This window comes from Mesorhizobium sp. 8 (assembly GCF_006351905.1).
GTDB classification, from domain to species: domain Bacteria; phylum Pseudomonadota; class Alphaproteobacteria; order Rhizobiales; family Rhizobiaceae; genus Mesorhizobium; species Mesorhizobium composti.
In genome coordinates, this window is the sequence record NZ_CP040914.1 from 4,022,791 (window position 1) to 4,138,133 (window position 115,343).

A 115,343-nucleotide genomic window follows, 5' to 3' on the forward strand; every position below is an offset into this window, starting at 1 on the left:
GGTCCTCTATCTCAAGCTGAAGGACAAGAAAGCCGTCTCGTTCGAGACGCTGCGCAAGGCGTTGAAGCTCGATCCCGATGCGCGGTTCAACAAAGAGGGCGAGAACCGCAAGGAGCTCAAGGGCGACGAGGTCGCAGCCGAACTCGGCGCTAAGACGCGCTTCGGCACGCTTTGGCAGCATCTATCCGACGAAGCGCAATGGGAGGTCGTCTCGCACATCCGCGAACAGGAAAGCGACGAGGACGAGGCGATGCTGGTCGCCTGGCTGGAGGAGACGCACAAGCTCACCCCTGAGCAGGCCCACGCCACCGCTGGCGCCCGCCTGCCGGAAGGCTTCGGCCGTTTCGGCGAGACGGCGACGAAGAAGCTGATCGCGGCGCTGAAAGCGGCGGTCGTCGTCTACAGCGAGGCGGTGGAGAAAGCCGGGCTCGGCCATCATTCGGATTTCCGAACCGGCGAAGTGCTGGACGAACTGCCCTATTACGGCGCCGTGCTGGAGCGACACATCATGCCCGGCACCGGCGATCCGGCCGATCCGGAGGAGCAGCGGGTTGGCCGGCTGACCAATCCCACCGTGCATATCGGCCTCAACCAGCTTCGCCGCGTGCTGAACCGGTTGATCAAGCGCTACGGCCCGCCGGAGCAGATCGCCATCGAACTCGCGCGCGAACTGAAGCTCGACGAGGAGCGCAAGCGCGAGATCAACGCCAAAAACCGGCAGAACCGCGAGGCTGCGGTCAAGCGGTCCGAAAAGCTCGGTGAGATCGGCATTGCCGACAAGGGCGCCAACCGCGCGCTGCTGAAGCTGTGGGAAGAACTCAATCCCGGCAATGTGCTCGACCGGCGCTGCGTCTACACCGGCAAGCTAATTTCGGTCGACATGCTGTTCTCGGGCGCGGTGGAGGTCGATCATATTTTGCCGTTCAGCGCCACGCTCGACGATTCCAACGGCAACCGGCTTCTGTGCATGCGCGAAGCGAACCGCGAAAAGCGCAAACGCTCGCCCTACGAAGCCTTCGGACACCGGGACGATTGGGAGGACATTGCCGCACGCGCCGCGCGGCTGCCGCGCGAAAAGCGCTGGCGCTTCGAGCCGGACGCCATGTCGCGTTTCGACGCCCAGGGCGGCTTCATCGCACGTCAGTTGGTCGACACGCAGTATCTGTCGCGCCTGGCGCGGGAATATCTGAGTTCGCTCTATCCGGGCTCCGGCGAGGGCAGCGGCCATGTCTGGGTTTCGCCCGGCCGGCTGACGGAGATGCTGCGTCGAAGCTGGGGCCTGAACAGCGCGCTGCCGGATCACAATTTCGGCGGCGGCGCCGACCAGCCGAAGAACCGCAAGGACCATCGCCATCACGCCGTCGATGCGGTCGTGATCGGCGTGACCGACAGGCGGCTGCTGATGAAGATCGCGCGCGAAGCGGGCCTGCGCGGGCATGAGGCCGCCAACCGCGTGACGGCCGACCTTGCCGAGCCGTGGGAGGATTTCAGCGACGACGTGCGCGACGTCGTTCGCACCATCGTCGTCAGCCATCGCCCGGATCACGGCACAGCCTCCAAGGCCGGTTTGCCAAAGGGCCATGACGCAACGGCGGGACGCCTGCACAACGAAACCGCCTATGGCCTGACCGGCGAAAAAGACGAGAAAGGCAACGACCTCGTCGTCCACCGTATTCCGTTCCATGCGCTGAAAAAGACCGCCGACATTGATGCCTTGCGTGACGCCGACCTGCGCGCGGCCCTGCACGAATGGACCTTCGGCCTCGACGGCAAGGATTTCGAGGCAAGGCTGCGCAAGTTCCCGGAACTCGGCCCGCTTCAGTTTCGTCGGGTCCGAAGGGCGCGCGTCATCGAGCCGCTTTCGGTCATCCCCATCCGCGACCGCAGCGGCCGCGCCTACAAGGGCTACAAGGGCGATTCCAACTACCGCTATGACGTCTGGGAAATGAAGGACGGCAAGTGGCAGGCGGAAGTGGTATCGATGTTCGACGCGCATAAGCCGGGCTGGACATCGAAGATCAGGAAGGAGAATCCGATCGCGAAGAAGGTGCTTTCGCTGCATCAGGACGATGTATTGGCGATCGAGCAGGATGGGGGAACAAGGAAGTTGGTCCGCGTCGTCAAGTTCGGACAAAATGGGCAAATCACCTTGGCCGAGCCTCAAGAAGCCGGCGATCTTAAGAAAAGGGACGCAGTCTCGACCGATATTGATCCCTTCAAGTATTTCTCACCAACACCAGGCGGCTTGAAGCGCGCCAGGGCCAGGCAGGTGCGGGTGGACGAACTGGGCCGCGTTTCCGATCCGGGATTTCCCGCGCGCAAGGCGGCGCGGCGAAGGCCTTCCAAGCGCGCGGCTGCCGAGTAGGACGTCGCATGCGATGGAACGGATTATCGACATCGCCACCGACGGCCGTCATCTTTCAGCGCATCGAGGCTTTCTCGTCGTCAGCGAGGATCGCGCGGAGGTCGGCCGCATTCCTCTCGACGACGTTGCCGCGGTTATCATCCATGCCCATGGCGTGACCTGGACAACCAATCTGGTAGTGGCGCTCGCGGAACGCGGTGCGTTGCTGGTGCTGTGTGGCGCCAATCATGCGCCGGTCGCCGTCTGTCTGCCGCTCGACGGGCATCACGGGCAGAACGCGCGTATGCGCGCGCAATGGGATGCCGGCAAGCCTCTCGCCAAGCAACTCTGGCGCGAGATCGTGGTCGCCAAGATCCGCTGGCAGGCGGCGGTACTGGAGGCGCAGGGCATCGAATCCGGCGCTTTCGCCATGCTCGCCCGGCGGGTGCGCTCCGGTGATCCCGACAATATCGAGGCACAGGCGGCGCGGCGCTACTGGCCGTTGCTTATGGGGGAAGAATTTCGCCGTGATCGCTCGGCGGAGGGTGTCAACGCCTTGCTCAACTACGGCTACACCGTGCTGCGTTCGCTCGTTGCGCGCTCGGTGGTCGCGGCAGGGCTGCATCCGTCCATCGGCATCCACCACGCCAATCGCGGCAACGCGTTCGCACTGGCAGACGATCTCATCGAGCCGTTTCGGCCATTGGTCGACCTGGTAACCGTGAAGCTTGCCGCCAAGGGATGTTCAGAAGTGTCCTCCGACGCAAAACGCGCCTATGCGGGCCTGATCGCGCTCGACCTGCCAGGGGAAGACGGAACCACCACCGTCACGATGGCGGCAACGTATCTAAGTCAATCGCTGGCGCGCAGCTTCGAGACGGGCAAGGCGTCCAACCTTGCGCCGCCGCGCCCTCCCTCGGCGATCGAACTCGCCGGGCTGGGAGCCGTAGTCACGTGAGCGCCACTCAACTTAGCGGATATCGACTGATGTGGATTTTCGTCATGTTCGACCTACCGGTAATGACGAAGGCGCAAAGCAAGGCCGCCACCAAATTTCGCCAGTTCCTGCTCGACCAGGGCTTCGAAAAGAGTCAGTTTTCAGTCTATGCTCGGTTCTGCAACGGCAAGGAACAATTCGAGACTTACATGCGGCGGATCGAGGACCATCTGCCGGACCGTGGAGATGTTCATGTCCTTACGTTTACGGACAAGCAATATGAAAACATCGTCCGATTCTCGGGTCAGCGACGCAGGAAGCCGAGAAAAAACCCCGATCAGCTTGCTCTTTTTTGAAGCTTCAGCGCTTTTCCACTACCTGCTGAAGCAGGTATCTCATTGGTTTTCAACAAGATACCTGCTCAGGGAGTGTAGCCGTTCAGAGATCGTGGTCCAGCGGCAACAACGGGTCGGACTTCAACGCGACTGACGAAAGTGTAGCCGTTCAGAGATCGTGGTCCAGCGGCAACGAGAGCGACGCGCAGGGCGGAGGCGGCGACAGTGTAGCCGTTCAGAGATCGTGGTCCAGCGGCAACCCTAGACCAGGGCGGTCCGAACGATATGGAAGTGTAGCCGTTCAGAGATCGTGGTCCAGCGGCAACAGGATCTGCGACTTGATCGCCTCGGCCGTAAGTGTAGCCGTTCAGAGATCGTGGTCCAGCGGCAACAGAGCGACGACCGCTGGGCGGGATGGGCAAAGTGTAGCCGTTCAGAGATCGTGGTCCAGCGGCAACATGATGCCCCACGTCGCCTGCACGGGTTGGAGTGTAGCCGTTCAGAGATCGTGGTCCAGCGGCAACGTGACTGTCACTTACCCGGATGCCCCATTCAGTGTAGCCGTTCAGAGATCGTGGTCCAGCGGCAACCCACCATCCGCATGCCAGCGGCAACAACCGAGTGTAGCCGTTCAGAGATCGTGGTCCAGCGGCAACGACGGCTGGTACGCGATTAACCTGCACGGAAGTGTAGCCGTTCAGAGATCGTGGTCCAGCGGCAACGTTTCGTGGGTCGTGCAGGGCTATGACGGCAGTGTAGCCGTTCAGAGATCGTGGTCCAGCGGCAACCCATCCTTTCCGCACCGTCGCGATAAATCTAGTGTAGCCGTTCAGAGATCGTGGTCCAGCGGCAACCGATGTGCCGTTCAGCATTCAGGCCGGTGAAGTGTAGCCGTTCAGAGATCGTGGTCCAGCGGCAACCTTCTGGATTGACGATGCGACCTTCCTGCAAGTGTAGCCGTTCAGAGATCGTGGTCCAGCGGCAACGCGAAATGCAGGCGCTGCGTAATTTCCTGAAGTGTAGCCGTTCAGAGATCGTGGTCCAGCGGCAACTGCGATTTCGACTTCCATGGGTTCATCCGCAGTGTAGCCGTTCAGAGATCGTGGTCCAGCGGCAACTTGCTGGAATGGCAAAAGCTGAATCGGCTTAGTGTAGCCGTTCAGAGATCGTGGTCCAGCGGCAACCAGAAAAAGCCTGCGCAATGTTGTGCGAAAAGTGTAGCCGTTCAGAGATCGTGGTCCAGCGGCAACCGTTCCCAGCATGGCGCCAACCGGCATAGGAGTGTAGCCGTTCAGAGATCGTGGTCCAGCGGCAACCGATAGCGCATGGTGGGAATACTACGCATGAGTGTAGCCGTTCAGAGATCGTGGTCCAGCGGCAACCTTGCGGGGCTTATCAACGCCAAGTCTATCAGTGTAGCCGTTCAGAGATCGTGGTCCAGCGGCAACACGACGCGCGACGTATCTGAATGCGCGCCCAGTGTAGCCGTTCAGAGATCGTGGTCCAGCGGCAACCCAGAGGGGAGCAACGTAATCCCGGTCGACAGTGTAGCCGTTCAGAGATCGTGGTCCAGCGGCAACCGCAAAGCGCAATCATCTGTTCCGGATTGTAGTGTAGCCGTTCAGAGATCGTGGTCCAGCGGCAACACGACGTTGCAGCGCGCGGTGAAATCGCCAAGTGTAGCCGTTCAGAGATCGTGGTCCAGCGGCAACTCGCCGGCCGCGCCCTCGGCGGATGACCGCAGTGTAGCCGTTCAGAGATCGTGGTCCAGCGGCAACACGCGCTGCTGATCGCCGATGCGGTCGAGGAGTGTAGCCGTTCAGAGATCGTGGTCCAGCGGCAACCCGGCGGTCATTTCCGACACCATCTTGACCAGTGTAGCCGTTCAGAGATCGTGGTCCAGCGGCAACCCGGACGTCCGCCGGACGAAGCCGGCAAAAGTGTAGCCGTTCAGAGATCGTGGTCCAGCGGCAACTGTGCGGTCCTCGGGCCGCACCGCTCGTATAGTGTAGCCGTTCAGAGATCGTGGTCCAGCGGCAACTGGAACACCCAGTCAAAGTCATCGTATTCCAGTGTAGCCGTTCAGAGATCGTGGTCCAGCGGCAACCGTATCCGAAGCGGCTTCGCCGCACTTCGCAGTGTAGCCGTTCAGAGATCGTGGTCCAGCGGCAACCCGCTGCCGCTGCCGCCGCTGCTGCCGATGAGTGTAGCCGTTCAGAGATCGTGGTCCAGCGGCAACTCCATCGGGTCGCGGACCAATTCGCCTCTGAGTGTAGCCGTTCAGAGATCGTGGTCCAGCGGCAACCCATTCACTCGGCACGTCGCCGCGTGGATCAGTGTAGCCGTTCAGAGATCGTGGTCCAGCGGCAACATTCCAACCGATGGCGTATCACGGCGGCTGAGTGTAGCCGTTCAGAGATCGTGGTCCAGCGGCAACGAGAAATGTCACCGGCGGAACTGGCTATGCAGTGTAGCCGTTCAGAGATCGTGGTCCAGCGGCAACCTGCCGCTGGCGCGGCTGAGCAGTCGCCGCCCGCAGCGACGTCAGGACGGCGCGGTCTGCCGCACGAAATGCGTCGGCGAGACCGCGTTCATCGGCAGATGGACGGGCACGAAATCCACCCCGCGCACGGCGCTGGGAATCTCGTCCGACATCGGCTCACGGCCGATCGGCCGCTTCGTCGGGTCGGCGACCGGAACCGTCGACAGCAACTTGCGCGTATAGGGATGCTGCGGATTGCCGAAGACGGAGCGGCGGTCGCCGATCTCGACGATCTCGCCGAGATGCATGACGGCGACGCGGTGCGCGATGCGCTCGACGACGGCCATGTCGTGGCTGATGAAAAGGATGGCGATGCCGATGTCTCGCTGCAGGTCCATCAAGAGGTTGATGACCTGCGCCTGGATGGTCACGTCGAGCGAGGCGACCGCCTCGTCGGCGATGACGAGACGCGGGTCGAGCGCGAGCGCACGGGCAATGCAGATGCGCTGGCGCTGGCCGCCGGAGAAGGCATGCGGGTAGCGCTCGAGATGCTCGGCCGGCAGGTTGACCTTGGCCAGCAGGTCCGCCGCCCGCTGCCGCAGGTCGCCGCGCGACGCGATGCGGTGAACGCGCATCGGATCGGTCAGCGCCTGCGCGATCGTCATGCGCGGGTTGAGCGAGGAGAACGGGTCCTGGAACACCATCTGCACCTCGCGGCGAAAGGCGGCGAGGGCGGTCCGCCCCGCGCCAATGATCTCCTTGCCGTCGTAGCGGATGGAGCCGGACAGCGGTTTGTCGAGCTGCATGATGCTGCGCGCCACCGTCGATTTGCCACAGCCGGATTCGCCGACCAGCGCCAGGGTCTCGCCGGGGAAGATGTCGAAAGAAACGTGCTCGACGGCGTGTACACGTCCTGAAATGCCGCCGAACGTCCCACCCTTGAGATCGAAGCGGGTGACGAGGTCGCGGACCTCGATCAGAGGCTTTTTTCCGGCCGCGCTTGATCCGGCGGTCATAGGGCGGCCTCCGGCTCGGCGGTTTCCGCATCGTAGATGACGAGCGGGAATTTCTCGGGCGCGTCCTTGTCGGCCATGCTGCCGAGCCGCGGCACGGCCGAGATGAGGGCGCGCGTGTAGCGGTGCCGGGGCGCGGCGAAGATCTGGTTCACCGGACCCGATTCGACGATCTCGCCCTTCAGCATGACGCAGACGCGATCGGCGATCTCGGCGACGACACCCATATCGTGGGTGATGAAGAGCACCGACATGCCGATCTCGCGCTGCAGCGCGCGCACCAGATCCAGGATCTGCGCCTGGATGGTGACGTCGAGGGCAGTGGTCGGCTCGTCGAGGATCATCAGCGAGGGGCGACAGGCCAGCGCCATCGCTATCATGACGCGCTGGCGCATGCCGCCGGAAAGCTGGTGCGCATACTGGTCGAGCCGGCGCGCGGCGTCCGGCACGCGCACCAGCTTGAGCACGTTGAGCGCTATGGCGCGCGCCTCGCGGGCGGACTTGCCCTGATGCCGCATGACGACCTCCGAAATCTGGTCGCCTATGGTGAAGACGGGATTGAGGCTCGACATCGGGTCCTGAAAGACGATGGAGAACTCAAAGCCGCGCAACGCCTCGACGCGCTTTTCCGAAAGCTGCGTCAGGTCGGTGATGCCGCCGTCCTTCAGCCGCATCAGGATGCGCCCGCCGGTGATCTTGGCGCCGTCATACTCGGTCAGGCGCATCACCGTCATGGCGGTGACGGATTTGCCGGAGCCGGATTCGCCGACCAGCGCCAGCGTCTCGCCGCGACCGATCTGGAACGACACGCCACGAACCGCACGCACCGGATTCGCCGCGCTCGCGGCAAAACAGACTTCCAGGTTTTCAACCGAAAGGATTACGCCGTCGGGAAGGCTCGCGGTGGCGACAGATTGGACGGACAATAGCAACTCCCGGCGCAACGGATCGCGTCTGCCACCATCGAACGCAATGACCTTGCGGCTTGTCAATAGCGGCGGACGCCGAAGGTGCCCATGCAAATCCGCCGAAATCCGCCCCTGCGCGGGCGGTCGTCGGCGGTTATGCAAACTATGCATCGCTGTCTCGGATTTCGCATAGGCGATCAGGCCCGATTGGCGCTCAGCGCAGGGTGAGGGACGGATCGACGGTGCTGCGGGCGCCGACCTGTTCGGCGACCCGCGCCAGATGCTTCCACAGGATTTCGCCGTCGCGGCTGCGTGCGCCGATGCGCCGGAAGATCCTGATCTCGATCTCTAGGGTCATCTGCTGCCCGCCGATCTGCACCAGTTCGCCCTGGGCGATGGATTTCTGGACGCAAATCTGTGGCAGCCAGACCACGCCGCGGCCAGCGATGGCCATCTGTTTCAGCCCCTCCGCGAGGGACGACTGATAGACGAGGCTGAGGTTGAGGGGCCGCCGCCAGCGCGACTGGATGAGCGAGACCAGCTTGCCGAGATAACCGTCGCTCCAGGAATAGGCGAGGTACGGTATGCTGGTGCCCTCCGGCGCATCGAGGTCGTAGAGCGGTACTCCTGTCGAATCCACGCCGGAGACAAGAACAAGACGATCCTTGCCGATCTGCTGTGATTCGAAGGGGCCTGCACCCAGCACCCGGGGCCCGTCGGGGTGGTTGTAGGTGATGATGAAATCGCATTTGCCCGAAGAGAGGTGTTCCACGCATTCGAGGAAATCGGCCGTGTGCATGCTGCTGTTGATGGGCGCGCTGGGCATGTCGGGATTGCTGATCCAGTTGGGGAAGAAATAGATGGCCAGCGTATGCAGGGCGGCGAAGGTCAGCAGCTGCGAACTGGCGCCGGCGGCGTTTCGGCAGTCGGTGCGCAGGCGATAGATGTCGCGCACCATCTCCTGGCAGCGCGGGACGAACATGTTGCCGGCGTTGGTCAGATGGACCGGATAGGTGCTGCGGTCGATGAGTTCAGCCCCGACCCAGGCCTCCAGCGCCTTGATGCGCCGGCTGAAGGCCGGCTGCGAAATGTTGCGGGATGCCGCGGCGGTAGAGAAGTTGCGGGTCGCGACGATCTCCAGAAAATCTTCGAACCACGCCAGTTCCATCCGCTTCCTCATGCGTAACGCGCATAACCGATCCTATCTACGCATTGGACAGCAATGCAAGCGTCCTCCTAGCTTCGAAGGCAACGACAAGAAGACTGCTGTGTCCATCGTAGGGGAATATTTCCATGAAACGTGCTTTGGCATTGGCTTTGTGTCTGGGAGTCGGCACGGCGATTTCGCCTGCCGCCGCCGAGACCAAGAATCCCGGTACCTTCGTCTTTCTCTGGACTGACGACGTTCAATCCTTCGATCCCGCCTACATTGCCAACACCCCGAGTTCCTACGGGGTGTTGAACGTCTATAGCCGGCTGCTCAACTACAACGGCTCGCAGATATCCGAATTCGTGCCGTCTCTTTCGACCGAGGTGCCGAGCCTTGAAAACGGGCTGATCAAGCAGGGGGCGGACGGCTCGATCAGCTACACCTTCCCGATCCGCAAGGGCGTCCACGCACACAAGGTCGGCGTCAAGGGCGACGACGGCAAGATTACCTGGGAGTACTATGACGGGCTGAGCGAGGAGCAGAAGGCCAAGATCGAGCCGGGCTACGGCGAGATCACCCCCGAGGACGTGCGCTATTCGCTGCTGCGCGCCATCCTGATGGGGCAGTCGTGGATGTCCAACGCCATCACCGAGGTGGTGTCGGCCAGCAAGTACACCGATATCGCCAAGTGGGCCGAGAGCGTCGGCAACGTGAAGGACATCAACGAGGCCAGCCCCGAGGCGCTGCGCAAGGTCTATGACGAACTCGCCTCGCAGATCACGGTCGAGGGCGACACCGTCACCTTGAAGCTGCCGAAGTCGTTCCCCGCCACGCTCGGGGTTCTCGCCCTGCCGTTCGGCGCCTCGATCGTCGACAAGGAATGGGTGGCCTCGGTCGGCGGCTGGGACGGCGACGGCGATACCTGGAAGAAGTACTATCGTCCCGAAGTCGGGGCCGATCCGTTGTTCGCCGAGGAAAACGGCACCGGCCCCTTCATGCTCGAGCAATGGGACCGCACCGACCGCCGCATCACGCTGAAGCGGTTCGACAACTATTTCATGGGTCCCGCCTCGCTCGAGCGGGTGGTCATCCGCACCGTGCCGGAATGGACGACGCGGCGCCTGCAACTGCTTTCGGGCGATGCCGACTTCGTGACGACGCCGGTCGAGTTCCTCGACGAACTCAGCAAGACGGAGGGCGTGAAGGTCATCGACGGCCTGCCCAAGGTCTTCAGCCGCGGCCTCTATTTCGCCTGGCCGCTGGACGAGGCCGACAATTCCGCCATCGGCAGCGGCAAGCTAGACGGCAACGGCATCCCGCCGGACTTCTTCTCCGATATCGACGTCCGCAAGGGCTTCAATTACGCCCAGAACTACGATGTTCTCCTCAAGGACGTGGTGCTCGGCAAGACCGTGCAGGCGCGTGGCCCGACGGTGCGCGGCATCATGGGCTACCGGCCGGATTCGCCGATCTACACCTATGATCCGGAGAAGGCGGCCGAGCACTTCAAGAAGGCGTTCGGCGGCAAGTTGTGGGACGTCGGCTTCACCTTCACGGCCTATGTGCAGGAAGGCACCCCGCTTGGCACGGCAGCGCTGTCGGCGCTGCAGCAGGGCCTGCAGCGGATCAACCCGAAGTTCAAGATGAAGATCCAGTCGTTGCCGTGGGCATCGGTTTCGGACAAGCTGAACAATCGCGAAAAGCCCGCCTCGCCGCTGACCTATATGGGCTGGGGTCCGGACTATTCCGATCCGGGCGGGCCGCTGGGCGCCGCGACCTACTACCTGTCCCCGACGGGCCTTGTCGGCGGCATGCTGGGCCAGGGTTACCGCGACCTGATGACGGAGAAGTTCAAGCCGCTGCTGGACGAGGCGTGGGCTTCGAGCGATCCGGCCGTGCGCGAGCCGATCTATGCCAAGCTGCAGGAAATGTCCTACGAATACGCCACGACCCAGTTCCTCTGGGAGGACTTCTCCTACATCGTCACGCGCAGCAACATCGACGGCTACGTGCACAACATGATCCTTTACGGTGCCTGGGACTTCTATCCCATCACCAAGAAGGCCGATTGACCGACGTCGACGAAGCGCCGGGCGGAAATGCCGCCCGGCAGTCCGACCAATCCCTCGCTCCGCGGGTCCGGATGTGCTGAATTACGCTCTGCGACGGCTGCTGATGCTTCCCGTCGTCCTCTTCGCCCTTTCGCTGATGCTGTTCGCGCTGCAGATGTCGCTGTCGCCGACGCAGCGGCTCGCCGCCTACGCGCCGTCGCCCGACTTCCTCAAAGGCGGGCAGGACAGCATCCGCAGGATGATCGAACAGTATGGGCTGAACGATCCGTTCTACGTCCAGTACGGGCGCTGGATCGGCAATATCCTGACCGGCAATCTGGGTTGGTCAGAAACCGCGCGCCAGCCGGTCGCCCATGCGCTGGCCTCGCTTTTGCCGGCGACGATGGAACTGGTCCTGCTCGCCTTCATTCCGAGCTTCCTGCTGGCAGTCTTTCTCGGCTCGCGCGCCGGCATCCATCTCAACCGCTGGCCCGATCACGTCATCCGCATCTTCACCATCCTGGGCTGGTCCTTCCCGGTATACGTCTTCGGCCTGCTGATGCTGCTGGTCTTCTATTCGGCACTCGACTGGTTCCCGCCCGGCCGGCTCAGCCAGTGGGCGCAGGCCGTCGTCCGGTCGCCCGACTTCACCCGCTACACGGGGGCGAACACGGTGGATGCCCTGCTCAACGGCAATCTGGCGATCTTCTTCGATTCGCTGCGGCACCTGGCGGCGCCGGTCATCACGCTCACCTATGTCAATATCGCCAACATGACGCGCATCATGCGCACCTCAATGCTTGAGACGCTGCGCCAGGACTATGTCCGCACGGCGCGTGCCAAGGGCATGCCGCGGCGTGTCGTGGAATTGCATCACGCCCGTCGCAACGCGCTTTTGCCGGTCGTCACGATCGCCGGTATGGAACTGGCCACCATGATGGGCGGCGTGGTCATCACCGAAACCATCTTCGACTATACCGGCCTCGGCCAGTTCGCCGCCAAGACCGCAGCCAACCTGGACTTTCCGGCCGTGCTCGGCTTCGGCCTGTACTTCGCTGTCGTGCTGGTAGTGATGAACCTCATCGTCGACCTCATCTATCCGCTGCTCGATCCGAGGGTGAAGACGCGATGAAGGTGCTTCGCTACCTCAGGCGCAATCCGATGTCGCTGCTGGGCTTTCTCCTGCTCCTGGCGTTCGTCCTCGTCGCCGTATTCGCGCCGGTGCTGGCACCGCCGCAGGAATTCCAGCTGTCTGTCTATGACACGCCGCGTGCCGGCTTCCTGGCAACGCCGCAGCCGCCTTCGCCCGAATCCCCCTTCGGAACCACCGAAGGGCAATACGACATCTACTATGCCGTCGTCTGGGGCACCCGCACAGCCTTCAAGATCGGCCTCGGCGTCGTCGCCATCTCGGTGCTGATCGGGACGATCATAGGGTCGCTCGCAGCCTACTACGGGGGCGTCGTGGACGAAGTGCTGATGCGCATCGTCGACGTGTTCATGGCCGTGCCGTTCCTCATCGCCGCCATGGTGCTCACCGCGCTGCTCGGCAAGGGGCTCGGCCCGATCACCATCGCGCTGACGACCTTCGGCTGGATGGGCTATGCGCGCGTGGTGCGCAGCGAAATCCTGCGCATCCGCGAGATGGACTACGTGAACGCGGCGCGGAGCTACGGCGCCGGTGACCTCAGGCTGATCGTGCTTCACATCCTGCCCAATGCCTTCTTCCCGGTGCTCGTTCTCGCCACCATGGCCACGGGCTCGATGGTGCTCACCGCTTCGGCTCTCAGTTTCCTCGGCGTCGGCACCGAGGAAGGCTACGCCGACTGGGGGCAGTTCATCGCCTATGCGCGCAACTGGATCGTCGGTCAGCCCGGCAACCCGTTCCAATACTGGTATACGCTCGCTTTCCCCGGCGCCGCGATTTTCCTGTTCGTCCTGGCGTGGAACCTTGTCGGCGACGCTTTGCGCGACATCCTCGATCCCCGCCATACAAGCTGAAACTCAGGGAGTATCCGTCGTGTCTTCGCTTTCCAACAACGCCATCGAGCTTTTCGAGGACCTCATCCGCCATGAGGTCGAGGACAAGGCGATCCCCTCCATCTCCTACGCGCTCGTCGACCGCGACGGGTTGCTGCGCGACGGGCATATCCAGCGCCATGACCGGCACTTCGAGATGAAGGCTGACACCTGCTTCCGCATCGGCTCGATCACCAAGACCTTCACGTCCGCCGCCATCATGCAACTGGTCGAAAAGGGGCTGATCGACCTCGACGTCGACGTTTCCACCTACCTGCCCGGCTTCCAGCCGACCAATCCGTTCGCCGGGCGCGAAAGCGGGCCGTTCGGCTCCCAGATCAGCCTCCGCAAGCTGATGAGCCACACCGCCGGCATCGTGCGCGAACCCAAGAGCGGGCACTACCTCGACTCGCACAAGCCGCCGCTCGCCGACACGGTCGCCGAACTGGCCACCTCAACCCTGAAGCAGGATCCCAGCGCCGGCATCATGCACTATTCCAACGCCGGGATCGCGGTGGTCGGAATGGTGATCGAGCGGGTGACGCGAAAGAGCTACTCCGACTACATCACCGAAACCATCCTGAAGCCGCTCGGCATGAAGGACACATCCCCAGGCATGGCGCCGGGCATTCGCGAAAGGCTGGCGCCGGCCGACATGTGGACGTTGGAAGGCGACAGCCCGGCGCCGGTGTTCAACCTCGGCGGCTCACCTGCAGGCAACATCTTCTCCACCACCGCCGACATGGCCCGCTATGCGCAGTGCCTGCTGCGGGGCGGTTTCGCGCCGGACGGCCATGCCGTCGTCAGCCCCGCCTCGCTGCGCGAAATGTGGACTCCGGTCGGCAAGCGCCCGGCCGGCCACGACAAGGCGTTGAACGGCTACGGGCTGTGCTTCGGCGTCGGCGACATGGACGGGTGGACATCGGTCGGCCACGGCGGCGCGGTCTATGGCTACGCCTCGCAGATGCTACTGTTGCCGCGGGCCGGCTTCGGTGTCCTCGTCTTCGCGACGCTCGATTTCGCCAACCAGATCGCCTCGCGGCTGGCGGGCGACGGACTGCGCATCGCGCTTGCCGAGCAGGGCATGGGCCGGATGCCGCAGCGCAACCAGAAGGCGCCGGCCATAAGCGAAGAGCAGTTCGCGAGCCTGCCGGGACACTACCGGCACGAGGCGAGCGGCGAAGTCGTCGAGGTCAAGAGGAAGGACGGGAAGCTCTATCTGATGGGGGAAGGCGTGCCGTTGCAGATCCGCCCCGTCTCCGGCAACGACTTCGTCATCGACGGGCGCATCTACGGCCGCGGGGCCGACTATGCGCATATGAACGTCTCCTTCTCCGAAGCCGACACGCTGACGTGGAAGGGGGCGAAGTGGTTGCGCGTCGAGACCCTGCCGGTGGAGAAGGTCCCGTCCGAGATCGCGCCGCACCTGGGAGAATACGGTCCGGATTTCAACATCACCTATCTGAGCTACAGCCATGGTGAACTGAAGTGCCTGATCGAATATTTCTGCACGCATACGTGCGAGCCGGTCGATGCAGGCCGTTTCCGCATGCACGGCCTGCTCTACGAGGAGGAGATCCTCGAACTCGATGCGGTCGACGAGAAAGGTCGCCGCGGCATCCGGGTCGGGCCGATGTTCCTGGAACGCCGGCGCGCCGAAGTGGCGGCCTGACCGGTAACGGTCGCGGCGGTGATGGCCGCCGAAGCTGCACGGATTTCACCCAGATCGAAAGGCAGGGACATGAAGGTCTTCATCAGCGCCGACATCGAAGGTACGGCAGGCATCACCAACTGGGACGAGGCGCGCAAGGGGCATCCGGAATACGCCGAGTTCCGCGAATACATGACCGACGAACTGGTGGCCGCCTGCGAGGGCGCCAGGGCCGCTGGTGCCACCGAGATCGTTGTCAAGGATGCCCATTCGACGGCGCGCAATCTCATCCTTTCGAAACTTCCCGACTACGTGCGTATCGTCCGCGGCTGGAGCGGGCATCCCGATGCGATGATGTTCGGCATCGACGAGAGTTTCGACGCCGCCCTCTACACCGGCTATCACAACAAGGCCGGCACCGACACCAATCCGCTGGCGCACACGCTGACCGGCACTGTGTCGAGGATGTTCCTCAATGGCGAGATCGCGTCCGAATACACGCTCAACGCGCATTGCGCGGCTCGCTACGGCGTACCGTCGGCATTCCTGTCGGGCGACGCCGGCATGTGCGGCGAGGCGAAGGCGCTGGTTGCCGACATTGCCACCGTCGCCACCAGCCAGGGCTTCGGCCCGGCCACCTCCTCGCTGTCGCCGCAAGGGTCGGTGAAAGCCATTCGCGAGACGGTCGAGGCCGCGCTGTCGCGCGATCTGTCGACATGCCTGCCGAAGCTGGCCGACAGCTTCGAACTCGTCGTCGAGTTCACCACCCCGATCGAAGCCTTCAAGGGCAGCTGGTATCCGGGCATCGAGCATCCCGCACCGCGCACGCTTCGCTTCCGGGCGAACGACTTCTTCGACATCCAGCGCGCGATACGCTTCGTCGTCTGAACGGACGCCATACGGAAGGCATGCTTTCCGTTTGCTTTTGCCCCATCAGCCTCCTGCACATCGACGAAGCCGTCGACAAGCAATTGCAGCGCGCCGTTTATCCTCCGGCGAGACGGGGCAGCAGGAAGATTTCCGCGTCTTGCGGCAATTGCTTCGACCATGTGTCGCGGTAGATCGTCCCGTCGATGGAGACGGCGATGCCGCGGTCTATCCAGGGCTGGAGGCCGGGATGCTGTTCAGCCAGTTTCCTGAACAGCTCCCTTATGTCCTTGGCCTCGATATCGAGCTTGCTGGTGCCTCCGGCGGCCCTTCCGAGCGACCCCCAGAGCGTGACCTCGACCATCAGCCTTCCCGTGCGGCCTCGAGCGCGGCCAGAACGCGCGGCGGCGACATCGGGATGTGCGTCATGCGCACGCCCGCCGCGTTCGACAGCGCGTTGGCGATCGCCGCCAGCGGCGGCACGATCGAAGTCTCGCCAACGCCGCGCACCCCGTAGGGGTGGTTGGGGTTGGGGATTTCAAGGATCTGCGTGTCGATCATCGGCAGGTCGGAGCAGACCGGGATGCGGTAGTCGAGGAAGCCCGGATTCTGCAACCGCCCGTCCTTGCCGTAGATATATTCCTCGTTGAGCGCCCAGCCGATGCCTTGCGCCGCACCGCCCTGGTACTGGCCCTCGACATAGGTCGGATGCACCGCCTTGCCGGCATCCTGCACCACCGTATAGCGCAGCACCCGCGTGGCGCCGGTCTCGGGATCGACCTCGATGTCGCAGATGTGGGTGGCGAAGGAGACGCCGGCGCCGTCGGCGACCAGTTCGCTGTGACCGGCGATCGGCCCGCCCGTCGTGCCGGACGCGGCGGCGATCTCCTTGAGCGACAGCTTGCCGAGATTGCCGTGCTTCTCGCCCCTGGCGACCGCGTGGCCGTGTTCCCAGGCGACGTCATCGACGGAAATGTCCCACATCTGGGCGGCGCGCTCGCGCAGCGTCCTGATGGCGTTGCGGGCGGCCGAGATGGTCGCCATGGAGGTGGAGAAGGTGCCGCGGCTGCCGTCGGTCATGTCATTGTAGCCGAGGCTCGATGTGTCGGCGACCACCGCCTTCACATGCTCGTAGGCAATGCCGAGTTCCTCTGCCGCGATCAGTGACAGCGAGGCGCGCGAGCCGCCGACGTCGATGGTGCCGACGGCAAGCGAGACCGAACCGTCCATGCCGATGTTGAGGTCGGTGCAGGTCTGGCCGCCGAAGTTGAACCAGAAGCCGCAAGCCATGCCACGTCCCTGGTTCTTGCCGAGCGGCGCCTTCATGTGCGGATGGTTCTTCACCGCTTCCAGCGTCGGGCCGATGCCGATCGGGCCGTAGACCGGGCCGTAGGAAGACCGCGTGCCTTCCTGGGCGGCGTTTTTGATGCGGAAGTCGACCGGGTCCATGCCGACCATCTTGGCCAGTTCATCGATCGCGCTTTCCACCGCGAAGGCCGCCATCGGCGCCGAGGGCGCGCGGTAGGCCGCGGTCTTCGGCCGGTTGACCAGCACCTCGTAGCCGACGGTCTTGACGTTCTCGAGCCTGTAGCAGGCGAAGGAGGTCATGGCGCCGACTTCGGCCCATGAGCCGGCATAGGGGCCGCAGGAATAGCGCAGCGTCGCTTCGGCGGCGGTGATGGTGCCGTCCTTGCGGGCGCCGATCCTGACGTCGATCGAGGTGGCGCTTGTCGGGCCGGAGGCGCGGAACACCTCGTCGCGCGTCATTACCAGCTTCACCGGTCGGCCGGCCTTGCGCGACAAGGCGAGTGCCACCGGCTCGGCCCAGACGTGGGTCTTGCCGCCGAAGCCGCCGCCGATCTCGGAAGAGGTGACGCGCAGTTTCGAGGCGTCCATGCCGAGCAGTTGGGCGCAGTGCTGGCGGTAGACGAAATGGCCCTGCGTGCAGACCCACAGGTCCGCCGTGCCGTCCGCGTTGGCGCTCGCCACGCAAGCGTGCGGCTCGATATAGCCCTGATGCGTCTGCTCGGTCCTGAAGGAGCGCTCGACGACGAAATCGGCGTGGCCGAAGCCCGCGTGGACATCGCCATGGCCGAACTGGCTGCGCTTGGTGACGTTGGACGGCTTGACCGGCTTTTCCTCAAGACCCTCGGTAAAGACGGCGTCGTTGATCAGCGGCGCCCCGTGCTTCATCGCCTCGTCGACATCGGTCACATGCGCCAGCACCTCGTAGTCGACTTCGATGAGCTTCAGCGCCTGCCTTGCCGTGCGGGCGTCGATGGCGGCGACGGCGGCCACCGCGTGGCCGTCATAGAGTGCCTTCTTGCGCGCCATGCAGTTGTCGAGGATGTCGTACATGGCGGCGTCGCCATTGGTGTGATCGGGCAGGTCGGCTGCTGTGATGACCGCCTTCACGCCCGGCAGCTTTTCAGCTTTCGAGGTGTCGATCTTCCTGATTTTGGCGTGCGCGTGCGGGCTGCGCAGGATGCGCCCGACCAACTGGCCGGCCATGTTGAAGTCGGCGCCGTAGCGGGCGCGGCCCGTCACCTTGTCGATGCCGTCCGGGCGGATGGGGCGCGTGCCGACGGCCGTGAAATTGCGCGTCGAATAACGTGGATCGAAATTCATCGGTCAGGCTCCCCGCATCACGTTGGCCGCGTCCTGGACGGCGCGAACGATCTTGTCGTAACCGGTGCAGCGGCACAGGTTCCCGGCGAGGCCGAAGCGGATTTCCTCCTCGGTCGGCGAGGGGTTCTTGGCCAGCAGGTCCTTCGCCGCGATCAGGAAGCCCGGCGTGCAGATGCCGCACTGAAGGGCCGCGTGCTCGAGGAACTTCTGCTGCAACGGGTGCAATTGCTCGCCATGCGCCATGCCCTCGACGGTCTCGACCTGCCGCCCTTCGGCTTCGGCGCCGAGCACGAGGCACGAGCACACCAGGCGGCCATCGAGGATGACTGAGCAGGCGCCGCAGTCGCCGGTGCCGCAGCCTTCCTTGGCGCCGGTCAGGCCCAGACGGTCGCGCAGCACTTCCAGCAGCGTCTCGTCGGGCTGGCACAGATATTCGACGGCATCGCCGTTGATCGTGGTTGAAACTGCTACGCCGGCCATCATTTGCCTCCTGCACGCTGATAGGCGGTCACGGCGGCCCGCCTGGCCAGCACGCCCGCGACTTTTCTTCTGAATTCGATGGTGCCGCGCTTGTCGTCGATGGGGCGGCAGGCGCCCGAGCAGACCTTTGCAAGCCGCTCCAGCGTTGCTTCGTCGAGCTTCGAGCCGACGAGGACTTCGGCAGCCTCTTCCACCAGAAGCACCGTCGGCGCCGCGGCGCCCAGCGCCATGCGGGCTGTCTTGACGGCGCCCTTTTCGTCGAGCGTCAGGTTCACGCCGGCGCTGACCACCGCAATGTCCATCTCGGTGCGCGGGATGAAGCGCAGATAGGCGTCGCCTGCGTGCGGCGGACGCTTGTCGAGCAGGATCGCCTCGATGATCTCGCCTTTGGCGAGCGTGGTCCTGCCGGGTCCGGCAGGCACGGTCTCGACAGGGATGGTGCGCCGGCCCGACGGCCCGACGATCACTGCTTTGGCGCCGGCCGCCACCATCGCCGGCACGCTGTCGGCCGCCGGCGAGGCGTTGCAGAGGTTGCCGACGATGGTGCAGCGTCCCTGCACCTGCTTGGAGCCGATCAGCCTGGCCGCCTCGACCACGCCGGGCCAGGCCTTCTTCAGGGCGGTGTTTTCGCCGAGCACGGCACTGGGAACCGCGGCTCCGATCCTGAAGCCTTCGGCTGTTTCCTGTACATCACCGAGTCCCGGGACGGCCTTGATGTCGACGATGAGGTCGGGCTCGACGAAGCCGCCCTTCATTCTCACCAGGAGGTCGCTGCCTCCGGCCAGGATTGCGGCTGTTCCGGCCGAACTGGCCAGCGTGCCGACGGCATCTTCGATTGAAAGCGGACGTATGTAGCGCATCGTCTCCCCTGGGTGATCGCGATTTTATCGTTGTTTATAGGGCGCTTTGTTCGATTGGCCATCCAAATATTGCTGTTCCAGAGACTGGAATCCGGCACAGTCGTAGTGCCAGGGTCGCGCCGCCGTCATCGCTACCCACTATCTGAGAAAAGCGGCAATGGCCGCCGGCGTCAACGATCCGCGCAATCGTTGGAGATCGACGGTCGTCGGCATCCCCAAGTCGTGCATGCGACGAAGTCGGGGCGCGGTTAACAGCCGATGGCCGGACGTGGAGATAAGGAAATCAACGACGACAGGACAAAACTGCTTTCGGGTGCCTTTGTGGCCACACTGGCCGCGCTCCAGTGTCAGCGCAACGCGTCCCCGCCCAGAGAGATTGCTTCCGAAGCCTCCAGCAGCTTCGCTTCCAGCATGCGCATCTTTTCTTCCGGGATATCGATGGGCAGGACAAAGCAGATCGTTGCTTCCACCTGCCCGGCCTGGTTGGTGATGGGCGCGGCAAGACATTGCGTGAAACGGCTGATCATGCCCACCGTCCTGGCCAGCGGCAGCTGCGTGTGGGCATGACATTCCGCAACGAATGCGGCGATGTCGACGGGTTTGCCGTCGGGCATCGTCCGGTCCTCAGGTTCGAGGATCGCCGAGATTTCCGCCAACGGCATTTGCGACAGCATCAGCCTGCCGGACGCGGTCCATGGCAAGGGGATGCGCGAGCCGATTTCGGAGCTGATGCGCAGCGGCCGCGAGCCGGGGCGAGCGTGGACGATCACCTGTTTGCCGTGCAGGCGCGTGCAAAGCTCGCTCGTCTCGCCCGTCTCCTTTGCCAGCGCGTCGACCATTTCGCGTCCGCGCGCGACGATGTCGTTGGCGCGCAGATAGCTTGCCCCGTAAAGATAGATCAACTTGCCGAAATAGACGTTGCTCTCCTTGCCGCGCACCTCCAGCAGTCCCGCCTCGGACAGGATGTTCACCAGATCGTAGATCGTCGATTTGGGCGCGCCGAGAGCGTGCGGCAATTCCGCCAGCCGGGCAGGCCCTCCGTTCGACTGGAGGAAGGAAAACAGCTTCAGAACCCTGTCGACGCCGCGTTCGCGCGGTCCCCGCGCCACGCGGGTCTTCGCCGGAGGGGTCTTGTCCGTCAAAGGTCGGTCCATTTGGGGCTGGTCCATTTTCGCTGATCTCGATTGCCAAGCCGTATGGAATAGGTTACCGTCTCTAATATAAGAAAGTAGTCCAATATATAAGACTATTCAAGACCGCCAGATCGTGAACGTGCCAACCCATGAGGAGACATCGATGACCGAAGGAACTGAACGCCGCGATTTTCTGAAGCTCGGACTTGGAGGTGCGGCGCTCGGCGCGCTTTCGGCCTCGGTCCTGCTCGATCCCAAACAGGCGGCCGCGCAGGCCGCCAGCGACAGCCTGCTGCGCACCGTGCTCGACCGCGGCCATTTGATCGTCGGCACCGGCAGCACCAACGCGCCGTGGCACTTCGAGAACGACGCCGGCGAACTCGTCGGCATGGACATCACCATGGGCCGCATCATCGCCCAGGCGCTGTTCGACGATCCGTCCAAGGTCGAGTTCGTCAAGCAGGACGCGCAGCAGCGCATCCCCAACATCGTCACGAACAAGGTGGACATCACGCTCCAGTTCATGACGATCTCGGGTGCCCGCGCGCAGCTCATCAATTTCACCCGCCCCTACTATGTCGAGGGCGTGGCACTGATGACCAAGCCGGACTCCGCGGCCAAGACTTACGACCAACTCAAGGCCAAGGGCAGCGGCGCGCGCATCGCCATCCTGCAGAACGTCGACGCCGAGACGACGGTGCACAAGGTGCTTCCCGAAGCACAGGTGATGCAGATCGATACCCAGGCCAACGTCTTCCAGGCGCTCGAATCCAACCGCGCCGACGCTTCGGCGGTCGATCTTTCCAACGTGCGCTGGCTGGTCTCGAAGAATCCGGACCGCTATTTCGACGCCGGCATGCAGTGGAACAGCATGCTTTACGGCGGTGGCGTGCGGCAGGGCGATCTCGACTGGCTGCAATTCGTCAACACGGCCTTCAATATCGCCATGTTCGGCCACCAGAACGAACTCTACGACAAGGCTTTCAAGGATTATTTCGGCATGGAGCCGCCGGTGCGCAAGCCGGGCTTCCCGACCATCTGATCGCCTCGCCTCCCGGCCGCGATGGCGGCCGGGAGGCGTCCGCCGCACGAGGAAGCAGCGAGGCCCGATGGGCTACCACCTTAATTTCAATCTGATCTGGCGTCACTTCGACAAGCTCTGGCAGGGGCTGATCCTCAGTCTGGAGCTGGCGGTGCTGTCGATCCTGATCGGCGCCGTCATCGGGCTTCTCCTCGCCGTCTGGTACGTTTCCGCCGGCAAGGTGGTGCGCGCGGCGATCTCGGCCTATGTCGAGTTCATCCGCAACGTGCCGCTGATCCTTCTGGTCTACATCGTCTTCTACGGCATCCCGACGGTCGTCGATTTCGCCTACAGCCCCACAGCTTCCTTCATCGGTACGCTGTCGCTCTATTCGGGCGCCTATCTGGTGGAGGTCTTCCGCTCCGGCCTGGAAGCTGTGCCGCGCGGGCAGCTGGACGCCGGCAAGGCGATCGGCCTGACGCCCTGGCAGCGGCTGCTCTACGTGCGCCTGCCGACGATGACCAGGATCACCCTGCCGGCGCTGTCGAACACCTTCATCTCGCTGTTCAAGGACACGTCCGTCGCCTCCGTCATCGCCGTGCCCGAGCTGACCTACGGCGCGCAGTGGATCAACTTCAACACGTTCCGCATCGTCGAGGTCTATATCGTCACGACGATCATGTACCTGGTGACGGGCTACGGCATCCTGTTCGGTCTCAGGCAGGTCGAGCGCCGCTTCAAGGTGGAGCGCTGAGCATGGCCACGATCCTCTATGCCCTGCCGTTCCTGCTGCAAGGTTTTCTCATCACCCTTTGGGTGTCGGCGCTGGTGGTGGTGTTCTCGCTCGCCGGCGGCCTCGTGCTCGGCGTCGGGCTGGTCTACGGCCCCCGGCCGGTGCAATGGCTGGTGCGGCTTTTCAGCGACTGCATCCGCGGCATTCCGATCCTGGTGCTGATCTTCGTCGTCTATTACGGCTTCCCGCCGCTGGGCATTGCCATCGATGCGTTCTGGGCTGGCGTCGTCGCGCTGACCTTGTTCAAGGGCGCGCAGGTGATCGAATATGTGCGCGGCGCCATTTCCTCCATCCCCAAGGGGCAGATGGAGGCCGGCAAGGCCATCGGCCTGACCTTCGTGCAGCGCCTGCGCTACGTCATCTTCCCGCAGGCCGTGCGCCGCTTCCTGCCGCCGTGGATCAACGGCGTGACCGACGCGGTCAAGGGCAGCGCGCTGATCTCGCTGCTCGGCATCGTCGACCTGATGCAGTCCATCAACGAGGTGATCGGCCGCACCTACGAGGCCATGCCGCTCTACCTGCTCGGCGCTTTCATCTACTTCGCCATCAACTATTCGCTCTCGCTCACCAGCCGGTTCGTGGAACGGCGTTACGCTTATATCCGGGACTGAGACCATGAACGCAAACCAGCAGCCGCTTCTCAAGATCGACGATCTGCGCAAGTCCTTCGGCCAGGCAAACATCCTCAAGGGCATCGACATGGCCGTCAACAAGGGCGAGGCGGTCGCGATCATCGGCCCGTCCGGCAGCGGCAAGACCACCTTGCTTCGCTGCGTCAATTTCCTCGAAACCTACGAGGAAGGCTCGATCCGGATCGACGGGCAGGAAGTCGGCTACCGCGACGGCGGCAACCGCCAGCGGCGGGGCGAGACCGACCTTGCCCGCATGCGCGCCGAAACCGGCATGGTGTTCCAGAGCTTCAATCTTTTTCCGCATCTGACGGCGGCTGAGAACGTCATGCTCGGCCTCACCAAGGTGCGCCGCAAGCCCAAGCAGGAAGCGCGCGAGATCGCCGAACATTGGCTCAAGCGCGTCGGTCTTGACCACCGCATCGACAACCTGCCGTCGGAACTGTCCGGTGGCCAGCAGCAGCGCGTCGGCATCGCCCGGGCCGTCGCCATGGAGCCGAAGATCCTGCTGCTCGACGAGATCACCTCGGCGCTCGACCCGGAACTGGTCAACGAGGTCCTCGACGTCGTGCGCCAGCTCGCCGAGGAAGGCATGACCATGCTGATGGTGACGCACGAGATCGCCTTCGCGCGCGACGCCAGCAACCGCATCGTCTTCATGGACGACGGCAAGGTGGCTGCCGAAGGGCCGCCGAAGGAACTGATGGCGCAAGCCGGCTCCAACCAGCGGCTGGATGCCTTCCTGTCGCGTTTCAGAACCAGTCATTTGCATTAAGACGAACGGTTAGCCCATGCCTGCCAACGACCAGATTGCCGCGCGCGGCCTTCAGCTGCCGCCGGTTCCCACGCCGATCGGGACGTTCCGCAACGTCCTGCAGGTCGGCAACGTCCTTTACGTGTCCGGGCAGGGGCCGCTCGACCGCAACGGCGTTCTTCAAAAAGGCAAGGTGGGCCGCGACGTTACCGTCGAGGCGGCCTACGAGCATGCACGGCTGACCGGCCTCAACATCCTGTCGGTGCTGAGAGCCCACCTCGGCGATCTGGCGCGGGTCAAGCGGTTCGTCAAGCTGCTCGGCTTCGTCAACGCCACCGGCGACTTCGCCGAGCACCCGGCGGTCATCAACGGCTGTTCCGATGTCCTTGTCGAGGTTTTCGGCGAGGCCGGCGTGCATGCGCGCTCGTCGATCGGCGTCGCCTCTCTGCCCAACAATATTACCGTAGAAGTCGAGGCGATCGTCGAGATTTTCGCCGAAGGAGACAATCATGGATAACCGCAACGCCAGCGCCGCAACCGGCAGCAACGAGACGATCCGCGAGCGTCTCGGGCTGCGGCCGATCATCAACGTGTCGGGAACGATGACGGCGCTGGGCGCTTCCATCATCGTGCCGGAGGCGATCGCGGCGATGGCAGAGATTGCCCCGCAGTTCGTCGAGATGGACGATCTTCATCGTGCCGCCAGCAAGGTCGTCGCCCGGCTGACGGGCGGCGAGGCAGGCTTCATCACCGCCTCCTGCGCCAGCGGCATCTCGCTGGCGCTTGCTGGGGCGATGACCGGCACGAATCTTCTGGCGATCGAGCGCCTGCCCGATCTCGCCACGGGCCTCAAGGACGAGGTGATCGTGCAGATCGGCCACATGGTTTCCTTCGGCGGCAACATCGACCAGGCGATCCGGCTTTGCGGCGGCAAGGTCGTCGAGGCCGGCACCGTCAGCGTCGTCAACGACTACCATGTCGCCGACGCGATCAACGAACGCACTGCGGCCGGTCTCTACGTGGTGTCGCACCACACCGTCCAGTATGGCATGCTCTCGCTGCCCGAGTTCGCGGAAATCTGCCACGCCGCCGGCGTGCCGGTCATCGTCGACGCCGCTTCCGAATACGACCTGCAGCGGTTCCTGCGCGACGGCGCCGACATCGTCATCTATAGCGGCCACAAGTTCCTCGGCGGCCCGACCACCGGCATCGTCGCCGGCCGCAAGGACCTCGTGCGCGCCGCCTTCCTCCAGAACCGCGGCATCGGCCGCGGCATGAAGGTCGGCAAGGAAAGCATCGCAGGCGTGATCGCCGCACTCGAAGCGTGGGAGAAGCGCGACCATGCCGGCATCCGGCGCCGCGAAAGCGAGGCCCTGCATTTGTGGCAGGACACGCTGACCGGCCTGCCGGGGATCAGGGCCGAGATCGTTCCCGACCCGACCGACAACCCGCTGGACCGCATCGAGATTACCGTGTCGCCGGAGTCGGGCTATTCGGCGGCAGGTCTCGCCAAAGCGCTGTCGCTGGCGGAGCCGCCGATCATCGTGCGCAACCATGAGGTCGAGCGCGGCCACTTCTTCCTCGACCCCTGCAACCTGCACGAGGGAGAGGCGGAGATCGTCGCCAATGTCCTCAAGCGCGTGCTGACGGCAAACCCGAAGCCCGATTATGCGCTGATGACGCCCCGCAAAACCAGCCGGGCGGCCCTTTCCTGGCCTGACTAGAGCATCGGACCGAAAAGTGGAATCCGGTTTTCGGTGATTCCGATGCTCTACCAATAATTTAGATCGTCCTTTGTGCGTCCGAATGGACGCACGGCGATCTAGGACCGGCGCAGCGGGGAACCTGCCTCCGACCTCCTCGCGTGTTATTCGATCCGTCGTCGTCCTTCCGGCAGGGTCAGTTCGCAGACGGTTGCGAAGACCACGTCCACACCTCGCGCAAGCTGCTCGTAATCCGTCCATTCTTCGGGTGCGTGGGAGATGCCGTTGCGGCTGGGCACGAAGACGAGGCCGGTGGGGGCAAATTCGGCCATAATCATCGCGTCGTGGCCTGCTCCGCTGACCATGGTCCGGCTTTTCAGGCCCAGGGTTCCCGCGTGGCGTGTCAAAGTACCGTGCAGTTCCACCGAAAGCAGCACCGGGGAAACGAACAGTTGCTCCTCGACCTCGACCGTCAGGCCGTTCCCGCCCGCTTGCTCGATGACGGAACGGCTTCGCTCGACGAGCGTCCGAACCACCGCATCTTTCGGAGCGCGGATATCGACGGTGAAGGTCACGAGATCCGGGATCACGTTCGCGCCGCCGGGATGGACCTCCAGCTTGCCCACGGTGAGCACGGCGTCCTGTCCGATTGCGCGAGCCAGGTCCGGTAGCTGGGACAGCGCCGCCACCGCACCGACCAGGGCATCGCGCCGCGCATTCATCGGTGTGGTGCCGGCATGCCCCGCCTGTCCCCTGAACGTCACCTTCAACTGGGCCATTCCGACGACGCGGTCGACGATGCCGACGTCGTCGCCTTGCGCCTCCAGCACCGGACCCTGCTCGATGTGAAGTTCGAGGAAGGCGTAGACGGAACCCGGCTTCAGCACCGCACGATGCGCCTGCGCCGGGTCAAGCCCATACCTGGCCATTGCCTCTGCCATGGTGATGCCGTCGTCGTCCGGCAGCGCATTGAGGCTTCCCGTGTCCAGCCGACCGGTCAGGATTCGTGAGGCGACCATTCCGCCGCCGAAGCGTGTCCCCTCTTCCTCGATCATGCCGATGAACTCGATCGGCCGTTCCGGCATCAGACCACGATCCCTGAACAGGGACGCGATTTCTATCCCGGCGACGACGCCGGCCTGTCCATCGAACTTGCCGCCGTTGGGGACGGAATCGAAATGCGAACCGATCATGACCGGAGCGAGATCGGGGTTGCTGCCCTCCAGCCGGCCGATGACATTGCCGACCCCATCCTCGCGCACCGTGAGACCTGCGGATTCCATTTCGGCGCGCAGGAAGTCGGCGGCCTGTCGGAATTCCGGACTGTAGGTCAGCCGCGTCGTTCCCTCGCCGGGCGTCGCGGTGAACCGGTCCAGCCCCTCGATCAGGCGCTGGATGCGCTGCGGATCAGAAAACCGTGTCACAGCAAAAAACTCCGCGAAATTGCCGCTGGTACGGCCAGCCCCGTCAGTCCGGGGCGACAGGAGACCGGCTGGCGGCGCGTGTCAACCGGCAAGGCGCGATCTGCGCACCGGTACTTTATCGAGCCTGCGAGATCGCCCATCACTCCCGCCGAAGCGGGAGGGTTTCATTGGTGATATATGACTGGACATAAGTGTCTATGAATTCTAGTTTCGATCAACTTTTCGGCTGGAAAGATCGCTGCCTGTGCCCCACTCGTCGGCGAAACATCACTCGGACGTTGACGCAGGCCAGGCATGACACGCAGCTATTCGGCGCTATCGCTGTTCAAGGAAGGGCTCGCGGGCCAGGTAGGCTGGGAGCCGGCGTGGCGTTCGCCTGAGCCGAAGGCGCGCTATGACGCGATCGTCATCGGCGGCGGCGGGCACGGGCTGGCGACGGCCTATTATCTGGCGAAGAACCACGGCATCGCCAATGTCGCGCTGCTGGAGAAGGGCTGGATCGGCGGCGGCAACACCGGCCGCAACACCACCGTCGTGCGGTCCAACTATTTCTATCCCGAAAGTGCTGCGATCTACGGGCTGGCGCATTCGCTCTACAAGGGCCTGTCGGCGGACCTCAACTACAACATCATGCTGTCGCAGCGCGGCGTGCTGACGCTGGCGCACAGCGAGAACGGACTGGAGACGGCCGCCCGCACGCTCAACGCCATACAGGTCAACGGCATCGATTCCGAGCTGTTGTCGCTGGAGGAGGTGAAGCGGCTGGTGCCGATCTACAATTGGGGGCCGGACGCCCGCTACCCGGTGTTCGGCGGCACCATCCAGAGAAGCGGCGGCACCGCCCGCCACGATGCCGTCGCCTGGGGTTATGCGCGCGCGGCCAGCCGCCTCGGCGTCGACATCATCCAGAATTGCGAAATCACCGACTTCATCATCGAGGGCGGGCGCTGCCGCGGCGTGGCGACGACGAGAGGGACGATGCGGGCCGAGCGCACCGGCATGGCGGTTGCCGGCCATTCCTCGGTGCTGGCGGGTAAGGCCGGCTTCCGGCTGCCGGTCAACTCCTACGCCTTGCAGGCCTGCGTGTCGGAGCCGGTGAAGCCGATCCTCGACACGGTTGTGATCTCACCCGACACCGGCGTCTATGTCAGCCAGTCGGACAAGGGCGAGATGGTGATCGGCGGCGCGCTCGACCGCATCCCCTCCTACGGCCAACGCGGCAACCTGCCGGTGCTGGAAGGGGTGCTCGCCGGCATGCTCGACATGTTCCCGGTGCTCGGCCAGCTGAAGCTGATGCGGCAATGGGCCGGCATCGTCGACGTGGTGCCGGATTCCTCGCCGATCATCGGCGAGACGCCGCTGCCCGGCCTGTTCATCAACTGCGGCTGGGGCACCGGCGGCTTCAAGGCGATCCCCGCCGGCGGCACGCTGCTCGCCCATCTGCTCGCCACCGGCAAGCATCACGACATCAGCCGCCCCTTCGATCTTGACCGCTTCACCACCGGTCGCCTGATCGACGAGGCGGCCGGCTCCGGCATCGCGCACTGACGGTTTTCCCATGCAGCTCTTTCCCTGTCCCTTCTGCGGCCCGCGCGACGAGGCGGAATTCCACTATGGCGGCGAAGCCGGCAACCTCAGGCCCGACGGACGCGAGGTGCCGGCCGGGCGCTGGGCGGATTATCTCCACATGCGCGCCAACCCCAAGGGCGCGACGAGGGAAATCTGGGTGCACATGACCTGCGGCGAGTTCTTCGCCATGGAACGCGACACCGTCACCCATAAAGTCGCCGGCTCGGTGAGTCTCGGCGAAGCAGAGCAGCAGCCATGAGCGCCCGGCGGCTTCCCCACGGTGGCAGCGAGATCGACCGCTCGCGCCCGCTGAAATTCACCTTCGACGGGCGCACGGTCGAGGGTTTCGGCGGTGATACAATCGCCTCGGCGCTGCTGGCGTCCGGCCAGCGGATCGTCGGCCGCTCGTTCAAGTATCACCGGCCGCGCGGCATCTGGGGCGCCGGCGTCGAGGAGCCGAACGCATTGCTCGACGTCGAGCGCGACGGCCGCCGCACGCCGAACGCGCGTGCCACGACGGAACCGGTGCGGGACGGGCTTGTCGCGCGCAGCGTCAATGCCGCGCCGAGCGCCGAGCAGGACCGCAACGCCTTCCTCGACCGCTTTTCGCGCTTCATACCGGCTGCGTTTTACTACAAGACTTTCATGTGGCCGGACTGGCACCTGTTCGAGCCGCGCATCCGCGCCATGGCCGGCCTCGGTGCCGTCGATCCGGCCTGGGCGCAGGATCGGTCGGCGGATCAGATCAACCGTCATTGCGACGTGCTGGTGGTCGGCGCCGGCCCCGCCGGCCTCGCGACGGCCGCGAGCGCGGCGGCGGCCGGCCACAGCGTGCTTGTGGTGGACGACCAGAGCCGGCCGGGCGGTTCGCTGCGCCACCGTGCGGGCGAGATCGACGGCAGGCCGGGCGCGCAATGGGCAGCGGAAACGGTGGCCGCGCTGGAGAAGGCCGGTCTGGTTCTGCTCTCCAACACCACGGCCTTCGGTATCTACGATCACAATCTGGTCGCGCTGAACCAGCGGCACGACGACGGCCGGCCCGATACGCTGTGGCGGGTACGGCCAAAGCGCATCGTGCTGGCGACCGGCGCCATCGAACGGCCGCTGCCTTTCGCCAACAACGACCTGCCGGGCATCCTGTCCGCCGACGCCGCGCTGCAATATCTGAAGCGCCATGCCGTGCTGGCGGGCGAACGTATCGTCGTCGCCACCAACAACGACAGGGCCTATGAGGCGGCGAGCGTTATGGCCGAGGCTGGTGCCGAGGTGACGCTGGTCGATGTCCGGCCCGCTGCTTCCGCCGACGCCGGCAAGGCGCGGATGCTTTCCGGCCGCGCCGTGGTAGCTGCACACGGCCGCAACGCGGTCGAGGGCGTGACGCTGGACGACGGCACGCGGCTTTCTGCCGATTGCGTGCTGGTGTCCGGCGGCTGGACGCCGAGCGTGCATCTCTATTCGCAGGCCAAGGGCAAGCTCGCCTGGCGCGACGATCTCGCGGCCTTCGTGCCCGGAGCCGAGGTCGAGGGCATTGGAACGAGCGGCGCTCTGGCCGGCGCGATCTCGCTGTCGAAGGTTCTGGAAAGCGGCGTCGCCGCGCTCGGCCCACTTGCCGCGAAGAGCAAGGCATCGCCGGCTCCGAAAAGCACCGGCGTCGAGGCGAGCCTGAACACTAGCGCTGCATGGCCGAAGCCGAAAGCCAAGGGTCGCGTCTGGATCGATTACCAGAACGACGTGACGGCCAAGGACGTCGAACTGGCGGCGCGCGAGAACTTCGTCTCGGTCGAGCACCTGAAGCGCTACACGACGCTCGGTATGGCCACCGACCAGGGCAAGACCTCGAACTTGAACGGGTTGGCGCTGCTGGCCGAGGCGACCGGGCGCAGCATCCCGGATGTCGGCACCACCACCTATCGCCCGCCCTTCACGCCGGTGCCCTTCACCAGCCTCGTCGGCGCCAGACGCAAGTCGCTGCTGGCGCCGGTGCGCCGCCTGCCGCTGGACACCGTCCATCGCGCGCAAGGCGCGTCCTTCCGCGAATATGGCGGCTGGCTGCGGCCGGCCTATTATGGCGGGACAGGAAGCGGTTCCGCCGCTGCGATCCAGGACGAGGCACGGCGGGCACGCCAATCGGTGGCGCTGTTCGACGGCTCGACGCTAGGCAAGATCGAGGTGATCGGCCCGCGCGCCGCCGAATTCGTCGATTTCATCTACTACAACACCATGTCGACGCTGAAGCCGGGCCGCTGCCGTTACGGCTTCATGCTGTCGGAGAACGGCGTGGTGTTCGACGACGGCATTTTGGTGCGCCTCGACGAGCACCGCTTTGTCGTCTCGTGTTCATCCTCGCATGTCGCCGCCGTGCATGCGCGGCTGGAGGAATGGCGGCAGGATCGTTTCGGCCGTGACGCGGTCTATATCCACAACGCGACCGCGCAATACGCGACGCTCACCGTCTCCGGACCGAACGCGAAGGTGCTGTTGGAGGCGCTGGACCTGGGTGCGTCGCTGGACGATGCCAGCCTGCCGCATATGGCGATCACCAATGACCGCTTCGGCGGCGAGGAAGTCCGCATCGCCCGCGTCTCCTTCACCGGCGATCGCAGCTACGAGGTTTCCATCCGTGCCGACCGTGCGGAGGCACTGTGGGCGCGTATGCAGCAGGAGGGCCGGGCGCTGGAGGCGGTGACGATCGGGCTGGAGGCGCTGATGATCCTGCGCGCCGAGAAGGGTTACATCGTCATCGGCAAGGATACCGACGGCGCCACCATGCCGCACGATCTCGGCGTCGCCGGACCGCGCCAGAAGCGCGTCACCGAATTCGTCGGCCGCCGCTCGTTGTTCACCGAGGAAGGAACCCGTTCCGACCGCAAGCAGCTCGTCGGGCTCGCCGTCGCCGAAGGTGAGGCGCCGCTCGGCATCGGTGCCCACGGCATCGAGCGGAGGGGCGGTGCCAAGCGCAGCCTCGGCTACGTCACCTCGAGCTATTTCAGCCCGACGCTCGGCCGGCCGATCGCGCTGGGGCTGATCGAGCAGGGCGCGTCCCGCCACGGCGAGGTGATCGACATCCAGCATCTGGGCATGCTGCGGCGCGCGACGATCACCGCGCCCTGCGCTTTCGACCCCGCCGGAGACCGCCTCAATGGCTGAGCTTATTCCCAATCTCGCGGACCGCTGGCCGGCCGCTCCAGACTGGGCTTCGGCCCGGATCGAAGGTGCGGGCTTTACGGTGCGCAGTGTCGCCGGCCTCCACCAACTGCTGGTCAGCGGCGACCTCGATGCGTGGAACACCGCGTCCGGCCTGATGGGGCAGGGCGTTGGTGCGTTAGCGCTGGCCAAAGGGGCGGCATGGCAGGTCCGCGTCGCGCGCGACCGCTTGCTTGCCGTCTCGTCGAAGCCATTTTCCGTCGAGCCGGGCTGGCACGGCGAAGGCTTCGCCGTGACGCGCATGGACGCCGCCCTGCATGTGTTCGAGATCGAAGGGGAGGGGGTGGGCGATGTCATCGCCCGGGCCACGACGCTGGATCCGGAATCGGCGTCTCCGTCGGCAGCCATGCTGTTCGCCGGCGTCAATGCGGTCGTCTATCGCCACGGCGCGCGCAACCGGCTGCGCGTCCATGTCGACCGCGGACTTGCCGCCTACCTTTGGGAATGGTTTGGGCAATTGCCCAATGGCGTTGCGAGATAGCTTCGCGGAAACGGCTTCGGCCACCGTCGTGATCAGGGCGCCTGGCGCGTGTCCACTCTGCGCAAGGCGCGCGCGACGAAGGCCTCGACCTCGCCGTCCAACGGGTCCTTGCCGGCATGGATCCGCAGATAGGCAGGCAAGTGCGCGAGACGGTTCTCGATCGACTCGACGATCTCCAGCGCATAGTAGCCGATCTGGGTAAAGTAGAGGATGCGAGCGCGGATCAGGGCATCGGATTGCGGACAGCCGCATCTCAGGAACATCGCGTATATCGCCTCGACCCGCTCGCCATCTGCGAGATCCACGACCTTGCGGACCTCGCTGGAACCGTTGGCCCATGCCCTGACCGCGAAATCCAGTCGGGGATTGAACAGGTCCTCGTCGTACCAGCACTCGAAGACGTTGAGCACGCCCTGCGTGACCGATGCGGCGGGCAGGAGCGACTGGGCGAGAATACCGCGCGTGTTGCGCTCGCGCCAGTATTGCAGGAGCTGGTCGAGCAGATCCTGACGGCTCTTGAAGTACCAGTAGAAGCTCGATCGCGATATGCCGAGCTTCTGTCCGAGAGTGAGGATGCGCACGCCGTCCACGCCGTCGCAGATCAGTGTTTTGAGAGCGAGCTTGAGCCAGTCCTCCTTGGTCGCCTTGACATTCCCGGTCGAGCCGGAGCCGGCGGCCGGGCTGGAATGGCGATCGGCGCCATTCTCTTGGGAATCCTCGCGCACTATTCTGGTCGCCTCCGTCAGTCGAGGCTCAGGCTACAGCAAATAGCGGGCGTGTACGAGCCGCAGCAAGAATGCGCGGCCAATTCCGGCCATCGCGACAACCGCTGACGGCACAGGGCATTTCGGCAACGAAGCGGAACGATTTTGTTTCCGAAAGCGAACCCGATCGCGATTTCGAAGTTGCTTCACCCGCTCATCAGAACGGGGTCGAAGGGATAGCTCGTCAGGTTCTCGTAGCCGGTTTCGGTGATGAGGACCTGATCCTCGAGCTTGATGGAGAAGCTGCCGCCCTCCGGCGAGACCAGGGCCTCGACGCACATGACCATGCCGGGTTCGAGGACGTATTCGAACGCACCGTCGTCGAAGCGGTCCGGATAGGTGATCAGCGGCCACTCGTCGCACAGGCCGGCGCCGTGCATCTTCGCGCCGTATTTCTGTTTCTGGAACGGCGCGTCCAGGTGATGTCCGCCGAACACCAGGTCCCTGAAGCGCACGCCCGGCGCCAGCAGCTCCATGTTCGTCGCGATGTGTTCGCGCGCATGACGCATGGCGTAGATCATCTCGCCCGACGGCTTGTCCGGGCCGATCCACCATGTGCGGGAAATGTCGACACACATGCCGTAGGACCCGACCAGGTCGGTGTCGAAGGCGAGGATCTCGTTCTCCTGGACGATGCGCGGCCCGCATTCCTGGAACCATGGATTGGTGCGCGGGCCCGACGCCAGCAGGCGGGTTTCGATCCATTCACCGCCCCGGCGGATGTTTTCGGCGTGCAGGACGGCCCAGACGTCGTCCTCCGACATCGTGCCCGAAGGGATGCCGGTTCGCGCCGCACGCTCCATTTCGCCCACCGCCTTCTCGCAGGCGTGCACGGCGCAGCGCATCGCCAGGATTTCGTCCGGCCCTTTGACGGCGCGCGCCTTCTCGGTGAGTTCTTCGCCGGGGAATACTTGGAAGCCCTGAGCTTCGAGGCTTCTCAGCCCATGGATCATGATCTTGTCGACGGCCAGCCGCCTGTTGGTGCCGGAATGAAGCCGCATCAACTCACGGACTTCGTTTGTGAAGGTGTCGGCCGCTTCGTCGAGCCTGTCGCCGCGGTCGAAGTAGAACAGGTTCGCACCGCTTCGCCGTTCCCTGACCAGCGGGTTGAATTCGCTCAGGAAGACCGCGTTCTTGTAGTCCCAGATGACCATGTAGCCGTCGGCGCAGATGAGGACGGCGCGAAACGGGTTGTGGGTGTTCCACAACTGCATGTTGGTGCTGTCGGTCGCATAGCGGATGTTGAGCGGATCGAACAGCAGGAGCCCGCCGTAGTCCCTTGCGTGGATGAATCGGACGAGCCGCTTCCAGCGATGCTCGCGCATGCGCGCCAGATCCGGCAGTTGCAGACCGGCCTCGGCCCACTCATCGTAGGCCAGGATGGTCGGCCCGATTTCCATCCTGTCCATATCGTTGGCCGAGCCGTCGGCGAGCGGCCCGTCGCGGCTCGGGTCGATCTTGCGGATATCGCGATAATGCCCGTCCATCGTCAGCCCGCCCTCCGATCTTGTCCGGACGTTCGCTATTGACGCCAGCCCCGGCAACGGGAGACCGCGTCTGCGAACTTCGATCGCCAGTTCGAACCTTTCCCCGGGCGACCGTCAAGTACCGAACTTTCATCTTGCGGAGGCGGCAGTTCGCCGTTCAGCGCAAGCGCGGCCAGGGCTGCGCAGCCAAGGCCGGTCAGTTCGTCGAAGGATTGCGTGACGACCCTGCGTTGCAAGGCGTCCGCCAGGAACTGCGTGAAATAGGGGCTGCGTGACAGGCCGCCGTCTATCGACAGCGTGGGGCCGAGCGCGACTTCCCCGTTCATCGCGCCGATGACGTCGGCGGTCGCCAGCGCGATGCCTTCAAGCGCCGATTGCAGCATCAGCTCGCGCGTCGTGTCGGCGGACAGGCCGAGCCACAGCCCCGCCGCCGAGCGGTCCCAGTGCGGGCAGGCGAGGCCGGAGAGCGCCGGGACGAAAACCAGGTCGCGGTCGATTGCCGCCGGCTCGGCAAAGGATTGCAATTCCTCAACTCCCTTCATCAGGCCAATCCTGCCCAGCCATTCGACCGCCGCGCCCGCATCGTAGACGCCGCCATCCACGGCATAGGTCGTCTCGCCGCCGATCTTCCAGGCGACGGTGGGCAACAGGCCGGTTTCGGGGCTGCGCACGATGCGCGATCCTGTCAGTGCCAGTGCGAACGCGCCCGTCCCGAAGGTGATCTTGGCGTCACCCGGTTTGCGGCAGCCGTGTCCGTAGAGGGCGGCCTGCTGGTCGACCACCGAGGCGGTGAGCGGAACCTTGCCGATCGTGGCGATGACCGTTCCGGCGGTCGGCCCGATGGGCGGCAAGGCTTCGATCGGCACGCCGAAAAGACGGCAAAGCTCCTCGTCCCAGGTGCAGGTGGCGAGGTTCATCAGCGAGGTGCGCGAGGCGGTCGTCGCGTCGGTGACGAAGCGTCCGCCCAGCCTGTCGAGGAAGAAGCTGTCCGTCGTGCCGAGGCGCAGGCGGCCGGCAGCCAATGCCGCGCGCGCGGCCGGCACGTTGGCGACGATCCAGCCGAGCTTCGAGGCGGAAAAATACGGGTCCAGCGGCAGGCCGGCGCGCGCCAGCGTCGGCTGTTCGGCGCCGTCGGCGCGCAGCCGCTCCAGTGTCTCGCGGGTACGGCTGTCCTGCCATACGATGACGGGCGAGAGCGGCTCCCCGCTCGCCGCATCCCATGCGAGGCAGCTTTCTCCCTGATTGTCGAGGCCGATGGCATCGACCTGTCCGGCCTCAGTCACGCATGCGGCGACATTGCGCAAGAGTTCCAGCGGATCGTGCTCGACCCAGCCAGGATTGGGATAGTGCTGCCCGTGCCGGACGGAATGGGCGATGCGGATATCGCCCGCGCTGTCGGCAAGCAAAAGGCGGGTGGACGTAGTACCCTGATCGATCGCCGCAATCCGCATCCTATCCAGATCCGCTGCCTGCTGCTTCTATGATTATGGTTCCGCCCGCTGCGCGCGGTCCCTGCAATGCCGACAGGGGTATCAGGATACGGCGCTCCGGCAAGAGGCGGCCGTTCCTGCGCCAGAGCACCTGCGAGCCGTCGCGCGCGACAAGCGGGCCGGTCGTGGCGGCCTCGACGCGGATCTGGAGGCTGTCGAGGGACCCGGTGTGCCCGGAAGCGGACAGGCGTTGCGGCACGACCAGCTTGACGTTGGCGCCGCGCACGATCGTTGTGGTGGTCACGCAGGGAGGAAGGGTTCCGGCGAGATCGTCGGCAACCATCGCGCCGATGCGCGCACCCTCACGATACGACCAGCCCGCCGTCTCGATGGGGCGAAGCAGGTTGCCGGCGGCGAAGTAGGCCGGGTCGCTGCAGCGGCCGAACTGGTCTATTGCGGGTCCGCCGCTGCCGTCGTCCAGCGCGAGATGGCTCGGGCGTACCAGCCCGGCCTCCGGCGTGAACCATCCCGTCAGCAGCACGCCGTCGCAGGAGAGTTCGCGCATCGAGCCGTCGGCCAGGCGTATCGCCACCGCTTCGACACGGCCTCGCCCCCTGATTTCGGCGATCGTCGCCCGATAGTGCATCGGAATGCCGAGCAGGCGGGGAAAGAGATCGAGCGGGCGCCGCGCCGTCGGCCGATCCGCCGCCTCGATCACGGCGACCGGCCGGATGCCGGCCTTGCGGCAGGTGGCCACTGCCGAGAGGCTGACGAGTTCCGTGCCGACGATGACGGGGCGCCGGAAGGGCAGCATCTTCTCGATATGGACTTCGTGTTGCAGCGTTCCCGTGGTGATGACCCCTACGGGGCGATCGCCGGAAATAAGCCGCGCCGCGCGCGAGCTTTCGCGGGCGCCGGTTGCCAGGATGACGCGGCCGGCGACGATTTCGACCGGGCCTGCCGCACACATAGCATCGAGCCTTGCTCCCGGTCGCAGCGCCGTCACCGACAGGCCCGTCCGGACCTCGACGCCTGCCCGACGGGCGGCCTCCGCAAGCCTGTGGGCATAGGCGGGGCCGGTGAGCACGCGGCCGAATTCACGCAGGCCGAACGGGGGATGGCCACAATGGCGGGGCACGCCGCCGACATCGGTTTCGCGCTCGAGGATCGTCACCCGCTGGACGCCACGGCCACGCAGGGCAAGTGCTGCGGCGATCCCGGCCGGTCCGCCGCCGACGATGGCCACATCGGTCACGATCGTCTCAGTCATGGCAGGTACCGACCGCCAGTGGATCGGCCAGCCGGCCTTCGCTCAGCGCGGCGACGCGCGCCTGGCAATAAAAGCCCTGGCAGCGGCCCATGCCCGCGCGTGTGCGCCGCTTCAGGCCGCCGACGTCTCCGGCGGGCAGCGGGCCGTTCAGCGCCGCTTCGATCTCGCGCCGCGTCACCAGTTCGCAATGGCAGACGATGTCGCCGTGATCCGGCTTCTGCCAATCGCGTTCCAGGTGTTCGGCAAGGTTGGGCATGCGGGGCCAGACGGAGTTCTTCAGGGGGTGGAAATTCTTTTTTTGCTTCATGTCCGCATGCAGGCGGGCGACATGGGCCGCCAGCCCGAGAGCGGCCGTCAGGCCGGTCGAGCGGATGCCGCCGACGCTGATCCAGCGCCGCTCGGCATCGGCCGAGACGCGGTATTCCTTCCTCTCGCTTGCGGGGCGCAGGCCGGCATAGACGGCCGTTACCGGCATGCCGGCGAGCGCCGGCACTATGGCGACCGCCTTGGCGATGAGGGTGCGCAGAACCGCTTCGTCGACGCCCGCGTGGTCGCGGTCGTCCTGCTCCTCCGCCGTCGGCCCGACCAGAACGTTGCCGAAGATGGTGCGCGTGAGCACGACGCCCTTGGTGCGTTCGTTTGGCACCGGCAGGATGATCGTGCGCAGGAACGCGGCGGCTGCCTTGTCGAAGACGACGAACTGCCCCTTGCGCGGCTTGATGGTGAAGCCGGCCGAACCGAGCAACCGCTGCTCGAGGATATCGCCGAACAGGCCGGCACAGTTGATCACGAGGCTAGTCCGCACCGGACCCTTGGACGTTTGCAACGCCCACTCGCTGCCGTCGAACGATCCACCCGTCACCTCGGCGCCGAAGACCGCCCGGGCGCCGTTTTCGACAGCCTGGGTCAGATAGGCGAGGGGCGCCGACCAGGGATCGATGACGTGCTCGCCCGGCACCAGAAGCGCGCCGCGGGTATCCGGCGCAAGATGCGGCTCGCGCGCCGTTACCTCGGCCGACGTCAGGCGCCTGACGTCGTCGACGCCGTTTTGTCTTGCCTGCGCCTCGATGGTGTCGAGGCGTTCACGGTCGGCCTCGTTCCAGGCGACGACCATTGCCCCGGTTTCGAGCAACGGCAGGTTCAGCCGCTCGCGGATATCCAGATACTCCCTGTAGCCTGCCTGCATGCAGGCCACTTCCAGGCTGCCGGGCGGTGCGTCGAAGCCGGTGTGCAGCAAGGCACTGTTGGCCTTGCTGGCGCCGCTCAATATGTCGGCGCCGCGCTCCAGCAAGACGGTGCGGGCGCCGTCCAGCGTGAAGCGCCGGGCGACGGCGCAGCCGACGACGCCGCCGCCGACCACCGCCACGTCGAAGAGGTCCCCGTCTGGCATGATGTCGCTCTTTTGCGCCGCTCTGTTCAGGCCTGGGGCAGCGGGAACGGCGCGGGATCCATGAAGCGCCGCAGCACGTTGAGCGTCAGCCGCGAGATGTTGTTGTCGTAGTTGTTCCACGGCAGGGCGCCGGAATAGGCGATGGAGCCGACGGAGAAGACGGCGCCGCCGTTCGGAGTCTCGAAGAAGACGAGATCGGCATGCACCTTCTCGTTGACGTCGCCGGTCGTGCCCATGTGGTTGAAGAGGAGGTCTTCGACGACATGGACGTGCGCCTCGGTCTGCCGCTCGGAGCGTGCCACCACCAGCGAATGCGGCGGCGAGCCGAGCGAAACGTCGTGCCGGTCCAGTTCCATCCCGGAAGCGCCGCCGCCGGTCAGGCCGAAATCGCCGAGGATCTCGTCGTCGACGCCGTCGAGGATGAATGCCGCGCGCGGATCGTCGGCGCCGGATGCGCGGCGATAGTAGGACGAGACGTCGAAGCCCTGCGCGGTGAAGCCGACGCCGACCAGATGGTTGGGGCTGCGGCCACCCTGACGGCGCCACATGCCGCCATACTCACCGGTAAAGGAGTGGTAGTACTCGCCCGTCGGCGGCTCCCAGGCGCGGCTGCCGCCCTCGGAGCGCCTCACCTCGATGATGCCGGGCTGGGTACGGTTGTAGGCGATGCGCCAGTAGAAGCCGTTGCCGCCGAGATAGATCAGCCGCCCGCCGCTGTGGGTGAAGCGCTGGACCGCGTCGTACATCTCGCGCGAATAGTATTCGGGATGGGTTGCGGTCATCACCGTGCGGTAGCCCGACAGCAGCGAGAAACCTTCTTCGTGCAGATCCTCGTCGGTGATGACGTCGTAGTCCTGGTCGAAGTGCTCCAGCCAGCTGGTGATGTGCGTGTCGGCGTTGAACAGCCACAGGTGCGACGGCCCCGCGCCGTGGTTGGCCTCGACCTTGGGGCGCAGGTTCAGCACCGGGCGCAGCCGCGAGGAATAATAGACGCCGCTGCCGTCCGAATGCAGGTCGTAGAGCGAGTGGCCGTATTCGCGATGCTCGTTGAGGAACTGCTGGTGCGGATGCAGTACCAGCGCGCGGTTGAGATGCAGTTCCACCAGCCCGTCATTGGTGCCGAAATGCTCGTTCGCATAGGCCATGTAGGTGGCGAGCGGGAACAGGAAGGCGAGCTTGGAGGTCGGCTTGCCGCGCGCCGGCCGCACCACGAAGGTAACGAACTGCTCCTCGCCCTCGGCATGGATGCGCACGGCATAGATGCCGCTCTTCATCGTTTCGGGAACGGTCAGCGAAAAATCCGCCTGCCAGCCTGCGTCGTAGACGTCGTCGTCGTGGAAGTGGATGGCCGACCACTGGTCGGGCCGGTCCTTCCAGCACATGCCGTCCTCGCCGGTGAAGTTGTGGCCGGTGACGCCGCGCGTCGGCATGTTGACGACCACGCCGTCGAAGCGGCGTCCCGAAATGTCGCGCACGGTGACGCCCGGAATGTCGTCGGCGAAATCCCATGCACCGGCGAGCGTGCCGGCAAGGCGTTCCGGCCAGCGGTCGCCGCGCACCGCCTCGATCTCGGCCAGCGTCAGGGCGGCCGCTGAGACGCGCGGCCGGTCGATCTTGCCGTTGTAGAGCGCGCGGCCGACGGTCCGACCGGCATCCTGGCCGCCCCAGCTCGCAGCGAACAGCAGCGGTGCCGCACTATCCCAGGCGAGCCCGGCCGGAGCGTTCGCCTCCGCGCCGCCGGAGTCGTCTATGGTCGGGAAATCGTGTTGCGGCTGCTGGTGGACGGCGACCTTGCCGGCGGCGCCGTCATAGGTCGCAGCCACCAGATACCAGTGTTTCGCCAGCATCGGCTTGCCGACCGAGAGCGTGACCTTGCCCGCGCCGTCGGACAGTTCGATCCCCGCCGATCCGTCCTCGGCGACCACCAGCGCAATGCCCTTGCCGGCCGCCTCGTCCCATTTGGAGATGATCGCCTGGCGTCCCTTCTTCGGCGTCGTCGGCATGACCATGGCCTGCATGGAGAAGTTCGGCGAGGCGGCAAAGCTGTCGCCGCAGTCGATGCGCGCGAACGAGCCGGCGTGGATGACCTGCTTGCGGCCCGGATAGCGGCCGTCGACGGCACTGGACACCGGAACCAGCTTCACCGGCGGCGCCTCGGGCGCGCTATCGCCCTGTACGACCCGCACAACGCCGGCCTCGTACTGCGGATATTCGCAGTTGACCATGAAGCGGATGGTCTGTCCCGGCATCACGCTGACGCGATCCGCATATCCGGTTATCTTGAGCATGTGGGTCTCCAGGGCGATCGGTAAGGAGGCTGCGGCTGCGGTTCAGTCGGCGAGATCGACGTCGAAATGCCGCTTCATGCGCAGCTTGAAGATGGCCCATTCGGCATCGTTGAGATTGTGGAAGATGCCATCCAGCAGGGTCATCGGCTTGGCGCGACCGTTCATGCGCACCAGCCGCCACTCCTCGTGCGGCTTCGTGCAAAGCAGCGCCAGTTTGCCGTCCATCGATTCGCTGCGGATATGATTGACCAGCCGTTGCAGGGCCGCGCTGTGTTGGCCGGTTGGCTTGGCCCGGAACTCGGCGACGAGCGCGTCGAGGTCCTCGCCCTGGATCAGCCTTTCCAGATCCTGCCTTGCCATGTCGGCCCCCTTTTTTGCGCGCGCAAACTCGGCTTCCCGGGCCCGCGCACCAAATAGAAGGGATCGCAGGCCCAGCTATTCGGTCAATAGAGCGGCTGAAAAGGTCGTTGTCAATGACCGAACGGTCAATGAGGGGTGTGAATTACATATCGTTGGCAAAGTCCGGCCAATTTCAGTCGGCCACGATCACCTCGACGCCGGCCGCCAGCAGCGCGTCCATCGTTTCGGCCGGCGGCCGGACATCCGTGACGAAGCGGTCGATGGCGTCGATCTGGCAGACGCGGGCGAAGGCGCCGCGCCCCACCTTGGAATGGTCGGCGATGACGGTGAGGCGGTCCGCCTGCTCGATCATCGCGCGCGCCACCTGGGCCTCGCCGAGCGAGAAGTCCATGACGCCGTCCCTGGCGTGGATCGCGCCGATGGTCAGCACGACATGCGCGGCGCGGAAGCCCGAAATCTGCTCGATTGTCGCTTCGCCCATGGTCTGGCTGGCATCGGGGCGATAGAGCCCGCCGAGCAGGAAAACGGTGTTGGTGCGCCTTGCCGAGAGCGTGGCGGCGACCGCGGTCGAATTGGTGACCACCGAAAGATTGTCCAGACGCGCCAGTTCTTCGGCGAGGAACAGCGTGGTGGTTCCCGTGTCGATGAACAAGGTGTCGCCGTCGTTGAACAATTGCGCCGCGGCCCGTGCAATGGCGCGTTTTCCGGCGGTCTGCTCTGCCATGCGCACCGAGAACGGGTTTTCGTCGACGAGGGAGGGCAGGCAGGCGCCGCCGTGGAACTTGCGCACGATGCCCGCGGAAGCCAGCAGGTTGAGGTCGCGGCGGATGGTTTCGCTCGAAGCCGAGAGATCCCTGGCAAGGTCCTCGACCAGGACGCGGCCCTTTTCGCGCGCCACATCCATGATCATCGTGCGCCGCTGATCGGGACTGTATCGACTGAAGGTCATTGATTCTTCACACGATGGACTGGGGCCGCGGTGACGGCGAGGCCCGTTCGGCGGTGGGTGAGACGTGCAGCGGCTGCGTTTTCATATGATCCGATCCGCTGGCAATCGCAACAGCCGCCGTCTGCCGGGAGTGCCGTACCCGAACGGGCAACTGCATTCTGCCGGTCGAATTAAATTCAGTCAACCGGATTGACTGAACGGTCAATTCAAGTACGTTATTCGGGCTACAGCTTCCGTCGACGCTCAATGCGCTGTCGTTCCGCCATCGAATTCAAGATGGAAGTTGTGTCATTCAAGTGACTTGACAGAGACTACGGGTCTGTTGAAGTCTGGATCACGCAGCGGGAGGAGGCTGCGCGGCTCGAGGGCCGCTCAGGTCTCGCGGCGAACAACGCCACTGGGCAAGCTGAGGGGAGTTCTTCATGATATCGACACGACGCACGTTTCTCGCCGGCGCCACGGCGCTCGGCGCGGGCTCGCTGCTGATCGGACCCGGCCGCATCGGACGGGCACTGGCGCAGGACGCCAGCACGCTGATCTTCGCCGCCGCCGGCACGGTGACCAGCAGCTGGGACCCGTCCTCGCACACCATCGCGCCGCAGATCACCGCCGAGGCGCTGGTGTTTGGCCGCCTGACCAAATGCCTGATGAAGCCGGAGAATCCGGGCGAGATCCTGCCGGATTTGGCGCTCGAGTGGAAGCTGATCGACAAGTTCACGCTGGAGTACAAGCTGCGCCAGGGCGTCAAGTTCCATGACGGCAAGGACTTCAAGGCCGAGGACGTCAAGGCGACCTACGAATATGCCTCGCAGCCCAGCCGGCCGGCTTCCGCCTGGTATCCCGGCCAGGTCGAGGTCGAGATCGTCGACGACTACACGGTTCGCCTCAAGACGGAGAAGTACGGCTATCCGGCACTGAACTTCTGGTACGTGTCGTCGTTCCTGCCGATCCTCTCGGCCAAGGACGTCGCCGATCCGAACGTGCTCAAGCAGCGGCCGAACGGCACCGGCGCCTTCCGCTACCAGGAAACCAAGGGCGACCAGATCGTCTTCAAGGCGAATGCCGATTATTACGACGGCAAGCCGCAGATCGAGACGCTTCTGTGGAACTACGTGCCGGACGCAAACACCCGCGTTCTCGGCCTGCTCAACGGCCAGTACCACCTGACCGAGCGGCTGGAACCGGAGCAGTTTGAATCGCTCAAGAAGGAAGCCAACGTCACCACCGACAAGGGTCTTTCCAGCGAGAACAAATACCTGCATTTCCGCTGCAACAAGCCGCCGTTCGACGACGTCAGGGTTCGACTGGCCGCCGTCCATGCCATCGACCGTGACCAGATCCTGGCCATCGTCGGCGAAGCGGGACAGGCCTCCAACTGCCACATCTCGCCGGTCAAGTTCGGCTATACGGACGTTCCGGATTATCCGAAGTTCGACCCCGAAATGTGCCAGAAGCTGCTGGCCGAAGCCGGCTTCCCCAATGGCCAGGGCCTGCCCGAGCTCGAATACATCACCTCGGTCGGCTTCTATCCGAAGACCCGCGAATATGGCGAGCTGGTCACCGCCATGCTGCAGGAGCAGGGCTTCAACGTGAAGCTGACGACGCTGGAGCCGGCGGCTTGGGAAGAGCAGATCTACCGCCGCGCCGACGGCCAGGGTCCCGGCCACATCATCGACGTCGGCTGGATCACCGGTTCGCCCGAGCCGGACCTCGTCCTGCGCCCGAACTACTATTCCAAGTTCGCGCTCATCAACGGTGTCAACGATCCCGAGATCGATGCTTCGCTCGACAAGGAGCGCAACGCCGAATCGACGGAAGAGCGCCTGAAGGTTCTCCAGGAAGAGACATTGCCGCTGCTGGCCGCCAAGGTGCCCAGCCTGTCGCTTTATTCCTCGGTGTTCCTGCGGGCGATGTCGAACAAGCTGCAAGGGGCCTATTTCTACCCGAACGGCCCGATCGACCTCAGCAAGGCGACGCTGGGCTGACGCCCGCATGTCTGTAGCCGGCGGCGCCCTTGCGGGCGCCGCCGGCGCGCAGCATCATCGGCCTAGCGCCCCGGGCGCCGGCCTCCTTTCCTGTCGGGACGGCATTGGATGGCATTCGCGATCGAATTTTTCCTGCGGCGCATCAGCCAGGGGCTGGTGATCGTCCTTCTTGTCGCCTTCGTGATCTTCACGCTGCTGCGCATCGTTCCCGGCGATCCGATCCGGATCATCCTCGGTCCGATGACGCCGGCCAGCGTGCTGGAACAGACCGCCAAGGATCTCGGCCTGCGCGATCCGATCCTCGTCCAGTTCGGCCGCTTCGTCGGCCAGGTCGCCACCGGCGATCTCGGCCGGTCCTTCATCCGCGGCCTGCAGGGCGGCAGCGCCGGCGGCTCGCAGGACGCGGCCGGCTACAATCCCGAAAGCCGGGCGTCGGTCGCCGAACTGATCGGCACCGCTCTGCCTTACAGCCTCCAACTGGCCGGGCTGGGCATCCTGTTCGCCTTGCTGGTCGCGGTCCCCATCGGCATGGCAGCGGGTCTGAGGGCCGGCAAATGGCCGGACCGGCTCGGCCTCTATGTCAGTTCGCTGTTCGTTTCGCTGCCCAACATCTGGGTGGCGGTGGTGCTGATCTTCTTGCTGTCGGCCAAGGCGGACTTGTTGCCGGCGATCGGCTATCGCGGCTTCTCCTACACCATCATCCCGGCCATGGTGGTGGCGATCGAGCTGTCGCCGGTGATGATCCGCGCCATCTCGGTGTCGGTCGCCGCCAATCTCGGCGAGATTTACTACGACGTCGGCATGGTGCGCGGCCTGTCGCGCTGGACGATGATCTTCAAGCATGTGCTGCGCAATGCGGCCGTGCCGCTGCTCAACTTGTTCGGCGCGCAGATGATCGGCATGCTGCTCGGCGGCCTGTTCGTCGTCGAATACATCTTCAGCTATCCCGGCGTCGGCATGCTCACCATCAACGCTGTTTTCCAGCGCGATTTCCCCATCATCCAGGCCGTCGCGATCCTGGCTTCGGGTGCGCTGGTGGCCATCAACATGCTGGTCGATTTCACCTCCACGACGATCGACCGTCGTCTGAAGTTCTAGGGAGCGGCCGCCATGACCTCATCGACCGCGCAAGCCGAGATCGCGCCTCCGTCCGCTGCGGACAAGCAGCGGGGCGTGACCCGGCGCATCCTGGCGCGCGCCTGGAGCTACACCGAAATGAAGCTGGCGGCGGCGGTGTTCCTGCTCTTGGTCGCGCTCACCCTCTTCGGGCCGCTGCTGATCGACGCCTCGGCGACGAAGATGAGCGTCGCCGACAAGTTCCTGCCGCCGCTGTTCATGGAAGGCGGCCGGCTGCCGCATTTCCTCGGCACCGACCAACTCGGCCGTGATCTGCTGCTGCGCTCGCTGGTCGGCCTGCGCAACGCCTTCGCCATCGGCGTCGTCAGCGTGATCGGCATGTTCATCCTCGGCTGCGCCATTGGCATCTATGCCGGCTATCGCGGCGGCTGGGTCGACGTGATCCTGATGCGGCTGACCGACGTGCAGATGTCGATCCCGGTCATCATCCTGGCGATCACCATCCTCGGCATGTCGCGGCCGACGGCGGTCTCCATAATCGCCGTGCTCATCCTGGCGAGCTGGCCGGTCTACGCGCGCGTCTCACGCGGCGTCACGCTGGCGGAGCGGCAGAAGGAATATGTGCGCGCCGCCAAGATCCTCGGCGCCAGCGATCTGCGCATCATGGTGCGCCACATCGCGCCCTCGATCCTGCCGCCGATCGCTTTCGTGGCGGTGCTGGACGTGGCGCGCATGATGATCTTTGAGGCCATCTTCGGCTTCATCGGCATCGGCATCCAGCCGCCGACGCCGACCTTCGGCACCATCATCTCGGCCGGCACGCAATACCTGCTCAACGCTTGGTGGATCACCATCGTGCCGGGCGTTCTGCTGGCGCTGGCCCTTGGCAGCCTCAATCTCATGGGCGGCGTGCTGGAGCGGGCGCGCAACCATATCCTGCAGGGAGGGGAATGATGGCCTCGCTATCCATGTCGAAGCCGGGCAGCCCCTTGATGGAGGTTCGCGATCTCTCGGTCGCGATGCGCTCGCAAAGCGGCGTTCGGCCTATCCTGAACACCATAGACCTCACGGTCATGCCGCGTTCCGTGCTCGGCATCATCGGCGAAAGCGGCTCGGGCAAGACGGTGCTGTCGCGGGCGCTGGTCAACTGGATCAAGCCGCCGCTGGCGATCACCTCCGGTTCCGTCCGCTACGGCGGGCGCGACCTTCTGGCTCTGCCGGAAGAGGAGATGGCGGCGCTCCGCGGGCGCGAGATCGCCTATATCGGCGCCAACCCGACCAGCGCCCTCGACCCGACCGTTCCGGTAGGCCACCAGATTCTGGAAAAGCTGCGCGCCGTGGCGCCGCAGCTGTCGCGCCAAGACGCCCGCAAGCGCATCATCGACACGCTGGACGCGGTGCGCATCCCGTCGCCGGCCAAGCGCTTTGACGAGTATCCCTTCCAGTTCAGCGGCGGCATGATGCAGCGCGCGCTGATCGTCGACGCGCTCGTGTCCAACCCCAAGCTCTTGATCGCCGACAACATCACCCAGCCGCTCGATGTGACGGTGGCGGCGCAGATCCTGCGCCTGCTGCGCGACCTGCAGAAGGATTTCGACACGGCCGTAGTGTTCATCTCCTCGGCGCTCGGCATCGTCAGCGAGATCGCCGACGACATGATCGTGCTCGACCGTGGCCATATCGTCGAGCGCCAGCCCGTCAACGCGTTGCTCGAAAGGCCGGAGCACGGCTATACCCGCGAGCTGATCGCCAAGGTGCCGAAGATCTGGACGGGCGCGGCCGAGCCGCCGGCGCCGTCGGCGCAAAACGTCGTGCTCGACGTGCGCGACGTCGAGAAGACCTACGAGGTGCGCGACCGCAACGCCATCTTCGCCCACCGCAAGGTGCAGGCGGTGCGCGGCGTCTCCTTCACTGTGCGGCGCGGCGAGAACTTCGGCATCATCGGCGAATCCGGCTGCGGAAAATCCACGCTATCGCGGCTGCTGAGCTGTCTCGAAGCACCCAACCGCGGCCAGATCCTGTTCGAGGACAGGGACATCGCGACGCTGCGCGGCAAGGACCTTCTGGCGCTGCGCCGGCGCTTCCAGCTTCTGTTGCAGGACCCCTACAACGCGATCGCCGCGCACAGCTCGATCGGTCGCACCATAGCCGAGCCGCTGCTGATCCACGGCCTGGTCCCGCGCCGTGAGATCCGCAAGCGCGTATCGGCGGTGATGAGCGAGGTCGGCCTTTCGCCGTCTCTCTACGACCAGCTTCCGGTGGGCCTGAGCGCCGGCCAGCGCCAGCGCGTCAACATCGCCCGTGCGCTGGTGCTCGAACCCGAACTGCTGATCCTCGACGAGACGCTTTCGGCCCTCGATCAGGTCGAGCAGGCCAAGCTGCTCGACCTGTTCGAGACGTTGCAGGCACGGCGCGGCATCACCTACGTCTACATCTCGCACGACCTGGCGATGGTACGCCGGGTCTGCGCCCGCATCGCCGTGATGTATCTCGGGCGCGTGGTGGAACTCTCCGACAACGAGACGCTTTTCGCCAGTTCCTCGCACCCCTATACGCGCGCGTTGCTCAGCGCCATGCCGACAATCGAGGAAAAGCCCTACAAGACCGAAACCTACCTTCTGGAAGGCGAGCCGCCGGACCCGATCGACATCCCGCCCGGATGCAGCTTCCGCACCCGCTGCCCGTTCGCCTTCGATCGCTGCGCCAGGGAAGACCCGCGGCTGACACTCCTGCCGGACGGCAGCCTCAGCGCCTGCCATCTCGAGGGAAGCGGCCTGCCGGCGGTCGACATCGCCGGTTTGCAGCCGGTCGCCACGGTCGCGCAGACCCGGCCGGTGGCGCCGTGAAAGGACCCGGAATGGAAACGGCCCAGGCATTTTTCAGCCGCCGCAAGGAAGCCCATGCGGGCTGGCGGCGTCATCTCCATCAACGGCCGGAGGTCGCCTTCCAGGAACACGACACGGCCGAGTTTCTGGCGCAGCACCTGCATGACATGGGCCTGAAGGTCGATACCGGCATCGCCGGCACCGGCATCGTGGCGACGCTGGAGGGCAATGCACCCGGCGCGGTGGTTGGCCTGAGGGCCGACATGGACGCCTTGCCGATCCGCGAGGAGTCGGCGCTGCCCTATCGGTCCGGCCGCGACGGCGTCAGCCACGCCTGCGGCCATGACGGGCATATGACCATGCTGCTCGCGGCGGCCGAGTATCTTTCGGGCGCGCGGGATTTTCCGGGCACTGTGCGCTTCATCTTCCAGCCGGCCGAGGAAGCCGAGGGCGGCGGCCGCAGGATGGTCGAGGAGGGGCTGTTCGAGCGCTGGCCGGTCGATGCCGTCTTCGGCCTCCACAATTGGCCGGGCCTGCCGCTGGGCACTTTCGCCGCCCGTCCCGGCCCCGTCATGGCGGCAATGGACCTGTTTACCATCACCATCGAGGCGCGCGGCGTGCATGCGGCGCTGCCGCATCTCGGCACGGATGCGATCGTTGCCGCCGGGGCGCTGGTTTCCAGTATGCAATCGATCGTCAGCCGCACGGTCAGCGCCCTGCAGCCGGCGGTCGTCTCGCTGACGCAGATCCATGGCGGCAATTCGCTCAACGCGCTGCCGGGCGAGGTCGTCCTGCAAGGGACGGTGCGGGCGCTGTCGGACGATACCCGCGCCATGGTCCAGCACAGGCTGCACCGCATCGCCGACGGCATATCCGTCGCCCACGACGTGAAGATTTCACTGGCATTCGAGCCGCGCTACCCGGTCACCGTCAACGCCGTCGATCCCGCCGCGCGCGCGACCGAGGTCGCCGCCTCGATCTGGGGAGACAAGAAGGTCTTGCGCGACTACGAACCCAGCATGGCGTCGGAGGATTTCGCCTTCATGCTCAACGCCAAGGCCGGATGCTATGCCTGGATCGGCAACGGCAACGACACGCCGCTGCACAATCCGTCCTTCGATTTCAACGACGAACTGCTGCCGCTCGGCGCCCTTTACTGGGTGACGCTGGCGCGGTCATGGTCGCAGACCGGCACTGGGCGCAGCGGCGCCTGAGCCAATAAGGAGAACGACATGAGACTTGCCGGAAAACGTGCCCTGATGATCGGTGCCGCCACGGGTATCGGCCGCGCCTGCGTGGAGGATTTCGCCCGCAACGGCGCCCGCATCGTCGTGGCCGACATCAACGGGCCGGCAGCCGCCGAGGCTGCGGCGCTGGCGCAGGGGCTCGGCGCCAAGGCGTCGGACATCGCCTGCGACGTGCGCGAGGAAGCCTCGGTGCGCAACGCCGTGGAAGCCGCCGAGAAGGAAATGGGTGGCATCGACACACTGGTCTATTTCGCCGGGCTGATGCGCACCGGCACTATCGAGACGGTTGAAGCCGAAACCTGGGACGCCATCTTCACCGTCAACGCGCGCGGCACCTTCTTCGCCGCCAAGTACGGCGCACCCGCGTTGAAGCGCGCCGGCGGCGGCTCCTTCATCACCACCGCCTCGCTCGCCGGCCTGCGCGGCGCGCCCGGCATGACCGCTTATGCGTCCGCCAAAGGCGCCGTCATCGCCTTCACCACGGCGCTGGCGCAGGAGCTTGCGCCGTTCAACATCCGTGTCAATTCGGTGCTTCCGGGTTGGATCGACACGCCGTTCAACAATCCCGCCATCGAGCACATGGGCGGCGTCGGGCCGCATGCCGAGGTGGTCAAGCGCATCGTGCCGCTCGGCCGGCAGGGCGTGCCCGCGGAAGTTGCGCCCATGTACACCTTTCTGGCATCGGAGGAATCGCGCTACGTTACCGCCAAATCGATGATGGTGGACGGCGGCATGGCGCACTAGAAATTGCCGCCGCTGAACGTTTGGCGGCAAGTGGAATGAACATGGCCCGGCTTGGTCCCGGGCCATGGAAACGGCAGGTAATGAACGACATAGAATTCCCGACCCGGGCTCACGATCCGGCCGCCGACGATCTTCTCGAATCGCGGCGGCGGCTCGGCGTCAAGCTGCGGCTGGCGCGCCAGACCAAAGGCCTCACGCTGAAGGAACTGGCCAAGCGCAGCGAATGCTCCGAAAGCTTGCTGTCGAAGGTGGAGAACGGCAAGGCGCTGCCGTCGCTGCCGCTGGTGCATCGCCTGGTGCGCGTGCTGGAGACGAACATAAGCTGGCTGTTCGAGGAAGTGGAGCCGGACGATTCGCCGATTTCGCGCGCCGGAGCGCGGCCCGTGGTCACGCTCGACAACCGGCCGGGCGACGGGGCCGGCGTTACCTTCGAGCGGATCATCCCGTATAAGGGCGGACACCTCCTGCAAAGCAACATTCACCACATCGATGTCGGTGGCCGCAGCGGCCTGGCGATCACCCATGAGGGCGAGGAGACAGGTTATGTCCTGCGCGGCCGCATAGACCTGATCCTCGACGGCGTCACCTATACGCTGGGGGAGGGCGACTCCTTCTGCTTCCGGTCGAACACCCCGCATTCCTATCGCAACGCCGGAACGGAACGCGCCAGCATTCTGTGGACCTGCACGCCGCCCACGTTCTGACCTCCTGCTTTTCCAGCCGTTTTTCGCTCGCAGGATCGGTCGCATAGGGGCCGGCGCCGCAATCGTCTGCTCAGATCGGCAGCGACAGCCCGACCTTCACCCGGTCCATGACGACGAACGTCTTGAAACGCTTCACATTGTTGTTCTCGAAGAACAGCTGGCGCGTGAGGCTTTCATAGTCGGCCATCGATTTGACGTTCACGATCAGCAGGAAGTCGGCCTCTCCGGTCACATAATAGCACTGCTGGATTTCAGGAATGCCCGCAAAGGTGCGCTTGGCTCCTTCGTAGAGGTCTATTCTCTCGCTCTCCATCTCCACCTCGACAAAGATGGTGATCGACTGGTCGACCTTGGCGGGGTTCACGACGGCAATGTTCGCCTGGATGATCCCGGCTTCCTCCATCCTCTTGATGCGCCGCTGAACCGCCGGCGCCGACAGGTTTACCAACGTCGCGATCTTGCGCTGCGGCATCTTGTTGTCTTGCTGGAGGGCGGTGAGGATCGCCCTGTCAGCCCTGTCGAGCTCCTGATTCATGCTCATGCAATTTTCGCTCGCAGTTACCGTCGATAACGAGACATAAGTGCGCTGACTCTGCCGAATTCAAGCCGAATCTCCCAAGAAATGAAATATTCTTGAAATCAGCGCAGGCAGGTCGGCAACTGAACCCGTCGGATGGAGGACGGTCGACCGCCGGCGAAGCAGGCAGAATATCGGACTTAAGCTGGGGCAGTTCAAAAGATGAAATCGTCGACCCATTCGTTTGCCGTAAACACCGGTTTCGACGCTTCCGAACGGTATCCGGAAACTCTGCGCCCGCTCCTGAACCGGACCGACAGCGACGAGGCCCGCCGCGAAATCGCTTCCTGGGAAGGCTACGAGGTCACGCCGCTGGTGTCTCTTCAGAGGCTGTCCTCCAGGCTCGGGATCGCATCGCTCCACTACAAGGATGAGTCCGGCCGTTTCGGCCTCGGCAGCTTCAAGTCCCTCGGCGGCGCCTATGCCGTTCTCCGGATCCTGCTGAAGCACGTCGAGAAGAAGACCGGCAGGAAAGTCGACGCCGCCGAGCTCATCTCGGGGAAGTATGCGGATCTGACGGGTGATCTGACTGTATGCAGCGCCACCGACGGCAATCATGGCCGTTCCGTCGCCTGGGGGGCGAGGATGTTCGGCTGCAAATGTGTCATCTACATCCACGCAACGGTCAGCGAAGGCCGCAAGCTCTCGATCGAAAACTACGGCGCGCAGGTCGTCCGCGTCCCCGGAAACTACGACGACACCGTTCGCTTCTGCGCCAGCGAAGCCGAACGGCTGGGCCATATTGTCGTATCCGACACCTCTTACGAGGGTTACCTGGAAATTCCGCGTGACGTGATGCGTGGCTACACCGTGCTGGCGGCCGAAATCGTCGAGCAGTTCGCGGGCAAGGCTCCACCCACCCATGTTTTCGTACAGAGCGGTGTCGGTGGCCTCGCCGCAGCCGTGTGCAGCTATTTCTGGGATGCGTGGAACGGCCGGCGTCCTGTCTTTGTGGTGGTGGAGCCCGAAAATGCCGCTTGCTTCTATGAAAGCGTGCGGGCCGGTGCGCCCACAGTCGTCGGCGGCGACCTCGAAACGATGATGGCAGGCTTGTCCTGCGGCGAGGTATCCCTCATAGCCTGGGATATCCTTCGCGCCGGCGCGAATGCCGCCCTGTCGGTGTCCGACAGCAGCGTGAGCGCCTGCATGAGGGCGCTGGCCCGGCCGTGCAATGGCGATGCTCCGATCACCGCCGGCGAATCGGCCGTCGGCGGCCTCGTCGGGCTGCTGACCGCACTGGGCGATGCCGATATCAAGGCCCAACTCAAACTGGACGAGAATTCCGTCGTGCTTTGCATCGGCAGCGAAGGTGCTACCGACCAGCATCTCTATGATTCGATCATGGCAAGCGACGCCGCCTTTTCGGCCGAAGACCTGGCGGCCTGAACAAGGGCCGGCCGCCGCCGCCCGTCCTTATATGAAAATACTATGCGACGGCCGCGCCGCCGCCCTCGAAAACATATGCCGATAAGCCGAAGTCTACGGGCCTGAACACGGTCTGCGCTGCCCACGGCACGCGCACCGTGCCGATGGAGAACGGCACAATGCCCGACATTTTCATGCTGGCGATCGGCCTGGGCTGCTTCGCCCTTCTCGCCTTCTACGGCTTCGCCAGCGAACGGCTTTGAGGAGACGGCGATGATCCTCGACTACGCATTGGGCGGCTTCGCCGCCGCGCTCATCCTTGTTTACCTCATCTACGCGCTGCTGCGCCCGGAAAGGTTCTGATCATGACCCTCAACGGCTGGCTCCAGATCGCGCTGTTCTGCGCGATCGTCATCGCGCTCGTAAAGCCGCTCGGCTGGTACATGATGCGGGTCATGGCGGGCGAACACACGTTCCTTTCGCCTGTGCTGCGTCCCGTAGAGCGCCTGCTTTATGCCGGCGCCGGCGTCGACGAGCGGCAGGAGCAGCACTGGCTGACCTATACGGTGGCGATGCTGGCCTTCAACGCGGCCGGTTTCGTACTTCTGTTCGGCCTGCAACGCCTGCAAGGCGTTCTGCCGCTCAATCCCATGCAGATGGGGGCGGTGTCGCCGGATTCATCCTTCAATACCGCCGTCAGCTTCGTCACCAACACCAACTGGCAAGGCTATGGCGGCGAAAGCACCATGGGCTATCTCGTCCAGATGGCCGGGCTGACGGTGCAGAATTTCGTTTCAGCCGCCACCGGCATCGCTATCGCCATGGCGCTGATCCGCGGCTTTGCGCGCGCTTCGGCGAAGACGGTCGGCAATTTCTGGGCTGATCTGACACGCTCGACGCTCTACGTGCTCTTGCCGCTCTCGATTCTGTGCGCGCTGTTCTACGTCAGCCAGGGCGTCACCCAGACGCTCGGCAGCTATGTTGATGTCACCACGTTGGAAGGCGCGAAGCAGACCATCGCCGTCGGCCCGACCGCCTCGCAGCTCGCGATCAAGATGCTCGGCACCAATGGCGGCGGTTTCTTCAATGCCAATTCGGCGCATCCCTTCGAGAATCCGACGGCTCTGACCAACCTGGTCGAGATGGTGTCGATCTTCGCCATCGGTGCTGCGCTCACCAACGTTTTCGGCCGCATGGTCGGCGACGAGCGTCAGGGCTGGGCGATCTTCGCGGCCATGGGCGTGCTGTTTCTCGCTGGCGTCGCCGTCACCTACTGGGCGGAGGCTGGCGGCAACCCCGCCTTCGCGGCGCTCGGCATCGACGGTGGCAACATGGAAGGCAAGGAGGTGCGCTTCGGGATCGCCGCCTCCGCCCTGTTCGCGGTGGTCACCACGGCGGCCTCCTGTGGCGCGGTCAACGCCATGCTGGACAGCTTCATGCCGCTCGGCGGCCTGATCCCGATCGTCAACATGCAGCTCGGCGAGGTCATCATCGGCGGTGTCGGCGCCGGGCTATATGGCATCCTTCTCTTCGTCATCCTTGCGATCTTCATCGCCGGGCTGATGGTCGGACGTACGCCCGAATATCTCGGCAAGAAGATCGAGGCGAAGGAGGTGAAGATGGCGATGCTCGCCGTGCTGTCGCTGCCGCTCGCCATCCTCGGCTTCACCGCTGCGGCGGCCGTGCTGCCGACCGCACTTGCCTCTCTCGCGAATGCCGGCCCGCACGGTTATTCCGAGATCCTCTATGCCTATACCTCGGGTGCGGCCAACAACGGCAGCGCATTTGCCGGGCTGTCAGCCAACACGCCCTGGTACAACCTCACCATCGGCCTCGCCATGCTGATGGGCCGCTTCCTCGTCATCGTGCCGGTTCTGGCCATTGCCGGCTCGCTGGCAGCGAAGAAGATCGTGCCGACCTCGGCGGGCACCCTTCCAACCCATGGCGGCCTGTTCGTCGGCCTGCTCATCGGCGTCATCCTGATCGTAGGCGGCTTGACCTATTTCCCCGCACTCGCCGTCGGCCCGATCGTCGAGCATTTCGCCATGCTGGCCGGGCAGACTTTTTGAGGAACGCATCATGACCAAATCCTCGGAAATCAGCGTTTTCGATCCCGCCATCGTCGGGCCCGCCATCAGCTCGTCCTTCGCCAAGCTCGATCCGCGCGTGCAGTTCCGCAACCCGGTGATGTTCGTGGTCGAGATCGTCGCCATCCTCACCACTTTGATCCTGCTGCGTGATCTCGTCCTCGGCGGCAGCCGGCTCGGCTTCTCCTTCCAGGTCATCCTGTGGCTGTGGTTCACGCTGCTGTTCGCCAATTTCGCCGAAGCGGTGGCCGAGGGGCGTGGCAAGGCACAGGCCGACGCGCTGCGCCGTACCCGCACCGAAACCGACGCAAAGCTGCTCGCCGCCGACGGCTCGACCTACGAGCTGGTGCCGGCGACCAGCCTCAAGGTCGGCGACGTCGTGGTCGTCGAGATCGGCGACATCATCCCCTCCGACGGCGAGGTGATCGAAGGTATCGCCTCGGTCAACGAGGCTGCGATCACTGGCGAATCCGCGCCTGTCATCCGCGAATCCGGCGGCGACCGCTCGGCCGTCACCGGCGGCACGCAGGTGCTGTCCGACCAGATCAAGGTGCGCATCACGGCGGCCGCCGGCTCGACCTTCCTCGACCGCATGATTTCGCTGGTGGAAGGGGCGCAGCGGCAGAAGACGCCGAACGAGATCGCGCTCAACATCCTGCTGGCTGGCATGACGCTGATCTTCGTTCTGGCGGTGGTCACCATCCCGAGCTTCGCCCACTATGCCGGCGGTGCGATCCCCGTCGTTTCGCTGGTCGCGCTGTTCGTGACGCTGATCCCGACCACCATCGGCGCGCTGCTGTCGGCCATCGGCATTGCCGGCATGGACCGGCTCGTGCGCTTCAACGTGCTCGCCATGTCCGGCCGCGCGGTGGAGGCGGCGGGCGATGTCGACACGCTGCTGCTCGACAAGACCGGCACCATCACGCTCGGTAACCGGCAGGCGACCGAATTCCTGCCCCTGTCAGGTGTCAGCGAACGCGACCTGGCCGACGCCGCGCAGCTTTCCTCGCTCGCCGACGAGACGCCGGAAGGCCGTTCCATCGTCGTGCTGGCGAAAGAGAAATATGGCATCCGCAGCCGTGAAATGGGCGAATTGCATGCCCATTTCGTGCGCTTCACCGCGCAGACCCGCATGAGCGGTGTCGATCTCGACGGTACCAGCATCCGCAAGGGTGCAGTCGACGCCATGCTCGCCGATGCCGGCATTGCAGGAAAGCATCGCAGCGACGGGCAGGCCGCGCGCGAATTGCGGCAGGTAGCGGAAGGAGTAGCAAAATCCGGCGGCACGCCGCTGGCTGTGGCGCGCGATGGCAGGCTGCTCGGCGTTGTGCACCTGAAGGATATCGTCAAGGGCGGCATCCGCGAGCGCTTCGCAGCCCTTCGCCAGATGGGCATCCGCACCGTCATGATCACCGGCGACAACCCGATGACGGCGGCGGCCATCGCGGCCGAGGCCGGCGTCGACGATTTCCTCGCCCAGGCGACGCCGGAGAACAAGCTGGAACTGATCCGCGCCGAGCAGACCAAGGGCAAGCTGGTCGCCATGTGTGGCGACGGCACCAACGACGCGCCCGCATTGGCGCAGGCCGACGTCGGAGTGGCGATGAACACCGGCACGGTGGCCGCGCGCGAGGCCGGCAACATGGTCGATCTCGACAGCGACCCGACGAAGCTGATCGAGGTGGTGGAAATCGGCAAGCAACTGCTGATGACGCGCGGTTCGCTGACGACTTTCTCCATCGCCAACGACGTGGCGAAATATTTCGCCATCATCCCGGCCATGTTCGTCGCCTTCTATCCGCAGCTTCAGGCGCTCAACGTCATGCGGCTTTCTTCGCCCGAAAGCGCCATCCTGTCGGCCATCATCTTCAATGCGCTCGTCATCATCGCGTTGATCCCGCTGGCGCTGAAAGGCGTGAAATATCGCGCCATAGGCGCCGCCGCGCTGCTTCGACGCAACCTGCTGATCTACGGCCTCGGCGGCATGATCGTGCCGTTCCTCGGTATCAAGGCGATCGATGCCATCATCACCGCCGTCGGCCTTGCCTGAAGGAGTTCTGCCATGCTCGCGCATATTCGCCCTGCTCTGTTCATGATCGTTGCGCTCACCGTGCTGACCGGCCTCGCCTATCCGCTCGCCGTCACCGGCGTCGCACAGGCGATCTTTCCGGCACAGGCGAACGGCAGCCTGGTCGAGCGTGACGGCCATGTCGTCGGCTCGGCGCTGATCGGTCAGGCGTTCGTCAGCGACCGCTATTTTTATCCGCGCCCGTCCGCCGTCGGCACCGGCTACGACGCCTCCGCCTCCGGCGGTTCCAATCTCGGCCCGACCAGTGCCAGGCTGATCGCGCGCGTCAAGGCGGATGCCGCGGCTTTGGAGAAAGGAAATCCGGGAACACCGGTGCCGGTCGATCTCGTCACTACGTCGGGCAGCGGCCTCGATCCGGAAATTTCGCCGGAAGCGGCCTCTTTCCAGGTGCCTCGCGTCGCCAAGGCTCGTGGACTTTCGCAGGATGCGGTGCGCGCGCTGGTCGCCGCCCATATCGAGGAACGCGTCGGCGGCCTGCTTGGCGAACCGAGGGTGAACGTGCTGGAACTCAACCTCGCGCTGGATGCGGCCAAGGTACAATGAGGCCGGAGCACCTCTTGCGCAATTGCAGGATGACGGCAATGCTCCGGCGTCACCGAGGGGTGACTGAAAGGACGGCTTGAGCGCACGACCGATGCCGGATCAAAAGGCCGAACCCAAGCGTCCCGACCCCGAGGCCCTTCTGCGCGAAGCTGCGACGGAGACGCGGGGCCATCTGAAGGTGTTTCTCGGTGCCGCTCCCGGCGTCGGCAAGACCTACGAAATGCTGCTTTCCGCCGCCGCCCAGCGCCGCGCCGGCGTCGATGTCGTCATCGGCCTGATCGAGACGCATGGGCGCGTCGAGACCGAGGCGCTGGTCCACGGCTTCGAGATCGTGCCGCTGAGGCAGGTCGACTACAATGGCCGGCACCTTCGGGAGATGGACCTCGACGCCATACTGGCGCGCAAGCCGGCGCTGGTGCTGGTCGACGAACTGGCGCATTCCAACGCGCCGGGAAGCCGGCATCCAAAACGCTACCAGGACGTCGAGGATCTGCTGGCGGCCGGCATCGACGTCTATACGGCGGTCAACATCCAGCATCTGGAAAGCCTCAACGACGTCGTCCAGCAGATCACCCGTATCAAGGTCCGCGAAACCGTGCCGGACGCTTTCCTCGACCACGCCGACGAGATCGAGGTGATCGACCTCACGCCCGCCGACCTGATCCAGCGGCTGAAGGAGGGCAAGGTTTATGTTCCCGGCAGGGCAGAGCGCGCGCTGACGCACTACTTCTCGGCTGGCAACCTGACGGCGCTGCGCGAGCTGGCGTTGCGCCGCACAGCCCAGCGCGTCGACCAGCAACTGCTCACCCATATGCAGGCGCATGCGATCTCCGGCCCATGGTCGGCCGGCGACCGCATCCTCGTCGTCGTCAACGAGCACCCCAAGGCGGCTGCACTGGTGCGCTATGCACGGCGCATGGCCGAACGGTTGCGTGCCCCGTGGACCGCGCTCTATGTCGAGACGCCACGCTCGCTGCGGCTCAACGAAGCGGCGCGCGACCGCATCGCCGAAGCGTTGCGCATGACGGAGCGACTGGGCGGCGAGGCGGTGACGATGCCCGGACGAGAACTGGCCGGAGAAATCCTCGACTATGCAGCGAAGAACAATTTCAGCCACATCGTCATCGGTCGCAGCCGGCGCTCGCGCCTGCATGAGTTGATCTTCGGCTCAATCACCTCCGAGATCGTGCGGCGCGCCGGAAATGTCGCCGTCCACGTTGTCACCGGCGACGAGAAGGGTGCGCCGGCGGCGAAAACCGTAGACACACGGCCTGCCGCGGCACCGTTCGACGTGCGGCCCTATCTGGTCAGCGCGGCGGTGGTCGCCGTGGCGCTGGGTTGCGGCGAAGTGCTGGTCCGCTTCCTCAACGTGCAGAACGTCGCGCTGGTGTTTCTGACCGCCGTGCTGGTCAGCGCCGTCGCTTTCGGCCTGGGCGCTGCTCTGTTCGCCAGCCTGCTCAGCGTGCTGGCCTTCAACCTGTTCTTCCTGCCTCCCTATTTCAGCATCACCATCGCTGATCCTGAAAACGTGGTGGCGTTGTTCTTCTTCCTGGTGGTGGCGTTGGTTGCCTCCAACCTGACGGCCAGCGTGCGCGCGCAGGCGCTGGTGGCGCGCCAGCGCGCCCGCACCACCGAGGACCTCTACCTGTTCAGCCGCAAGCTGGCCGGCATCGCCTCCATGGACGATCTTCTGTGGGCGATTTCCTCGCAGGTGGCCTCCATGCTCAAGGTGCGGGTCGTCCTGTTCCTCCCTGAAAACGGATCGCTCGAATTGAAAACCGCCTGGCCGCCCGAGGACGTTGCCGAGGAAGCCGACCTCGCGGCGGCGAAGTGGTCGTGGGAAAGCAACAAACCGGCCGGTCGCGGCGCCGACACGCTGCCGGGCGCCCGGCGCCTGTTCCTGCCGATGCGGACGGGGCGTGGGCCGGTGGCGGTGATCGGTATCGACAGCGACAAGCAGGGCCCGCTGCTGACGCCCGACGAGCAGCGCCTGCTCGACGCGCTGTCGGATCAGGCAGCCCTTGCCATCGAGCGCATCAACCTGTCGGACGATTTCGACAAGGCGCAGCGTGCGGCCGAGCGCGACCGCCTGCAGGCAGCGTTGCTGACCTCGATCTCGCATGACCTGAGGACACCGCTGGCCTCCATCCTCGGCGCCGCGGACGGGCTGGCGGGCTTGCCGGACCTGACCGCGGACGATCGCACCGCGCTGCTGTCGACCATCCAGGAGGAGGCAGAGCGGCTGAACCGCTTCATCGCCAACCTGCTGGACATGACGAAGCTGGAATCGGGCGCCGTGGCGCCCAACATGGGGCTGGTGGATGTGAGCGAGGTGATGGGCACCACGCTGCGGCGGGCGGAACGGATCCTGGCCGGGCATCGCGTCGAAACGGCTCTCGATCCGAGCCTGCCCATGGTCCGGATCGATCCCGTCCTGTTCGAGCAGGTCCTGTTCAACCTTCTCGACAACGCTGCCAAATACGCACCCGCTGGAACGACCATCTCGATGGAAGGCCGGCGCGCCGGCAATTTGGTCAGCCTCCGGATTCTGGACGAGGGACCGGGCATCCCGCAAGCGGATCTGGAGCGCGTCTTCGACAAGTTCTATCGTGTGCGCAAAGCGGACAGCCAGCGGGCAGGCACGGGGCTCGGTCTCGCCATCTGCCGCGGCTTCGTCGAAGCGATGGGCGGAACGATCGAGGCGGGCAACCGGGCCGATCGGCCCGGCGCGGTCTTCACCATCACCCTACCGGCGCAACCGGAGGCCACGGCATGAACGCGAACGCCGTCACCATCCTGATCGTCGACGACGAGCCGCCGATCCTGCGGCTCTTGCGCACCAGCCTCGTCTCGCAAGGCTTTCAGGTGATCGAAGCGATGAACGGCGAAAACGCGCTCGCCGAGGCCGGGCGATCCAGCCCCGATCTCGTCATTCTCGATCTGGGCCTGCCGGATGTGGACGGGCTGGACGTGATCCGCACCTTGCGCGGTGCCGGCAACGCCGTGCCGATCCTCGTTCTGTCGAGCCGCTCGGATGAAAAGGGCAAGGTCGAGGCGCTCGACCTCGGCGCCGACGACTATGTGACGAAGCCGTTCGGCACGGCGGAGCTTTTCGCCCGCATCCGTGCAGCGCTCAGGCATCGGCTGCAACAGCAGGGCGAGCCGCCGGTGTTCCGCAGCGGCGATCTCGAAGTCGATCTGGTGCGCCGTATCGTGCGCATGCGCGACGAAGAGGTGAAGTTGACGCCGAAGGAATACGATATCCTGCGCATGCTGGTTGCCCATGCCGGCAAGGTGCTGACCCACCGCATGCTGATGAGCGAGGTCTGGGGCGGCGAGACCGACGTCCAATATCTGCGCATCTATGTCCGCCAGCTGCGCCAGAAGATCGAGACCAACCCCGAACGGCCGCAATACATCCTGACGGAAACCGGCATCGGTTACCGGTTGAAGATGGAATGAACGAGGGGCCGCGCGCCCGCGACCGGACTCGTGAAAAATCGATTGGAGCGTTTTGCAGCCGGACGGAATCGTCTGGCGTCGCACAAATGCCGCTAAGGCAAAGAGATAGATCGTTGCGCCGTTTCCGTGAAACGATCCAGGAGCGGAAACGGACGACGGCTTGAAAGCCTAGCCGCAAAGAAGCCTGCCGTTCCTCGCGCGCGGAAATACGTGCGGGCCAACGGCAGGTTCTTCAATATCGAACGCGTTCCGGCCCGTTCATCCGAACCGGAGCGGGATCAGGCGTCCAGCCAGACGTTCTGCAGGTCCATCTCGAAGGTCTGGTGAACGCCGTAGTTCCTCACCTTCTTGTTCATATGGCTGAAGAGCTTCTGCCAGTACGGCTGGATGATGATGCCGGAATCCTGCAGGATCGTCTCCAGGTCCTTCATCACCTCCTTGCGCTTGTCGACGTCGTTGATCGATAGCGCTTCCTTCAGCTTGGCGTCGAAATCGGGATTGGAATAACCCGTTTCGTTCCACGCTTCGCCGGTACGGTAGCCGAGCGCCAGGATCTGCACGGCAAGCGGGCGCATGTACCAGATCGTCATCGAGTAGGGATATTTCGTCCAGTCGTTCCAGAAGGTCGAGCCCGGCAGCACCGTGCGCTTGACCTTGATGCCGGCCTCGCGAAGCTGCGCGGCGATGGCGTCGCCGGTATTTTTCTGCCAGTCGTCCTCGATGGTGATCAGTTCGTGCTCGAAGTCGGCCTGGCCGGCTTCGGCCATCAGCTTCTTGGCGCCCGCCGCGTCGCGCGTCTTCTTCGGCAGCGGATAGTAAGCGGGCTGGATCGGGCTGACATGGTGGTTCTCGCCGACGGTTCCGCGCCCGTTATAGCCGAGCTGCAGCACGACGTTGTTGTCGACTGCCATCTGCAAGGCGTTGCGTACCCGCTGGTCGTCATATGGCTTGTTGGTGACGTTGGTGCGCGCCACCAGCGTGGTGGCGGTGGCGACCTCGGACTTAACCAGATCCATCTTGTCGAGGATGTCGATGAAGTCGGCCGGTGTCTCGAGGTTGATGTCGATCTCGCCGGAATCGAAAGCGCTGACCGTGGCCGAGAAGTCGGTGCCGTAGTCGATGAATTCGACGCCGTCGAGGGGAGCTTCGCCGCCCCACCATTTGCCGTTCTCGCGCCGCTTCACCACCGCCTTCTGGCCGACATCGTAGGAAACCAGTTCGAACGGGCCGGTGCCGATGGGCTTGGTGATGGGATTGGCGCCGTCGGCGTCGAAATTGCGATGCACGATGAGCGCGGGATAGTCGGTGAAATTGGCGATAAGCGAAATATCCGGCTCCGCCAGTGTCAGCTTGACGGTGTGGTCGTCGACCTTGGTGACGGCGCCGTCCCTGGCCTTGCCCGTCTTGGCGTCGATCATGCCGCCGACGCGCGCCGCCATGGAGTTGCCGGCCACGCCCTTCTCGCACCAGCGCGTCACGTTGTAGACAACGTCGTCGGCGTTGAAGGCGTCGCCATTGTTCCAGGTCACGTCCTTGCGCACATGCAGCACATATTCGGTGGCGCTGTCGTTGACGTCCCAGCTTTCCAGAAGCACCGGCTCGAAGGTGAACTCACGGGTGTAGCGCACCAGCGGCTCGAGCCAGGTGCGCGAGATGTTGGCAAGCTCCACCCAGTCGTAGGTGCGCGGATCCTTCTGCGCCTTGACCGGCATCGCCACGCGCAGCGTGCCGCCCTTCTTGACTTCGTCGGCATGTGCCGTCTGCGGCACGGCGAGGCCGGCCATGCCGTAGGCAAGCGCCGTCGATGCACCCAGCGCGCTCGCCAGCGACAGGAATTCGCGCCGGTCCATGCGCCCTTCGCGAACGTCCTTCGCCATCTGTTCCACGGCTGCCGGCACGCGGTCGCCGTTGCTTCTGTAGAATGCCATTTTCTTCTCCTTCTTCGTGTTCCCGGCCGCGCTTGCCTTTAATGGCTTTCTGTCGCGACCAATTCTTCAGGTGACGGTATCCGGCAGCTTTTTCTCGGCTTTCGCGATGAAGTCCCTGAGGCCTTCGGCGATGCCTTCGTCGAGTCTAGGCTCCTCATAGTCGGCCAGCATGTTGCGCGCCTTCTCGCGGCCGCGCGTGTCGTGGTCCTTGGCTCCTTCGGCTTTCCACTGCTCGTAGGAATTGAAATCCATCAAGGTGGGCATGAAGAAGGCGGATTCGAAATGATCGAGCGTGTGCTGGGTGCCGAGGAAATGGCCTTGCGGACCCACTTCGCGGATCGCTGCCATCGCGTCCTTGAAGTCGTCGAACGACACGCCGCCGGCATATTTGTACCAGCCGACGAGTTGTTCGCAGTCCGTGGCGAATTTCGAGTAGCCGCAGGTGAGGCCGGCTTCCAGCCATCCGGCGGAATGCCAAATGTAGTTGGCGCCGGACATGATCGCGGCATGCATCAGCATGTTCGATTCGTAGCCCGCCTGCGCGTCGTTCAGCTTCGAGCCGACATGGAAGCCCGACGTGCGCCACGGCAGGCGGTATTTGCGCGCCAGCGCGCCCATCAGGTACATCATCTGGGCGGCCTCCGGCGTGCCGCCCATCGGTGCGCCGGTCTTCATGTCGACCGTCACCATGAACTGTCCGTAGATCTGCGGCGAGCCGGGACGCAGCAATTGCGTGAAGGCGACGCCGGCAAGCGCCTCGGCATTGACCTGCGCGACCGCGCCGACGGCCGAGGCCGAGGTGGAGGCGCCGCACAGGGCGAAGGGCGCCAGGATCAGCGGCTGGTTGTGGCGCGCATAGACCTTCATCGCGTCCAGCATGGTGGCGTCCCACACCAGCGGCGAATTGCAGTTGGTGATGGAGACCAGGACGGAATTGTCCTTCACGAAATCCTCGCCGAAGACGATGCCGGCCATCGCCATCGTGTCCTCGGCACGCTCCTTCGAGGTGACGATGCCCATGAAAGGCTTGTCGGAATGCTTGAGCGCCGAGTGGATGATGTGAAGGTGGCGCTTCGGCACCGCGATCTCCATCGGCTCGCAGATGATCGAACTCGACGAATGCAGCGCCGGCGCCATGTAGGCGAGCTTGTGGAAATTGTTGAGGTCGGCGAGCGTGCCGTAGCGCCGGTTGTTGTCGAGGTCGCGTACATAGGGCGCGCCGTACATCGGCACGAAGATGGAATTCTTGCCGCCGACCTTGACGGTGCGCTCGGGATTGCGGGCGTGAAGCGTGAATTCCGCCGGCACCTTCGACACGAGGTCCATGAGCAGGGCACGGTCGATGTGGACCCGCGTGTCGGAGACGTCCGCGCCCGCCGCCTTCCACAGCGCGATCGCCTCGTCGTCGCGGAACTCGCAGCCGACGTCTTCCAGTATGGCGAGCGATTCCTGATGGATGAGTTCCACCGCCTCGTCGGGAACGATCTCGTAGACTGGTATGTTGCGGACGAGGGTTGGAAACGAGGCGACCGGCGCGCTTCGCATCGTCCTGCGTCCGACGCGGCCGCCGCCGCGGCGATGGGATGGGGGTGCTTCCGGTGCTGCGAGCGTGTCCGTCGTGCTCATGCTGGCTCTCCCTTGAGCAGGGTGCACCCGCAACGATCACCCGGAATGCGTCTTGCCCTGACCCCTAGGAGAACGCCTGCGAACCGGTTGTTCAAGCGAAATAGGAAGCCGGCTCGCTTGAGTTGAACTCAACGATCCAAGGGAAAGCAACCAGTCCCTCAGCATGACCGCCTGCGGGCTCAGCGGCCGGCGGGCGCTCCAGGTGACGAAGTAGGATTGCGGCGCCGCGATCGCCGCGTCTGTCACCCGCGTCAGGCTGCCGGCCTCGATCAGGGGCGCAACCAGGCTTTCCCAGCCCAGCGCCACGCCCTGTCCGCTCCGCGCCGCCTGCAGCGCGATGACGTAGCTGTTGAAACGGCGGACGTTGACGTGCCGGTCCGGATGGCCGACCTCGCGCAGGAATTCCGCCCAGGTTGTCCAGGTCCAGTCGATGCCTTCCACCGACAGCAGCTGCAATTGCGCCAGGTCCTGCATCGATTTCGCCGGATACGCCTTGGCGAAGGCGGGGCTCGCGACGGGAAAGATGCGGTCGTCATAGAGCTTGGCCGACAGTTCGTCCGGCCACTCGCCGTCGCCGTAGCGCAGCCGCAATTCCACGTCCGGCCGGTCGAGGCCATGCGGGTGATCCGAGATCACATGGTCGACGACGATGTCGGGATGGCTGTTCCAGAACGATCCCATGCGCGGCATCAACCACAGTTGCGCCATCGCCATGGTGCAGCCGACGGTCGCGACGGGCTGTCCGCCCAGCGATTTTATCTGCCGGAACGCAGATGCCATGCGCTCGAAGCCTTCGCGCATCGCCGCCGCCAGCGTCTCGCCCTCGCGGGTCAGCTCGATCGCCCGGTGCCGGCGCAGGAACAGCGGAATGCCGAGCTCTTCCTCCAGCATCCTGACCTGCTTGGAGACGGCGCCGGGCGTGACGTTGAGTTCGTCCGCCGCCTTGGTCAGGCTCAGGTGCCGCGCGGCCGCCTCGAAGGCGGCGAGGGCGATCAGCGAAGGCAGGCTATAGAAGCGGCGGACCATGTGGATCGTAACCCTGACAATATCCACGCCGCGCGCTGCGGCTCGGTTGCGAATGAAGATCTATTTCCCGGCATCGGTTGCCTGTGGCTCAATCGCCGGAGAATTACGTTCGGCTTGACTATTAGCCCCGGTTGGCCGTCGATGTGCAACCCTCGTCTTCCTGTGCGGAGACGATTGCGCCGCAGGTACCAGATATGCGTCCGGCCCGGATGCCGGCGCTCAAAGGGAGGGGCGATGACAGAGCGGATGTTCAGGCGGCTGTTCACGCCGGTCACATTGCGCGGCAGGACGCTGCGCAACCGCATCGTTTTCGGGGCGCATACTGCGAACATGGCGGAGGACGGCCTGCCGACCGAACGGCATGTCGGCTATTACGCCGAGCGCGCCATCGGCGGCGCCGGCATGGTCGTCGTCGAGCCGATGCCGGTGCATCAGGCTGCGGTGCTGACCCGTGGCAATTTCCGCCCGTCCGACGACAGTGTCGTGCCGCATTTCCGCAAGGTGACGGAAGCGATCAAGGGCAACGGCGCCGTCGCCATCCAGCAACTCTACCATGTCGGCCAGCATGCCGATGCCGATAATTCCTACCATGCCGGCTGGTCGCCGTCCGGCCTGCCGAGCTATCACGATTCCGACGGCTCGCATCGCATGACCGAGGCCGATATCGAAGAGACGATCGACGGCTTCGTACAAGCGGCGCGGCGCTGCCGCGAGGCTGGTTTCGACGGCGTCGAGGTCTGGGCCGCCTATCATTCGATGCTCGACCAGTTCTGGACGCCCTGGTCGAACCGGCGCGACGACCGCTGGGGCGGCAGCCTGGAAAACCGCACCCGCATGAGCCGCGAGGTGATGACGCTCATCCGCAAAGTGTGCGGCGAGGATTTCATCGTCGGTCTGGCGATCAACGACGAGCCGGACGTGGGGGTGGCCTTGCAGCGCGAGGCGCTGGCCGAGATCGCCGATCGGCATGATCGCGACCATCTGATGGACTACGTCACATGCGGCACCGGCTCCTATTTCAGCTTCGAGAAAATCATCCCGCCCTTCGTTTACCCGGAGAAGCTCGGCGCCGACCTGTCAGCTGTCATCAAATCGGCAGTCCGCCATGCGCTTGTGACTGCCGAAAGCCACATCCGCACGCCGGAGAACGCGGAGAGCGTACTCAGCGAAGGCCGCGCCGATCTCGTCTCCATCGTGCGCGGCCAGATCGCCGACCCGCACCTTGCCAACAAGGCGGCGGCCGGGCGCGCCGAAGACATTCGCGGCTGCCTGTCCTGCAACCAGATGTGCTGGGGTCGGCGTTCGCGCGACTACTGGATAAGCTGCGTCATCAATCCGTCGGCCGGCCGCGAATGGGAGTGGGGTGGCGACCGCTTTACCCCCACCGAGCGGCCGAAGCGCGTGCTGGTCGTCGGCGGCGGGCCGGCCGGGCTGGAGGCCGCGCGCGTGGCGGCCGAGCGCGGGCATCAGGTTGTGCTTGCGGAAGCTTCGGACCGTCTCGGCGGGCAGTTCCGGCTTGCCGGCCTGCAGCCGCGCCGCGCGCAGATCACCGACCTCATCGACTGGTATCAGCGCCAGCTAGCCCGGCTTCAGGTCGATGTGCGTTACGGCCAATACATGGAGGCCGACGATGTCGCACGCGAAGGTGCCGACCACGTCATCGTCGCGACCGGCTCTCTGCCGCCGGACGGCGCCTTCCAGCGGGTGCTGCCGCAACTGGACACCATTCCAGGCGGCGGCGCGATGCATTCCGCCGAGGCCGTGATGGCGCGCGAGGTCCGGCCGGGAAAGCGCGTGATCGTGCTAGACGACGGCGGCAACTGGAAGGGATGCGGCACCGCCTGGCGGCTCGCCGAGGACAGTCACGAGGTGACGCTGGTGACACCGGACGCCCTGGTCGGCAAGGAGCTCCAGCGCATGGCCGCGGACGCTCCGCTGCGCCGCGCGCTCGCCCGCCTCGGCGTCCGCTTCGTGACTGAAAGCGCCGTGACCCACTGGGACGGCAAAACGGCCACCATTGCCTCGCTGCTCGACGGGATCGAGCGGCAGGCCGAAGCCGACACGCTGGTCTTCGCCGGCACCAATCTTGCCGCCGACGGTCTGTCCGCCGACCTCGATGCACGCAAGATCGCCTTCACCGCGATCGGCGACTGCACCGCTGCGCGCCAGGCCGCCTTCGCCATCTACGATGGGCGCAAGGTGGCGCTTGCCCTGTGACTTGATCGTCCGCCGGAACTGAAACCGGCTTGCGACAGCATGTCTTCGGGAACGATCCTGCCGCTGGCGCATTGTGCCACCGGGTTATATCGCGGCCGTGCGGCTGCTCACGAACCATGCGCAGAGGGAGCGATTGAGGACTGCAACATGAAGATTGCCCATGTCGCGCCTCTCTATGAATCGGTGCCGCCGCAGCTTTACGGCGGGACGGAACGCATCATTTCCTATCTGACCGAAGCACTGGTCGATCTAGGCCATGACGCCACCTTGTTCGCCAGTGGCGACAGCCGCACATCCGCCAAGCTGGTGGCCTGCCGGGAACAGGCGCTCAGGCTCGACCCCCGTCCGCTGAAGTCGGAAATCGCCGCCCATTTGGCGATGCTGGAGGAGGTGCGCAGCCGCGCCGACGACTTCGACGTCATCCATTTCCATCTCAGCCATTTCCAGCACTTCCCGTTCTTCGAATACATGGCCGGACGTACCGTCACGACGCCGCACGGACGGCTCGATTATGTCGATCTCGCGCCGACCTACCGGCGTTTCCCATCCTTTCCGATGATCTCGATTTCGCGGAGCCAGCGCGCCCGGTTGCCCGAGGCCAACTGGATCGCCACCATTCCGCACGGGCTGCCGCTCGACCTTTATGAGCCCGACTACGAAGCCGGCACCGACGGCACCTATCTCGCCTTTCTGGGACGACTGTCGCGCGACAAGCGGCCCGACCGCGCCATCGAGATCGCCCGCCGTACCGGATTGAAGTTGAAACTCGCGGCGAAGATCGGCGACGGCGATCGCGCCTATTTCCGCGAGGTGGTGGAGCCGCTGATCGACGGCGACCGCGTCGAATATGTCGGCGAGATCGAGGAGGCTGAGAAGGCGGCGTTCCTCGGCAATGCGGCTGGCCTGCTCTTTCCCATCGACTGGCCCGAGCCCTTCGGCCTCGTCGTCATCGAGGCGATGGCCTGCGGCACGCCGGTGCTGGCCTGGAACTGCGGCGCCATGCCTGAGATCATCGATCCCGGGGTGACGGGCTTCCTCGCCGAATCGATCGAGGACGCGGTGGCCTCGATGCCGGACCTGCTCGGTCTGGATCGGCGCCGCGTGCGCGAGACCTTCGAGGCGCGCTTTTCCGCCTCCCGCATGGCCCGCGATTACGCGGCCGCCTATGCGCGGCTGCTGGGCGGCGGCACGCAGGCGCAGGCATCCTGATCGCGGACGGACGAATGGCGTCAGGACAGGAACAGCGGATCGCTGAAAACGGCACCCCGAACGTCGCGCCGCTGGACGAACGCAAGCTCGATCCGGCGGTGGCGCTAGCCGCGCTCGACGAGACGGCGCCGCGCGAACCGCACCGGCTGTTCGCCCTCAAGCACGGCGACTGCTTCGCGGTGGCCGATTCCTATGGCGACATACGCGGTATCGGCGACGGCTTCTTTCGCGACGACACGCGCGTGCTTTCCGAATTCCGCCTGACGCTCGGCGGCCGCTCGACTTCGCTGCTCGGCGCCTCGCTCAGCCAGGACAACGTGCTGTTCACCGCAAACCTCACCAACCTGCCGATCAAGAGTGCCGGCGGCCGTGATATCCCGCAAGGCGGCGTCCATATCGAGCGCGTGCGGCTGATCTGGCAGGATCGCCTGTTCGAGCGCATCACGCTTTCCAACTACAGCCAGGAGCATTCGACCGTGCTTTTGTCGCTGCGCTTCGCGGCCGATTTCCGCGACATGTTCGAGGTTCGCGGCTCGACGCGCGCCCAGCGCGGCACGGTGCGCGCCGCCGAAGTGGGCGAAAACTCGGTGGCGTTGCGCTACGACGGATTGGACAAGCTGGAACGCAGTTCCGTGCTCTCCTTCTCGCAGGCGCCGGACCGGCTTCTGGAAAACCGCGCGGATTTCTACATCGCCGTCACCAAGCGCAGCCGCCGGACGCTTTATGTCGAGGTAGGCGCAGAGGTCGCCGACACGCCAGGGGTGGAGCGATTCCGGGGGGCGACCGCGCGCGCCCGTTTCGCTATGCGCGCGAAGCGGCGCCACGGCGCCACCGTCCACAGTTCGGGCCGTGTCTTCAACGACTGGATCCAGCGTGCCCGCGCCGACGTCGCGCTGCTGACCACCGAACTGCCGACCGGCCCCTATCCCTATGCCGGCATCCCCTGGTTCTCCACCGCCTTCGGCCGCGACGGCGTCATCTCCGCGCTCCAGATGCTGTGGCTCAATCCCGGCCTCGCGCGCGGCGTGCTCGCCTTCCTGGCCCAGCATCAGGCTGCCGAGACGTCGCCCTTCAGCGATGCCCAGCCGGGCAAGATCATGCACGAGACGCGCAAGGGCGAGATGGCCGCGCTCGCCGAACTGCCTTTCGGCCGGTATTATGGCGGCGTCGACACGACGCCCCTCTACATCCACCTTGCCGCCGCCTATGCCGGGCGCACCGGCGACATGGATTTCATCGACGGTCTGTGGGATTCGCTGACGGCGGCTGCCGGCTGGATGGAGGAAGCCAGCCGCGCCACGGGCTTCGTCACCTACCAGCGCGCGGCGGCTTCGGGACTTGCCAATCAAGGCTGGAAGGACAGTGTCGATTCCATCTTCCATGCCGATGGCCGCATGCCGCCCGGGCCGATCGCCCTTGTCGAGGTACAGGGCTATGTCTTCGCCGCTTATCGCGGACTTGCCACGCTTGCGCGGCGGCGCGGCGAAGACGCGCGGGCGCAGCATTGGCAGGAACGGGCCGAGACGATGCGGCAACTGGTGGAGGATCGCTTCTGGCTGGACGAGCTCGGCACCTACGCGCTTGCCATCGACGGCGAAGGCCAGCCATGCGAGGTGAGGACCTCCAATGCCGGCCATCTGCTCTATGTCGGCCTGCCGACGGAGGAGCGTGCTCGTCTGGTGGCCGAGCAGCTGCTTTCGGCGTCCTTCCAGTCGGGCTGGGGCATCCGCACGCTGGCCGACGACGCCATCTTCTTCAACCCGATGTCCTACCACAACGGCTCGATCTGGCCGCACGACACCGCCATCTGCACGGCCGGGCTCGCGCGCTACGGCGTGCGCGAACAGGTGGTGCGGCTGATGAGCGGCACTTTCGAGGCTGCCGTGCATTTCAACATGCGCCTGCCGGAACTGTTCTGCGGTTTCACGCGCGCGCCGGGCGAGGCGCCGATCGCCTATCCGGTTGCCTGCCTGCCGCAGGCCTGGTCGGCGGGCGCCGCCTTCATGTTCATGCAGGCGTGCCTTGGCATCGAGATCGACGGCTGGAAGGGCGAGATCACGGTGACGCGTCCGAAAATGCCGATCGGCATCGATACGCTGGTCATCCGCCACCTCGAGGTCGGGGACGTCAGCGTCGATCTGAACTTCCAGCGCATAGGAGATCGCGTAGCCGCCTTCCTCGGCGACCGCTCCGAGGGGCTGGTGCCCCTCATGGTGCGCAGCTGAGCGATTGCCGGAACGGAATGTGATCTTGCGCGTTGCTCATGTCCGGCCGGGTGGGTGACCATCCGGCGACATCCCTTGAACCCATAGGTGAAAGCCCTCCGCGGGGGGGCGAAGGTTTTTCGACCGTCATGACAAGCAACGACCCGGACCTGTTCCTCTCGCTATCGGCGATCTGGGTCTTGCTTCTTGCAAGCCTGGTCCTGTCCCTCGTTGCGGTGATCCTGGTGGTGCGGACACGGCGCGGCAGAACGCCTCGCAATCTCGCCAACATCGCTTACGCCAATCCGGATTCGACCGTGGAAACCGCGCGCACACCGCTGCGGGAATTCGAGAAGAACGGCCAGTCGGCCGATGCGGCGCTGGTCAATTGGACCCCCGACACGCTGCGCAAGATTCTTGCCGACGAACTGCCGGGCGCGCAGGTCATCGTGGTTTCCAACCGGGAACCCTACATCCACAATCTCGTCGACGGTCCCGACGGCGACGAGGTGGAACTGGTCGTGCCGGCGAGCGGCCTCGTTTCGGCGCTCGAGCCCATCACGCGTGCCTGCAACGGCACCTGGATCGCCTATGGGGGCGGTTCGGCCGATCATCTCACGGTCGGCGCCGACGATAGCCTCCAGGTTCCGCCGGACCGGCCGTCCTATACGCTGCGGCGCGTCTGGCTGAGCGAAGAGGAGCATGAAGGCTACTATCTCGGCTTCGCCAACGAGGGGCTCTGGCCGCTCTGCCACATCGCCTTCACGCGTCCCGTCTTCCGCACCTCCGACTGGGAAACCTACCAGGCCGTCAACCGCAAGTTCGCCGATACTGTGGTCAAGGAAGCGCGCAACGAGCGGCCCATCGTGCTTGTCCAGGACTATCATTTCGCCTTGCTGCCGCGCATGATCCGCGAAAGGCTGCCGGAGGCGATCGTCATCACCTTCTGGCACATCCCCTGGCCGAATTCGGAAGTCTTCAGCATCTGCCCGTGGCGCGAGGCGATCCTCGACGGGCTGCTGGGCAGCTCCATCATCGGCTTCCACACGCAGTTCCACTGCAACAATTTCATCGAGAGCGTCGACAGGTTCATGGAGAGCCGCATCGAGCGCGAAGATGCCGCCATCTCCTATGGCGGGCAGACCAGTCTCGTGCACGCCTATCCGATTTCCATCGAATGGCCGCCGGTGCAGCTGGAAACCCTGCCGTCGGTGGCCGACTGCCGGCGCGACGTGCGCGAGAAATACGGCCTGGCCGACGATGTGAAACTATGCGTCGGCGTGGAGCGGCTCGACTACACCAAGGGTATCCTCGATCGCCTGCGCGCGCTGGAAGATCTGTTCGAGCGGCATCCCGAGTGGATCGGCAGGCTCACCTTGCTGCAGGTCGCCGCGCCGAGCCGTGGCACGCTGCCCGCCTACCGCCAGTTGTACGAGGAATGTCATCGCTACGCGGATGAACTCAATCGCCGCTTCGGCCGCAACGGCTCCAAACCGGTGCTGATGGTGGCCGAGCATCATTCGCAGCGTCAGGTCTACGAGGTCTATCGCGCGGCGGACCTGTGCCTCGTCACCAGCCTTCACGACGGCATGAACCTCGTCGCCAAGGAATTCGTCGCCGCCCGCGACGACGAACGGGGCGTGCTTTTGCTGTCGACGTTCGCGGGGGCTTCCAAGGAACTTCTGGAGGCGCTGATCGTCAACCCCTATGACGTGACGATGATGGCCGATGCGCTCCAGCAGGCGTTGACGATGCCCGGGCAGGAGCAGCGAAGCCGCATGCGGCGCATGCGCGAGATCGTGCGCGACAACAACGTCTATCGCTGGGCTGGCTCGATGCTGCTCGATGCCGCCCGCCTGCGCAAGCGCGGCGAGATGGAGCGCGCGACCGCGCATGGCGGCCCGCCCGCCGGCAACGGCAACCTGCTCACCATGATCCGTCGCGGCCGGGTGGCGGCACTGTGAGCGGGATGAATCTGTTGCCGCCGCCCGATCTCGACGGGCCGAACTGGGCGCTGTTTCTCGACATCGACGGCACCCTCGTGGAACATGCTCCGCATCCGGATGCGGTGGTGGTCGATGCTGGCCTCCGCGATCTGCTTGCCTCGCTGCAGGATCGGCTCGACGGGGCGCTGGCCCTGGTGACGGGGCGTTCGGTGGCGGCGGCCGACCGGCTGTTCGCGCCGCTGGAATTGCGAGCGGCCGGGCTTTACGGGCTGGAGCACCGGCTGGAGCCGGGCGGTCCGGTCGAGCCGGCAAAGGAGCCTGCCGACATCGCGGCATTGGCCGACGAGATCGAGGTCGAATTCGCCGGCCGTAACGTTCACGTCGAGCGCAAGGGTCCGATCCTGGCGATCCACACGCGCGCTGCCCCGGATCTTCTCGACCGGGCGATCCATCTCGTCGAGCAGGCCTTGACGCGACTCCCGCCGAACTATCGCCTGCTGCCCGGCAATGCCGGTGTCGAACTGATGCCGCTGGAGGCAGTCAAGGGAGCCGCGATCCGGCGCTTCATGAAGATGGAGGATTTCCGCGGGCGACGCCCGGTCTTCCTCGGCGACGATACGTCCGACGAAAATGGCTTCGAGGCGATCAACGAGGCGGACGGCATCTCGATACGGGTGAAGCCGAACGGCGCGACGCTGGCCGGCCATGCTCTCGCGGACGTTGCCGGCACGCTTGAATGGTTGCGGCAGCAGCGCCGCTGACTTTCCGTCTGTGCACGGACGGGAACACGGCGTATCCAAGGGATACGGCGACTCGGGCGAGGAGAGGACCTTCGATGACAGGCAGCACGGCCTTCCAGCAGAAATTCGGCTTCCGCCGCGACGAAGTCACCCTCGCCAATTGGCGCACGGCGCCGTTCAACCGCTGGGCTTTCCAGAACGTGGCCGAGATCGTGCCGAGCGTGGTCCAGACCTACGGGCAGGCGCAGGACGAGACGCCTGCGGACCCGGCCGGCATTCTCGACAGGGAGGTGGCGTCGCTGGATGGAACGCCGACCGTGCGGGCGTTTCTCGAACGCACGCACAGCGATGCGCTGGCTGTCATGCGGCGCGGCGAGTTCGTTGCCGACTGGCAGGCTCCGCATACGCGCTTCGGCACGCCGCATCTCGCCTTCTCGATCAGCAAGTCGCTGACGGCCATCGTCGCCGGCATCCTCGAAGGCGACGGGCTGCTCGATCCTGAAGCGCCGGTGGTGACCTACGTGCCGGAGGCGGCGAACTCCGCCTATGGCGATGCCACGGTGCGCCATGTGCTGGACATGACCGTCAGTCTCGATTTCGAGGAGGCCTATCTGGACCCCGAAAGCGTGTTTGCCCGCTATCGCCAGGCGATGCTGTGGAACCCCGGCGGGAACGGGGAAAGCCTGCTTGACCTGCTGTGCGATCTCAAGCGGTTGCCCGGTCTGCATGGCGCGGTCTTCCGCTACCGCTCGCCCAACTCGGACATGCTGGGCATCATCGTCGAACGGGCATCCGGGCAACGGGTATGCGACCTCATGCGGGAACGCCTGTGGGAACCCCTTGGCATTCGCGGCACGGTGGCCGTCACGGTGGATCGCCGGGGCTATGCGCGCACCGCCGGCGGCGTGTCGATCAGCCCGCGCGACCTTGCCCGCGTCGGCGAGATGATGCGGCAGGGCGGCATCGCCGGCGGCAAGCGCATCGTCGCCGAAAGCTGGATTCGCGACACGACAACCGCCGGCAGCCGCGATGCCTGGCTGGTCGGCGACTTCGTCAACCTCCTGCCCGAAGGACGCTACCGCAACAAATGGTATCAGAGCGGCAAGGGCTGGTTCTGCGGCATCGGTATCCACGGCCAATGGGTGGTCGTCGATCCGGCGACCGAGACCGTCGTCGTCAAGATGGCCTCGCAGCCGGAACCGGTCGACGATGACATGGATCGTGAAAACGTCGCCTTCTTCGAGTGGCTTTTCACGGCCGCCTGAGCACGATCAGCGCTTGCGCAAGCCGTCGACGAAGACGTCGACAAGGCGCAACGCCGCCGGTTGCCAGTCCGCGGTGCCTTGCGAATAGAAGATGCCGAGAAGCGTGCGCAGCAGGTCTTCCGGCGCAATGTCGGCACGCAGTTCGCCTGCCGCGACGCCCCGGCCGAGCAGCAGGCCGACGGCCTCGGTCAGGCGCTCGAAGGAATAGGCCTTGAGTTCCGAGGAGCCATGCGCGACCAGTTGCAGCCCTTGGATCATGCCTTTCTTGGCGGCGACCAGCCGCACGTTCGCGTGCAGCCATTGCCGTAGGGCCTCGACCGGATCTGGCTCGAAGGAAAGCAGGCCGGCGAGATCGGCAAGGTGATCGACCTCGTGCCGGTATACGGCCTCGAACAGCGCCTCGCGCGTCGGGAAGTGGCGATAGAGCGTGCCGATGCCGACGCCCGCCCGGCGCGCCACCGCTTCCAGGCTCGCCTGCGGCCCGCCCGTGCTGAACACATGGGTCGCCGCTTCCAGCAGAAGCTCGCGGTTGCGCAGCGAATCCGCGCGCGGCTTGCGCCTTGTTTTTACGGTTTCCTGTCCCATTTGTTCAGAACGTGCTCTTTCCCTCTTGATAAACGGAGGCATCCTCCGTATAAATAACAGATACCGGGGAAACGCACAAAGGCACGCATTCCCGGCCAGGGCCGACGAACGTCCGCGTCAGTATCCTTCCCGCGCCCGCACCTCGTGCCGTCTTCCGGCGGCTTGGATTCATACACCATAGAAACTGAATGGAGTACAACATGGCTCTCTCCATCAGCCTTTCCGTCAATGGTCAGCCGCGTGACGTCGAACTCGACGACCCGCGCGTCACGCTGCTCGACCTGTTGCGGGAGCGGCTCGTTCTGGCCGGCACCAAGAAAGGGTGCGACCGCGGCCAGTGCGGCGCCTGCACCGTGCTTGTCGACGGACGGCGCATCAACTCCTGCCTGGTTCTGGCCGCCAGCCTCGACGGCGCCGAAGTCACCACCATCGAGGGGCTGGCCGACGGCGACACGCTGCACCCGGTGCAGGCCGCCTTCATCGCCCATGACGGCTTCCAGTGCGGCTATTGCACGCCGGGCCAGATCATGAGCGCCGTCGGCCTGATCGCCGAGGGGCATGCCGGCGACGATCCCGAGCGCATCCGCGAACTGATGAGCGGCAACATCTGCCGCTGCGCCGCCTACAAGGGCATCACCGAAGCCGTTCTCGAGGCGCAGCGGACGCTTGCCGGCGCGGACTCCAGCCGGAGGGACGCGGCATGAACCGCTTCGACTATATCCAGCCGGCCAGCGTGGCCGAGGCCATCGCCGCCGTCTCCGAACCGGGATCGATCTATCTCGGCGCCGGCACCAACCTGCTCGACCTGATGAAGATCGGCGTTTCGCGGCCGCAGCGCGTCGTCGACATCACGCGTCTGCCCGGCCTCGATCGCATCGAATGGCTGCCGGACGGCGGCGTGCGTATCGGCGCGCTGGTGCGCAACTCCGACCTCGCCTATGACGAACACTTTGCCAAAACCTTTCCGGTGGTTGCCGAGGCGCTGCTGTCGGGCGCATCCGCGCAGCTTCGCAATGCCGCGACCGTCGGCGGCAACCTGATGCAGCGTACGCGCTGCGCCTATTTCCAGGACCTTGCCAGCGCCTGCAATCGGCGCGCGCCGGGCTCGGGCTGCGATGCGCTGGAAGGCGAGAACCGCCTGCACGCGGTGCTCGGCTGGAGCGAGCACTGCATCGCCACCCACCCGTCCGACTTCTGCGTGCCGCTGGTGGCGCTCGACGCGGTGGTTGAGGTGGAAGGGCCGCACGGCACCCGCGAGATCGCGCTGGATTCGCTGCATGCCCTGCCGGGCTCCACGCCGGAACAGGAAAGCACGCTGGCAGCCGGCGAATTGATCGTCGCTTTGCGGCTGCCGGCGGAAGCCGCGTCCTTCACCGGCAACGCCCGCTACCTGAAGCTGCGCGAGCGCACCTCCTATGCTTTCGCCGTGGTGTCGGCGGCGGCGGCGCTGGAGATGGAAGGCGACACGATCCGCGCCGCCCGCATCGCGCTCGGCGGCGTCGCCGCCAAACCCTGGCGAGCCCGTGAGGCGGAGGCGTCTCTGGCCGGTGCGAAGCCGACCGCTGAAGCTTTCGCCGGGGCGGCGGAACTGGCGCTCGCCGAGGCGCGGCCTTCAGGTGCCAACGCCTTCAAGATCGAGCTGGCACGCCGCATCGTCGCCCGTGCGTTGAATTTCGCGCTGGCAGGGACGCCGCAGGAAATGCCGGCCCTGCCGGCCTCGCCCTTCTCCACCAATCCCGGAGCGTACCATGTCGCCTGAAAACGCTGCCTCTCCCCTCCAATACGGCCGGGCGGGTTCCAATGCCGGCCAGCCGTTGACGCGCCGTGACGGCCTGCTCAAGGTCACCGGCCGCGCCACCTATGCCGCCGACAACCATCCCGACGGTGTGCTCTACGCCGTAGCGGCGGGCGCCAGCATCGCGCGCGGCCGGGTAACGAGCCTCGACGTCGCCGCGGCCAAAGCGCATCCCGGCGTCGTCGAGGTGCTGACGCCGGCCAACCGGCCGCCGCTGGCCCACGACCCCGACGAGAAGATGCCGCCCTTCGGCTTCCGCGTCGACGTGCTGCAGGACGACACCGTGCGCTACGTCAACCAGCCGATCGCCATGGTGATCGCCGAGACGCTGGAAGCGGCGACGGAGGGTGCTTCCCTGCTCGATCCGCACTATGAGGTGGAAAGCGCAGCCATCGACCTGGAGAGCGGCGAGCGCTTTGCCCCGGCTGCCGTCGGCGTCGGTGCGGCCGCTCGAACCGCCCATGGCGATGTCGAGGCAGGGCTGGCTGAAGCCGTCCGGGTCACCGAGGTCGATTACGAGACGCCGCCGCAGTACCACAACGCGATGGAACCGCACGCGGTCGTCGCCGAATGGGACGGCGACCGGGTGACGCTCGACATGCCCAACCAGGCCTTGGCGCTGAGCGCGGCTGCTTACGGTGCCTATTTCGGCATTCCGGCCGAGAACGTGCTGATCCGCTCACCCTTCCTCGGTGGTGGTTTCGGCTCCAAGGCGATCCTCAACGGGCCGCAGATCCTCACCATCCTCGCTGCGCGCATGCTCGGCCGCCCGGTCAAGCTGGCGTTGCCGCGAAAGCAGATGTTCGGCCCGGTCGGTCATCGCGGCCGGACCTGGCAGAAACTGCGTATCGGCACCGACGGCGAGGGGCGGATGACCGCGCTGCACCATCATGCGCTCGCCGAGACATCTACCTTCGACGACTTCATCGAACCGTCCGCGAACATTGCCCTGCCGCTCTACGCGGCACCGGCCATCCTCGCCGAGCACGAGGGGCTGCGCCTCAATGTCGGCACGCCGGGGCCGATGCGCGCGCCGGGCGCGGCGTCCGGGTCGGCGGCGCTGGAGGCGGCGATCGACGAGGCGGCAGAGGCCTGCGGCATGGACCCGCTCGCCTTCCGGCTTGCCAACTACGCCGAGACGGAGCCGGCAACCGGCAGGCCGTTTTCCTCCAAGACGCTGCGTGAATGCTACGCCGAAGGTGCGAAGCGCTTCGGCTGGTCCGGCCGTCCGCTGGAGCCGCGCCGGATGCGCGACGAGAACGGCTTCCTCGTCGGTTGGGGCATGGGCACGGCCGTTTTCCACTGCCCGCATTTCCCGGCCGAGGCACGCGCTACCTTGCGCGCCGACGGCACGGCGCTGGTGGAAACCGCCGGCGCCGACATGGGGCAGGGCGCCTGGACGGCGCTCGCCCAGATCGCCGCCGAGGCGCTCGGCCTCGATCCGAGCCAGGTCGAATTCCATTCGGGCCTGTCGAACCTTCCCGATGGCGGCGTGGCCGGTGGCTCCGGCCATACCGCCAGCGCCGGGCTTGCGCTCCACAAGGCCGGCGGGGACGCCATCGCCAGGCTGGCGGAACTCGCCACCGCCGATCCCGCGTCGCCGCTGTTCGGCGCCGGCAACATTGGCATCGTGGCGCGGGAAGGCCGGTTGTATCGCCGCGATGACGAGACGCGCAGCGACAGCTATGCCGATATCCTGAAGCGCGCCGGCCGCGCGCAAATCGTCGGCACCGCCAAGGCCGCGCGCGACCCGGCGGTCGCGTCGGCCTATGCGATGTTCTCGCACGGGGCGGTGTTCGCCGAGGTGAAGGTCGATCCCGATCTTGGCCAGGTGCGGGCGACGCGGCTGGTCGGCGCCTTCGCCGCCGGCCGCATCATCAATCCGCGCCTGGTGCAAAGCCAGTACTACGGCGGCATGATCTGGGGTGTCTCCTTCGCCCTGCACGAAGAGGCGGTCACCGATCGCCGCACCGGCCGCATCATGAACGCCGACCTTGCCGAATACCATGTGCCCGTCAATGCGGACGTGCCTTCGGTCGAGGCCATCCTGATCCCGGAGGAGGACGCCCACGTCAATCCGCTCGGCGTCAAGGGCGTCGGCGAGATCGGCATCACCGGCACGGTGGGCGCCGTTGCCAACGCCGTCTGGCATGCGACGGGCGTGCGCGTCCGCCGCTTTCCCGTCCGCATCGAAGACCTCGTTGCCGGCCGCAAAGTCGCCTGAACTGCCGCATCAGGTTCTTTGCGAGGGCTCCCGGCACTGTCGGGAGCCCTTTTTCATGCGCGGAATCATGATTGACAGTTTACCCGTCGCTTAATAAGTTCGGTAACAGAACGAATTAATGAGGGTGCGGTGAACGACAGCCTGAACATCTCCCGGAAGTTCTCGCAGCGCTCCGTCATGGAGGCGATCGTTCAGGGCGGTCCGATCTCGCGGGCCTCGATCGCCAAGCAGACCGGCCTGTCGAAGCAGACCATTTCCGAAATCGTGCGCACGCTCGAACAGGAAGGCTGGGTGCAGGAGACCGGCCGCACCAAGGGCCATGTCGGGCGCACCGCCGTAACCTACGAACTGGTCTATGATGCCGCCTATATCGTCGCCGTCGACCTCGGCGGCACCAAGGTGAGGGTGGCGATCACCGATCTCGCCTGCCAGATCTTCGGCGAAGAGATGGCGCCGACCGATCCACGCGGCGGCCGGTTCGTCGTCGACCAGATCGTCTCGCTGGCCTTCCGGGCGGCCGAGGCGAAGGGGGTTTCCCGCGACAGGATCCGCCTGGCCGTGGTCGGCGTGCCGGGAGCGCCCGACAGCCGCACCGGACGTGTGATGCTGGCGCCCAACATCGCGGGCTTCGACAGCATGGATGTCGCCGGTTCCCTCGCGCGGGCGTTCGGCTTCGACGTGATCCTGGAAAACGACGTCAACCTCTCGGTGATGGGTGAAAACTGGCTGGGGCAGGGACAGGGCATCGACGACCTCGCTTATGTCGCGCTCGGCACCGGCATCGGCAGCGGCCTGATGGTCGGAGGTCACCTCGTTCGCGGCGCCATCAATGCGGCGGGCGAGATGGGGTTCCTGCCGCTGGGCGCCGACCCGTTCGAGCCGGAATCCCTTCGCTCCGGCGCCTTCGAGCGCGTCGTCGCCTCGCACGGCATCGTCGAGCGCTATGCTGCCCTGTCGGGCAACCGTCTCGGCGTTCCGGCCATCTTCGACAATGCCAATGCCGGCGAGGCCGCCGCCGCCCAGGTCCTCGACGAGGTTGCGCGCAATCTGGCGCGCGGCATCGCCGCCATCGCGGCTATCGCCAACCCGCAGAAGATCATCCTCGGCGGCTCGATCGGGTTGCGTGCGGAGATGCTGGCCCGCGTCAAGGCGTTCCTGCCGCAATGCTTCCCCTATCCGGTCGACGTCGAAACCGGGACGCTCGGCGCGCGTGCGGCCATCGTCGGCGCCGCCGCCATCGGGCTCGGCCAGTTGCACAACACCCTGTTCGGCGTCGATGCACCCGACGGCCGCATCTCGCTGCCGCCTGCCGATGTCGACGCGTTGCGGGAGGCAGGATGATGCCGGCGCGCGACGACCTGATGCAGCGCCTGCGCAAGGCCCTCGACCGCGAGGACGCTCTCGCCCTTTGGCGTGGCGCGATCGGGCGCGAGAGCATCACCGGCAACGAGGCCAATTTCGTTGCCTATCTCGAACAGCAGATGCAGGCGCTTGGCCTTGCCGGCCTGACGACGGCGGATTTTCTGCCGGGCCGGCCCAACATCTGGGCCGAACGCAAGGGCGCGGGCGGCGGCAAGCGCCTCCTGTTCATCGGCCATACCGATACCGTCCATGTCGACGGCTGGCGCGAGCACTGGGCCGGAACCGAGCGTGAGGACCCGTTCGCCGCGCCGATCGTCGACGGTGCGATATGGGGGCGCGGAGCAGGCGACCTCAAGGCGGGCATCAGCGCCTCGCTGGCGGCCCTGAAGCTGCTCGACCGCGCCGGTGTTAGGCTGGCCGGAGACGTCTCCTTCGCCTTTGTCGGCGACGAGGAAAGCGGCCAGCCCGGCACCGGCGTGTCGGCCGGGATCAAGCATTTCGTCGGCGCCATCGAGGCGGGCGAAGTCGCGAAGCCAGATTTCGCCGTCTATGTCGAGCCGACCCGGCTTGCGGTCTATCCGGCACAGATCGGCTTCTTCATCACCGACATCACCATCACCGGCAAGTCGGCCTATTTCGGCGTCCCGGAACTTGGCAAGGATGCGCTGCGGGCTGCCCATGCGGCGATGACGGCGCTGTGGCGGCATTCCGATGCGGTGGCGGCGCGTGCCGACCACCCGCTTGTCGGGCGCGGCTTCCTGCTCGTCACCGGGCTTGCGGGCGGTGGCTACATCGCAGTGCCCGAACGCTGCACGCTGTCGCTGATCCGCAAGCTGCTGCCCGGCGAATCGCTGGACACGGCGGCGGCCGAAATCGAGAAGACGGTGCGCGAAGCGATCGCCGATCCGGAGATCAGGGTCGAGTTCGCCTATCCGGCCGGACGCGACCATCCGCTTGGCGGCACCGCCGCCGAGATCGATCGGGACGCGGCGGAAGTGCGCATGCTGTCGGCCAGGATGGAGTCGGCCATGACGGGGCGAGGCGCGATCGAAGGCGCGCCTTTCTGGTCGGAGACGCCCTTCTTCGTCAACCGCCTCGGCATACCGGCCGTCTATTGCGCGCCTGGCGATATCCGCAACTGCCACACCCACGACGAGCATGTGGACGTGGAGGAATACCTGGCCGGCATCGTCGGCTTCGCCGCCTTCATGGTCGACTATTGCGGCACGGTTGCATGAACCATCGACAGTCGAAGCGATCCAAGGGAGGAACCGCCATGTTGTTCAAATCCATTCTGACCGCAGCGTTCGCGGCCGGTCTTTCACTGGCAGGCAGCGCCGCCTTCGCCCAGACGGTCGGCCCGTCCGGCGAGACCGCCACGCCGAGCGCCGAGGTCAAGCTGACCGATTCCGACATCGCCGCGCTGAAGGACAAGGGCTACAAGGCGGCGCTGCTGTGGCATACGTCATCCGATTTCACCAACGCGGTTTCGGCCGGCGCCAAGGACGAGTTCGCGCGCGCCGGCGTCACCATCGCCGTGACCACCGACGCCCAGTTCGACGCCGCACGCCAGCGCAGCGACATCGAGACGGCACTGGCCGCCAAGCCGAACGTCATCCTTTCGCTGCCGCTCGACCCGGTGACCTCGGCCGAGGCGTTCCGCCAGGCGGTCAAGGACGGCACCAAGCTCGTCTTCCTGTCCAACGTGCCGCAGGGTTACAAGCAGGGCACCGACTACGCCTCGATCGTCACCGACGATCTTTTCCAGATGGGCAAGCAGGCTGCGGATGCGCTGGCCAAGGCCATCGGCGGCAAGGGCACGGTCGGCTACATCTTCCACGACGCCAGTTACTACGTCACCAACCAGCGCGACCAGGCGTTCAAGTCCACCATCGAGAAGGACTATCCCGACATCAAGATTGTCGCCGAGCAGGGCATTTCCGACCCGGCGCGCGCCGAGGAACTGGCGAGCGCCATGCTGCTGCAGCATCCCGATCTCGACGGCATCTATGTGACCTGGGCGGAACCGGCGGACGGGGTCCTGTCGGCGCTGCGCGGAGCCGGCAACACTAAGACGAAGATCGTCACGCTGGATCTCGCCGAGCCGGTGGCGCTGGACATGGTCAAGGGCGGCAACGTGGCGGCCCTGGTCGCCGACAAGGCCTATGAACTCGGCCGCGCCATGGCGGCGGCCGGCATGAAGGCGCTGCTCGACCAGCCGACCCCTGCCTTCGTCGTCGCTCCCGCACTTACGGTGACCAAGGAGAATGTCGCCGAGGGATGGAAGGAATCGCTCAACCGCGACGCGCCGCAGTCGGTGCTCGACGCCGCGAAGTAATGCAGCCACCCGGCGGCGGCCGTCGCCGCCGGGCCGATATCAGGTTGGAGGAAGTCATGAGAACGATGTTGAAGAGCCTTGTCGCGCTGGCCAGCCTGACGGTGGCTACCACCGCTTTCGCCGCCGACGGTGCGACGACCGGACCGCATGGCGAGAAACCGACACCCGCCGCCAGCCTGACGCTGACACCCCAGCAGGAAGATGAGATCAAGGCCGGCAAGTTTACCGCCGCTCTCGTCTGGCATGAGATGAGCGAATACACCAATGCCGTCAACAGCGGTGCCCATGACGAGTTCAAGCGCCTCGGCATCGAGGTTGTCGCGCAGACCGATGCCGGCTTCGACGCGGCGCGCCAGAAATCGGATGTCGAGACGGTGCTGGCCAAGAAGCCGTCCATCATCGTCTCGCTGCCGGTCGACCCGGCGACGGCCGCGGCCGTCTACGACCCGGCGCGTGCCGCCGGCGTCAAGCTCGCCTTCGTCGACAATTCGCCAGCCGGCTACGAGCAGGGCAAGGATTATGTGACGATCGTTTCCGACGACCTGTTCCAGATGGGCAACAAGGCCGCCGTCGCCATGGCCGACGCCCTCGGCAAGAAGGGCAAGGTCGGCTACATTTTCCACGACGCCGATTTCTATGTGACCAACCAGCGCGACGGTGCCTTCAAGAAGACCATCGAGCAGGACTATCCGGACATGAAGATCGTCGCCGAGGCCGGCATGGCCGATCCCGCGCGCGCCGAGGAGATCGCGCAGGGCATGATCACCCAGCATCCCGATCTCGACGGCATCTACGTCACCTGGGCCGAACCGGCGCTCAGCGTGCTGTCGACCCTGCGGGCCGCCGGCAACAGCCATACCAGGATCGTGACGCTGGACCTCAACGAACCGGCGGCGCTCGATATGGTCAAGGGCGGCAACGTCGCCGCGCTCGTGGCCGACGAAGCCTACAATATCGGCGTCACCGTGGCGCGCGCGGCGGCCGGCTCGCTGGTGGGCCAAGAGGTGCAGCCGTTCCTGGTGGTCGATTCGCTCGCCGTCACCAAGGACAATGTCGCCGATGGCTGGAAGAAGTCGCTCAACAAGGACGTTCCCGCAACCGTCGCCGACGCGATGAAATAGTCAGCGGGGCCTTGCTGCCCCGCTCCCCTTCGGAGGAAGATCGATGCCCATCGCCAATACCGGCGCCGCGGACCGGACGGGCGGTTTCGCCAGCCGCTTCAACCTGCAGCAATATGTCGTCTATCTCGGCTTCCTGGCGATCTTCCTTTTCTTCGCCGTGGTGCTGAGGGACAGCGGCTTCCTGACCGTCCGCAACCTGTCCAACATCGTGCTGCAGACGGCGCCGGCCACGATCATGGCGATCGGCCTGGTATTCGTGATGGCGGCGGGCGAGATCGACCTGTCGATCGGCTCGATCGTCGCGGTGGCGGCGCTCGCCGCGGCGGTGACGATCAATGCCTACGGCCTGGCGCCCGGCGTGTTGGCAGGGCTCGGCGCCGGGCTGCTCATCGGTTTCGTCAACGGAGCGCTCGTCGCCTATGTCAAGCTGCCGTCCTTCCTGGTGACGCTGGCGACGATGGGCCTGTTTGCCGGCGTGTCGCGCTCGATGACCAATCTGCGCTCCATTCCGGTGATGGATTCGACCTTCACCGGCTTCTTCGGCTCGGGTTCCCTCCTCGGCGTCCCCGCGCTGATCTGGTGGACCGTCATCGCCGTCGCCATAGGCCATCTCGTCTTTCGTGAGAGCCGTTTCGGCGCGCATGTGCTGGCCACCGGCGACAATGCGCGCGCCGCCGCCGTTTCCGGCATCAGCGTGCCGCGTATCCGGCTGGCCGTGCTGACGATCAGCGGCGGCCTCGCGGGGCTGGCCGGCCTGCTCTATGCGGGGCGGCTGCAGGCGGCGAAATACACGCTGGGCGAGACGGACCTGATGACCGTCATCGCCGCCGTCATTGTCGGCGGCACGCTGCTCAACGGCGGCAAGGGCTCTATCGTCGGCGCGCTCGTCGGCTCGCTGATGATGGGCATGCTCAACAACGGCCTGATCCTGATGGGCCTTTCCGTTTCCGACCAGATGATCGTGCGCGGCCTCATCATCCTGGCGGCGGTCGCCGTCTCGCTGCGCGAAAAGAACCGCTGAGGAAGGTTTTCATGTTTCTCGATATCCTGCGCCGCCGTAATCCGGCCTTCGTCGAGGCGGCAATGGCCTTGCACCAGCAGGGCAAATTGCCGGCCAACGCCTATGTGATCGACCTCGATACGGTCGAGGGCAATGCCCGCGTCCTCAAGGAAGAGGCCGACCGTCATGGCCTCAAGGTGTTCGCCATGACCAAGCAGGTCGGGCGCTCGTCGTCCTTCTGCCGGGCGCTCATGCGCGGCGGCATCGATCGTGCCGTAGCCGTCGACATGGCCTGCGCGCGCGCTACCCACAAGGCCGGCCTCAGGCTCGGCCATCTCGGTCATCTTCAGCAGGTGGCCCGGCACGAGGCGGCTGCCGCCGCCGGCGCCTTCCGTCCTGACTACTGGACCGTGTTCAACGAGACGAAGGCCGTGGAGGCCGGCGCCGGTGCCAAGACCGCCGGCTATACGCAGGCTCTGCTCGCGCGCGTCCAGGCCAAAGGCGACACCTTCTATCGCGGCCATGAGGGCGGCTTTGCCGCCGACGGCATCGCCGCCGTCGCCGACAGGCTGGACGCGGTGGACGGAGGCCGCTTCGCCGGCATCACGACGTTCCCGGCGCTGCTGTTCGACCACGAGAGCCGCAAGGTCAAGCCGACGCACAATCTGGCCACCCTGACGAAGGCTGCGGACGCTCTGGCGAAAGCCGGCCGCAAGGATGTCGAGATCAACGCGCCGGGCACGACTTCCAGCGTCATGCTGGCGGCGCTGGCCGACGCCGGCGCGACCCAGTGCGAGCCGGGCAACGGCCTGCACGGCACCACCGCACTGCATGTCATGGAAGACCTGCCGGAACTGCCGGCGGTGCTCTACCTTACCGAAGTATCGCATCTTTCCGGCGGCAAGGCTTACTGCTTCGGCGGCGGCTTCTACATCGACCCCATCTTCCCCGCATACGACGTGAAGACGATCGTCGGCGCCGAGCCGACGACAGCGGCCGCCGCCCTGCGAAGCGTCGAGGTCCCGCCGCCCTCGGCCATCGACTATTATGCAATGATCGACGCTACCGGCCCGACGGCGCCGAAGCCCGGCGACACCGCCGTGTTCGGCTTTCGCGGCCAGGCCTTCGTCACCCGCGCCTATGTCGTCGGCGTCTCCGGCATCTCGACCGGCGCCCCGAAGGTCGAGACCATCGAGAACGCCTTCGGCGAACCTTACGCCTGGCCGGTCTAGGAGGTCATGCCATGCCCGCCAATGCGATTTCCACCAATGCGCCGGTCCTGCAACTCACCGACATCCGCAAGACCTTCGGCGGCATCACGGCCATCGAGAAGTTCTCGCTCGACATCCATCCGGGCGAGATCGTCGCGCTGGTCGGCGACAACGGCGCCGGCAAGTCGACGCTGATCAAGATCGTCTCCGGCGTCCATCCCCCGACGTCGGGCAGCATCGCCATCGACAACGAGACCGTGACGATGTCGAACGCCACGATGGCGCGTGCGCGCGGCATCGAGGTCGTCTACCAGGATCTTGCCCTGGCCGATCAGCAGAGCGTCTACATGAACATGTTCCTCGGCCGCGAGCCAGTGAACCGTTTCGGCCTGCTCGACCGCCGCAGGATGATCGCCGAGACCGAGCAACTGGTGAAGGAACTGGATGTCCGAATTCCTTCCGCTCATGCCACGATCCGCGACCTTTCAGGCGGCCAGCGGCAGGGTGTCGCCATTGCCCGTGCCACTCATTGGGCAAGCAAGCTGATCCTGCTCGACGAGCCGACGGCCGCGCTCGGTGTTGCCGAAACGGCGAAGGTCGAGGAGATCGTGCTGTCGCTCAAGTCGCGCAATATAGGCGTGCTTATCATCAGCCACAGCCTCGACCAGGTGTTCCGGCTCTCGGATCGCATCTGCGTTTTGCGGCGCGGCAGGCAGATCGGCGTGCGCAAGACGGCCGAAACCGACAAGAACGAGATCGTCGCCATGATCACCGGTCTTCAGGAACACTGACGCTGCCGAGGTCGATCGCCCGTCGCGCCGCTCAGACCGTCTCCAGATAGGTCTGGTATTCGAAGGTCGTCACCCGCTCCGAAAACGCCTCCATTTCCTGGCGCTTGCAGTCCACCATCATCTGCTGGAGCGTCCGCGAGAATATCTTCGGGATCGCCAACCCGTCCTCGAAGGCGTCCACCGCCGATGCCCAGTCCGGCGGAATGTCGGGAAGATCGCGCGAATAGGCATTGCCGACAATCGGCTCGGCCGGCTCCATGCGAGCTTCGATGCCCTCCAGCGCGGCACCCAGGATGGCGGCCAGAACCAGATAGGGATTCGCGTCGGCGCCGGCGACCCGGTGTTCGATGCGCCTTGCCTTGGGGCTGCCACCGGGGATGCGGATCGCCGTCGTACGGTTCTCGTAGCCCCAGGCGGCCGCGGCGGGCGCGTGCATGCCCGGCCGCAGCCGGCGGAACGAGTTCATGTGAGGCGCGAACAGCAGCGTCGATTCCGGCATCATGGCCAGCAGGCCGCCGACGGCGTGGCGCATCATGTCGGAGCCTCTGTCCGTGCCGTCGTCGAAAACGTTGCGGCCGTTGCCGTCGACAAGGCTGAAATGGACGTGCAGGCCGCTGCCGGCCCGCTCGCCGTAGGGCTTGGCCATGAAGGTCGCGGCAAAGCCGTGCTTGCGCGCGATGCCGCGCACCACGTCCTTGAACAGCATGGCGTCGTCGGCGGCCTTCAGGGGATCGGCGACATGCACCAGATTGATCTCGAACTGGCCGGGACCGTTCTCGGCGATCGCCGAATCGGCGGGGATGTCCTGCGCCGCGCAGGCCGCATAGACATCGTCGAGGAAGCGATGGAAATGGTCGAGCTCGCGGATGGCCAGAACGGAGTCGGAATCGAGCACCTTGCCGGACACCGGCGAGATCGGGGCTTGCGGCCGGTCGCCGGACGGATCGACGAGGTAGAATTCAAGCTCGGTTGCGACGACGGGGGTGAGGCCGCGGGCGGCGTAGCGGCCGGCGATGGCGGCGAGCGCGCGTCTCGGGTCGCCCGGGAAGGGACTGCCGTCCTCGGTCGCCATCCACAGCGGGATGAAGGCCGTCGGGCGCGGTGTCCATTCGATCGGCAGGGGGCCGCGCCCCGTCCAGGCGCAGATACCGTCGGCATCGCCCGTCTCGAAGACCAGCCGGCCGCCGACGATGTCCTCGCCCCAGATGTCGATGCCGGCGATGGAGACGGGCATGCGCAGGTCGCCTTGCAGGACCTTGGCAGCCTGGGCGGCGGGAATGCGCTTTCCGCGCGGAATACCGTTCAGGTCGAAGATGGCAGCACGCAAACTCGACACTTCGGGATGGCCTCTGAGCCATCCGACAACTTCTGAAGCAGACAAGATATACCCTCCGGGGAGAACTCGTCCCATATATTTGGGGTCTCGGTCAAGCCGGGCGACGAATGTGCCGCCGACCAAAGCGGATTTGCGCCGGCGGCATCCTCCTCGCTCCCGGACATCACGCTGCCGATAGCGCCGCACCGCTTTCACTTCTCGTTGGGTGCACTTCGCGGGGTCTTGACAGGTTGAAGCTGCAATGCAAAATTTTGCATCAAGTGAAAAAAATATCACGAGGGAACCTGGCGTGGTGGTGGCTGCGGGCAACTCCATACGGGATGACGAGGCGAGCATCGCCACGCGCGCTGCCTGGCTTCACTATGCCGGCGGGCTGACGCAATCCGAGGTCGCAAGGCGCCTCGGCCTGACCGGCCTCAAAGCGCATCGCCTGATCACCAAGGCCAACCAGGACGGCCTCATCAAGATTTTCGTCGACGGCGACGTCTCCGAGTGCGTCGAACTCGAAAGCCTGCTGAGCGGGCGCTTCGGCCTCGACTATTGCGAGGTCGTTCCCGACTTCGATCCCGATGCTCTGCCGCTCAAGGCGCTCGGCATTGCCGGCGCCCGCTACCTGAAGCGCCAGATCGAAAACGGCGAATACGCCATGGTCGGCGTCGGCCACGGCAGGACGCTGGCGGCATGCGTCGAGCATCTGCCGCGCATGGCCGCTGGCGGCACCAGCTTCGTCTCTCTGCTGGGCGGGCTGACGCGCAAGTTCGCCGCCAACCCGCACGACGTGATCCATCGGCTGGCCGAGCGCACTGGCGCGGAGGCCTACGTCATGCCGGTCCCGATGTTCGCCAACACCGAACAGGACCGCGAGGTTCTGCTGGGCCAGCATGGCGTCGCCGACGTTCTGGAACTTGCCCGTTCTTCGGGCCTTGTGCTGGCCGGTATCGGCACGGCCGAACCGGAAGCGTCGCTGGTCGCCACCGGCATGGTCGCTCGCGCCGAGATGGACGAAGTCAAGCACATGGGCGGCGTCGGCGAATTGCTCGGCCACTTCTTTGACAAGGAGGGCAAGCCTTTCGAAACCGGCCTGTCCAAGCGCGTGCTGGCGCTTTGTCGGGAGGATCTAAAGCGCTTGCGCATCGTCGCCGTCGCCGGTGGCGTCATCAAGATACCTGCGGTCCTGTCTGTGCTGCGCAGCGGCAACCTGGCGGGGCTGATCACGGACGAGCGCACCGCGCGTGCGCTGATGGAGGGAATGCCGGTCGGGTAGCCGGCGACGCGGAACAGGTGGAACTACCCGGGAGGAACGGCAGATGTACGAGAAAGAAAAAGGTCTGATCGACGCCTTCGTGCGTCAGCAAGTCGACCGCCGTGAACTGCTGCGCAGACTCGGCGCGATGGGCATCACGGCCGGTGCGGCCGGCACCTTGCTCAACCTGGCGCAGACCAGGGCATGGGCCGCCGACTTCGACTGGATGGCGCACAAGGGAAAGAAGCTGAAGCTTCTCTTGAACAAGCATCCCTATGCCGATGCCATGATCGCCAATCTGCAGGCGTTCAAGGATTTGACGGGCATGGACGTGACCTACGACGTCTTTCCGGAGGACGTCTATTTCGACAAGGTCACCGCCGCCCTGTCCTCGGGGTCGAGCGAATACGACGCCTTCATGACCGGCGCCTACATGACATGGACATACGGTCCGGCCGGCTGGGTCACCGACCTGAACGAATGGATCAAGGATCCGGCCAAGACCAACCCCAACTACGCCTGGGACGACTTCCTGCCCGGCGTGCGCAAGTCGTGTGCCTGGAACGGCAAGCCGGGCGGCGAGCTCGGCTCCGACGACGCCAAGCAGTGGTGCATTCCCTGGGGCTTCGAGCAGAACAACATCACCTATAACAAGACGATGTTCGACAAGGTCGGCGCCACCGTGCCTGGCAATCTCGACGAACTGCTGACGACGGCGGCGAAGCTCACCAAGGATGTCGGCGGCGGTGTCTACGGCATCGGCGTGCGCGGCTCGCGTTCCTGGGCGACGATCCACCCCGGCTTCCTGTCGGCCTACGCCAACTTCGAGCAGAAGGACCTGAACGTCTCCGCCGACGGCAAGCTGTCGGCTGCGATGAACACGCCTGAATCCAAGGAATTCCACAAGAAGTGGGTCCAGATGATCCAGGAGAGCGGCCCGAAGAACTGGTCCACCTACACCTGGTATCAGGTCGGCACCGATCTCGGCGCCGGCGCTTCGGCGATGATCTACGACGCCGATATCCTCGGCTACTTCATGAACGGCGGCGACAACAAGATGGCCGGGCAGCTCGCCTATGCCGCCTTCAAGGCCAACCCGGCCGCGAAGGCGCCGACGCCGAACATCTGGATCTGGTCGCTGGCCATGTCCAGCTATGCCAAGGACAAGGACGCGACCTGGTACTTCATCCAGTGGGCTTCGGGCCTGGATCACGCCATCTTTGGCGCCACCAAGATGGACTTCGTCAATCCGGTCCGTCAGGCGGTGTGGAAGGAAGAGGCGTTCCGCGACAAGCTCAACAAGAGCTATCCCGGCTATGTCGATATGTTCGACGTCTCGGCGCCCGGCGCTTCGATCAAGTTCACGGCCCAGCCGCTGTTCTTCGATCTGACCACCGAATGGGCCGCCACGCTGCAGAAGATGGTGGCCAAGGAAGTGCCCGTCGACGAAGGCCTGGACGCGCTCGCCCAGAGCATCGACGGCCAGCTCAAGGAGGCCGGCCTCGGCTAGTGTCGCGCGGGCCGCGGATGCCTGTGGCGTCCGCGGCCTGAACAGTCAAAGCGACCGCTTCGGCAGTCGCAGGCTGCCGGTCCGCCGTCCTCTCCCTGCGGCCGGACCGGCAGCAATTCCAACCGTGGAAGATCGAGGCCATGCCCGCCGTTGTTCCCACTGCCCGGCGCTGGAGCGGATTGCGCATCAGCAAGCGGGCGCTTCCCTATGTGCTCAGCCTGCCGGCGCTGCTTGTGTGCATCGGCATTCTGGTGCCGTTCTTCGCGGCCGTCCTCTACTCGTTCCAGCGCTATCGCCTCAGCCAGCCGTGGAACCGGCAGTACAACTGGGGTGAGAACTACCTCAATTTCTTCACCGATCCGGGTTTCTGGAACACGCTTCGCGTTTCCCTTGTCTATGCCGGTTCCACCGTGGTGCTGGAACTGCTGCTCGGCCTCGGCATTGCGCTGCTCCTGCAGAAACGCACGCGCCTCAACAATTTCATCTCCATCATGCTCCTGATGCCGCTGATGACGGCGCCGGCGCTCGCAGCGCTGATGTGGAAGCTGATGACCAATCCCGGCTTCGGCGTGCTGAGCTATCTCGCCAGCCTAGTGGGATTGCAGGATTTCCGCTGGGCCTCCTCGCCCTCGACGGCGCTGTTCACCGTCGTTCTGGTCGACATATGGGTCTACACGCCCTTCATCATGATCCTGCTCCTGGCCGGGTTGCGTAGCCTGCCGACCCAGCCCTTCGAGGCGGCGGCGCTCGATGGCGTGCCGCGCAGCTTCGTCTTCTTCCGCATAACGCTGCCGATGCTGATGCCCTACATCCTGACGGCCACGCTGTTCAGGCTGCTCGATTCCATCCAGCAGTTCGACATCATCTACGCCATGACGCAGGGCGGCCCCGGCGACACGCTGACGGTGTTCCAGGTCGAGGCCTATCTGAACTTCTTCCAGTCGACCAATGTCGGGCGCTCGGCCGCCCTTTTGATGATCCTGTGGGTGATCACCTATTTCCTCTCCTTCGTCTTCATCAAGAACTGGTTGCGGTTGCGCGAACGGGCGCGCGGCGAGGCTTAGGCACGATGGAACACACGTCCCTCATCGAACGCACCCTGCGAGGCATCGCGCTGGCCCTGGTGGTCGTCTTCTTCATGTTCCCGCTACTCTGGATCTTCCTCATGTCGTTCCAGACCAACGAGACGATCCTGAGCATACCGCCGCAGCTGTTCTTCACGCCGACGCTGCAGAACTACACCGCGCTGATAACCGGCAAGCTGACCAGCGCCGCCGGCACGCTCGACATCGCCTTCATGCGCAATCTGTGGAACTCGGTGTTCCTGTCGGTGACGTCGGTAGCCGTCTCGCTGCTGCTCGGCGTGCCGGCCGCCTACGCCTTCGCCCGCCACAAGTTCCGCGGCTCGGAGGACATCGCCTTCACGCTTTTGTCCTTCCGCTTCGCGCCGCCGCTGCTGGTGCTTCTGCCGCTGACGCTCTATTTCCAGCAGCTTGGTCTGGCGAACACCTATTTCGGGCTGGTCTGGGTCTACCAGCTCATCTGCCTGCCGCTCATCCTGTGGATCGTGCGCGGCTATTTCGAGGACATATCGGCGGACGTCGAATACGCCTATCGCATCGCCGGCCATTCCTGGTTCGCGACCTTCCGCAAGATCGCCCTGCCGCTGGCGGGACCGGGCATCGCCGCCGCCGGCCTGCTGGCCTTCATCTTCGCCTGGAACAATTTCGTCTTCGCGCTGGTGCTCGCCTCGGCCGACAAGCAGCCGGTGACGGTCGGCGCGCTCGCCTTCGTAACGGCTTCCGGCATCCAGTACGGCCAGATCGCGGCGGCGATCGTGCTGTCGATCGCCCCGACCCTGGCGCTTGCCCTCTACGCGCAGCGCTATCTGGTCGAGGGCCTGTCGCTCGGCGCGGTGAAGGGGTAGGGCAGATGGCGACGCTCGAGCTTCACAACATCGTCAAGCGGTTCAAGGACAACACCGTGCTCGACGACGTTTCGCTCGCCGTGGACGACGGCGAGATCCTCGTCCTGTTCGGCCCGTCCGGCGCCGGCAAGACGGTGCTGCTGCGGCTGATCGCCGGCGTCCTCGATGCTGACGCGGGCCGGATCGTCATCGACGGCGAGGACATGACCGGCGTCGACGCCGAATTTCGCGGCGTCGGCATGGCTTTCCAGAACTTCGCCCTGTTCCCGCACATGGACGCCTTCGCCAACATCGCCACGCCGCTGGAGGCCAGGAAGGCGCCACGGGATGCCGTCAAGGCAGGCGTAGAGAGCGTCGCCCGCCTGCTCAAGATCGACCATGTGCTGACCCATCGGCCGAGGGCGCTGTCGAACGGGCAGAAGCAGCGCACCGCGCTGGCGCGGGCCCTCGTCGGCTCGCCGCCGGTCCTGCTGCTCGACGACCCGCTGCGCAATGTCGACGCCAAGCTGCGTTTCGAGATGCGGCTGGAACTGCCGCGCCTGCTGGCCGATCGCGGCGCGACCGTCATTTACGTGACGCAGGACTACAAGGAGGCGATGGCGCTCGGCGACCGCATCGCCGTGATGGGGCAGGCCGGCATAAGGCAGATCGGCACGCCGGAAGAAATCTATCTGCAACCTGCGGGACTCGACATTGCGCGCCTGTTCGGCGATCCGACGATCAATCTGCTGGATGTCAGACCATCCCGGGACGGGCAAGGCATCCATGTCGCTCTGTCGGGCACGCGAGTGGAACTGCCGGCCGCCATGGAGCCGTCCGTCGGCCGCGCCTGCGTCGCCGGCCTGCGGCCGGAAACGTTGCATTTCGTCAAAGCCGGGACGAAAGGTGCCGTTCCCGTCACCATCGAGGCCGAGACGCCATTGAACGAGAAGACGGTGACATTGGCGCGCACCAGGGGCGGCCGTGAGATCCTGGTGTCGCGGCCGGCCGGCACGCCCGGTCCGGACCACGGCGAGGCGTTCCTGGCGGTCGATGCCGGCAGCGTGCTGATGTTCGACAAGGCCTCGGGCGAGCGTATCGCGGCCGGCGGGCCTGCGGCGCCGCGTGAGAGGGCAACCGCATGAAGGCCGCCCAGCTCGCACTTTCCGGCGTCGACAAGTTCTACGGCCCGGTCGACCGCGGCGTGCATGCCGTGAAGTCGCTGACCATGCAGCTCGACGAAGGCGAGATCGTCGCACTGCTCGGCTCGTCCGGCTGCGGCAAGACCTCGACGCTGCGCATGATCGCCGGTTTCGAGGCGGTTTCGCGCGGCACCATCTCGGTCGCCGGAAAGCCGGTGCATGAGCTGCCGCCGGTTCGCCGCAACGTCGCCATGGCCTTCGAGGGCTATTCGCTCTATCCGCCGCTCACCGTGCGGGAAAACATCGCCTTCGCGCTGAAGGCGGCGAAGCTTTCACAGGCCGCGGTGGACGCCAAGGTCAACGAGATCGCCAAGCTGCTTGAGATCGAGGATATTCTGCACCGCTACCCGAGTTCCATTTCGGGCGGCCAGCAGCAGCGGGCCAGCCTCGGCAGGGCCTTGGTGCGTTCGGCTAGCCTGCATCTGCTCGACGAGCCGATGGGACAGCTCGAACCGCAGTTGCGCGCGGTGCTGAGGGGCCGCATCAAGCATTTCATTAAGGAGCGCGGCCTGACCGCCATCCTGGTCACCCACGACCAGACCGAAGCCAACGCGCTGGCCGATCGCATCGCTGTGATGGAAGGTGGCGTCCTGCAACAGTTCGATACGCCGACCGTCATCAAGGAGAAGCCCGCCAACCTGTTCACAGGAACCTTCGTCGGCGAGCCGCCGATGAACGTGTTCGCCGCCGACGCCACCCTTGAGGGCGGACGGGTCAGGCTCGACCTGCCGCAGGGCGTGTCCCTGACCTATCCGGAGAGCGAGTTCGCGCAGCAGGTGCGCGACAGGCTGCGGGCATTGCGGCAGGTCGTCATCGGCGTGCGGCCCTATGCGGTGCGCCGCATAACCAATGGCGTTGCCGCGAGCGTTGCGACGAACCAGTGGCTCGGCGACCAGACGCACATCGCCGCCGATTTCGCCGGCGGCACGATCGTGCTTGTCGAGCACGACCGTGCCCGCGTTGGTATCGGCGATACGATCGGCATCGGCATCGAGCCGAGGCACCTGCATATTTTCGACGCCGCGACGGGCGAGGCCGTCGCACACGGGATGGAACTGGCCTGACATGGGCGATGTTCTGATCGGGATCGATGCGGGAACGTCGGTGATCAAGTCGATCGCCTTCGACCTTGCCGGCCGGCAACTCGCCGCTGCTTCCCTACCGAACCACTACGAAACCGTTGCCGGCAGCGGCGCCGAACAGGACCTCGCCCGAACGTGGAAGGATACGGCGGCGACGCTGCGCCTGCTTGCCGAACAGGTTCCCGATCTCGCCGCTCGCACCGCCGCCGTTGCCGTGACGGGGCAGGGGGACGGCACCTGGTTGATCGATAGCGGCGGCGAGCCGGTCGGCAAGGGATGGTTGTGGCTCGACGCCCGCGCCGCCGCCCTCGTCGAGGAGTTGCGCGCGCGCGAGGATGTCGATCGCGTCCGCTTCGGTCAGACGGGTTCGGGGCTTGCCGCCTGCCAGCAGGGACCGCAGCTGAGGCTGATCGGCCGCACCGAGCCGGAGCGGCTGGAACGGGCGGCGACGGCGTTCCATTGCAAGGATTGGCTCTATTTCCGCCTGACGGGAATACGCGCGAGCGATCCGTCCGAAGCCTGCTTCACCTTCGGCGATTTCCGCAAGCGTGCCTATAGCGACGAGGCGATCGATATTCTCGGCCTGTCGCGCCTGAAGCGGTTGCTGCCGCCGATTGTCGACGGTGCGACAGCGACCCACGAGCTGTCGTCCGCCGCCGCTGCCGAGACCGGCCTTAAGGCCGGGACGCCCGTTGTTCTCGGCTATGTCGACGTGGTGTGTACCGCGCTTGGCGCAGGCCTTGTCGATGCTGCCTCGCGCCCCGGCTGCTCCATCGTCGGCTCGACCGGCATGCATATGCGACTTGCCAAGGATCATGCCGACGTCGTCCTCAACGACGATCGTACCGGCTACACCATGTGTCTGCCGGGGAGCGGTGCCTACGCCCAGATGCAGTCCAACATGGCCGCCACCCTGAACATCGACTGGGTGCTCGGCCTTGCCGCCGGCGTCCTGGCGTCTGAGGGCATCATGCGCAAGCCCGGCGACATGATCGCGCAGATCGACCGGTGGATCGCGTCGTCGGCGCCGGCCTCGTTGCTTTATCAGCCCTATGTTTCCGAAGCGGGTGAGCGCGGCCCCTTCATCGACGCCAATGCGCGCGCCGGCTTCATCGGCCTTTCCAGCCGGCATGGTTTCGGCGATCTGGTGCGCTCCGTGTTCGAGGGGCTCGCCTTTGCCGGGCGCGATTGTTATGCGGCGATGGGACCGATACCCGCCGAAGTCCGCCTGTCGGGCGGTGCGGCGCGCAGCACGGCGCTGCGCCGCATCCTCGGTGCCGTGCTCGGGGCCGGCATCAGGACCAGCAGGCGCGAGGAAGCCGGCGCCGCGGGCGCGGCGATGATCGCCGCCGTCTCGATCGGCCTCTACGGTTCGGTGGAGGACTGCGTCGCCGAGTGGGTGACGCCGCTGCTCGGCGAGGTGGAGGCGCCCGACGAGGAACTCGCGGCGATCTACCGCGCGACCTATCCCGCCTATGTCGAAGCCCGGCAGGCATTGGTGCCGGTCTGGCGCAGCATGGCCGCTGCAAGGGGACTGTCATGACCCGCAAGATCGCGATTTTCGGCGACAATTTCATGCTGCCAGACATCTTCCGTGCGGAGATCGAGAAACGCTGCGGCGACGGCCTCGATATCCGCACGCACCGCTCGGCATGGCCTGACGAGCCGATGGAGCACGGCTATGCCAGCAAGGGACTGGGCGGGCTGAAGGAGTATTTCGGCGACCCGGACGAGGTGGTGGCCTTCATTGCCGATGCAGAAGTGTTCGTCACCCAGCTGGCGCCCGTTTCGCGCGGCATGCTGAAACAGCTGCCCGCGCTGAAGCTCGTAGCTGTCTCGCGCGGCGGTCCGGTCAACATCGACATGGCGGCGGCGCGCGAGCATGGGGTGACGGTGGTCAACACGCCCGGCCGCAACGCCAGCGCGGTGGCCGAGTTCGCCATCGGCGCCATCCTGGCCGAAACGCGCCTGATCCGGGTCGGGCACGAATCCCTGCGCAAGGGCGAGTGGCGGGGCGATCTCTACCGCGCCGATCGCACCGGGCGGGAACTCAGCGAGATGACGGTCGGCGTCGTCGGCTACGGCGCTATCGGGACCAAGGTGGTCAGGCTGCTCAGGGCTTTCGGCTGTCGGATCCTGGTTTGCGATCCCTATGTGCAACTGAGCGTCGACGACCGTGCAGCGGGCGTGGAATTGGTGGCGCTCGACGACCTGCTGGCGCGCTCGGACGTCGTCACGCTGCATCCGCGCGTCACCGAGGAGACGCGTAACATGATCGACCGCGAGGCCATCGCCAAGATGAAGCCGGGGGTGATCTTCGTCAACACGGCGCGCGGTCCTCTGGCCGACTACGAGGCGCTCTACGAGGCATTGGCGGAAGGCCGCATCGCCAGCGCCATGCTCGAAACCTTCGCGGTAGAGCCGGTGCCGGCGGACTGGCCGCTGCTGCAATTGCCGAACGTGACGCTGACCCCGCACATCGCCGGCGCGTCAGTGCGCACGGTGACCTATGCGGCAGAGCTGGCGGCCGAGGAGGTGCGCCGCTACCTTGCCGGCCAGCCGCCGCTCAATCCTTGCTGACTGGCGACTGAACAAGATGAACACGGGGTCCGATCCGGTCGATCTTCTGGTGGTTGGCGGCGGCGTCAACGGCGCCGGCATCGCCCGCGACGCTGCCGGGCGCGGCCTGTCGGTCGTCCTGTGCGAAAAGGACGACCTCGCGCAGGGCACCAGTTCAAGGTCCGGCAAGCTCGTGCACGGTGGGCTACGCTACCTGGAATACTACGAGTTCCGGCTGGTTCGCGAAGCGCTGATCGAGCGCGAGGTGCTGCTGGCGTCGGCGCCCCACATCATCTGGCCTATGCGCTTCGTGCTGCCGCACAGTCCGGACGACCGGCCGGCCTGGCTGGTGCGGCTGGGGCTGTTCCTCTACGACCATCTCGGCGGCCGCAAGCGCCTGCCGGGCACCCGCACGCTCGACCTCGCGAAGGCGCCGGAAGGCGAGCCGCTCGACCCGCGTTACCGGCGGGCTTTCGAATACTCCGATTGCTGGGTGGACGACGCACGCCTGGTGGCACTCAATGCCGTCGACGCCGGCGAGCGCGGCGCAACCGTGCTGACCCGCACCGCCTGTGTCGCCGCCCGGCGCGAAGCCGACCTTTGGGTTGCCGAACTGAAGGATTCGCGAACCGGCGGTTCCAGAAACGTGCGCGCCCGCGCCCTCGTCAACGCCGCCGGACCATGGGTGAGCGAGGTGATCGAGGACGTTGCCGGCCTGACGTCGAAACGAGCCGTGAGACTGGTCAAGGGCAGCCATATCGTGGTGAAGAAATTCTGGCGTGGGCCGCAGGCCTATCTGATCCAGAATTCCGACAGGCGCGTCATCTTCGTCAATCCCTATGAGGGTGGCCTGGCTCTCATCGGCACGACGGACATTCCTTATGACGGGCGGCCCGAGGACGTTTCGGTGGACGCTGCCGAAGTCGACTACCTGGTCAAGGTGGTGAACCGCTATTTCAGGACGAAGCTTTCCGCCCGCGACGTGGTGCACAGCTTTTCCGGCGTGCGGCCGCTCTATGACGACAAGGCGGCTAATCCCAGCGCGGTGACGCGCGACTATCTGTTCGAACTGGACGCCGGCAGGGGACAGGCGCCGTTGCTGTCGGTCTTCGGCGGCAAGATCACGACGTTCCGCAAGCTCGCCGAGCATGCGATGGACCGCCTGAAGCCGTTCTTTCCGGCCATGGGCGAGGCATGGACGGCAAAGGCGCACCTGCCCGGCGGCGATATCGCCAATGCGGATTTCGGCGCCTTCGAGCACGGGTTGGAGGCGGACTATTCGTGGCTGCCGAAAGAGCTGGTCGCGCACTATGCCCGGCTCTACGGAACCCGCACGCGCACGCTGCTCGACGGAGCCGACAAGATCGCCGACCTCGGCATAGCGTTCGGCCCGAATTTCTATGAACGGGAAGCGATCTACCTGCGCGACCACGAATGGGCGATGAGCGCCGGCGATGTCCTGGACCGCCGCACCAAGCACGGCCTGCACCTGTCGGCGGTCGAGCGGGCCGATTTCGAGCGGTGGTTCGACACCGGACAATGGGCAGGTTGATGCAGACCGAGCCCTCCTTCACCCTTTCCGTGAACACCAATCCGCTGGTGAACCGCTTCGCCGATCCGGACGACCTGATCGACACCATCGCGTGGCGCATCGGCATCCGCTACGTCCAGCTGACGCATGAATTCATCAACCCGGCATGGCCGGCGGCAACGATCGGCAAGACGGTGCGGCGATTCCAGGCGGCGCTGGCGCGGACCAATGTCCGGGTGACTTCCTTCTTCACCGGGCCTTACGGCCGGCTCAACCATTTCGGCCATCCGGACGCGGATGTGCGTCGCTACTATGTCGAATGGTTCAGGACGATGGCGTCCATCGCCGCTGATATCGGCGCCGAGAGCTGCGGCACGCAATTCGCCATCCTGACCCATCGCGACTTCGACGACGACGCCCGCAGGGAAGCGATGATCGACATGGCCCTCGGTCATTGGGGTGAGGTCGCCGAAACCGCAAAAGCATGCGGCCTCAAATTCCTGATCTGGGAGCCGATGTCGGTCGGCCGGGAATTCGGTCACACGCTGGACGCCTGCGCGGCGCTTCAGGACAGGATCGACGGGGCAGGGCTGGCGCTGCCGCTCAACATGATGATCGACATCGACCATGGCGATGTGACGTCGAGCGACCCCGCCGACGTCGATCCCTATGCCTGGGCAGGGCGCTTCGCGTCGCGCTCGCCGATCGTCCATATCAAGCAGTCGTCGATGAACAAGGGCGGCCATTGGCCGTTTACGGCGAAGTACAACGCCGACGGGCGTATCGAGCCGACGAGGTTCCTGCAGACGCTGCGGCGCGGTGGTGGCACGCGCAACGAAATCTGCCTGGAGCTGTCGTTCCGCGAGCGCGATCCGGTCGACCGGCAGGTGGTGGAGATGATGCGCGAGTCCGTCGATTACTGGGCACCTTACGTCGAAACGGGTCGCACGGCGCTGGCGCCGGAAGTGGGGGTACAGGCATGACCCCGCTCTGGATCGGCACGAGCTGGAAGATGAACAAGATCCTTTCCGAGGGTCTGGCGTTCGCGCTGGCGCTAGGCCCCTTCGCACGCGGGCTGGACGAGCGCGTCCAGCCGTTCGTCATTCCGCCCTTCACCTGCCTGCGCGAGGTCGCGGCGGCGCTGGCCGGTACCGGCGTCAGGGTCGGCGCGCAGAACATGCACTGGGCCGATGCCGGCGCATGGACCGGCGAGATTTCGCCGGTGATGCTGAAGGACTGCGGCGCCGATCTCGTCGAACTCGGGCACAGTGAAAGGCGTCAGCATTTCGGCGAAACCGACGCCACGGTCGGCCTCAAGGTAGCGGCGGCCGTGCGCCATGGGCTGACGCCGCTGATCTGTGTCGGCGAGACATATGAGGAGCGCGAAGACGGACGCGCTCGGGCGGTTCTGGAGCGACAGGTCGAGGGAGCACTTGCCGCGCTGGACGGCGAGGCGCGCTCGGCCGCGGTCCTGTTCGCCTACGAGCCCGTCTGGGCCATCGGCGAAAAAGGCATGCCCGCCTCGGCCGATTATGCGGATGGCCAGCAGGCGTTCATCCGCGCGGTGGCGGGTCGGTATCTGGCCGCGCCGCCGCCGGTTCTCTACGGCGGCAGCGTGAACGCGGACAACTGTGCAGAACTGAGCGGACAGCCCAATGTGGACGGTCTGTTTATCGGGCGTGCCGCATGGCGCGCGGAGGGCTATATGGACATCATAGAGCGCGTTCTCGCGGCGGTGCGCGAGCGCGACCCCACGCACGGATAGGAGATCAGGCCATGAAAATCGCTCTTGGAGCCGACAGCGCCGGAAAGCCTCTGCTCGACGTCATCGCCGCGCATCTGAAGGGACGCGAAGACCTTGACGTGACGGACCTCAGCCAGAGCGGCTACTATGCCGATCTTGCCGCATCGGTCGGCAAGGAGGTGCTCGACGGCGCCTACGACCGCGCCATCCTTTTCTGCGGCACTGGCATCGGCGTCTGCATCTCGGCGAACAAGGTGCCGGGCATACGCGCCGCGCTCACCCACGACACCTATTCGGCCGAACGCGCCGCCAAGTCCAACAATGCGCAGATCATCACCATGGGCGCACGGGTCATCGGCCCCGAACTCGCCAAGGCGATCGCCGATACTTGGCTGGCTTCGGAATTCGATCCGGCCGGGCCGTCGGCCGGCAATGTCGCGGCCATCGACCGGCTGGATGGCAACAAGCCGTCGTGACACCTCGGCTTTCCCTCGCTACCTTGCCTCCCATGCCGGTATATCCGGACGCGCTGCCGCCAAGGGGAGGTTGATCGGTGCAGACGAAGAAGATCATCAACGATGGCGCCAAGGCCGTCGAGGAGATGCTGCAAGGCGTGCTTGCCGCCCATCCGCGCCATATCCGCGCGGTCGAAGGCAGCCCGCGCTCGATCGTCTCCCTGAACGGGCCGCGCCCCGGCAAGGTCGGGGTGATCATCGGCGGCGGCTCGGGCCATGAGCCGACGTTCCTCGGCTTCGTCGGTAAGGGCCTCGCCGACGCCTGCGCCGTCGGCAACGTCTTCGCGTCGCCGCCGCCCGATCCGATCGTCGAATGCGCCAAGGCCGTGGACGGCGGCGCCGGCATTCTCTTCGCCTATGGCAATTACGCCGGCGACGTCATGAATTTCGACATGGCGGCCGAAATGCTGGCGATGGAGGACATTGAGGTGCGCACCGTGCTGAGCACCGACGACGTCGCCTCGGCCCCGCCCGGCGAGCGCGAGAAGCGCCGCGGCGTGGCGGGCAATTTTTTCGTCTTTAAGGCGGGAGGTGCCGCCGCCGACAGGATGCTGCCGCTGGACGAATGCGAACGCATCCTGCGCAAGGCCAACGACCAGACCTATACGGTTGGCGTGGCTCTCGCTCCCTGTTCGCTGCCGCAGACCCGCCGGCCGAATTTCGAGATCGGTCCGGACGAGATGGAAATCGGCATGGGCATCCACGGCGAGCCGGGCGTCGAGCGCGGCCCGCTGCGCACGGCCGACGAGATCGTCGACGACATCATCGACAAGATCTTCGCCGAGATGACGCCGTCGCGCGGCGACCGTGTTGCCGTTCTGGTGAATTCTCTGGGTTCCACTCCCCTGATGGAACTCTACATCATGAACCGCAGGGTGGCGGCCCGCCTCGCGGATCGCGGCGTCGAAACCCATGCCACCTGGGTCGGCAATTATTGCACCTCGCTCGAAATGGCGGGCGCCTCGATCACGCTGCATCGCCTCGACGGCGAGTTGCAGTCGATGCTCGACCATCCCTGCGACTGCGCGATGTTCAGGGCGGGCTGATGACGATCTCGACCGACAGGCTCAAGGCGATGTTTGCGGCGGTCACCGCTGCGATCGAGGCCGACAAGGATCGGTTGTGTGCGCTCGACGGCGTCATCGGCGATGCCGACCACGGCATAGCGATGGATCTCGGCTTCACCGCCGCCCGCGACGCAACGGCGGCACTTGGCATCGATGCCGATCCCACCGCCGTCTTCAATGCAGCGGCGAAAGCATTCCTCAACGCGGTCGGCGCCTCTTGCGGCCCGCTCTATGCCACCGCTTTCATGCGCGCGGGCGCGGCTGTGAAGGGAAAGGCCAAGCTTGAGGCGGACGACATGGTCGACGCATTCGCGGCCATGGCGAAAGGTATCCAGGATCGCGGCAAGGCCGAACCCGGTGAGAAAACCATGGTCGATGCCTGGCTGCCCGCCGCCGAGGCCGCAAGACAGGCGCGAGCCGCCGGAGCCTCTCTACCGACCGCTCTGGCAGCGGCTGCCGACGCTGCCGGGCAGGGCGCCGAGGCGACCCGGAATTTCGCCGCCACCAAGGGCAGGGCGGCACGCCTCGGCGACCGCTCGCTCGGTCATGTCGATCCGGGAGCGGCGTCGGCGGTGACCGTCATCCGCGCCATGGCCGACAGCCTCGCCGATGCGTGAGGCCGGTCCTCAGGAAATCGTCAGCGTCCCGAAATCGAACTTGAAGGGCGTATCCTGAAGCACCGCGTCGATGATGGCGCAGGCGAGCGGGAAACGGTCGGGACCGATCGGTTCGAGTCCCGGTGTCGGCTGCAGCCAGGTCGACAGCATGCGCGCGGTGTCTATGCCCTCTACCGTTTCGCCGGCAAGCTCCTTCGCCATCACATCGGAAACAGTGCGATCCCTGCCGAGTTCATGGCCGAGGCGGCTGTTGCGCCCGCCGCCGACCGTCACATGCAGGTCGCCGAGGCCGGCGAGGTCGAAAGCGGTGTCGCGCCTGCCGCCGAAGCGTTCGCACAGGCGCGCCATCTCGCGCGTCGCCCGGGTGAAGGCGGCGGCGGTCGGGTTCTTCGACTGCCCGTCGGCGCGAGCCGAATCCGGATAGCGCGTCTGCATCGCCGCCACCCCGATCGAATAGAAATTTTTCAGCGCCGCGCAGGCTTCCACGCCGACGACGTCGTCCGTTGTCGAAAGCCGGTAGTAATTCGTCATCATCAGCGCAGCGAACTCGTCGGCCGCTTGCCGGTCGGCGCAGGCGTAGACGCAGGCGCTGGGCTTGCGATTAGCGAGCTCGCGCGCGATGCAGGGCCCGCCGATGCCGAGGAAGGCGCTCATCTGCGGCAGTCGCGAGGGCAGGGAACTTGCGAGCGTGACGAGCGACGTGCCTGCTCTGTCCAGGCCCTTGGTGACGAAGGCGATCCGGCGCGGCCGTCTCATCGTGCCGGCAAGCCGCTCCACCGCCCAGGAAATGCCGGGGCTGCTGACGCCGACGACGATCATGTCGGCGGCCTCGACATCGACATCCGTGAGATCGGAGTCGGCGATCGGCCTGACGTTGCCGGGCAGCGGCTGGTCGAGCTTCGGGTGCACGCCGCCAGCCTTGCCGATGCGCGCGATGATGTCGGTGTCGACCGGCGTGCCCGCCAGAAGCACCGTATGGCCGTTGTCGGCCGCGGGCACGGCCAGCGCGCTGCCCATCACGCCCGCGCCAAGGATCAGGATCGTCGCCATGGGCTCCTCACTCCTTCGTTGATTGGAACTAGCGCATCATCGCTGCGACATTGCCACCGTCGACGCTGATCACCGCGCCGGTGCTGGTGCGCGCCTTGGCGAGATGGACGAAGGCGGCCGCCACATCGGCGCCGGTCACCTCGCGCCCGACGAGGTTGCCGCGCATATAGGCTTCCGGCGTGACGCCGCGCGCCTTGCTGCGCTCAAGCACCATTTTGTCGGTCATCAGGCCCGTGCGGATGCGGTCGGCGTTGACGGCGTTTGAGGTGATGCCGTCGCCACCATGCTCGACGGCATATTGGCGCATCAGCGCCATCAGCGCCGCCTTCGACGTGCCGTAGGGGCCGAAGTCGGCGCCCGGATTGACCGCCTGCTTGGATACGTTGAAGACCAGCGAGCCACCGGTTCCCTGTCTGCGCATGACTTTCACCGCGGCGCGTGCCACGTAGTGATGGCTCCAGAAATTGAGATCGAAGGCCTTGCGGAAGGTCGCTTCGTCGACTTCGACCAGCTTGCCCTGGAAGGCGGCGCCAGCGTTGGAGATGAGAATATCGACGCCGCCATAGCGGCCGACGACCTTGGCTATGGCCGCGTCCACGGCGGCCGGATCAGTGACGTCGCAGGCGACGCCGATCCCGCCGAGGCGCTTCGCCTCGCGCTGCAGCGCCTCCTCGGCGATGTCGATCAGGGCGATCTCGGCGCCTTCCGCCTTCAGCGCCTCGGCGACGGCGAGGCCCAGCCCGCCGGCACCGCCGGTGACGACCGCCACCTGCCGGCTCAGTGGCTTTTCCACCTGCTTCGCCAGCTTGGCCTGTTCCAGCGACCAGTATTCGATGTCGAACAGGTCCGCCTCGGACAGGGCCTCGAAGGATTTGATGCCTTCGGCCTTGGTGATGACGTCGATGGTGGCTTCGGCGACATCGGCGGCGACGAGCGCGTTCTTGCGCGCCGCCCCGGCGGCGAATAGGCCGATGCCGGCGACGTAGAAAACGCGCGGCATCGCATCGAGCATGCGCTTGCCGCCGCCGGCGCGCTGGTTGTTGCGCTCGAAATAGGCCTTGTACTCGGCTTGATAGGCCGCCACCGCTTCGCGCACCGTCCGCGTCCAGCCGTCGAGATCGCTGGCCAAAGGTGCCGGCAGCGCCACGCCGAACCGCTTGATGTGGAGGACGTGCTCCGGTGTCGCGTTGCCGCGCCGGGTCAGGCTGCCGACGTTTTCGGCATTGCAGAAATCGAGCACCTTCTCGCCGGCCCGATGTTCGAGCACGAACCGTTTCGGCACGCCTTCGACGGCGCCCTCGATGGCGATGGCGCCGCGCAGGATTGGCGCGATGTCGGTGGTATCGGCAAGTCCGGCCGGGATGGCAGCGCTCCTGAACGGCTTGGCGCGACCCTTCGCCAGGCGCTTCTCGGCCTGGTCGATCTTGGCGATCATGTCCTCGTAGGCTTCGCGCGGATCGTCGGACCATGTGAAGATGCCGTGCTTCAGCAGGATCATGCCGTCGCCTTTCGGATTGGCCCGGAAGGCGGCGTCGCATGCCTTGGCCAGGACGAAGCCCGGCATGACATAGGGAACGATAATCGAATCGGGGAACAGTTCGCGCACGAGGTCTTCGCCGTGCGGCTGGTTGGTCAGCGAGACGATCGCGTTGGCGTGGGTGTGGTCGATATGCCGGAACGGCAGGATCGCGTGCAGGATCGCTTCGACAGACGGATTGGGCGCGGCCGGGTCCATCAGCAGGCGCCGCTGCAGCATGACCATGTCGTCGTCGCTCAATGTATCGAAACCGACCATAGCCTTCAGCGGGTCGAGGCGGACGGCCGGCAGGCCGGGTGGCTCGATCGTGCCCATGTCCCAGCCACTGCCCTTGACGCACAAGACATCGACCGCCGTGCCGTCCATATCGGTGAAGGTGGTCTTCACCGACGTGTTGCCGCCGCCATGCAGGACCAGTTCGGGATCGCCGCCGAGCAGGCGCGTCGTGTAGGTGCGGATGGCGAGATCGCGGTTGATCCCCTTGCCGACATAGCCGTCCACGACGGTGGTGAATTCACTGTCCGACCAGCGCGACTTCATGACAAACCCTTTCCCTTGCGGCCGCGCACGGCGCGGTCGGTGCAAGCCTTTCCAATACGGTTTCGGACGGCGGCGTGCCTGACCACAATGGCCCTAGAGGCGCGCTTCCGTCTCCGCGTCGAAGACGTGAACCTTGGCGGGCGGGATCGCGAAGCGGACCTCGCTGCCTTCGTCGAAACGCAGACCCTTTTCGACCACCGCCACGAACTGCCCGTCAGGACCGCTGCAGAACAATTGAGCGTCGTGGCCCAAACGTTCCAGAAGCACGGTGCGGGCCGCGATCGGGCCGTTGCTGTCGACCGTCACGTCGGTCGAACGTAACCCGAGGATGACCTTCTGGCCGGGCTTCGCCGACACCTCGCCACTCAGCACGATGCGGCCGCTCGCCGTATCGGCGGCAGGTCCGCCCGCGCCCGCGACCATCGTGCCCGGCAGAAAATTGATGGCCGATCCGCCGACGAAATCGGCGACATATTTGCTGGCGGGATGGTCGTAGATCTCGTCGGGGCTGCCGATCTGCTCGATCTTGCCGGCGCGCATGACGGCGATCGTGTCCGCCATCGTCATCGCCTCGATCTGGTCGTGCGTGACATAGATGGTGGTCGTCTTCAGCCGGTTGTGGAGCTGCCGGATTTCGGTGCGCATGTGCGCCCTGAGCTTGGCGTCCAGGTTGGACAGCGGCTCGTCGAACAGGAACACCGAGGGCTCGCGGACCATGGCGCGGCCCATCGCGACGCGTTGGCGCTGCCCGCCGGAAAGCTGCTTGGGATATCGCTGTAGGTAGTCGGTGAGGTTGAGGATCTCGGCCGCTTGCTCCACCCGGTTCTTGATCTCGGCCGCCGGCATCTTCGCCACTTCAAGGCTGAAGGCGATGTTATCGTAGACCTTCATGGTCGGATAGAGCGCGTAGTTCTGGAACACCATGGCGATGTCGCGATCGCGCGGATGGACGTCGTTGACCCGCTTGTCGCCGATCATCAGGTCGCCCTCGGAAACGCTCTCGAGGCCGGCGGTCATGCGAAGCAGGGTCGTCTTGCCGCAGCCGGAGGGGCCGAGCAGGACGACGAACTGCTGGTCGCCGATGCGGAACGAGATGTCGCGCAGGATGTTGATCGATCCGAACGACTTGCCGATTTTGCGGTATTCCACTGTCGCCATGTGAGTGTTCCGTTCTTTCCTTCGCGTCGGGCTCTGAACCGTCGCGTCAGTATTTCTGGCGGGTTGGCGTGATGACGATTTCCTGGACCAGCGCGTTCTGCGGCATCTGATAGGCGTGCAGCATGAGGCCCGCGACATGCTCCGGCCCGATGCCGCCGCCCATCTTGACCTTGTTGGCCTTGTAGTTGGCAAGCGTCGTCGGATCGAGCACGCCGCTCAACACCTCCGTCTCGATGACGCCGGGCGAAAGCACGATGACGCGCACGTCGTAATCGGAAAGGTAGTCGCGCAGCGACTCCGAAATCGCATGGACGAAGAACTTGGTGCCGCAATAGACGGTATGGTCGGGGTAAACCTTGCGGCCGGCGATCGAGCTCATCATGAACAGCGTGCCGCGGCGGCGCGCCATCATGCCGGACATCACGGCATGGACGGTGTTCAGCATGCCCTTGGTGTTGATGTCGATCATCTCGTCCCATTCTTCGGGCGGCTGGCGGCCGATGTCGGCGAGCCGGGCGATGCCGGCATTAGCGAACATCATGTCCACCGGCCCGTATTTCTCCTCCGCTTCCTTCACGGCCGCGGCGATTTCAGCGCGATCGCGCACGTCGACCTTGCGGGCCATGCTGTTGGGAAGGTTCAGCGCCTGCATGCGCTCCAGCCGGCGCGCCATCATCAGCACCGGATGGCCGGCGGCCGAGAAAGCCTTGGCGACGGCCTCGCCGATGCCCGAGCTTGCCCCCGTCACTGCCACCAATGGTTTGTCGGCCATGATACCCTCTTGCGTGATTGGCTATGCCGGGGCGGCGGCGAGCGCCGCCCCGATGGTCAGAATTCAGCCCTTGGCGACGATCTCGTCGACCTGCGACTTCAGCGCGTCCATGGTCTCCTTGGCGGAGCCCGACTGGCCGGCGAAATACTTGCCGAGCGCGACGGGGATCGTGTCGCTGGAGATTTCCGCCCAGGCCGGAAGATCCGGCTCGGAGCCCATGTAGTTGGCGATGGTTTCGCGCACCACCGGCAGGTGGCGCGTGGTGCCGGCGCCGACACGGGCGTTGGCCTTGACGCGCGGATCGTCATAGACGCTCTTGCGGGTCGGACCGGTGCCGCCGCCAAGCACGGTGATCAGTGCCTGGGTGTCGGCTGAGGTCGCCCACTGCATGAAGATCCAGGCCGCGTCCGGTGCCTTCGAGTATTTCGACACCGCCAGCGACGAGCCACCCTGATGGCCGACGCCGGGGATTTCGCCGAACGCGGTTTCCTGCACGGTCCTCAGCGTGGTGGTGGGTTTCGGCGGCACGATCGCTTCCATCAGGCCTGAGACCTTGGATGCCTTGGGGTCGTCGAAGAAGGGGAAGAACTCGCCCCACGACAGCATCGAGGCGGCGACGCCCTGCGCCACCGACTGGCCTTCGCCGTCCCACGTCCAGCCGTTGACGCCGGGCGGCATGGTGGCCTTGAGCTTGTCCCAGTAGGCCATCGCCTCCAGGCCGCGCTCGTCGTTGCCGCTGAACTTGCCGTCCTTGTCGAAGATCGAGCCGCCATGGCCCCACAGCCACGCCGTCCAGTCGCATTCGAGGCTGTAGTGGCCCGACTTCATCTGGCCGCTGGTGCCGTAGACGTTCGGCCCCTTGGCGTCGGTGATGGCCTTCGACGCGTTGAGCAGGTCTTCCATCGTCGTCGGCGCCGGCAGCTTCAGCTCGTCCCAGATGTCCTTGCGGTACTGCATGATGAAGATCGGGATGTCGTAGGGCACGCCGACCATCGTGTCCTTGTACATGGCGATGCCATCGACCAGCGGCTTGAGGAAGTCGTCGATGTTGTAGTTCGGCATCGCCAGGTCGGCGTTCTTGAGTTGCTCGCGCGGGTCGAACACGTCCTGGCTGAAATTGGCCGCCCAACTCTGGTCGATGTAGTAGAGGTCGTAGGTGCCGAGGCTGGAGGCGACATCCAGCGTCAGCTTCTGCAGCACCTGCTCGAGCGGCAGCACCTCGATCTCGATCTTGATGCCGGAGGCTTCCTCGAAATACTGCTTGAGCTGGGTGGCGATGGCGTTGGAGGGCGGCGTCGATTCCGTCGCCAACTTCAGCGTCGTGCCAGCGAACGGCTTGCCGACGTCGGCGAGCCACTTCATGACGTCGGCGTTCGGCTTCAACTCCTGGTCCTGTGCCTGCGCCTGGCTCATCGTCCAGAACGGACGCGCGCCGAGACCCATGCCGAGCGCGCCGGCGCCGAGGCCGAGCTTGCCGGCTGCGCGAAGGAACGAACGGCGGTCCATCTGCCCCTTGACGAAGCGGTCGGTGACAGAGGCGAGGTAGGCCTTTCTCATACTGTCTTTCATTGTGTACTCCTCCGTTTCAATTCGCGTTTGCGAAGGCTGCGAATTTGAGCCTTTCCCCTCTATTGCTTCAGCGATCCCATGGTGAGTCCGCGCACCAGGTGCTTCTGAACCAACAGAATGAAGATGAATGCCGGGATGATGGAGGCCGCGCCCAGTGCCGCCATGTTGCCCCAGGCCGTGCCGATCGAGGTGACGAAGGTCGAGGACACAACCGGCACCGTTTTCAGTCCGGTGGTCGTCAGCGTCAGCGCGAACAGGAACTCGGTCCACGAGAAGATGAAGCAGAGCACGGCAGTGGCGGCGATGCCGCCCTTGGCCATCGGCAGGACGATGCGCCGGAAGATGGTGAAGCGGCTGGCGCCGTCGACGATGGCGCTCTCGTCGATTTCGGCCGGTATGTCGTCGAAGAAGCTCTTCATCAACAGCACGGCCAGCGGCAGGTTCATCAGCGCATGGATCAGCACCATGCCGGTGAAGGTGTCGAGCAGGCCGAAACCCTTGTAGATGAAGAACATCGGCACGGCGACGGCGACCGGCGGCATCATGCGCGTCGACAGCACCCAGTTGACGAACTGGTGGCGGCCGCGGAAGTTCATCCGCGACAGGGCATAGGCGGCAAGCGTGGCGATGACGATCGCCACCAGCGTCGAGAGCGTCGCCACCACGATCGAATCCCACAGCCGCGGTGCCATGAAGAAATTGCCGCCGCCGGGCGTCACGGTCACGCCGCCGCTGCCGAGCGAGATGCCGAACACTTTTTGGAAATTGTCGAAGGTCGGCGTGAAGTGGAACAAATTCGGCGGCCGGCTGAAGATGTCGTTGCCGTATTTGAACGCCACCGATGTCCAGTAGTAGATCGGGAAGAAGAACAGCCCGACGACGACCCAGGCGGCGAGCGTGCGCAGCGTGCGCGATGCGACCGAAGCGTTCATCTCACCACCTCACCTTGGCAATCTTGATGAACAGGCTGGCGACGACAAGGATGATGGCCAGCGTGACCAGGCTGAGCGTCGCGCCATAGCCCCATTTGACGAAGCTGAACGTCTGCTGCCAGGCATAGAGCGACAGCGTGTAGGTCGACGTCCCAGGGCCGCCGGAGGTCATGACGAAGACGTAGTCGAACACCCTGAACAGGTCGATGCCGCGGATCAGCACCGCGATGGCGATCACCTTCGACATCATTGGCAGCGTGATACGCCGGAAGATCTGCCACTGCGAGGCGCCGTCGATCATCGCCGCCTCGTAGGGTTCGGGCGGCAGGGCCCTGAGGCCGGCAAGGAAGATCAGCACCATGAACGGCGTCCACTGCCAGATCTCGGGCAACAGCACGCCGGCAAGCGCGGTGGAGGCGGTCGCCAGGATCGGGTGGGCCGGATCGAGAAGGCCGGTCCATTGCAGGAAGTAGCTGATGACGCCGAACTGCGGGTCTTCCATCAAAAGATACATCATGCCGGCGATGGCCGGCGGGATGACCAGCGTCATCGTCAAAAGGCCGCGCAGGAAACCGAAGCCGAAACCGTCGCTGTCGAGCAGCAGCGCGATCGCCATGCCGAGCACCAGTTCGATCGCCAGGGCGACGGCGAAATAGACGAAGGTGATGGTGAGCGACTGCCAGAAGCGCGCGTCTTCCCACAGCTGCGTCCAGTTGGAGAGGCCGACATACTCCAGCGCGCGTCTGCGCGGCACGTATTCGTGGAAGCTGAGCCAGATGTTGTAGAAAAGCGGATAGACCGTAAAGACGAGCAGCAGGGCAACCAGCGGCAGCAGCCAGGGTATCGGCGAATCCGAGACAGACATGCGCCTGACTTGCGCAACGGTCATCGTCATTCCTCCCCGAGCCGATGCGCTGTCGCGCCACCGGCCGTCTTCTTTTTCTCCGTCGCCTTCCGCTCCTCCTCGATGAGCGGCGGGCTGGCTATTCCGCCGCGCGATGCCGCGCGGCTTCGCTGCGCGCAGCGATCAGGCGGTCGGCGATCTCGACGAAGCCGAAGCCGCCTTCGCGCGAGGCGACATAGGCTGGCTCGGCCTCGATGCGGCCGGCAAAGCGCCGGACGTTGGCCACGCCGCACGCATTCGGAAAAAAGGCGAACATCGGCGCATCGTTGGGGCTGTCGCCGGCAAAGACCACGCGCTCGCGCTCAGCGTCGATGTCCATGCCGAGGATTTCGGCGGCGAAGCGCCGCGTCATCGACAGCTTGTCGTATGTGCCGAACCAACCGTTGACATGGATGGACGAAATCTTGGCGACGGCGCCGCCTTCCTCGAAGATGCGCTTGATGCGGTCGACGTCCTCGGGCGGCAGGGCCGGCACGTCCTCGCAGAAATCGATGGCGAGATCGGCCTCGCGATAGAGCTGGTCGGCCGATACAGCGGCCCCCGGAACGGCTGCCAGGATGCGTTCGCGCAACTGCTCGAGCCGGGCGCGGTCCGCCGCGCGCTGTTCAGCGGGAATGGCGAAGACGCGCCGCATGCGCCGCCCCTGCGCATCGTAGGAGAAATAGAACGCGCCGTTTTCGCCGACGACACCGGCGACCGGCCACATGCGGGCGATCATGTCGCACCATCCGGCCGGCCGGCCGGTGATCGGTGCGACGGCGATGCCCGCCTCGCTCAGCCGCTCCAGCGCGGCATAGGCGGCTGCCGGCAAACGCCCCTCGTTGGTCAGCGTGTCGTCGATGTCGGTGAGCACGACCGAGATCCGGGCGGCGACGTCGAGCGGCATGGCTGCGACCGGCTTCATGTCAGACCTCGCCCGCCGCGAAGTCTTCCAGCATGCCGGCATCGGCGGCGATGTCGAGGAAGGAATAGCGGTTGCGCATCTCGCGGCAGTGGACGACGGCCTCGCGGTAGAAGTCGACCGGCAGGCCGAGGTCCTTGGCGGTCATCGGTCCGCCTGCTGCCGCGAGCAGCCGCTCCATCTCGTCGACCGGGATGGTGAAGGCCTGGAGCTCGCGCCTGAGCGTCGGCCACAGCTCGCTGAACTTCTCGTTCATTTCCGCCGCGGCACGCTCGTCGAATATCTTCGGTGCGATGTCACCCAGGCATTGGGCTGCGATCTCGTCGCCCATCCGTCGCGCCATGCCGGCCGCGTCGATGCGCGTCGGCCGGATCACCGGGGCCTTGTCGCTGTCGAGGAACATCTTCTGCAGCCGGGCGAGCGTGAGGGTGGCGACGCCGACCTGTTGTCCGTGCAGGGTGCAGGGATGCTTGTCGCCGGCGAAGCAGTCGATGTAGTGCGAAATCTGGTGCTCGCCCATCGAGCCGTGATGCGACACGCCGGTGAAGGACACGCCAAGCCCACACAGCGTGAGAACCCGGTACAGATAGCCGTTGGCGGCGATATCGCCCTCGGCGATGCCGGCGGCGCGCGCATTGAGCTCCACCTCGTCCTTGTCCTGGAGCAGGTAGGGCACCGTGGAATAGTAGGTCGACAACATGCGGTGCGACATCCACCAGTCCACCTGCGCGACGGAGCGCACGAGGCAGTCGCCGAAACCGGCCGCCGAAAGGTGGCGCGGCGCTGACGCGCTGACCGACAGATCGACGAAGAAACCCGCCGGCGCGTGCGACGGCAGCGATACCTTGAGGCCGTTTTCCAGCGTGATGGAGGCGGTGGTCGACGTGTAGCCGTTCATCGAGCCGGCCGTAGCGAAGACCGCGTAGCGGCGGCCGTCCTGCCCGGTGACGTATTTGCACAGGTCGTTGATGGTGCCCGAGCCGACCGCGACGACGCCTTCCGCACCGGCGAGCCGTTCTTTCAGCGCCGCGATGTTGGCCATGTCGGCGTGCGGATGATCGAGGATCACCGTGTCGACAGGCCCCAGCCGCTCCAGACGCCGGGCGACCCGCGCGCCCATGGCGTCCCACGTCGCCGCATCGGCGACGACGGTAAAGCGTTCGCCCAGCTTGAGGCTGTCGATGAGGTCGGCTTCGGCGCCGTCGAGGTTTTCCTCGATGACGATCCGGTCGTAGGGCATGCGCGGCGTCTTGCCTGTCTCCGGATTGACCCAGCGCCCGGCGAGAACGTCGTCGATCAGGGCGGTCCAGCCGCCCGCCGGCCTGTCCGTGTCGCCGCTCTGTTTCTGGACGCTTTGTATCATGCCGACCGTACCGATCTCGCTTTTTAACAAACGACAGCAGATATTGGCAGAAGTCAAGACATAAGACAAATGCCGTTGACAAATGGCGGGGCGATGGACCAGAGATTGCGAATGGCGAGCATCAAGGCGGCAAGCAGGGACGGCAGGGAAGTCGACGCAAGGCTGCCGACCGAATTCGCTGACGCCGTCACCTGGTCGGCCTGGCTCTACTATGCCGACGGTATGACGCAGAGCGAGATCGCCAAGCGCCTCCAGGTGTCGCGCGCCACCATCGTCAACTACCTCCAGGAAGCGCGGGACCGCGGCATTGTCTCGGTCCACATAAGCCCGCAGGCGAGCGGGCGCACGGCGATTGCGCGCGATCTGATGAGCCGGTTCGGGCTGCACGGCGTCTTCGTCATTCCGAACGGCGAGGAGCAGAGCCTGGTGCGCCGGCTGGGCGATGCCGGCGCCCGCGTCCTGGCGGACCAGATCGAGGACGGCGACACGATCGGCGTTGCCTGGGGCCGCACGGTCTTGGCTGTGGCGGAGCAGATCGTGCTGCGCAAGCCGGTCAGGAATGTTACCGTCGTGCAGGTGTCAGGAAGTTCGACCGGGGAGCCAGAATTCTCGCCGGAACTTTGCACCTCGGTCCTGTC

At 65.4% G+C, this 115,343-nt stretch carries 95 protein-coding genes and 1 CRISPR repeat array (2 of these 96 only partly in view); of the genes, 63 read left to right on the forward strand and 32 right to left on the reverse strand.

All coding sequences use genetic code 11. The features are described from left to right. The 3 genes in view from cas9 to cas2 are tightly spaced (at most 29 nt apart) and all read left to right on the forward strand, a layout consistent with a single transcriptional unit that may run on beyond the window. Window positions 1–2,365: the 3' portion of a type II CRISPR RNA-guided endonuclease Cas9 gene (cas9, locus tag FGU64_RS19410; RefSeq protein WP_139954646.1), read on the forward strand. 905 nt of this gene lie to the left of the window's left edge; the window shows 2,365 of its 3,270 coding nt (coding positions 906–3,270); the start codon falls outside the window, past its left edge; the stop codon is at window positions 2,363–2,365. 13 nt (window positions 2,366–2,378) lie between these two features. Further along, window positions 2,379–3,302, forward strand: coding sequence for a type II CRISPR-associated endonuclease Cas1 (gene cas1 / locus FGU64_RS19415; protein ID WP_139954647.1), 924 nt, complete (start codon window positions 2,379–2,381; stop codon window positions 3,300–3,302). A gap of 29 nt (window positions 3,303–3,331) precedes the next feature. Further along, window positions 3,332–3,637 carry a CRISPR-associated endonuclease Cas2 gene (gene cas2, locus FGU64_RS19420; protein WP_136358651.1) on the forward strand — a complete coding sequence of 102 codons (306 nt, stop codon included), beginning with the start codon at window positions 3,332–3,334 and terminating at the stop codon, window positions 3,635–3,637. Window positions 3,638–3,708: 71 nt separating this feature from the next. Beyond that, window positions 3,709–6,119: a CRISPR direct-repeat array (repeat unit 36 nt; unit sequence AGTGTAGCCGTTCAGAGATCGTGGTCCAGCGGCAAC). Between the two features lie 41 nt (window positions 6,120–6,160). Here cas2 and FGU64_RS19425 read toward each other — a convergent pair. The 3 genes from FGU64_RS19425 to FGU64_RS19435 all read right to left on the reverse strand — a co-directional run bounded on the left by FGU64_RS19425 (window position 6,161) and on the right by FGU64_RS19435 (window position 9,199). After that, window positions 6,161–7,114 (reverse strand): ATP-binding cassette domain-containing protein, encoded by a 954-nt coding sequence (locus FGU64_RS19425; RefSeq protein ID WP_139954648.1) that lies wholly within the window; start codon window positions 7,112–7,114, stop codon window positions 6,161–6,163. Continuing rightward, window positions 7,111–7,938 (reverse strand): ABC transporter ATP-binding protein, encoded by an 828-nt coding sequence (locus tag FGU64_RS19430; protein WP_230978782.1) that lies wholly within the window; start codon window positions 7,936–7,938, stop codon window positions 7,111–7,113. The genes FGU64_RS19425 and FGU64_RS19430 overlap by 4 nt, the downstream gene beginning before the upstream one ends. Window positions 7,939–8,233: 295 nt before the next feature. Then, window positions 8,234–9,199: a LysR family transcriptional regulator gene (locus tag FGU64_RS19435; RefSeq protein WP_246671153.1), complete on the reverse strand. Its 966-nt coding sequence runs from the start codon at window positions 9,197–9,199 to the stop codon at window positions 8,234–8,236. A 113-nt stretch (window positions 9,200–9,312) separates the two neighbouring features. Between FGU64_RS19435 and FGU64_RS19440 the strand changes: the two genes are divergently transcribed. The 5 genes from FGU64_RS19440 (at window position 9,313) to FGU64_RS19460 (ending at window position 15,778) form a co-directional block, all read left to right on the forward strand. Continuing rightward, the gene (locus FGU64_RS19440; RefSeq protein ID WP_139954651.1) at window positions 9,313–11,241 is read left to right on the forward strand and encodes an ABC transporter substrate-binding protein; all 1,929 of its coding nucleotides are present in this window, start codon (window positions 9,313–9,315) and stop codon (window positions 11,239–11,241) included. A 103-nt stretch (window positions 11,242–11,344) separates the two neighbouring features. Then, a complete protein-coding gene (locus FGU64_RS19445) occupies window positions 11,345–12,352 on the forward strand; it encodes an ABC transporter permease (protein WP_246671154.1) in 1,008 nt (335 codons plus the stop codon). After that, entirely contained in the window at window positions 12,349–13,221 is an 873-nt protein-coding gene (locus tag FGU64_RS19450; protein ID WP_136358644.1) for an ABC transporter permease, read from the forward strand. Before FGU64_RS19445 ends, FGU64_RS19450 begins: the two co-directional genes overlap by 4 nt. A gap of 19 nt (window positions 13,222–13,240) precedes the next feature. Beyond that, window positions 13,241–14,911: a serine hydrolase domain-containing protein gene (locus FGU64_RS19455; protein ID WP_139954652.1), complete on the forward strand. Its 1,671-nt coding sequence runs from the start codon at window positions 13,241–13,243 to the stop codon at window positions 14,909–14,911. 69 nt (window positions 14,912–14,980) lie between these two features. After that, the gene (locus FGU64_RS19460; RefSeq protein ID WP_139954653.1) at window positions 14,981–15,778 is read left to right on the forward strand and encodes a M55 family metallopeptidase; all 798 of its coding nucleotides are present in this window, start codon (window positions 14,981–14,983) and stop codon (window positions 15,776–15,778) included. 97 nt (window positions 15,779–15,875) lie between these two features. On the opposite strand, the gene FGU64_RS19465 is transcribed toward FGU64_RS19460, so the two are convergent. The 5 genes from FGU64_RS19465 to FGU64_RS19485 all read right to left on the reverse strand — a co-directional run bounded on the left by FGU64_RS19465 (window position 15,876) and on the right by FGU64_RS19485 (window position 20,879). Further along, a complete protein-coding gene (locus FGU64_RS19465; protein WP_139954654.1) occupies window positions 15,876–16,121 on the reverse strand; it encodes a MoaD/ThiS family protein in 246 nt (81 codons plus the stop codon). Beyond that, the gene (locus tag FGU64_RS19470) at window positions 16,121–18,385 is read right to left on the reverse strand and encodes a xanthine dehydrogenase family protein molybdopterin-binding subunit (protein WP_139954655.1); all 2,265 of its coding nucleotides are present in this window, start codon (window positions 18,383–18,385) and stop codon (window positions 16,121–16,123) included. The genes FGU64_RS19465 and FGU64_RS19470 overlap by 1 nt, the downstream gene beginning before the upstream one ends. A 3-nt stretch (window positions 18,386–18,388) precedes the next feature. After that, entirely contained in the window at window positions 18,389–18,865 is a 477-nt protein-coding gene (locus FGU64_RS19475; RefSeq protein WP_139954656.1) for a (2Fe-2S)-binding protein, read from the reverse strand. Continuing rightward, window positions 18,865–19,725, reverse strand: coding sequence for a xanthine dehydrogenase family protein subunit M (locus FGU64_RS19480; protein WP_139954657.1), 861 nt, complete (start codon window positions 19,723–19,725; stop codon window positions 18,865–18,867). The genes FGU64_RS19475 and FGU64_RS19480 overlap by 1 nt, the downstream gene beginning before the upstream one ends. Before the next feature lie 347 nt (window positions 19,726–20,072). After that, on the reverse strand, window positions 20,073–20,879 hold the full coding sequence (locus FGU64_RS19485; RefSeq protein ID WP_180375573.1) for an IclR family transcriptional regulator: 807 nt from the start codon (window positions 20,877–20,879) through the stop codon (window positions 20,073–20,075). Between the two features lie 142 nt (window positions 20,880–21,021). Here FGU64_RS19485 and FGU64_RS19490 point away from each other — a divergent pair, with 142 nt between their 5' ends. The 6 genes from FGU64_RS19490 (at window position 21,022) to FGU64_RS19515 (ending at window position 25,779) form a co-directional block, all read left to right on the forward strand. Further along, window positions 21,022–21,900 (forward strand): transporter substrate-binding domain-containing protein, encoded by an 879-nt coding sequence (locus tag FGU64_RS19490; RefSeq protein WP_136358628.1) that lies wholly within the window; start codon window positions 21,022–21,024, stop codon window positions 21,898–21,900. Between the two features lie 67 nt (window positions 21,901–21,967). Further along, window positions 21,968–22,633, forward strand: a complete 666-nt coding sequence (locus FGU64_RS19495; RefSeq protein ID WP_139954659.1) for an amino acid ABC transporter permease — start codon at window positions 21,968–21,970, stop codon at window positions 22,631–22,633. A 2-nt stretch (window positions 22,634–22,635) separates the two neighbouring features. Beyond that, window positions 22,636–23,283, forward strand: coding sequence for an amino acid ABC transporter permease (locus FGU64_RS19500; protein WP_139954660.1), 648 nt, complete (start codon window positions 22,636–22,638; stop codon window positions 23,281–23,283). A gap of 4 nt (window positions 23,284–23,287) precedes the next feature. Further along, a complete protein-coding gene (locus FGU64_RS19505; protein WP_139954661.1) occupies window positions 23,288–24,076 on the forward strand; it encodes an amino acid ABC transporter ATP-binding protein in 789 nt (262 codons plus the stop codon). A 16-nt stretch (window positions 24,077–24,092) separates the two neighbouring features. After that, window positions 24,093–24,572, forward strand: a complete 480-nt coding sequence (locus FGU64_RS19510) for a RidA family protein (RefSeq protein WP_136358620.1) — start codon at window positions 24,093–24,095, stop codon at window positions 24,570–24,572. After that, window positions 24,565–25,779, forward strand: a complete 1,215-nt coding sequence (locus tag FGU64_RS19515; RefSeq protein ID WP_139954662.1) for an aminotransferase class V-fold PLP-dependent enzyme — start codon at window positions 24,565–24,567, stop codon at window positions 25,777–25,779. The genes FGU64_RS19510 and FGU64_RS19515 overlap by 8 nt, the downstream gene beginning before the upstream one ends. A gap of 143 nt (window positions 25,780–25,922) precedes the next feature. Here FGU64_RS19515 and FGU64_RS19525 read toward each other — a convergent pair whose 3' ends face one another. Further along, the gene (locus tag FGU64_RS19525; RefSeq protein WP_139954663.1) at window positions 25,923–27,182 is read right to left on the reverse strand and encodes a Zn-dependent hydrolase; all 1,260 of its coding nucleotides are present in this window, start codon (window positions 27,180–27,182) and stop codon (window positions 25,923–25,925) included. Between the two features lie 294 nt (window positions 27,183–27,476). Here FGU64_RS19525 and FGU64_RS19530 point away from each other — a divergent pair, with 294 nt between their 5' ends. The 4 genes from FGU64_RS19530 to FGU64_RS19545 are packed head-to-tail and all read left to right on the forward strand — an operon-like array spanning window position 27,477 to window position 32,436. Beyond that, a complete protein-coding gene (locus FGU64_RS19530) occupies window positions 27,477–28,730 on the forward strand; it encodes a sarcosine oxidase subunit beta family protein (protein ID WP_139954664.1) in 1,254 nt (417 codons plus the stop codon). 10 nt (window positions 28,731–28,740) lie between these two features. After that, a complete protein-coding gene (locus FGU64_RS19535; RefSeq protein ID WP_139954665.1) occupies window positions 28,741–29,010 on the forward strand; it encodes a sarcosine oxidase subunit delta in 270 nt (89 codons plus the stop codon). Next, entirely contained in the window at window positions 29,007–31,898 is a 2,892-nt protein-coding gene (locus FGU64_RS19540; RefSeq protein ID WP_139954666.1) for a sarcosine oxidase subunit alpha family protein, read from the forward strand. Before FGU64_RS19535 ends, FGU64_RS19540 begins: the two co-directional genes overlap by 4 nt. After that, the gene (locus FGU64_RS19545; protein WP_246671155.1) at window positions 31,891–32,436 is read left to right on the forward strand and encodes a hypothetical protein; all 546 of its coding nucleotides are present in this window, start codon (window positions 31,891–31,893) and stop codon (window positions 32,434–32,436) included. Before FGU64_RS19540 ends, FGU64_RS19545 begins: the two co-directional genes overlap by 8 nt. 32 nt (window positions 32,437–32,468) lie before the next feature. Here FGU64_RS19545 and FGU64_RS19550 read toward each other — a convergent pair whose 3' ends face one another. From FGU64_RS19550 to FGU64_RS19585, 8 genes are all read right to left on the reverse strand, one after another. Continuing rightward, window positions 32,469–33,161, reverse strand: a complete 693-nt coding sequence (locus FGU64_RS19550; RefSeq protein ID WP_139954667.1) for a TetR/AcrR family transcriptional regulator — start codon at window positions 33,159–33,161, stop codon at window positions 32,469–32,471. Between the two features lie 185 nt (window positions 33,162–33,346). After that, window positions 33,347–34,687, reverse strand: coding sequence for a dimethylsulfonioproprionate lyase DddP (gene dddP, locus FGU64_RS19555; RefSeq protein ID WP_139954668.1), 1,341 nt, complete (start codon window positions 34,685–34,687; stop codon window positions 33,347–33,349). A 35-nt stretch (window positions 34,688–34,722) separates the two neighbouring features. After that, window positions 34,723–36,138, reverse strand: a complete 1,416-nt coding sequence (locus tag FGU64_RS19560; RefSeq protein ID WP_139954669.1) for an FGGY family carbohydrate kinase — start codon at window positions 36,136–36,138, stop codon at window positions 34,723–34,725. A gap of 1 nt (window position 36,139) precedes the next feature. Then, window positions 36,140–37,387: an FAD-dependent oxidoreductase gene (locus tag FGU64_RS19565; protein ID WP_139954670.1), complete on the reverse strand. Its 1,248-nt coding sequence runs from the start codon at window positions 37,385–37,387 to the stop codon at window positions 36,140–36,142. Beyond that, window positions 37,380–38,777 (reverse strand): NAD(P)/FAD-dependent oxidoreductase, encoded by a 1,398-nt coding sequence (locus FGU64_RS19570; protein WP_139954671.1) that lies wholly within the window; start codon window positions 38,775–38,777, stop codon window positions 37,380–37,382. Before FGU64_RS19570 ends, FGU64_RS19565 begins: the two co-directional genes overlap by 8 nt. 26 nt (window positions 38,778–38,803) lie before the next feature. Next, window positions 38,804–41,065: a N,N-dimethylformamidase beta subunit family domain-containing protein gene (locus tag FGU64_RS19575; protein ID WP_139954672.1), complete on the reverse strand. Its 2,262-nt coding sequence runs from the start codon at window positions 41,063–41,065 to the stop codon at window positions 38,804–38,806. A 42-nt stretch (window positions 41,066–41,107) separates the two neighbouring features. Continuing rightward, on the reverse strand, window positions 41,108–41,425 hold the full coding sequence (locus tag FGU64_RS19580; protein ID WP_139954673.1) for an ABC transporter permease: 318 nt from the start codon (window positions 41,423–41,425) through the stop codon (window positions 41,108–41,110). 172 nt (window positions 41,426–41,597) lie between these two features. Further along, complete coding sequence (locus FGU64_RS19585) at window positions 41,598–42,374, reverse strand: DeoR/GlpR family DNA-binding transcription regulator (RefSeq protein ID WP_230978778.1); 777 nt, start codon at window positions 42,372–42,374, stop codon at window positions 41,598–41,600. Between the two features lie 422 nt (window positions 42,375–42,796). Here FGU64_RS19585 and FGU64_RS19590 point away from each other — a divergent pair, with 422 nt between their 5' ends. From FGU64_RS19590 to FGU64_RS19620, 7 genes are all read left to right on the forward strand, one after another. After that, window positions 42,797–44,359: an ABC transporter substrate-binding protein gene (locus FGU64_RS19590; protein WP_139954674.1), complete on the forward strand. Its 1,563-nt coding sequence runs from the start codon at window positions 42,797–42,799 to the stop codon at window positions 44,357–44,359. A gap of 108 nt (window positions 44,360–44,467) precedes the next feature. Continuing rightward, window positions 44,468–45,457, forward strand: a complete 990-nt coding sequence (locus FGU64_RS19595; RefSeq protein ID WP_136358590.1) for an ABC transporter permease — start codon at window positions 44,468–44,470, stop codon at window positions 45,455–45,457. A gap of 12 nt (window positions 45,458–45,469) precedes the next feature. Continuing rightward, window positions 45,470–46,390: an ABC transporter permease gene (locus tag FGU64_RS19600; protein WP_139954675.1), complete on the forward strand. Its 921-nt coding sequence runs from the start codon at window positions 45,470–45,472 to the stop codon at window positions 46,388–46,390. Next, window positions 46,390–48,282 carry an ABC transporter ATP-binding protein gene (locus FGU64_RS19605; protein WP_246671156.1) on the forward strand — a complete coding sequence of 631 codons (1,893 nt, stop codon included), beginning with the start codon at window positions 46,390–46,392 and terminating at the stop codon, window positions 48,280–48,282. Before FGU64_RS19600 ends, FGU64_RS19605 begins: the two co-directional genes overlap by 1 nt. Before the next feature lie 11 nt (window positions 48,283–48,293). Beyond that, the gene (locus FGU64_RS19610; RefSeq protein ID WP_139954676.1) at window positions 48,294–49,475 is read left to right on the forward strand and encodes a M20 aminoacylase family protein; all 1,182 of its coding nucleotides are present in this window, start codon (window positions 48,294–48,296) and stop codon (window positions 49,473–49,475) included. Window positions 49,476–49,493: 18 nt separating this feature from the next. After that, window positions 49,494–50,252 (forward strand): SDR family NAD(P)-dependent oxidoreductase, encoded by a 759-nt coding sequence (locus FGU64_RS19615; protein WP_246671157.1) that lies wholly within the window; start codon window positions 49,494–49,496, stop codon window positions 50,250–50,252. A gap of 80 nt (window positions 50,253–50,332) precedes the next feature. Next, window positions 50,333–50,956: a cupin domain-containing protein gene (locus FGU64_RS19620; protein WP_180375574.1), complete on the forward strand. Its 624-nt coding sequence runs from the start codon at window positions 50,333–50,335 to the stop codon at window positions 50,954–50,956. A gap of 70 nt (window positions 50,957–51,026) precedes the next feature. On the opposite strand, the gene FGU64_RS19625 is transcribed toward FGU64_RS19620, so the two are convergent. Beyond that, window positions 51,027–51,497, reverse strand: coding sequence for an Lrp/AsnC family transcriptional regulator (locus FGU64_RS19625; protein WP_139954678.1), 471 nt, complete (start codon window positions 51,495–51,497; stop codon window positions 51,027–51,029). Window positions 51,498–51,695: 198 nt separating this feature from the next. On the opposite strand from FGU64_RS19625, the gene FGU64_RS19630 reads away from it, so the two are divergent. From FGU64_RS19630 to FGU64_RS19660, 7 genes are all read left to right on the forward strand, one after another. Next, on the forward strand, window positions 51,696–52,919 hold the full coding sequence (locus tag FGU64_RS19630; RefSeq protein ID WP_139954679.1) for a diaminopropionate ammonia-lyase: 1,224 nt from the start codon (window positions 51,696–51,698) through the stop codon (window positions 52,917–52,919). 252 nt (window positions 52,920–53,171) lie between these two features. Then, window positions 53,172–53,261 (forward strand): potassium-transporting ATPase subunit F, encoded by a 90-nt coding sequence (locus FGU64_RS19635; protein ID WP_136358576.1) that lies wholly within the window; start codon window positions 53,172–53,174, stop codon window positions 53,259–53,261. Between the two features lie 2 nt (window positions 53,262–53,263). Beyond that, complete coding sequence (gene kdpA, locus FGU64_RS19640) at window positions 53,264–54,967, forward strand: potassium-transporting ATPase subunit KdpA (RefSeq protein WP_139954680.1); 1,704 nt, start codon at window positions 53,264–53,266, stop codon at window positions 54,965–54,967. Between the two features lie 10 nt (window positions 54,968–54,977). Beyond that, window positions 54,978–57,035: a potassium-transporting ATPase subunit KdpB gene (gene kdpB, locus FGU64_RS19645; protein WP_139954681.1), complete on the forward strand. Its 2,058-nt coding sequence runs from the start codon at window positions 54,978–54,980 to the stop codon at window positions 57,033–57,035. A gap of 12 nt (window positions 57,036–57,047) precedes the next feature. Beyond that, window positions 57,048–57,617 carry a potassium-transporting ATPase subunit KdpC gene (gene kdpC / locus FGU64_RS19650; protein ID WP_139954682.1) on the forward strand — a complete coding sequence of 190 codons (570 nt, stop codon included), beginning with the start codon at window positions 57,048–57,050 and terminating at the stop codon, window positions 57,615–57,617. 91 nt (window positions 57,618–57,708) lie between these two features. Further along, complete coding sequence (locus FGU64_RS19655; protein WP_139955461.1) at window positions 57,709–60,393, forward strand: sensor histidine kinase KdpD; 2,685 nt, start codon at window positions 57,709–57,711, stop codon at window positions 60,391–60,393. Next, window positions 60,390–61,079: a response regulator gene (locus FGU64_RS19660; RefSeq protein WP_139954683.1), complete on the forward strand. Its 690-nt coding sequence runs from the start codon at window positions 60,390–60,392 to the stop codon at window positions 61,077–61,079. Before FGU64_RS19655 ends, FGU64_RS19660 begins: the two co-directional genes overlap by 4 nt. A 278-nt stretch (window positions 61,080–61,357) precedes the next feature. Here FGU64_RS19660 and FGU64_RS19665 read toward each other — a convergent pair whose 3' ends face one another. The 3 genes from FGU64_RS19665 to FGU64_RS19675 all read right to left on the reverse strand — a co-directional run bounded on the left by FGU64_RS19665 (window position 61,358) and on the right by FGU64_RS19675 (window position 65,686). Beyond that, a complete protein-coding gene (locus tag FGU64_RS19665) occupies window positions 61,358–63,007 on the reverse strand; it encodes an ABC transporter substrate-binding protein (RefSeq protein ID WP_136358569.1) in 1,650 nt (549 codons plus the stop codon). A gap of 66 nt (window positions 63,008–63,073) precedes the next feature. Further along, window positions 63,074–64,633 carry a trimethylamine methyltransferase family protein gene (locus FGU64_RS19670; RefSeq protein ID WP_139954684.1) on the reverse strand — a complete coding sequence of 520 codons (1,560 nt, stop codon included), beginning with the start codon at window positions 64,631–64,633 and terminating at the stop codon, window positions 63,074–63,076. A gap of 36 nt (window positions 64,634–64,669) precedes the next feature. Then, on the reverse strand, window positions 64,670–65,686 hold the full coding sequence (locus FGU64_RS19675; RefSeq protein WP_139954685.1) for a LysR substrate-binding domain-containing protein: 1,017 nt from the start codon (window positions 65,684–65,686) through the stop codon (window positions 64,670–64,672). A gap of 207 nt (window positions 65,687–65,893) precedes the next feature. Between FGU64_RS19675 and FGU64_RS19680 the strand changes: the two genes are divergently transcribed. From FGU64_RS19680 to FGU64_RS19705, 6 genes are all read left to right on the forward strand, one after another. After that, window positions 65,894–67,876, forward strand: a complete 1,983-nt coding sequence (locus tag FGU64_RS19680; RefSeq protein WP_139954686.1) for an FAD-dependent oxidoreductase — start codon at window positions 65,894–65,896, stop codon at window positions 67,874–67,876. Window positions 67,877–68,023: 147 nt separating this feature from the next. Further along, a complete protein-coding gene (locus tag FGU64_RS19685) occupies window positions 68,024–69,085 on the forward strand; it encodes a glycosyltransferase family 4 protein (protein WP_139954687.1) in 1,062 nt (353 codons plus the stop codon). Window positions 69,086–69,099: 14 nt separating this feature from the next. Further along, window positions 69,100–71,310, forward strand: a complete 2,211-nt coding sequence (locus FGU64_RS19690) for an amylo-alpha-1,6-glucosidase (protein ID WP_139954688.1) — start codon at window positions 69,100–69,102, stop codon at window positions 71,308–71,310. A gap of 128 nt (window positions 71,311–71,438) precedes the next feature. Then, on the forward strand, window positions 71,439–73,253 hold the full coding sequence (locus FGU64_RS19695) for a trehalose-6-phosphate synthase (RefSeq protein WP_139954689.1): 1,815 nt from the start codon (window positions 71,439–71,441) through the stop codon (window positions 73,251–73,253). A 5-nt stretch (window positions 73,254–73,258) separates the two neighbouring features. Next, complete coding sequence (gene otsB, locus FGU64_RS19700; protein WP_139955462.1) at window positions 73,259–73,996, forward strand: trehalose-phosphatase; 738 nt, start codon at window positions 73,259–73,261, stop codon at window positions 73,994–73,996. A 74-nt stretch (window positions 73,997–74,070) separates the two neighbouring features. Continuing rightward, entirely contained in the window at window positions 74,071–75,240 is a 1,170-nt protein-coding gene (locus FGU64_RS19705) for a serine hydrolase (protein ID WP_139954690.1), read from the forward strand. A 6-nt stretch (window positions 75,241–75,246) separates the two neighbouring features. Here FGU64_RS19705 and FGU64_RS19710 read toward each other — a convergent pair whose 3' ends face one another. Continuing rightward, entirely contained in the window at window positions 75,247–75,825 is a 579-nt protein-coding gene (locus tag FGU64_RS19710) for a TetR/AcrR family transcriptional regulator (protein WP_139954691.1), read from the reverse strand. Between the two features lie 200 nt (window positions 75,826–76,025). On the opposite strand from FGU64_RS19710, the gene FGU64_RS19715 reads away from it, so the two are divergent. The 10 genes from FGU64_RS19715 to FGU64_RS19760 all read left to right on the forward strand — a co-directional run bounded on the left by FGU64_RS19715 (window position 76,026) and on the right by FGU64_RS19760 (window position 87,667). After that, on the forward strand, window positions 76,026–76,529 hold the full coding sequence (locus tag FGU64_RS19715) for a (2Fe-2S)-binding protein (RefSeq protein ID WP_139954692.1): 504 nt from the start codon (window positions 76,026–76,028) through the stop codon (window positions 76,527–76,529). Then, complete coding sequence (locus FGU64_RS19720; RefSeq protein ID WP_139954693.1) at window positions 76,526–77,584, forward strand: xanthine dehydrogenase family protein subunit M; 1,059 nt, start codon at window positions 76,526–76,528, stop codon at window positions 77,582–77,584. The genes FGU64_RS19715 and FGU64_RS19720 overlap by 4 nt, the downstream gene beginning before the upstream one ends. Next, on the forward strand, window positions 77,574–79,844 hold the full coding sequence (locus FGU64_RS19725; protein WP_139954694.1) for a xanthine dehydrogenase family protein molybdopterin-binding subunit: 2,271 nt from the start codon (window positions 77,574–77,576) through the stop codon (window positions 79,842–79,844). The genes FGU64_RS19720 and FGU64_RS19725 overlap by 11 nt, the downstream gene beginning before the upstream one ends. A gap of 129 nt (window positions 79,845–79,973) precedes the next feature. Next, entirely contained in the window at window positions 79,974–81,185 is a 1,212-nt protein-coding gene (locus FGU64_RS19730; RefSeq protein ID WP_139954695.1) for an ROK family transcriptional regulator, read from the forward strand. Next, on the forward strand, window positions 81,182–82,444 hold the full coding sequence (locus FGU64_RS19735) for a M20/M25/M40 family metallo-hydrolase (protein ID WP_246671158.1): 1,263 nt from the start codon (window positions 81,182–81,184) through the stop codon (window positions 82,442–82,444). Before FGU64_RS19730 ends, FGU64_RS19735 begins: the two co-directional genes overlap by 4 nt. Window positions 82,445–82,482: 38 nt before the next feature. Then, window positions 82,483–83,544 carry a substrate-binding domain-containing protein gene (locus FGU64_RS19740; RefSeq protein WP_139954696.1) on the forward strand — a complete coding sequence of 354 codons (1,062 nt, stop codon included), beginning with the start codon at window positions 82,483–82,485 and terminating at the stop codon, window positions 83,542–83,544. Window positions 83,545–83,609: 65 nt separating this feature from the next. Beyond that, a complete protein-coding gene (locus FGU64_RS19745) occupies window positions 83,610–84,665 on the forward strand; it encodes a substrate-binding domain-containing protein (protein WP_139955464.1) in 1,056 nt (351 codons plus the stop codon). A 43-nt stretch (window positions 84,666–84,708) separates the two neighbouring features. After that, on the forward strand, window positions 84,709–85,686 hold the full coding sequence (locus tag FGU64_RS19750; protein ID WP_139954697.1) for an ABC transporter permease: 978 nt from the start codon (window positions 84,709–84,711) through the stop codon (window positions 85,684–85,686). 11 nt (window positions 85,687–85,697) lie between these two features. Further along, entirely contained in the window at window positions 85,698–86,897 is a 1,200-nt protein-coding gene (locus tag FGU64_RS19755) for an alanine racemase (protein WP_139954698.1), read from the forward strand. An 11-nt stretch (window positions 86,898–86,908) separates the two neighbouring features. Continuing rightward, complete coding sequence (locus FGU64_RS19760) at window positions 86,909–87,667, forward strand: ATP-binding cassette domain-containing protein (RefSeq protein ID WP_139954699.1); 759 nt, start codon at window positions 86,909–86,911, stop codon at window positions 87,665–87,667. Window positions 87,668–87,698: 31 nt separating this feature from the next. Here the strand turns inward: FGU64_RS19760 and FGU64_RS19765 are convergent, their stop codons facing one another. Continuing rightward, on the reverse strand, window positions 87,699–89,048 hold the full coding sequence (locus FGU64_RS19765; RefSeq protein WP_246671159.1) for a glutamine synthetase family protein: 1,350 nt from the start codon (window positions 89,046–89,048) through the stop codon (window positions 87,699–87,701). Between the two features lie 247 nt (window positions 89,049–89,295). Here FGU64_RS19765 and FGU64_RS19770 point away from each other — a divergent pair, with 247 nt between their 5' ends. The 14 genes from FGU64_RS19770 to dhaL all read left to right on the forward strand — a co-directional run bounded on the left by FGU64_RS19770 (window position 89,296) and on the right by dhaL (window position 103,979). Continuing rightward, complete coding sequence (locus tag FGU64_RS19770) at window positions 89,296–90,267, forward strand: sugar-binding transcriptional regulator (protein WP_246671377.1); 972 nt, start codon at window positions 89,296–89,298, stop codon at window positions 90,265–90,267. Window positions 90,268–90,310: 43 nt separating this feature from the next. After that, window positions 90,311–91,756, forward strand: a complete 1,446-nt coding sequence (locus tag FGU64_RS19775) for an extracellular solute-binding protein (RefSeq protein ID WP_136358528.1) — start codon at window positions 90,311–90,313, stop codon at window positions 91,754–91,756. Window positions 91,757–91,896: 140 nt separating this feature from the next. Next, on the forward strand, window positions 91,897–92,820 hold the full coding sequence (locus tag FGU64_RS19780) for a sugar ABC transporter permease (protein ID WP_139954702.1): 924 nt from the start codon (window positions 91,897–91,899) through the stop codon (window positions 92,818–92,820). Window positions 92,821–92,825: 5 nt separating this feature from the next. After that, window positions 92,826–93,683, forward strand: a complete 858-nt coding sequence (locus FGU64_RS19785) for a carbohydrate ABC transporter permease (RefSeq protein ID WP_139954703.1) — start codon at window positions 92,826–92,828, stop codon at window positions 93,681–93,683. A 5-nt stretch (window positions 93,684–93,688) separates the two neighbouring features. After that, entirely contained in the window at window positions 93,689–94,807 is a 1,119-nt protein-coding gene (locus FGU64_RS19790) for an ABC transporter ATP-binding protein (RefSeq protein ID WP_139954704.1), read from the forward strand. After that, window positions 94,804–95,928, forward strand: a complete 1,125-nt coding sequence (locus FGU64_RS19795) for an ABC transporter ATP-binding protein (protein WP_139954705.1) — start codon at window positions 94,804–94,806, stop codon at window positions 95,926–95,928. Before FGU64_RS19790 ends, FGU64_RS19795 begins: the two co-directional genes overlap by 4 nt. Window position 95,929: 1 nt before the next feature. Next, a complete protein-coding gene (locus tag FGU64_RS19800; protein ID WP_139954706.1) occupies window positions 95,930–97,489 on the forward strand; it encodes an FGGY-family carbohydrate kinase in 1,560 nt (519 codons plus the stop codon). Continuing rightward, window positions 97,486–98,526 (forward strand): 2-hydroxyacid dehydrogenase, encoded by a 1,041-nt coding sequence (locus tag FGU64_RS19805; RefSeq protein ID WP_139954707.1) that lies wholly within the window; start codon window positions 97,486–97,488, stop codon window positions 98,524–98,526. The genes FGU64_RS19800 and FGU64_RS19805 overlap by 4 nt, the downstream gene beginning before the upstream one ends. A 16-nt stretch (window positions 98,527–98,542) precedes the next feature. Beyond that, window positions 98,543–100,057, forward strand: a complete 1,515-nt coding sequence (locus FGU64_RS19810; protein ID WP_139954708.1) for a glycerol-3-phosphate dehydrogenase — start codon at window positions 98,543–98,545, stop codon at window positions 100,055–100,057. Continuing rightward, window positions 100,057–101,019, forward strand: coding sequence for a TIM barrel protein (locus FGU64_RS19815; RefSeq protein WP_246671160.1), 963 nt, complete (start codon window positions 100,057–100,059; stop codon window positions 101,017–101,019). The genes FGU64_RS19810 and FGU64_RS19815 overlap by 1 nt, the downstream gene beginning before the upstream one ends. Beyond that, entirely contained in the window at window positions 101,016–101,801 is a 786-nt protein-coding gene (locus FGU64_RS19820; RefSeq protein ID WP_139954710.1) for a triose-phosphate isomerase, read from the forward strand. The genes FGU64_RS19815 and FGU64_RS19820 overlap by 4 nt, the downstream gene beginning before the upstream one ends. An 11-nt stretch (window positions 101,802–101,812) precedes the next feature. Continuing rightward, the gene (locus FGU64_RS19825; RefSeq protein WP_139954711.1) at window positions 101,813–102,256 is read left to right on the forward strand and encodes an RpiB/LacA/LacB family sugar-phosphate isomerase; all 444 of its coding nucleotides are present in this window, start codon (window positions 101,813–101,815) and stop codon (window positions 102,254–102,256) included. Window positions 102,257–102,333: 77 nt separating this feature from the next. Then, window positions 102,334–103,341 carry a dihydroxyacetone kinase subunit DhaK gene (locus FGU64_RS19830; RefSeq protein ID WP_139954712.1) on the forward strand — a complete coding sequence of 336 codons (1,008 nt, stop codon included), beginning with the start codon at window positions 102,334–102,336 and terminating at the stop codon, window positions 103,339–103,341. Beyond that, entirely contained in the window at window positions 103,341–103,979 is a 639-nt protein-coding gene (gene dhaL, locus FGU64_RS19835; RefSeq protein WP_139954713.1) for a dihydroxyacetone kinase subunit DhaL, read from the forward strand. The genes FGU64_RS19830 and dhaL overlap by 1 nt, the downstream gene beginning before the upstream one ends. 9 nt (window positions 103,980–103,988) lie before the next feature. Here dhaL and FGU64_RS19840 read toward each other — a convergent pair whose 3' ends face one another. The 9 genes from FGU64_RS19840 to FGU64_RS19880 all read right to left on the reverse strand — a co-directional run bounded on the left by FGU64_RS19840 (window position 103,989) and on the right by FGU64_RS19880 (window position 114,705). Then, window positions 103,989–105,029, reverse strand: coding sequence for a glycerol-3-phosphate dehydrogenase (locus FGU64_RS19840; protein ID WP_139954714.1), 1,041 nt, complete (start codon window positions 105,027–105,029; stop codon window positions 103,989–103,991). A gap of 28 nt (window positions 105,030–105,057) precedes the next feature. Beyond that, window positions 105,058–107,106, reverse strand: a complete 2,049-nt coding sequence (locus tag FGU64_RS19845) for a bifunctional aldolase/short-chain dehydrogenase (protein ID WP_139954715.1) — start codon at window positions 107,104–107,106, stop codon at window positions 105,058–105,060. A gap of 93 nt (window positions 107,107–107,199) precedes the next feature. Further along, a complete protein-coding gene (ugpC, locus tag FGU64_RS19850) occupies window positions 107,200–108,264 on the reverse strand; it encodes a sn-glycerol-3-phosphate ABC transporter ATP-binding protein UgpC (RefSeq protein WP_139954716.1) in 1,065 nt (354 codons plus the stop codon). A 46-nt stretch (window positions 108,265–108,310) separates the two neighbouring features. Next, window positions 108,311–109,036 (reverse strand): SDR family oxidoreductase, encoded by a 726-nt coding sequence (locus FGU64_RS19855; protein WP_139954717.1) that lies wholly within the window; start codon window positions 109,034–109,036, stop codon window positions 108,311–108,313. Window positions 109,037–109,099: 63 nt separating this feature from the next. Beyond that, window positions 109,100–110,605: an extracellular solute-binding protein gene (locus FGU64_RS19860; RefSeq protein ID WP_139954718.1), complete on the reverse strand. Its 1,506-nt coding sequence runs from the start codon at window positions 110,603–110,605 to the stop codon at window positions 109,100–109,102. Between the two features lie 59 nt (window positions 110,606–110,664). Further along, window positions 110,665–111,537 (reverse strand): carbohydrate ABC transporter permease, encoded by an 873-nt coding sequence (locus tag FGU64_RS19865; RefSeq protein WP_136358491.1) that lies wholly within the window; start codon window positions 111,535–111,537, stop codon window positions 110,665–110,667. A 1-nt stretch (window position 111,538) separates the two neighbouring features. Next, the gene (locus tag FGU64_RS19870) at window positions 111,539–112,426 is read right to left on the reverse strand and encodes a sugar ABC transporter permease (RefSeq protein ID WP_139954719.1); all 888 of its coding nucleotides are present in this window, start codon (window positions 112,424–112,426) and stop codon (window positions 111,539–111,541) included. A 94-nt stretch (window positions 112,427–112,520) separates the two neighbouring features. Further along, a complete protein-coding gene (locus tag FGU64_RS19875; RefSeq protein WP_139954720.1) occupies window positions 112,521–113,345 on the reverse strand; it encodes an HAD-IIB family hydrolase in 825 nt (274 codons plus the stop codon). A gap of 1 nt (window position 113,346) precedes the next feature. Beyond that, on the reverse strand, window positions 113,347–114,705 hold the full coding sequence (locus tag FGU64_RS19880) for a sn-glycerol-1-phosphate dehydrogenase (RefSeq protein WP_180375575.1): 1,359 nt from the start codon (window positions 114,703–114,705) through the stop codon (window positions 113,347–113,349). A 111-nt stretch (window positions 114,706–114,816) separates the two neighbouring features. On the opposite strand from FGU64_RS19880, the gene FGU64_RS19885 reads away from it, so the two are divergent. Next, window positions 114,817–115,343 carry the 5' portion of a sugar-binding transcriptional regulator gene (locus FGU64_RS19885; protein WP_246671161.1) on the forward strand. It continues 460 nt past the right edge of the window, so the window shows 527 of its 987 coding nt (coding positions 1–527); it begins with the start codon at window positions 114,817–114,819; its stop codon lies off the right edge, out of view.

Bases quoted from the DNA above. Each gene is read 5' to 3' on its own strand.
- cas1 (WP_139954647.1), top strand. From the start codon at position 2,379: ATGGAACGGATTATCGACATCGCCACCGACGGCCGTCATCTTTCAGCG.
- cas2 (WP_136358651.1), top strand. From the start codon at position 3,332: ATGTGGATTTTCGTCATGTTCGACCTACCGGTAATGACGAAGGCGCAA.
- FGU64_RS19425 (WP_139954648.1), bottom strand. From the start codon at position 7,114: ATGACCGCCGGATCAAGCGCGGCCGGAAAAAAGCCTCTGATCGAGGTC.
- FGU64_RS19435 (WP_246671153.1), bottom strand. From the start codon at position 9,199: ATGAGGAAGCGGATGGAACTGGCGTGGTTCGAAGATTTTCTGGAGATC.
- FGU64_RS19440 (WP_139954651.1), top strand. From the start codon at position 9,313: ATGAAACGTGCTTTGGCATTGGCTTTGTGTCTGGGAGTCGGCACGGCG.
- FGU64_RS19445 (WP_246671154.1), top strand. From the start codon at position 11,345: ATGCTTCCCGTCGTCCTCTTCGCCCTTTCGCTGATGCTGTTCGCGCTG.
- FGU64_RS19450 (WP_136358644.1), top strand. From the start codon at position 12,349: ATGAAGGTGCTTCGCTACCTCAGGCGCAATCCGATGTCGCTGCTGGGC.
- FGU64_RS19460 (WP_139954653.1), top strand. From the start codon at position 14,981: ATGAAGGTCTTCATCAGCGCCGACATCGAAGGTACGGCAGGCATCACC.
- FGU64_RS19465 (WP_139954654.1), bottom strand. From the start codon at position 16,121: ATGGTCGAGGTCACGCTCTGGGGGTCGCTCGGAAGGGCCGCCGGAGGC.
- FGU64_RS19470 (WP_139954655.1), bottom strand. From the start codon at position 18,385: ATGAATTTCGATCCACGTTATTCGACGCGCAATTTCACGGCCGTCGGC.
- FGU64_RS19475 (WP_139954656.1), bottom strand. From the start codon at position 18,865: ATGGCCGGCGTAGCAGTTTCAACCACGATCAACGGCGATGCCGTCGAA.
- FGU64_RS19480 (WP_139954657.1), bottom strand. From the start codon at position 19,725: ATGCGCTACATACGTCCGCTTTCAATCGAAGATGCCGTCGGCACGCTG.
- FGU64_RS19485 (WP_180375573.1), bottom strand. From the start codon at position 20,879: ATGGACCGACCTTTGACGGACAAGACCCCTCCGGCGAAGACCCGCGTG.
- FGU64_RS19490 (WP_136358628.1), top strand. From the start codon at position 21,022: ATGACCGAAGGAACTGAACGCCGCGATTTTCTGAAGCTCGGACTTGGA.
- FGU64_RS19495 (WP_139954659.1), top strand. From the start codon at position 21,968: ATGGGCTACCACCTTAATTTCAATCTGATCTGGCGTCACTTCGACAAG.
- FGU64_RS19500 (WP_139954660.1), top strand. From the start codon at position 22,636: ATGGCCACGATCCTCTATGCCCTGCCGTTCCTGCTGCAAGGTTTTCTC.
- FGU64_RS19505 (WP_139954661.1), top strand. From the start codon at position 23,288: ATGAACGCAAACCAGCAGCCGCTTCTCAAGATCGACGATCTGCGCAAG.
- FGU64_RS19510 (WP_136358620.1), top strand. From the start codon at position 24,093: ATGCCTGCCAACGACCAGATTGCCGCGCGCGGCCTTCAGCTGCCGCCG.
- FGU64_RS19515 (WP_139954662.1), top strand. From the start codon at position 24,565: ATGGATAACCGCAACGCCAGCGCCGCAACCGGCAGCAACGAGACGATC.
- FGU64_RS19530 (WP_139954664.1), top strand. From the start codon at position 27,477: ATGACACGCAGCTATTCGGCGCTATCGCTGTTCAAGGAAGGGCTCGCG.
- FGU64_RS19535 (WP_139954665.1), top strand. From the start codon at position 28,741: ATGCAGCTCTTTCCCTGTCCCTTCTGCGGCCCGCGCGACGAGGCGGAA.
- FGU64_RS19540 (WP_139954666.1), top strand. From the start codon at position 29,007: ATGAGCGCCCGGCGGCTTCCCCACGGTGGCAGCGAGATCGACCGCTCG.
- FGU64_RS19545 (WP_246671155.1), top strand. From the start codon at position 31,891: ATGGCTGAGCTTATTCCCAATCTCGCGGACCGCTGGCCGGCCGCTCCA.
- dddP (WP_139954668.1), bottom strand. From the start codon at position 34,687: ATGGACGGGCATTATCGCGATATCCGCAAGATCGACCCGAGCCGCGAC.
- FGU64_RS19560 (WP_139954669.1), bottom strand. From the start codon at position 36,138: ATGCGGATTGCGGCGATCGATCAGGGTACTACGTCCACCCGCCTTTTG.
- FGU64_RS19565 (WP_139954670.1), bottom strand. From the start codon at position 37,387: ATGACTGAGACGATCGTGACCGATGTGGCCATCGTCGGCGGCGGACCG.
- FGU64_RS19570 (WP_139954671.1), bottom strand. From the start codon at position 38,777: ATGCCAGACGGGGACCTCTTCGACGTGGCGGTGGTCGGCGGCGGCGTC.
- FGU64_RS19575 (WP_139954672.1), bottom strand. From the start codon at position 41,065: ATGCTCAAGATAACCGGATATGCGGATCGCGTCAGCGTGATGCCGGGA.
- FGU64_RS19580 (WP_139954673.1), bottom strand. From the start codon at position 41,425: ATGGCAAGGCAGGATCTGGAAAGGCTGATCCAGGGCGAGGACCTCGAC.
- FGU64_RS19585 (WP_230978778.1), bottom strand. From the start codon at position 42,374: ATGACCTTCAGTCGATACAGTCCCGATCAGCGGCGCACGATGATCATG.
- FGU64_RS19590 (WP_139954674.1), top strand. From the start codon at position 42,797: ATGATATCGACACGACGCACGTTTCTCGCCGGCGCCACGGCGCTCGGC.
- FGU64_RS19595 (WP_136358590.1), top strand. From the start codon at position 44,468: ATGGCATTCGCGATCGAATTTTTCCTGCGGCGCATCAGCCAGGGGCTG.
- FGU64_RS19600 (WP_139954675.1), top strand. From the start codon at position 45,470: ATGACCTCATCGACCGCGCAAGCCGAGATCGCGCCTCCGTCCGCTGCG.
- FGU64_RS19605 (WP_246671156.1), top strand. From the start codon at position 46,390: ATGGCCTCGCTATCCATGTCGAAGCCGGGCAGCCCCTTGATGGAGGTT.
- FGU64_RS19610 (WP_139954676.1), top strand. From the start codon at position 48,294: ATGGAAACGGCCCAGGCATTTTTCAGCCGCCGCAAGGAAGCCCATGCG.
- FGU64_RS19615 (WP_246671157.1), top strand. From the start codon at position 49,494: ATGAGACTTGCCGGAAAACGTGCCCTGATGATCGGTGCCGCCACGGGT.
- FGU64_RS19620 (WP_180375574.1), top strand. From the start codon at position 50,333: ATGAACGACATAGAATTCCCGACCCGGGCTCACGATCCGGCCGCCGAC.
- FGU64_RS19625 (WP_139954678.1), bottom strand. From the start codon at position 51,497: ATGAGCATGAATCAGGAGCTCGACAGGGCTGACAGGGCGATCCTCACC.
- FGU64_RS19630 (WP_139954679.1), top strand. From the start codon at position 51,696: ATGAAATCGTCGACCCATTCGTTTGCCGTAAACACCGGTTTCGACGCT.
- FGU64_RS19635 (WP_136358576.1), top strand. From the start codon at position 53,172: ATGATCCTCGACTACGCATTGGGCGGCTTCGCCGCCGCGCTCATCCTT.
- kdpA (WP_139954680.1), top strand. From the start codon at position 53,264: ATGACCCTCAACGGCTGGCTCCAGATCGCGCTGTTCTGCGCGATCGTC.
- kdpB (WP_139954681.1), top strand. From the start codon at position 54,978: ATGACCAAATCCTCGGAAATCAGCGTTTTCGATCCCGCCATCGTCGGG.
- kdpC (WP_139954682.1), top strand. From the start codon at position 57,048: ATGCTCGCGCATATTCGCCCTGCTCTGTTCATGATCGTTGCGCTCACC.
- FGU64_RS19655 (WP_139955461.1), top strand. From the start codon at position 57,709: ATGCCGGATCAAAAGGCCGAACCCAAGCGTCCCGACCCCGAGGCCCTT.
- FGU64_RS19660 (WP_139954683.1), top strand. From the start codon at position 60,390: ATGAACGCGAACGCCGTCACCATCCTGATCGTCGACGACGAGCCGCCG.
- FGU64_RS19665 (WP_136358569.1), bottom strand. From the start codon at position 63,007: ATGGCATTCTACAGAAGCAACGGCGACCGCGTGCCGGCAGCCGTGGAA.
- FGU64_RS19670 (WP_139954684.1), bottom strand. From the start codon at position 64,633: ATGAGCACGACGGACACGCTCGCAGCACCGGAAGCACCCCCATCCCAT.
- FGU64_RS19680 (WP_139954686.1), top strand. From the start codon at position 65,894: ATGACAGAGCGGATGTTCAGGCGGCTGTTCACGCCGGTCACATTGCGC.
- FGU64_RS19685 (WP_139954687.1), top strand. From the start codon at position 68,024: ATGAAGATTGCCCATGTCGCGCCTCTCTATGAATCGGTGCCGCCGCAG.
- FGU64_RS19690 (WP_139954688.1), top strand. From the start codon at position 69,100: ATGGCGTCAGGACAGGAACAGCGGATCGCTGAAAACGGCACCCCGAAC.
- FGU64_RS19695 (WP_139954689.1), top strand. From the start codon at position 71,439: ATGACAAGCAACGACCCGGACCTGTTCCTCTCGCTATCGGCGATCTGG.
- otsB (WP_139955462.1), top strand. From the start codon at position 73,259: ATGAATCTGTTGCCGCCGCCCGATCTCGACGGGCCGAACTGGGCGCTG.
- FGU64_RS19705 (WP_139954690.1), top strand. From the start codon at position 74,071: ATGACAGGCAGCACGGCCTTCCAGCAGAAATTCGGCTTCCGCCGCGAC.
- FGU64_RS19710 (WP_139954691.1), bottom strand. From the start codon at position 75,825: ATGGGACAGGAAACCGTAAAAACAAGGCGCAAGCCGCGCGCGGATTCG.
- FGU64_RS19715 (WP_139954692.1), top strand. From the start codon at position 76,026: ATGGCTCTCTCCATCAGCCTTTCCGTCAATGGTCAGCCGCGTGACGTC.
- FGU64_RS19720 (WP_139954693.1), top strand. From the start codon at position 76,526: ATGAACCGCTTCGACTATATCCAGCCGGCCAGCGTGGCCGAGGCCATC.
- FGU64_RS19725 (WP_139954694.1), top strand. From the start codon at position 77,574: ATGTCGCCTGAAAACGCTGCCTCTCCCCTCCAATACGGCCGGGCGGGT.
- FGU64_RS19735 (WP_246671158.1), top strand. From the start codon at position 81,182: ATGATGCCGGCGCGCGACGACCTGATGCAGCGCCTGCGCAAGGCCCTC.
- FGU64_RS19740 (WP_139954696.1), top strand. From the start codon at position 82,483: ATGTTGTTCAAATCCATTCTGACCGCAGCGTTCGCGGCCGGTCTTTCA.
- FGU64_RS19745 (WP_139955464.1), top strand. From the start codon at position 83,610: ATGTTGAAGAGCCTTGTCGCGCTGGCCAGCCTGACGGTGGCTACCACC.
- FGU64_RS19750 (WP_139954697.1), top strand. From the start codon at position 84,709: ATGCCCATCGCCAATACCGGCGCCGCGGACCGGACGGGCGGTTTCGCC.
- FGU64_RS19755 (WP_139954698.1), top strand. From the start codon at position 85,698: ATGTTTCTCGATATCCTGCGCCGCCGTAATCCGGCCTTCGTCGAGGCG.
- FGU64_RS19760 (WP_139954699.1), top strand. From the start codon at position 86,909: ATGCCCGCCAATGCGATTTCCACCAATGCGCCGGTCCTGCAACTCACC.
- FGU64_RS19775 (WP_136358528.1), top strand. From the start codon at position 90,311: ATGTACGAGAAAGAAAAAGGTCTGATCGACGCCTTCGTGCGTCAGCAA.
- FGU64_RS19780 (WP_139954702.1), top strand. From the start codon at position 91,897: ATGCCCGCCGTTGTTCCCACTGCCCGGCGCTGGAGCGGATTGCGCATC.
- FGU64_RS19785 (WP_139954703.1), top strand. From the start codon at position 92,826: ATGGAACACACGTCCCTCATCGAACGCACCCTGCGAGGCATCGCGCTG.
- FGU64_RS19790 (WP_139954704.1), top strand. From the start codon at position 93,689: ATGGCGACGCTCGAGCTTCACAACATCGTCAAGCGGTTCAAGGACAAC.
- FGU64_RS19795 (WP_139954705.1), top strand. From the start codon at position 94,804: ATGAAGGCCGCCCAGCTCGCACTTTCCGGCGTCGACAAGTTCTACGGC.
- FGU64_RS19800 (WP_139954706.1), top strand. From the start codon at position 95,930: ATGGGCGATGTTCTGATCGGGATCGATGCGGGAACGTCGGTGATCAAG.
- FGU64_RS19805 (WP_139954707.1), top strand. From the start codon at position 97,486: ATGACCCGCAAGATCGCGATTTTCGGCGACAATTTCATGCTGCCAGAC.
- FGU64_RS19810 (WP_139954708.1), top strand. From the start codon at position 98,543: ATGAACACGGGGTCCGATCCGGTCGATCTTCTGGTGGTTGGCGGCGGC.
- FGU64_RS19815 (WP_246671160.1), top strand. From the start codon at position 100,057: ATGCAGACCGAGCCCTCCTTCACCCTTTCCGTGAACACCAATCCGCTG.
- FGU64_RS19820 (WP_139954710.1), top strand. From the start codon at position 101,016: ATGACCCCGCTCTGGATCGGCACGAGCTGGAAGATGAACAAGATCCTT.
- FGU64_RS19825 (WP_139954711.1), top strand. From the start codon at position 101,813: ATGAAAATCGCTCTTGGAGCCGACAGCGCCGGAAAGCCTCTGCTCGAC.
- dhaL (WP_139954713.1), top strand. From the start codon at position 103,341: ATGACGATCTCGACCGACAGGCTCAAGGCGATGTTTGCGGCGGTCACC.
- FGU64_RS19840 (WP_139954714.1), bottom strand. From the start codon at position 105,029: ATGGCGACGATCCTGATCCTTGGCGCGGGCGTGATGGGCAGCGCGCTG.
- FGU64_RS19845 (WP_139954715.1), bottom strand. From the start codon at position 107,106: ATGAAGTCGCGCTGGTCGGACAGTGAATTCACCACCGTCGTGGACGGC.
- ugpC (WP_139954716.1), bottom strand. From the start codon at position 108,264: ATGGCGACAGTGGAATACCGCAAAATCGGCAAGTCGTTCGGATCGATC.
- FGU64_RS19855 (WP_139954717.1), bottom strand. From the start codon at position 109,036: ATGGCCGACAAACCATTGGTGGCAGTGACGGGGGCAAGCTCGGGCATC.
- FGU64_RS19860 (WP_139954718.1), bottom strand. From the start codon at position 110,605: ATGAAAGACAGTATGAGAAAGGCCTACCTCGCCTCTGTCACCGACCGC.
- FGU64_RS19865 (WP_136358491.1), bottom strand. From the start codon at position 111,537: ATGAACGCTTCGGTCGCATCGCGCACGCTGCGCACGCTCGCCGCCTGG.
- FGU64_RS19870 (WP_139954719.1), bottom strand. From the start codon at position 112,426: ATGACCGTTGCGCAAGTCAGGCGCATGTCTGTCTCGGATTCGCCGATA.
- FGU64_RS19875 (WP_139954720.1), bottom strand. From the start codon at position 113,345: ATGAAGCCGGTCGCAGCCATGCCGCTCGACGTCGCCGCCCGGATCTCG.
- FGU64_RS19880 (WP_180375575.1), bottom strand. From the start codon at position 114,705: ATGATACAAAGCGTCCAGAAACAGAGCGGCGACACGGACAGGCCGGCG.